The 115,343-nt window shown below is 63.3% G+C and carries 93 protein-coding genes, 2 tRNA genes and 2 pseudogenes (1 of these 97 only partly in view); 65 read left to right on the forward strand and 32 right to left on the reverse strand.

Going from position 1 to position 115,343, the window contains the following annotated elements:
* Positions 1 to 1,157, forward strand: partial view of a DNA topoisomerase IV subunit B gene (locus B0919_RS17065; protein WP_078013497.1) — the 3' portion only. The gene continues 790 nt to the left of window position 1, outside the view; the window shows 1,157 of its 1,947 coding nt (coding positions 791-1,947); the start codon falls outside the window, past its left edge; its stop codon occupies positions 1,155 to 1,157.
* Positions 1,158 to 1,227: 70 nt separating this feature from the next.
* Here the strand turns inward: B0919_RS17065 and B0919_RS17070 are convergent, their stop codons facing one another.
* Positions 1,228 to 2,370: a hypothetical protein gene (locus B0919_RS17070; protein WP_078013498.1), complete on the reverse strand. Its 1,143-nt coding sequence runs from the start codon at positions 2,368 to 2,370 to the stop codon at positions 1,228 to 1,230.
* Positions 2,371 to 2,595: 225 nt separating this feature from the next.
* Between B0919_RS17070 and B0919_RS17075 the strand changes: the two genes are divergently transcribed.
* Positions 2,596 to 4,629 (forward strand): NHL repeat-containing protein, encoded by a 2,034-nt coding sequence (locus B0919_RS17075; protein WP_139362200.1) that lies wholly within the window; start codon positions 2,596 to 2,598, stop codon positions 4,627 to 4,629.
* A 421-nt stretch (positions 4,630 to 5,050) separates the two neighbouring features.
* Here B0919_RS17075 and B0919_RS17085 read toward each other — a convergent pair whose 3' ends face one another.
* Entirely contained in the window at positions 5,051 to 5,347 is a 297-nt protein-coding gene (locus B0919_RS17085) for a hypothetical protein (RefSeq protein WP_078013501.1), read from the reverse strand.
* Positions 5,348 to 5,395: 48 nt separating this feature from the next.
* Here B0919_RS17085 and B0919_RS17090 point away from each other — a divergent pair, with 48 nt between their 5' ends.
* The 15 genes and pseudogenes from B0919_RS17090 to rplT all read left to right on the forward strand — a co-directional run bounded on the left by B0919_RS17090 (position 5,396) and on the right by rplT (position 21,524).
* A complete protein-coding gene (locus B0919_RS17090; protein WP_176133099.1) occupies positions 5,396 to 5,563 on the forward strand; it encodes a hypothetical protein in 168 nt (55 codons plus the stop codon).
* A 202-nt stretch (positions 5,564 to 5,765) separates the two neighbouring features.
* Positions 5,766 to 7,496: a circadian clock protein KaiC gene (kaiC, locus tag B0919_RS17095; RefSeq protein ID WP_078013503.1), complete on the forward strand. Its 1,731-nt coding sequence runs from the start codon at positions 5,766 to 5,768 to the stop codon at positions 7,494 to 7,496.
* Between the two features lie 9 nt (positions 7,497 to 7,505).
* On the forward strand, positions 7,506 to 7,823 hold the full coding sequence (locus B0919_RS17100) for a circadian clock KaiB family protein (RefSeq protein WP_078013504.1): 318 nt from the start codon (positions 7,506 to 7,508) through the stop codon (positions 7,821 to 7,823).
* A gap of 11 nt (positions 7,824 to 7,834) precedes the next feature.
* A complete protein-coding gene (locus B0919_RS17105) occupies positions 7,835 to 8,164 on the forward strand; it encodes a circadian clock KaiB family protein (protein WP_078013505.1) in 330 nt (109 codons plus the stop codon).
* Positions 8,157 to 9,881, forward strand: coding sequence for a sensor histidine kinase (locus B0919_RS17110; protein ID WP_078013506.1), 1,725 nt, complete (start codon positions 8,157 to 8,159; stop codon positions 9,879 to 9,881). Before B0919_RS17105 ends, B0919_RS17110 begins: the two co-directional genes overlap by 8 nt.
* 43 nt (positions 9,882 to 9,924) lie before the next feature.
* Positions 9,925 to 10,329, forward strand: a complete 405-nt coding sequence (locus tag B0919_RS17115) for a response regulator (RefSeq protein WP_078013507.1) — start codon at positions 9,925 to 9,927, stop codon at positions 10,327 to 10,329.
* 721 nt (positions 10,330 to 11,050) lie between these two features.
* Positions 11,051 to 13,855: a DNA gyrase/topoisomerase IV subunit A gene (locus B0919_RS17120; RefSeq protein WP_078013621.1), complete on the forward strand. Its 2,805-nt coding sequence runs from the start codon at positions 11,051 to 11,053 to the stop codon at positions 13,853 to 13,855.
* A 175-nt stretch (positions 13,856 to 14,030) separates the two neighbouring features.
* Positions 14,031 to 14,852 (forward strand): hypothetical protein, encoded by an 822-nt coding sequence (locus tag B0919_RS17125; RefSeq protein WP_078013508.1) that lies wholly within the window; start codon positions 14,031 to 14,033, stop codon positions 14,850 to 14,852.
* 143 nt (positions 14,853 to 14,995) lie between these two features.
* A complete protein-coding gene (locus tag B0919_RS17130; protein WP_139362201.1) occupies positions 14,996 to 15,307 on the forward strand; it encodes a hypothetical protein in 312 nt (103 codons plus the stop codon).
* Positions 15,237 to 16,421, forward strand: a complete 1,185-nt coding sequence (locus B0919_RS17135; protein WP_254846603.1) for a L,D-transpeptidase family protein — start codon at positions 15,237 to 15,239, stop codon at positions 16,419 to 16,421. Before B0919_RS17130 ends, B0919_RS17135 begins: the two co-directional genes overlap by 71 nt.
* Positions 16,422 to 16,536: 115 nt before the next feature.
* Positions 16,537 to 17,715 (forward strand): tetratricopeptide repeat protein, encoded by a 1,179-nt coding sequence (locus tag B0919_RS17140; protein WP_139362202.1) that lies wholly within the window; start codon positions 16,537 to 16,539, stop codon positions 17,713 to 17,715.
* A 131-nt stretch (positions 17,716 to 17,846) separates the two neighbouring features.
* The gene (gene thrS, locus B0919_RS17145; protein ID WP_078013512.1) at positions 17,847 to 19,808 is read left to right on the forward strand and encodes a threonine--tRNA ligase; all 1,962 of its coding nucleotides are present in this window, start codon (positions 17,847 to 17,849) and stop codon (positions 19,806 to 19,808) included.
* A gap of 325 nt (positions 19,809 to 20,133) precedes the next feature.
* Positions 20,134 to 20,688: pseudogene (gene infC, locus B0919_RS17150) on the forward strand (translation initiation factor IF-3); the annotation flags it as partial.
* A gap of 186 nt (positions 20,689 to 20,874) precedes the next feature.
* Positions 20,875 to 21,069 carry a 50S ribosomal protein L35 gene (gene rpmI / locus B0919_RS17155; protein WP_078013514.1) on the forward strand — a complete coding sequence of 65 codons (195 nt, stop codon included), beginning with the start codon at positions 20,875 to 20,877 and terminating at the stop codon, positions 21,067 to 21,069.
* A gap of 107 nt (positions 21,070 to 21,176) precedes the next feature.
* Positions 21,177 to 21,524 (forward strand): 50S ribosomal protein L20, encoded by a 348-nt coding sequence (rplT, locus tag B0919_RS17160; RefSeq protein WP_078013515.1) that lies wholly within the window; start codon positions 21,177 to 21,179, stop codon positions 21,522 to 21,524.
* Between the two features lie 611 nt (positions 21,525 to 22,135).
* Here the strand turns inward: rplT and B0919_RS17170 are convergent.
* Positions 22,136 to 22,209 (reverse strand) — tRNA-Met (locus B0919_RS17170).
* Positions 22,210 to 22,349: 140 nt separating this feature from the next.
* Here B0919_RS17170 and B0919_RS17175 point away from each other — a divergent pair.
* The 9 genes from B0919_RS17175 to map all read left to right on the forward strand — a co-directional run bounded on the left by B0919_RS17175 (position 22,350) and on the right by map (position 32,906).
* Positions 22,350 to 22,763, forward strand: coding sequence for an START-like domain-containing protein (locus B0919_RS17175; protein ID WP_078013517.1), 414 nt, complete (start codon positions 22,350 to 22,352; stop codon positions 22,761 to 22,763).
* A gap of 162 nt (positions 22,764 to 22,925) precedes the next feature.
* Complete coding sequence (locus B0919_RS17180) at positions 22,926 to 24,371, forward strand: LptF/LptG family permease (protein WP_078013518.1); 1,446 nt, start codon at positions 22,926 to 22,928, stop codon at positions 24,369 to 24,371.
* Positions 24,372 to 24,576: 205 nt separating this feature from the next.
* Complete coding sequence (rpsO, locus tag B0919_RS17185; RefSeq protein WP_078013519.1) at positions 24,577 to 24,852, forward strand: 30S ribosomal protein S15; 276 nt, start codon at positions 24,577 to 24,579, stop codon at positions 24,850 to 24,852.
* A 177-nt stretch (positions 24,853 to 25,029) separates the two neighbouring features.
* Positions 25,030 to 27,294, forward strand: a complete 2,265-nt coding sequence (pnp, locus tag B0919_RS17190; protein WP_078013520.1) for a polyribonucleotide nucleotidyltransferase — start codon at positions 25,030 to 25,032, stop codon at positions 27,292 to 27,294.
* Between the two features lie 135 nt (positions 27,295 to 27,429).
* Positions 27,430 to 28,293, forward strand: a complete 864-nt coding sequence (locus B0919_RS17195; protein ID WP_044513580.1) for an RNA polymerase sigma factor RpoD/SigA — start codon at positions 27,430 to 27,432, stop codon at positions 28,291 to 28,293.
* A 212-nt stretch (positions 28,294 to 28,505) separates the two neighbouring features.
* Positions 28,506 to 29,453 carry a thioredoxin-disulfide reductase gene (trxB, locus tag B0919_RS17200; RefSeq protein WP_078013521.1) on the forward strand — a complete coding sequence of 316 codons (948 nt, stop codon included), beginning with the start codon at positions 28,506 to 28,508 and terminating at the stop codon, positions 29,451 to 29,453.
* Between the two features lie 326 nt (positions 29,454 to 29,779).
* Positions 29,780 to 30,844, forward strand: coding sequence for a M23 family metallopeptidase (locus B0919_RS25955; RefSeq protein ID WP_317043897.1), 1,065 nt, complete (start codon positions 29,780 to 29,782; stop codon positions 30,842 to 30,844).
* Positions 30,845 to 30,941: 97 nt separating this feature from the next.
* Positions 30,942 to 31,661, forward strand: a complete 720-nt coding sequence (gene bshB1 / locus B0919_RS17210) for a bacillithiol biosynthesis deacetylase BshB1 (protein ID WP_078013622.1) — start codon at positions 30,942 to 30,944, stop codon at positions 31,659 to 31,661.
* A 480-nt stretch (positions 31,662 to 32,141) separates the two neighbouring features.
* Complete coding sequence (map, locus tag B0919_RS17215; protein ID WP_078013523.1) at positions 32,142 to 32,906, forward strand: type I methionyl aminopeptidase; 765 nt, start codon at positions 32,142 to 32,144, stop codon at positions 32,904 to 32,906.
* A gap of 83 nt (positions 32,907 to 32,989) precedes the next feature.
* Here the strand turns inward: map and accC are convergent, their stop codons facing one another.
* Positions 32,990 to 34,510 (reverse strand): acetyl-CoA carboxylase biotin carboxylase subunit, encoded by a 1,521-nt coding sequence (accC, locus tag B0919_RS17220; protein WP_078013524.1) that lies wholly within the window; start codon positions 34,508 to 34,510, stop codon positions 32,990 to 32,992.
* 392 nt (positions 34,511 to 34,902) lie between these two features.
* On the opposite strand from accC, the gene B0919_RS17225 reads away from it, so the two are divergent.
* Together B0919_RS17225 and B0919_RS17230 are read left to right on the forward strand one after the other, a co-directional pair.
* Positions 34,903 to 36,567, forward strand: a complete 1,665-nt coding sequence (locus tag B0919_RS17225; protein WP_139362205.1) for a hypothetical protein — start codon at positions 34,903 to 34,905, stop codon at positions 36,565 to 36,567.
* A gap of 524 nt (positions 36,568 to 37,091) precedes the next feature.
* Positions 37,092 to 40,700 (forward strand): PA14 domain-containing protein, encoded by a 3,609-nt coding sequence (locus tag B0919_RS17230; RefSeq protein ID WP_139362206.1) that lies wholly within the window; start codon positions 37,092 to 37,094, stop codon positions 40,698 to 40,700.
* A 436-nt stretch (positions 40,701 to 41,136) separates the two neighbouring features.
* Here B0919_RS17230 and B0919_RS17235 read toward each other — a convergent pair whose 3' ends face one another.
* The 13 genes from B0919_RS17235 to B0919_RS17295 form a co-directional block, all read right to left on the reverse strand.
* The gene (locus B0919_RS17235) at positions 41,137 to 42,135 is read right to left on the reverse strand and encodes a hypothetical protein (protein WP_078013527.1); all 999 of its coding nucleotides are present in this window, start codon (positions 42,133 to 42,135) and stop codon (positions 41,137 to 41,139) included.
* Between the two features lie 190 nt (positions 42,136 to 42,325).
* Positions 42,326 to 43,660, reverse strand: a complete 1,335-nt coding sequence (locus B0919_RS17240) for an oligosaccharide flippase family protein (RefSeq protein ID WP_078013528.1) — start codon at positions 43,658 to 43,660, stop codon at positions 42,326 to 42,328.
* Positions 43,657 to 44,919, reverse strand: a complete 1,263-nt coding sequence (locus B0919_RS17245; RefSeq protein WP_078013529.1) for a glycosyltransferase — start codon at positions 44,917 to 44,919, stop codon at positions 43,657 to 43,659. Before B0919_RS17245 ends, B0919_RS17240 begins: the two co-directional genes overlap by 4 nt.
* Positions 44,920 to 44,985: 66 nt before the next feature.
* Positions 44,986 to 45,894 carry a beta-1,6-N-acetylglucosaminyltransferase gene (locus B0919_RS17250; protein WP_078013530.1) on the reverse strand — a complete coding sequence of 303 codons (909 nt, stop codon included), beginning with the start codon at positions 45,892 to 45,894 and terminating at the stop codon, positions 44,986 to 44,988.
* 60 nt (positions 45,895 to 45,954) lie between these two features.
* A complete protein-coding gene (locus B0919_RS17255; protein WP_078013623.1) occupies positions 45,955 to 47,145 on the reverse strand; it encodes a glycosyltransferase family 2 protein in 1,191 nt (396 codons plus the stop codon).
* A 190-nt stretch (positions 47,146 to 47,335) separates the two neighbouring features.
* Positions 47,336 to 48,571: a glycosyltransferase family 2 protein gene (locus B0919_RS17260; protein ID WP_078013531.1), complete on the reverse strand. Its 1,236-nt coding sequence runs from the start codon at positions 48,569 to 48,571 to the stop codon at positions 47,336 to 47,338.
* Between the two features lie 43 nt (positions 48,572 to 48,614).
* The gene (locus B0919_RS17265) at positions 48,615 to 49,493 is read right to left on the reverse strand and encodes a glycosyltransferase family 2 protein (protein ID WP_078013532.1); all 879 of its coding nucleotides are present in this window, start codon (positions 49,491 to 49,493) and stop codon (positions 48,615 to 48,617) included.
* A 66-nt stretch (positions 49,494 to 49,559) separates the two neighbouring features.
* Positions 49,560 to 51,086 (reverse strand): O-antigen ligase family protein, encoded by a 1,527-nt coding sequence (locus B0919_RS17270; protein ID WP_176133100.1) that lies wholly within the window; start codon positions 51,084 to 51,086, stop codon positions 49,560 to 49,562.
* A gap of 58 nt (positions 51,087 to 51,144) precedes the next feature.
* Positions 51,145 to 53,376 (reverse strand): GumC family protein, encoded by a 2,232-nt coding sequence (locus B0919_RS17275; protein WP_078013533.1) that lies wholly within the window; start codon positions 53,374 to 53,376, stop codon positions 51,145 to 51,147.
* Positions 53,373 to 54,134: a TolC family protein gene (locus B0919_RS17280; protein ID WP_078013534.1), complete on the reverse strand. Its 762-nt coding sequence runs from the start codon at positions 54,132 to 54,134 to the stop codon at positions 53,373 to 53,375. The genes B0919_RS17275 and B0919_RS17280 overlap by 4 nt, the downstream gene beginning before the upstream one ends.
* A complete protein-coding gene (locus B0919_RS17285; RefSeq protein WP_078013535.1) occupies positions 54,134 to 55,000 on the reverse strand; it encodes a sugar transferase in 867 nt (288 codons plus the stop codon). Before B0919_RS17285 ends, B0919_RS17280 begins: the two co-directional genes overlap by 1 nt.
* A 100-nt stretch (positions 55,001 to 55,100) precedes the next feature.
* Entirely contained in the window at positions 55,101 to 55,517 is a 417-nt protein-coding gene (locus B0919_RS17290; protein WP_176133101.1) for a response regulator transcription factor, read from the reverse strand.
* A 596-nt stretch (positions 55,518 to 56,113) separates the two neighbouring features.
* Positions 56,114 to 58,819, reverse strand: coding sequence for an ATP-binding protein (locus tag B0919_RS17295; protein WP_176133102.1), 2,706 nt, complete (start codon positions 58,817 to 58,819; stop codon positions 56,114 to 56,116).
* Between the two features lie 257 nt (positions 58,820 to 59,076).
* On the opposite strand from B0919_RS17295, the gene B0919_RS17300 reads away from it, so the two are divergent.
* Complete coding sequence (locus B0919_RS17300; RefSeq protein ID WP_078013538.1) at positions 59,077 to 60,315, forward strand: aminotransferase class I/II-fold pyridoxal phosphate-dependent enzyme; 1,239 nt, start codon at positions 59,077 to 59,079, stop codon at positions 60,313 to 60,315.
* A gap of 249 nt (positions 60,316 to 60,564) precedes the next feature.
* A pseudogene (locus tag B0919_RS25960) lies at positions 60,565 to 60,741 on the forward strand (histone H1); the annotation flags it as partial.
* A gap of 216 nt (positions 60,742 to 60,957) precedes the next feature.
* On the opposite strand, the gene tyrS reads toward B0919_RS25960, so the two are convergent.
* A complete protein-coding gene (gene tyrS, locus B0919_RS17310) occupies positions 60,958 to 62,259 on the reverse strand; it encodes a tyrosine--tRNA ligase (RefSeq protein WP_078013540.1) in 1,302 nt (433 codons plus the stop codon).
* A gap of 132 nt (positions 62,260 to 62,391) precedes the next feature.
* A complete protein-coding gene (locus B0919_RS17315) occupies positions 62,392 to 63,945 on the reverse strand; it encodes a glycosyltransferase family 39 protein (protein WP_176133103.1) in 1,554 nt (517 codons plus the stop codon).
* 168 nt (positions 63,946 to 64,113) lie between these two features.
* Between B0919_RS17315 and holA the strand changes: the two genes are divergently transcribed.
* Both holA and B0919_RS17325 read left to right on the forward strand, forming a co-directional pair.
* Positions 64,114 to 65,169 carry a DNA polymerase III subunit delta gene (gene holA, locus B0919_RS17320; protein ID WP_078013542.1) on the forward strand — a complete coding sequence of 352 codons (1,056 nt, stop codon included), beginning with the start codon at positions 64,114 to 64,116 and terminating at the stop codon, positions 65,167 to 65,169.
* 363 nt (positions 65,170 to 65,532) lie between these two features.
* Complete coding sequence (locus B0919_RS17325) at positions 65,533 to 66,093, forward strand: suppressor of fused domain protein (RefSeq protein WP_078013543.1); 561 nt, start codon at positions 65,533 to 65,535, stop codon at positions 66,091 to 66,093.
* A 172-nt stretch (positions 66,094 to 66,265) separates the two neighbouring features.
* On the opposite strand, the gene B0919_RS17330 is transcribed toward B0919_RS17325, so the two are convergent.
* From B0919_RS17330 to B0919_RS17340, 3 genes are all read right to left on the reverse strand, one after another.
* A complete protein-coding gene (locus B0919_RS17330) occupies positions 66,266 to 66,685 on the reverse strand; it encodes a hypothetical protein (RefSeq protein ID WP_078013544.1) in 420 nt (139 codons plus the stop codon).
* A gap of 63 nt (positions 66,686 to 66,748) precedes the next feature.
* Entirely contained in the window at positions 66,749 to 67,243 is a 495-nt protein-coding gene (locus B0919_RS17335; RefSeq protein WP_176133104.1) for a hypothetical protein, read from the reverse strand.
* A gap of 347 nt (positions 67,244 to 67,590) precedes the next feature.
* Positions 67,591 to 68,118 (reverse strand): hypothetical protein, encoded by a 528-nt coding sequence (locus B0919_RS17340; RefSeq protein WP_078013546.1) that lies wholly within the window; start codon positions 68,116 to 68,118, stop codon positions 67,591 to 67,593.
* Between the two features lie 218 nt (positions 68,119 to 68,336).
* Between B0919_RS17340 and B0919_RS17345 the strand changes: the two genes are divergently transcribed.
* The 9 genes from B0919_RS17345 (at position 68,337) to B0919_RS17385 (ending at position 80,130) form a co-directional block, all read left to right on the forward strand.
* Positions 68,337 to 71,564 carry a tetratricopeptide repeat protein gene (locus B0919_RS17345; RefSeq protein ID WP_078013547.1) on the forward strand — a complete coding sequence of 1,076 codons (3,228 nt, stop codon included), beginning with the start codon at positions 68,337 to 68,339 and terminating at the stop codon, positions 71,562 to 71,564.
* 110 nt (positions 71,565 to 71,674) lie between these two features.
* Positions 71,675 to 73,384 carry a hypothetical protein gene (locus B0919_RS17350; RefSeq protein WP_139362208.1) on the forward strand — a complete coding sequence of 570 codons (1,710 nt, stop codon included), beginning with the start codon at positions 71,675 to 71,677 and terminating at the stop codon, positions 73,382 to 73,384.
* Between the two features lie 103 nt (positions 73,385 to 73,487).
* Positions 73,488 to 74,648, forward strand: coding sequence for an SPOR domain-containing protein (locus B0919_RS17355; protein WP_078013549.1), 1,161 nt, complete (start codon positions 73,488 to 73,490; stop codon positions 74,646 to 74,648).
* 1 nt (position 74,649) lies between these two features.
* On the forward strand, positions 74,650 to 75,351 hold the full coding sequence (locus tag B0919_RS17360; RefSeq protein WP_078013550.1) for a MotA/TolQ/ExbB proton channel family protein: 702 nt from the start codon (positions 74,650 to 74,652) through the stop codon (positions 75,349 to 75,351).
* A gap of 127 nt (positions 75,352 to 75,478) precedes the next feature.
* The gene (locus B0919_RS17365) at positions 75,479 to 75,892 is read left to right on the forward strand and encodes an ExbD/TolR family protein (RefSeq protein ID WP_078013551.1); all 414 of its coding nucleotides are present in this window, start codon (positions 75,479 to 75,481) and stop codon (positions 75,890 to 75,892) included.
* Positions 75,893 to 76,037: 145 nt separating this feature from the next.
* A complete protein-coding gene (locus B0919_RS17370) occupies positions 76,038 to 76,955 on the forward strand; it encodes a hypothetical protein (RefSeq protein WP_078013552.1) in 918 nt (305 codons plus the stop codon).
* Positions 76,956 to 77,051: 96 nt separating this feature from the next.
* Positions 77,052 to 78,377 (forward strand): bifunctional folylpolyglutamate synthase/dihydrofolate synthase, encoded by a 1,326-nt coding sequence (locus tag B0919_RS17375; RefSeq protein ID WP_078013553.1) that lies wholly within the window; start codon positions 77,052 to 77,054, stop codon positions 78,375 to 78,377.
* Between the two features lie 141 nt (positions 78,378 to 78,518).
* The gene (gene trmB / locus B0919_RS17380) at positions 78,519 to 79,178 is read left to right on the forward strand and encodes a tRNA (guanosine(46)-N7)-methyltransferase TrmB (protein ID WP_078013554.1); all 660 of its coding nucleotides are present in this window, start codon (positions 78,519 to 78,521) and stop codon (positions 79,176 to 79,178) included.
* 109 nt (positions 79,179 to 79,287) lie between these two features.
* Positions 79,288 to 80,130 (forward strand): maleylpyruvate isomerase N-terminal domain-containing protein, encoded by an 843-nt coding sequence (locus B0919_RS17385; RefSeq protein ID WP_078013555.1) that lies wholly within the window; start codon positions 79,288 to 79,290, stop codon positions 80,128 to 80,130.
* An 81-nt stretch (positions 80,131 to 80,211) separates the two neighbouring features.
* Here the strand turns inward: B0919_RS17385 and B0919_RS17390 are convergent, their stop codons facing one another.
* Entirely contained in the window at positions 80,212 to 80,835 is a 624-nt protein-coding gene (locus tag B0919_RS17390; protein ID WP_176133105.1) for a hypothetical protein, read from the reverse strand.
* 184 nt (positions 80,836 to 81,019) lie between these two features.
* On the opposite strand from B0919_RS17390, the gene mnmA reads away from it, so the two are divergent.
* From mnmA to B0919_RS17425, 7 genes are all read left to right on the forward strand, one after another.
* Entirely contained in the window at positions 81,020 to 82,201 is a 1,182-nt protein-coding gene (gene mnmA / locus B0919_RS17395; RefSeq protein ID WP_139362209.1) for a tRNA 2-thiouridine(34) synthase MnmA, read from the forward strand.
* Positions 82,202 to 82,219: 18 nt separating this feature from the next.
* Positions 82,220 to 82,921 carry a hypothetical protein gene (locus tag B0919_RS17400; RefSeq protein ID WP_078013557.1) on the forward strand — a complete coding sequence of 234 codons (702 nt, stop codon included), beginning with the start codon at positions 82,220 to 82,222 and terminating at the stop codon, positions 82,919 to 82,921.
* A gap of 208 nt (positions 82,922 to 83,129) precedes the next feature.
* The gene (locus tag B0919_RS17405; RefSeq protein WP_078013558.1) at positions 83,130 to 83,702 is read left to right on the forward strand and encodes a hypothetical protein; all 573 of its coding nucleotides are present in this window, start codon (positions 83,130 to 83,132) and stop codon (positions 83,700 to 83,702) included.
* 208 nt (positions 83,703 to 83,910) lie between these two features.
* A complete protein-coding gene (locus B0919_RS17410) occupies positions 83,911 to 85,551 on the forward strand; it encodes a S8 family serine peptidase (RefSeq protein WP_176133106.1) in 1,641 nt (546 codons plus the stop codon).
* A gap of 78 nt (positions 85,552 to 85,629) precedes the next feature.
* Positions 85,630 to 85,950, forward strand: coding sequence for a hypothetical protein (locus B0919_RS17415; RefSeq protein WP_139362211.1), 321 nt, complete (start codon positions 85,630 to 85,632; stop codon positions 85,948 to 85,950).
* A 160-nt stretch (positions 85,951 to 86,110) separates the two neighbouring features.
* The gene (gene rpe, locus B0919_RS17420) at positions 86,111 to 86,809 is read left to right on the forward strand and encodes a ribulose-phosphate 3-epimerase (protein ID WP_078013561.1); all 699 of its coding nucleotides are present in this window, start codon (positions 86,111 to 86,113) and stop codon (positions 86,807 to 86,809) included.
* A complete protein-coding gene (locus tag B0919_RS17425) occupies positions 86,809 to 89,331 on the forward strand; it encodes a TonB-dependent receptor (protein ID WP_078013562.1) in 2,523 nt (840 codons plus the stop codon). The genes rpe and B0919_RS17425 overlap by 1 nt, the downstream gene beginning before the upstream one ends.
* 100 nt (positions 89,332 to 89,431) lie before the next feature.
* Here the strand turns inward: B0919_RS17425 and B0919_RS17430 are convergent, their stop codons facing one another.
* Positions 89,432 to 90,292, reverse strand: coding sequence for a DUF2911 domain-containing protein (locus tag B0919_RS17430; RefSeq protein WP_078013563.1), 861 nt, complete (start codon positions 90,290 to 90,292; stop codon positions 89,432 to 89,434).
* 497 nt (positions 90,293 to 90,789) lie between these two features.
* Between B0919_RS17430 and hisG the strand changes: the two genes are divergently transcribed.
* From hisG to B0919_RS17480, 10 genes are all read left to right on the forward strand, one after another.
* Positions 90,790 to 91,641 carry an ATP phosphoribosyltransferase gene (gene hisG, locus B0919_RS17435; RefSeq protein WP_078013564.1) on the forward strand — a complete coding sequence of 284 codons (852 nt, stop codon included), beginning with the start codon at positions 90,790 to 90,792 and terminating at the stop codon, positions 91,639 to 91,641.
* A 46-nt stretch (positions 91,642 to 91,687) separates the two neighbouring features.
* Positions 91,688 to 92,983: a histidinol dehydrogenase gene (gene hisD / locus B0919_RS17440; protein ID WP_078013565.1), complete on the forward strand. Its 1,296-nt coding sequence runs from the start codon at positions 91,688 to 91,690 to the stop codon at positions 92,981 to 92,983.
* Positions 92,984 to 93,066: 83 nt separating this feature from the next.
* On the forward strand, positions 93,067 to 94,116 hold the full coding sequence (gene hisC, locus B0919_RS17445; protein ID WP_078013566.1) for a histidinol-phosphate transaminase: 1,050 nt from the start codon (positions 93,067 to 93,069) through the stop codon (positions 94,114 to 94,116).
* A gap of 24 nt (positions 94,117 to 94,140) precedes the next feature.
* Positions 94,141 to 95,244: a bifunctional histidinol-phosphatase/imidazoleglycerol-phosphate dehydratase HisB gene (gene hisB, locus B0919_RS17450; RefSeq protein WP_078013567.1), complete on the forward strand. Its 1,104-nt coding sequence runs from the start codon at positions 94,141 to 94,143 to the stop codon at positions 95,242 to 95,244.
* Between the two features lie 145 nt (positions 95,245 to 95,389).
* On the forward strand, positions 95,390 to 95,977 hold the full coding sequence (gene hisH, locus B0919_RS17455; protein ID WP_078013568.1) for an imidazole glycerol phosphate synthase subunit HisH: 588 nt from the start codon (positions 95,390 to 95,392) through the stop codon (positions 95,975 to 95,977).
* 2 nt (positions 95,978 to 95,979) lie between these two features.
* Positions 95,980 to 96,699 carry a 1-(5-phosphoribosyl)-5-[(5-phosphoribosylamino)methylideneamino]imidazole-4-carboxamide isomerase gene (hisA, locus tag B0919_RS17460; RefSeq protein ID WP_078013569.1) on the forward strand — a complete coding sequence of 240 codons (720 nt, stop codon included), beginning with the start codon at positions 95,980 to 95,982 and terminating at the stop codon, positions 96,697 to 96,699.
* Between the two features lie 36 nt (positions 96,700 to 96,735).
* Positions 96,736 to 97,494 (forward strand): imidazole glycerol phosphate synthase subunit HisF, encoded by a 759-nt coding sequence (gene hisF, locus B0919_RS17465; RefSeq protein WP_078013570.1) that lies wholly within the window; start codon positions 96,736 to 96,738, stop codon positions 97,492 to 97,494.
* A 75-nt stretch (positions 97,495 to 97,569) separates the two neighbouring features.
* On the forward strand, positions 97,570 to 98,211 hold the full coding sequence (gene hisIE, locus B0919_RS17470; protein WP_078013571.1) for a bifunctional phosphoribosyl-AMP cyclohydrolase/phosphoribosyl-ATP diphosphatase HisIE: 642 nt from the start codon (positions 97,570 to 97,572) through the stop codon (positions 98,209 to 98,211).
* Positions 98,212 to 98,493: 282 nt separating this feature from the next.
* Positions 98,494 to 99,246 carry a glycosyltransferase gene (locus tag B0919_RS17475; RefSeq protein ID WP_078013572.1) on the forward strand — a complete coding sequence of 251 codons (753 nt, stop codon included), beginning with the start codon at positions 98,494 to 98,496 and terminating at the stop codon, positions 99,244 to 99,246.
* 15 nt (positions 99,247 to 99,261) lie between these two features.
* Entirely contained in the window at positions 99,262 to 99,975 is a 714-nt protein-coding gene (locus B0919_RS17480; protein WP_078013573.1) for a lipid-A-disaccharide synthase N-terminal domain-containing protein, read from the forward strand.
* Between the two features lie 43 nt (positions 99,976 to 100,018).
* Here the strand turns inward: B0919_RS17480 and B0919_RS17485 are convergent, their stop codons facing one another.
* The gene (locus tag B0919_RS17485) at positions 100,019 to 101,011 is read right to left on the reverse strand and encodes a GDP-mannose 4,6-dehydratase (protein WP_078013574.1); all 993 of its coding nucleotides are present in this window, start codon (positions 101,009 to 101,011) and stop codon (positions 100,019 to 100,021) included.
* 126 nt (positions 101,012 to 101,137) lie between these two features.
* Between B0919_RS17485 and B0919_RS17490 the strand changes: the two genes are divergently transcribed.
* Positions 101,138 to 102,805 carry an ArnT family glycosyltransferase gene (locus B0919_RS17490; RefSeq protein WP_078013575.1) on the forward strand — a complete coding sequence of 556 codons (1,668 nt, stop codon included), beginning with the start codon at positions 101,138 to 101,140 and terminating at the stop codon, positions 102,803 to 102,805.
* Positions 102,806 to 102,939: 134 nt separating this feature from the next.
* Here the strand turns inward: B0919_RS17490 and B0919_RS17495 are convergent, their stop codons facing one another.
* From B0919_RS17495 to B0919_RS17520, 6 genes are all read right to left on the reverse strand, one after another.
* On the reverse strand, positions 102,940 to 103,920 hold the full coding sequence (locus B0919_RS17495; protein ID WP_078013576.1) for a hypothetical protein: 981 nt from the start codon (positions 103,918 to 103,920) through the stop codon (positions 102,940 to 102,942).
* A gap of 731 nt (positions 103,921 to 104,651) precedes the next feature.
* The gene (locus B0919_RS17500; protein ID WP_176133107.1) at positions 104,652 to 105,686 is read right to left on the reverse strand and encodes a tetratricopeptide repeat protein; all 1,035 of its coding nucleotides are present in this window, start codon (positions 105,684 to 105,686) and stop codon (positions 104,652 to 104,654) included.
* Positions 105,687 to 105,840: 154 nt separating this feature from the next.
* Positions 105,841 to 108,393 carry a DNA gyrase subunit A gene (gyrA, locus tag B0919_RS17505; RefSeq protein ID WP_078013578.1) on the reverse strand — a complete coding sequence of 851 codons (2,553 nt, stop codon included), beginning with the start codon at positions 108,391 to 108,393 and terminating at the stop codon, positions 105,841 to 105,843.
* Between the two features lie 109 nt (positions 108,394 to 108,502).
* The gene (locus B0919_RS17510) at positions 108,503 to 108,745 is read right to left on the reverse strand and encodes a hypothetical protein (RefSeq protein WP_139362212.1); all 243 of its coding nucleotides are present in this window, start codon (positions 108,743 to 108,745) and stop codon (positions 108,503 to 108,505) included.
* 61 nt (positions 108,746 to 108,806) lie between these two features.
* Entirely contained in the window at positions 108,807 to 109,475 is a 669-nt protein-coding gene (locus B0919_RS17515) for an HD domain-containing protein (protein WP_078013580.1), read from the reverse strand.
* 77 nt (positions 109,476 to 109,552) lie between these two features.
* Positions 109,553 to 110,749 carry a hypothetical protein gene (locus tag B0919_RS17520; protein ID WP_078013581.1) on the reverse strand — a complete coding sequence of 399 codons (1,197 nt, stop codon included), beginning with the start codon at positions 110,747 to 110,749 and terminating at the stop codon, positions 109,553 to 109,555.
* Positions 110,750 to 110,994: 245 nt separating this feature from the next.
* On the opposite strand from B0919_RS17520, the gene B0919_RS24855 reads away from it, so the two are divergent.
* The 6 genes from B0919_RS24855 to B0919_RS17545 all read left to right on the forward strand — a co-directional run bounded on the left by B0919_RS24855 (position 110,995) and on the right by B0919_RS17545 (position 115,010).
* Positions 110,995 to 111,372, forward strand: a complete 378-nt coding sequence (locus B0919_RS24855) for a 4-fold beta flower protein (protein ID WP_139362213.1) — start codon at positions 110,995 to 110,997, stop codon at positions 111,370 to 111,372.
* 716 nt (positions 111,373 to 112,088) lie between these two features.
* Positions 112,089 to 112,691 carry an IPT/TIG domain-containing protein gene (locus B0919_RS17530; protein WP_078013583.1) on the forward strand — a complete coding sequence of 201 codons (603 nt, stop codon included), beginning with the start codon at positions 112,089 to 112,091 and terminating at the stop codon, positions 112,689 to 112,691.
* A 350-nt stretch (positions 112,692 to 113,041) separates the two neighbouring features.
* Complete coding sequence (locus tag B0919_RS17535; RefSeq protein ID WP_078013584.1) at positions 113,042 to 113,365, forward strand: hypothetical protein; 324 nt, start codon at positions 113,042 to 113,044, stop codon at positions 113,363 to 113,365.
* A 252-nt stretch (positions 113,366 to 113,617) separates the two neighbouring features.
* Positions 113,618 to 113,758 carry a hypothetical protein gene (locus B0919_RS25375; RefSeq protein ID WP_176133108.1) on the forward strand — a complete coding sequence of 47 codons (141 nt, stop codon included), beginning with the start codon at positions 113,618 to 113,620 and terminating at the stop codon, positions 113,756 to 113,758.
* Positions 113,759 to 113,965: 207 nt separating this feature from the next.
* Complete coding sequence (locus tag B0919_RS17540) at positions 113,966 to 114,208, forward strand: hypothetical protein (RefSeq protein ID WP_176133109.1); 243 nt, start codon at positions 113,966 to 113,968, stop codon at positions 114,206 to 114,208.
* A 340-nt stretch (positions 114,209 to 114,548) separates the two neighbouring features.
* On the forward strand, positions 114,549 to 115,010 hold the full coding sequence (locus B0919_RS17545) for a hypothetical protein (protein ID WP_139362214.1): 462 nt from the start codon (positions 114,549 to 114,551) through the stop codon (positions 115,008 to 115,010).
* A gap of 223 nt (positions 115,011 to 115,233) precedes the next feature.
* Here B0919_RS17545 and B0919_RS17550 read toward each other — a convergent pair.
* Positions 115,234 to 115,306 (reverse strand) — tRNA-Thr (locus B0919_RS17550).
* Between the last annotated feature and the right edge of the window lie 37 nt (positions 115,307 to 115,343).

Here is a 115,343-nt window from a genome sequence, read left to right on the forward strand (position 1 = left end):
ACTACTCCTTCGTCAACGGGCAGAACACCACCCAGGGCGGCACCCACCTGGCGGCTTACCGCGAGGGCATCGTCAAGACCCTGCGCGAGTTCTACAAGAAGGACTACGACGCCTCCGACATCCGCGCCAGCATCGTGGGCGCCATTGCCATTCGGGTGCAGGAGCCGGTGTTTGAGTCGCAGACCAAGACCAAGCTGGGCTCCATCACCATGGAGCCGGAAGGGGCCGTGACGGTGCGCAACTTCGTGGTGGATTTCGTGAAGGAGCACCTCGACAACTACCTGCACAAAAACCCCGAAACGGCCGAAGCCCTGCGCCGCCGCATCGAGCAGAGCGAGCGGGAGCGGAAGGACATGGCCGGCGTGAAGAAGCTGGCCAACCAGCGTGCCAAGAAAGCCAGCCTGCACAACCGCAAGCTGCGCGACTGCCGCTTCCACTTCGGCGAGGGCAAGGTCGTCGACAAAGAGGCGCTGACTACGCTCTTCATCACCGAAGGCGACTCCGCGTCGGGCTCCATCACCAAGAGCCGCAACGTGGAGCTGGAGGCTGTGTTTAGCCTGCGCGGCAAGCCGCTGAACTGCTTCGGGATGAAGAAGAAAATCGTCTACGAAAATGAGGAGCTGAACCTGCTGCAACACGCCCTGAACATCGAGGAAGGGCTGGAGGGGCTGCGCTACAACCGCGTGGTCATTGCCACCGACGCCGACGTGGACGGCATGCACATCCGCCTGTTGCTGCTCACCTTCTTCCTGCAGTTTTTTCCCGACCTGGTGCGCAACGGCCACGTCTACATCCTGGAGACGCCCCTGTTCCGCGTCCGCAACAAGAAGCAGACGATTTACTGCTACGACGAGCGTGAAAAGCAGGCGGCCATCCGCAAGCTGGGCCGCAACCCGGAAATCACCCGCTTTAAGGGCTTGGGCGAGATTTCGCCGGACGAGTTCGGCAAGTTCATCGGCGACAACATCCGCCTGGAGCCGGTGATTCTGCAGTCGGACCGCTCGATTCAGAAGCTGCTGACCTACTACATGGGCAAGAACACGCCCGACCGCCAGAACTTCATCATCGACCACCTGCGCATCGAGAAGGACCTGGTGACTTCCGACACGCTGCCGCTGAGCGAGACGGTAGTGCCGGCCGAGGCGGAGCTGGTGTAAGCCGGTTTTTCGCCCATGCAAAAGCGCCCCCGTGCCAGCCGGTACGGGGGCGCTTTGCGTGTGGGGGAATTCAGAAGTTCAGGTCGTCCGGCTCGTTCAGGGCGCGGCGGCCTTCGCGGATCAACTCAGCCTGTTCATCGAAGTGCGTCTCGTCGCCCAGGTCGGGAATTCTCCATTCGTGGCGGTGCTCCGGGTGCTGAATGCCCAGGCTCTCGCGCTGGCAGTAGTCCTCATACACCTGGGGCAGGGAGGCGCGCAGCTGGTCGAGGTAATGCCGGTTGGCTGCTTCGATAACGGCTATGCGCCAGTCGGCGTGGGCCCCGATGGGCACCGGGCGGCCGGCGTTCTGCAGGCGCTCCAGGGCCAGGGGCAGGTCGTCCACGTCCTGCTCGGCATCGAAGGCCTTGAGCTGCTCTTTAATGTCAAACTGCCGCCGCTTGACCGCCGGCTCGTAGCGCCCCAGCCACTCGCGCACCAGCGCGTCGAAATCGGGGCCGTAGGTGGGGGCATGCGGGCGCGGGTCCTGCGGCGTGGCGGGCGCTGGGGGCTGCTGGGCCCGGCGGGCCTCACGGGCCGCTCTTTCGTAGCGGTGCTCCAACTCCCCGCGCCGGTCGGGCAGGGTGCGCAGGTAGCCCGTGCCGCGGTGCAGGTCCCAGAACTGGGTCCACTCGGTCAGGTCGTTGAGCCGGTCCTGGTCGTCGTCATCGTCGTCCTGGAACCCGGGGTAGCGGCGGTGCAGCCAAAACTCACCGCCCGGATTGCCCACGGTCAGCGCCTTGGGGTCGGCGAGCTGGGCCAGAAAGGCGTCGAAGGTGGCCAGCTCCTCGGCGGTGATGGGTGGCAGCACCGGGCAGGCGGCAATGTCGTCGTGCCAGTCCTCGAAATCGGCGGTCAGCTGGGCGTCAGGCACCTCCACCAGGCCGGCGCGCCACTGGCATTCCAGGTCGAAGAGCTTCTGGTGCTGTATCATCCAGAGGTAGGTGCGCGCGTCCGCTTCGTGCTGGTGCAACAGGTACTCCAGGTTCGATTCGTACACTTGGCCGTTGCGGGCCAAATCGGCCAGCACGGCGGCGTAGCCGCGCAGGCACTGCTCGTGAAAAAGGGGCTGGTAATGGCTGAGGGCTGCCCGCAGGCGCGGGTCGGCCAGGATGTCGGCTTCGCTGCGCGGCGCGGGGGCAGCGGGCTGGGATTCTTCGAGGGGCGTATCGGCCATGAGCGGAATAGGGAGAGGTAACGCGTCGGAGCAGGAATGTACGGCATTGTCGGGTTTGGCGCAATGGCCGCGCCCGGCCCCGCAAAGTCCGCCGCTGACCACCCGCTGCCCGTCGTTCACCCACATTTAGCGCCCCCGGAGCCCGGTAGTTGCCAATTTTCGGCTCGTTGCTCCGCTACTCTGCTAGATACCTTTCTCCGAATGCCCACCGCCTCCCTGCTGCTTATGCCTCGCTCCATACCCGTTTTATGCGCCGCGCTGACGGCCTGCCTGCTCTGCCCGCTCAGCCTTCGGGCCCAGTCCGTCGGCGTGGGCACCACTACGCCCGACGCCTCGGCTGCCCTCGACATCAAAGCCACCGACAAGGGCCTGCTGCCGCCGCGCCTGACCTCGGCCCAGCGCGCGGCCATCAGCAGCCCGGCTACCGGCCTGCTGGTGTACCAGACCGACGGCGTGGCCGGCTACTACTACTTCTCCGGCACCGCCTGGCTGAACCTGAGCACCGGCATCCAGCCCGACGCCAGCGGCCTGCTGCCCGGCGCGCCGACCAGTGGCCTAGTCAGCACCCTGGCCGGCTCGGGCCAAAACAACTTCACCGACGGGCCGGCCACCGCCGCCGCCTTTCGCGCCATCCGGGGCGTGGCCGTGGACGCGTACGGCACGGTGTACGTGGCCGACCAGTTGTCCCACCGCATCCGCGTGATTCGCAACGGGGTAGTGAGTACGCTGGCCGGCACCGGCACCGCCGGCAGCACCGATGGAGCCGCCGCCTCGGCCCAGTTTAACGGCCCGGTGGGCGTGGCCGTCGATGCGGCCGGCACCACGGTGTACGTGGCTGATTTGGACAACCGCAAAATCCGCGTCATCCAGGGCGGGCAGGTGAGTACGCTGGCCGGCACCGGCGCCGCCGGCAGTACCAACGGGCCCGCCGCTGCCGCTACCTTTCGCGGGCCGTTCGGCGTGGCCGTCGATGCCCAGGGCCGGGTGTACGTGGCCGACTACCTGGCCAATACCATTCGCCTCATCCAGGGTGGGCAGGTGAGTACGCTGGCCGGCACCGGCACCGCCGGCAGCGCCAACGGGCCCGCCGCCTCGGCCCAGTTCTTCCAGCCCTATGGCCTGGCCGTAGATGCCGCCGGGGCCGTGTACGTGGCCGATCAAGGCAACGCCAAAGTCCGCCTCATCCGCGATGGGCAGGTGAGCACCCTGGCCGGCTCGGGTGCCCTGGGGTACGCCGACGGGCCCGCGGCCACCGCCCAGTTTACGTCGGTCACCGGGGTGGCCGTCGACGGGCAGGGGGCCGTGTACGTGGCCGACCCCAACAGCCACCGGGTGCGCGTGGTGCGCGGCGGGCAGGTGAGTACCGTGGCCGGCAACGGCACCGCCGGCAGCACCGACGGGCCGGGCGCCGCGGCCTCGTTCAACACGCCCATCGGCCTGGCCGTGGACCGGCAGGGCAGCGTGTACGTGGCTGACTACAACGGCTACAAAGTCCGCCTGATTGGGGGCGCCACCGCGCCGGTGCCGGCCCTGAGTGTGAACGGGCAGACGCTGACGGTGGCCGGCGGCAACTCCGTGACCCTGCCCACGCCCACGCTAACGCTGAGCGGGCAGACGCTGGGCATCAGCGGGAGCAACTCGGTGACCTTGCCCGCCCCCACGCTGAGCATAAGCGGGCAGACGCTGACGGTGGCCGGTGGCAACTCCGTGACCCTGCCGAACAACGCCGACAACCTCGGTAACCACACCGCCACCATGCCCATCCGCTACAGCACCAACGACGCGGACAAAATCTGGTTTACCCAGGCCAGCGGGGCCAACGGCTCCAAGCTCGAACACGGCGCGGGCTGGCTGCTCAACTACTACGCCGGCCCCAACAACAGCATCGCCGGCACCCACCGCTTCCTCACCGGCATCGGCGGCGGCTGGCAGGAGCGGATGCGCATCGCGCCCTCCGGCAACGTGGGCATCGGTACCAACAACCCCCAGCGCACCCTCGACGTGAACGGCACCATCCGCCAAACCACCTACTCCCAAAACCTGAACCTGGGCGCCGGCATCCAGGGCCACTTCCCCTGGACGCACAACCTGGGCTACAAGCCTAACCTGATGTTGAGCGTCGAGGACTCCGGGAACGGAGGCGCGGGCATGTACATCACCCTCAGCTACGAGCACGTCGACAACAACGTGACCAATATCTGGGTCCGTAACACCGGATCCGCGGCCACCTTTCGCGTCCGCTGGATTCGCGTCGATTAAGAGCCGTTCCGGAAAGCCGCCTGAAAGGGCAAAAACGCCGTCATGCTCCATCTGGCGTCCGCGAAGTCGAACCGAAGGAAGGCGTAGCCAAGCATCTCTACCACGTCGTCTGGCTCCCCCTCTCCTTTTCGGAGCGGGAGATGAGGCGCAACGAAGCGCGGACGCCCGATGAGCATAACGGTCTGGGTTTGCCGGCTACGCACCAAGCGGCTACTGGCTTTCGGCGGTCCGGCCCAGCGGGGCTGATGCCCAAGCGGCGAACCAGCTGCCCCACGACCAACGCGCCCCACCTGGTTGAGGAACCGGGTGGGGCGCGTTGGTCGTGGGGCCGGATGGGCAGCCGGAAGCCCGCCTCAGCTTGTGGCGGCCTCGGGCGCGGCCTTACCGGCCGTAGCCGCCTCTGGGGCAGGCGCGTCATAAATCACGTAGCGCCGTGCCGCACCACGTCCGTTTGCACGAAGGCCGACTTGCCGGCCTCGCAGAGGGCCGCCAACTCGTCGTACAGGGCGTTGCCGGCCGTCAGGCGCTGCTGCGTGGCCGTAACCGCCGCCGATTCGGCGTCGTGCTGCTTGCCCACGGCCGCGAGCAGAGCCGCGTTCTGCGCTTCGAGCTGATCCAGCAGCGAAGCCGTCAGGCCCTTGGCCGCGTAGGTGGCCAAGCCGGCCCGGCCCCGCGCTACCTGGTCGTGCTGGCCCCGGCCTGCGACGGGTGGCTGCACGCCGTAGCGTCGGCGGCGGGCTTGGAGCTGCCGGCGTTTGGCTTGCCAGTGGCCCTGCCGGCGTTCCTGGATTTTACCAAGCAGAAGGGCGTTGAAAACAAGTCGGAGCTGAAGCGGCTATTGCGGGCCATCGGGGCGGCCAGCCCAGCGGCCTACCGCGAGCTGGCCGACTTCGTGGCCGGGGTCATGGGGCTGCCATCCGCGCACCGGCCCTGAGGCATCGACGTGAAAATCCGGACTCTTTACTCCGGACCGGGTGAGGTATCAGCCGCCGCAAGTCCTGCTATAAAGCCCGGGGATGCCGTTTGAGCCCAAAAACCCGTACCTTGCCCGTCTTAGCGGTGCTGTACCTGATCTGTCCGCTGAGCTTTAAGGCGTGAGGCCGCTGCTCGCCCTGTCCGTTGTTGCCAACCTTCCTATGACCGCTGCCTCCGCGCTGCCCCAATTACCCAAAGCCCCTACGGGCATCGATGGCCTCGATGAAATAACCAACGGCGGCTTGCCCAAGGGCCGGCCTACGCTCATCTGCGGTTCGGCCGGCTGCGGCAAGACGCTGATGAGCGTGGAGTTTCTGGTGCGCGGCATCCTGGAGCACGACGAGCCCGGCGTGCTCATGGCCTTCGAAGAAACCGCCGACGAGCTGTCTTCCAACGTCACCTCGCTGGGCATCGACCTGAAGCAGCTGGTAGCCGACAAGAAGCTGCGGCTCGACCACGTGCACGTCGACCGCTCCGAAATCGAAGAAACCGGCGAGTACGACCTGGAAGGCCTGTTTATCCGGCTGGGCTACGCCATCGACAGCATCGGGGCCAAGCGCGTGGTACTCGATACCATCGAGTCGTTGTTTTCGGGCTTCACCAACCAGGCCATTCTGCGTTCCGAAATCCGGCGCCTGTTTCGCTGGCTCAAGGACAAGGGCGTCACCACCATCATCACCGCCGAGCGGGGCGAAGGCCAGCTGACGCGCCAGGGACTGGAAGAGTACGTGTCGGACTGCGTGATTCTGCTCGACAACCGGGTCATCAACCAGATTACCACCCGCCGCCTGCGCATCGTGAAGTACCGCGGCAGCACCCACGGCACCAACGAATACCCGTACCTGATTACCGAGGACGGCATTTCGGTGCTGCCCGTCACGAGCCTGAAGCTGGAGCACAACGTCTCCAACGATATAGTGTCGACGGGCGTACCGGAGCTCGACGAGATGTTTACCCGTGGCGGCCTGTACCGGGGCAGCAGCGTGCTCATTACCGGCACGGCCGGCACCGCCAAAACCACGCTGGCCGCCTTCTTCGCCGCCGCCGCCTGCCGCCGCGGCGAGCGGTGCCTGTTCTTTGCCTTCGAGGAGTCGCCGCAGCAGCTGATTCGCAACATGCTGTCGGTGGGCCTGGATTTGCAACCCTTCGTGGAGCAGGGCCTGCTCTACATCGAAGCCTCGCGGCCCACGCTCAACGGGCTGGAGCAGCACCTGGTGACCATTCACAAGCTGATCGGCCAGCACCGGCCGCAAGCCGTCGTCATCGACCCGATCAGCAACCTCGTGTCGGTGGGCAGCATCACGGAAGTGCGCGGCATGCTTACCCGCCTCATCGATTACCTGAAAGTGCAGGGTATCACGGCCCTGTTTACGGCCTTGGTAAACGGACGCAACGCCAACCAGGAAATGACCGAAGAAGGCGTCTCGTCCTTGGTGGATACCTGGCTGCATGTGCGCGACCTGGAAGGCATCGGGGAGCGAAACCGCGGCGTGAGCATCCTCAAGGCCCGCGGTATGTCCCACTCCAACCAAGTGCGCGAGTTCCTGGTCACCGACGCGGGCATCCGCCTGCTCGACGTGATTATTGGCCCGAGCGGCATCGTGACGGGGGCCAGCCGCCACACCCAGTTTTTGCAGGAGCAGTCTGTGGCCCTGGCCGCCCAGCAGGAAATCGAGCGCCGCGAGCGGGAACTGGAGCGCAAGCGCCGGGTGCTGGAAGCCACCATTGCCAACCTGCGCACTGAGTTCGAGTCGGTGGAGGAGGAGCTGCGCTTCACCAACCGGGAAGAGGAGCGCCAGCACCAGGAACTGTCGCAGGCCCGCCGCCAAATTGCCGCCGGCCACGGCGCGCGTTCGGCCAACAATTCGGCCGCCGCGCCTACCAATTCGTAAACGTCCAGTATGGAGATGCCACTGGCCCCCACCCAATCAATCATGGACGAGGAAACATGGGAACTGCGCCTGTACGTCGCCGGTCAGACCGTCAAGTCCGTTACGGCGCTAGCTAACCTGAAAAAATACTGCGAAGAACACCTGCAGGGACGCTACCGCATCGAAATTATTGACCTGCTGGAAAACCCCCAGCTGGCCGAGGGCGACCAGATTCTGGCCATTCCGACCTTGGTGCGCAAGGTGCCTTCCCCAATCCGCAAAATCATCGGCGACCTGTCGAACCAGGAACGCGTGCTGGTGGGCTTGGACATTCGGCCGGGCCACTAGCAGCTGAGCTTATGGAACCAGAGCAGGGCCAACCAGCCCCCGACGCCGAGTACGTGCTGCACCTCTACATTGCCGGTGCCACGCCCAATTCGGCCCAGGCCGTGCGCAACCTCCATGACATTTGCCAGCGCTACCTTCCCGGGCGCTGCGAAGTGCAGATTGTGGATATCTACCAGCAGCCCGAGCTGGCGCGGCAGCAGCGCATCGTGGCTGCTCCCACGCTGGTCAAGAAAGAGCCAGGCTTGATGCGTTACCTGGTGGGCGACCTATCGGACCGCCGCCGGGTGCTGAACGTGCTCGGGCTCAAGCCCGATCCTAACGACCCTTACCTCCATGACTGATAGCCGGCCGCTGACCGCCGCCGAACTAGCCGCGGAAAATGCCCACCTGCGTCAGCAGCTGCAGGAAGCCGAGGAGCTCATTACGGCCATTCGCACCGGCACCATCGATGCATTGGCCGTGCAGGCCCCCGGCGGGCCGCGCATTTTCACCCTCGAAGGGGCCGACCAAAGCTACCGCACCCTCATCGAGCAGATGAACGAGGGCGCATTGCTGCTGAGCCAGAGCGGCACGGTGCTCTACTGCAACGCCTGCCTGGCTGGCCTGCTGGCTATTCCCTTGGAAAGCATGATGGGCGTGGCCTTTCACGACTTCGTGCCCCTCGACTACCACGCGTACTGGCAGGGGCTGCTGACCACGGGCTGGAGCGGCAAGAGCAAGGGCGAAATGCCCCTGATCAGCACCGATGGCCGCATGCACCCCTTTGCCGTGGCGCTGAACGTGCTCACGTTCGAGCACACGCCCGTGCTGGCCGTCATCGTCACGGACGTATCGGCCCAGCGCGAAATCAGCGACATTCAGGCCCAGGTAGCTGAGCAGAATGCCCTGCTGGAGCGCCAAAACGAAACCCTGCGTAGCCAGGCCCAGGCCCAGCGCGAGGCTGAGCAAGCCGCCGCCGAAACCACCCGCATCCTGGAGGGCATTCCGCACATTGCCTGGACCGCCAACCCCGAAGGCCACAATACTTACCTCAACCGCCGCTGGTTTGACTACACCGGCGAAGACGCGCAATCGAAGGCCCAGCACCAGTTCGGCGCCCTGATTCACCCCGAGGACCTGCCGGGGGCGCTTCAGCATTGGAGCCAATGCATCGGGAGCGGGCAGGCGCTGGAAATCGAGTGCCGCATTCGAAACGCGGCAGGGGAGTACCGTTGGATGCTCGGCCGGGCCTTGCCCTCGCGCAACGAACAGGGCGAGATTATCCAGTGGATTGGGGCGTATACCGACATCCACGAGCACAAACTGGCCCAGCAGCGGGTGGCCGAGACCCAGCAGCAGCTCCGCGAAAACTACGAGCAGCTCACGCGTATCAACCGCGACCTGGACAACTTCATCTACACGGCCTCGCACGACCTGAAAGCCCCGATCAACAACATCGAGGGGCTGTTGCAGGCCTTATTGCCGGAGCTACCCGCCGAGCTGGCCGCCAGCCCGTCGGTGCAGCCCATTCTGGCCATGATGCAGCAGTCGGTGGACCGCTTCAAGCGCACGATCGAGCATTTGACGGAGGTCATCAAGCTGCAGAAGGAGCATGAACAGCCGGCCGCACTGGTCGACATGAGCGTGGTCATTCACGAAGTAAGCCTAGACCTGGCACCCCTGATCCAGGCCACCGGCGCGCAGCTGGAGGTGAGCTTAGGCACGTGCCCGCACATCTCGTTTTCCGAGAAAAACCTGCGCAGCATTGTCTACAACCTCGTCAGCAACGCCATCAAATACCACGCGCCTAACCGGCCGCCCCGCGTGCAGGTGCGCTGCCACCACGAGGATGGTATCACGGTACTTGAGGTGCAGGATAATGGCCTGGGGCTGAATCTGGCCAATACTCAACGGTTGTTTAGCATGTTCCAGCGCTTCCACGACCACGTCGAAGGCTCCGGTATCGGGCTGTACATGGTGAAGCGCATCGTGGAAAATGCCGGCGGCCGGATCGAGGTAGCGAGTGAAATTGGTGTTGGATCAAAGTTTTCTGTCTACTTCCGCCGCGAAAACGCGTAAACGGTCAAGCTTGCGCTATTCTCGCGTCGGCGCGTATTTCTGTATGCCCAAACTTTCCCGCATCCTGCTCGTCGACGACGATCAGACGACCAACTACCTGAATCAGCTATTACTGAAGCGGCTGGATGTGGCCGAGCAGCTACAAGTGGCGCTGAACGGCCAGGAAGCCCTCAACCTGATGCAGGACTACGGCGAAACCGCGGCTACGCCGCAGCCCATGCTCGTGCTGCTCGACGTCAAAATGCCCGTCATGGACGGGTTTGAGTTCCTGCAGGCCTACGCCGAGCTGCCCGTGTCGCACCGTGAGGATGTTGTTATCGTCATGCTTACCACTTCGCTGCATCCCCAGGATGTGGAGCGTGTACAGCAGCTCAACATTGCTGGCTTCTTGAATAAGCCTCTTACATCAGAGAAAATCAACGATATTCTCCAGCAATACTTTCACTAGCTGACTGGTATTGCCTCGCTGTGGGCTAACGGCCTCCATTGCCTTTAAAGGCAATGGAGGCCGTTTTGCTTGGATAATTATCAAGTCTGGGTAGAACATATTAACTGATTAATCTTTGAGCTATTCGCATACGCAGTCATTTGCTAACCTTGTTAGTATACATACTGGTTGTGACTAACATAGAGTACCTTGTACGCGGGGTGAAGATAATCTGTATCAGGAAAACGCGGATTTGACTAAAAAAATTAGGAACTTTATGGGCGCCGATGGTCTTGGCAATTGTTGTGCTCTGCCCGGCAAGCGGTATTTTTGAAGGTCGCAGGCAGGAGCGGGGCCCCAAGGCACTGTTAGCTGCAACGCTTAAGAAGTGCCACCGTTTGAGCCGGCTTTCATTTTCTCCGTAGCTTTTGCGTCCTGCCGATGAGATAGTATTACGTTTAGTCTTCGCACCAAACGCGTGCGAGACTTGTTTTGAGGAGCCTTCGGCGGTGCGTTTGCCGCCGAGGAGAGGTACAAGAACATAACCGTGGCTTACGCCACCCTGCGAGTGTCAAACGACCACCACACCCCCGACGAGCAGAACCTTAACGGCCAGGACCCCGAGTTGTTCGGCGTCGGAGACACCATTGATTTTGGGGCCGCACCCGCCGCGGCCAACGACCCCGCCGATGCCCTGGCGGCCGATGCCATTGGCGTCGGTCCCGACGGGGAGTTGATTCCCATGGCCAGCGAGTCCCCCGAGCATAGCGAGGAGCTGGACGGCGAAATCCTCGCGGCTGAGACCCAGCCCGAAGAATCGGATTTCCGCCCCGGCGAAACCATTCACGACATCAGCTCCATCGGCGGCATGTACCAGAGCTGGTTTCTGGAATATGCCTCGTACGTGATTCTGGAGCGCGCCGTGCCCGCCATCGAGGACGGCCTCAAGCCCGTGCAGCGCCGTATCCTGCACGCCATGAAAGAGATGGACGATGGCCGCTTCAACAAGGTGGCCAACGTCATCGGGCAGACTATGCAGTACCACCCCCACGGTGACGCCTCCATCGGCGACGCCATCGTGAACCTGGGCCAGAAGGACCTGCTGATCGAAACCCAGGGCAACTGGGGCGACGTGCGCACCGGGGACGGCGCGGCGGCTCCGCGTTACATCGAAGCCCGCCTGTCGAAGTTTGCCCTCGACGTGGTCTTCAACCCCGATACCACCGATTGGCAGGCCAGCTACGACGGCCGCAAGCGCGAGCCCGTGACCTTGCCAGTGAAGTTTCCGCTGCTGCTCGCGCAGGGCATCGAGGGCATTGCCGTGGGCTTGTCCACGAAGATCATGCCCCACAACTTCCGCGAGTTGTGCAAGGCCAGCATCGACGTGCTCAAAGGGCGCGACATCGTGCTCTACCCCGACTTCCCCACCGGCGGCCTCTGCGACATCACCAACTACAACGGTGGCCTGCGCGGGGGCAAGCTGCGCCTGCGCGCCAGCATTGAGAAGGTCGACAAAACCATGCTCATCATCCGCGACGTGCCCTACGGCACGACCACCACGGGCGTGATGGAGAGCATCGTGAAGGCCTCGGAGGCCAACAAAATCAAGATCAAGAAGGTGGTGGACAACACCGCCGCCGCGGTTGAAATTCAGGTGCACCTGCCCGCAGGCGTGTCGCCGGATTTGACCATGGACGCGCTCTACGCCTTCACCGACTGCGAAATCAGCCTCTCGCCCAACACCTGCGTCATCATCGAGGAGAAGCCGCGCTTCGTGGCGGTGGAGGACATGCTGCGCCTGAGCACCAGCAAGACGGTGCGCCTGCTGGAGCGCGAGCTGGAAATCCGCCAGGACGAGCTGCAGGAGCGTTGGCACTCGGCTTCGCTGGAGAAAATCTTCATCGAAAACCGCATCTACCGCAAAATCGAGGAGTGCGAAACCTGGGAGCAGATCCTGGAAACCATCGATGCCGGGCTGAAGAAGTACGTGCGCATCGACGGGGAGAAGCCCAAGGCCAACGATACCCGCTTGGTGCTGCGCCGCGCCATCACGGAGGATGACCTCACGCGCCTGACGGAAATCCGCATCAAGCGCATCTCGAAGTACGACGGCTTCAAGGCCGACGAGTACATTCAGAAGTTGGAGGCGGAGCTCGAAGAAGTGGCCGACAACCTGGCCAACCTCACGCGCTACGCCATCCGTTACTTCGAGGGTCTGCTCAAGAAGTACGGCGACGGCAAGGAGCGCAAAACCGAGCTGCGCACCTTCGACGTGGTGACGGCCCAGAAAGTGGCCGTGGCCAACCAGAAGCTCTACGTGAACTACCAGGACGGCTTCGTGGGCTACGGCCTGAAGAAGGGCGGGGGTGACGAAAACGTGAAAGAGGTCTGCGCCTGCTCCGACCTCGACGACATCATTGCCATCAAGCGCGACGGCTCGTTCGTGGTGACCAAGATTGCGGAGAAAACCTTCGTGGGCAAGGACATCCTGTACGCCGGCGTCTACAACAAAAACGACGACCGGCTGGTGTACAACATGATCTACGTGGACGGCCCCTCCCAGATCAGCTACGCCAAGCGTTTCCTCGTCACGGGCATCACCCGCGACAAGTCCTACGACCTGACCAAGGGCGGCAAGAACTCCAAGGTGCTCTACCTGACGGCCAACCCCAACTCTGAATCGGAAACCGTGGCGGTGGAGCTGTCGGACAAGGCCCCAGCGCGCGTCAAGAAGTTCGACTTCGATTTTGCCGAACTGGCCATCAAGGGCAAAGGCTCGATGGGCAACATCGTGACCAAGCAGCCGGTGAAGAAAATCACCTTCAAGGAGCGCGGCGACTCGACGCTGGGCGGCCGCGAGGTGTTCTTCGACGAAGTGGTGGGCCGCCTCAACAACGCTGGCCACGGCCGCTTCATTGGCACCTTCGATACGGACGAGACCGTGCTGGCTGTGTACAAGGACGGGTCGTACGAGCTCACGGCGCCCGACCCGGCCATTCACTTCGAGATGCGCAACCTGGTGCTGCTGCGCAAGTTCGAGGCCGATACGGTCATCAACGCGGTGTACGTGGAAGGCGAGTCGAAAACCCACTACGTGAAGCGGTTCCGCATCGAAACCAGCACCGTGGCCAAGCGTTTCCTGTTCATCCCCGAAACCAAGGGTACGCACCTGCTGTGCGCCACCTGCGGCCTGATTCCGGAAATTGAGGTGAAGGTGCAGAAGGAGAAGAAAGGGGAGAAGCTCACCGAGCGCATCCACCTGCACGAGTTCATCGACGTGAAAGGGTGGAAGGCCATGGGCAACAAGCTCAACTACTTCAAGATCCACTCCGTGGAGCTGCTCACCGACGAAGGCCCCGAGCCGGAACGCAAGGCTCAGATCAAGAAAAAAGGTCCGGCTACGATTCCGCGTCCGCAGGCCGCAACGCCCGCTGATGAGGAGCCGCTGCCCGAACACGACGGGCCGGTGGAAATATCGGCGGAGGAGGTGGCCCAGGCGCAGGCTTTGCTGCAGCGCAAGCCCAAGTCGCAGATGACCTTGTTTTAGGGTGTTAGGAAGCTGGGCGAAGACGTTGTAGCTCTGATACCAGCTACCTGATACCTGTTCACGGCCCGGTACTGCGGTCCAGCTTCGGCGGACGGCGGTGCCGGGCCGTCGTGTTTGCAGCCTTTTCGTGCCAAAAACGTATCTTACCTCTGCCTATTCAGTCTACGGCTTTGGTATGCTGACCTCCACTTTCCGTTTTCTCATCCCCCGCCGGCTCCTGCTTGGGCTGGCGTGTTGGTGCGCAACCGGTTCGGTAGCGCTGGCCGATGACCCCAAGGATGCGCCCGGCACCTTGGATGTACCCGCCTTGCTGAAGGAAGCTAAAGTGCTACAGCTGCAGTACCGTGAATCGGCCGCGCTGGCGCGCTACGAGCAGATTCTGGGCGCCTTCCCGCGCAATTACGACGCTCTGTGGCAGGCGGCCGTGCTAAGCGTGAACATCGGCGCGCGCTACACCGATGAGAGCCGCCGCGGGGCCTACTACACCTCGGCCCGGCAATACGCCGACCGGGCCTACGCCGTGAACCCCAAAGGCGGCGAGGCCAACTACGCCGTGGCGCTGACCCTGGCGCAGCAGGCCACCATCCGCAGCGCCCGCGACCGGCTGAGTCTCTACAAGAGCATGAAGCCGTACGTGTACCGCGCCGTGGAGTACAGCCCCGGCTTCTCCGATGCCTGGCAGGTGCTGGGGCGCTGGAATTATCGCGTGGCGCACCTGAACCTGATCGAGCGGGCCTACTGCCGTCTGTTTTTGGGCGGCCCGCCCACCGGCGCATCCAATACCAAAGCCATGGAAGCCCTGCGCCGGGCCCATTTCCTCGATCAGTGCCGCATTCAGTATTGCTACGATTTGGCGCGGGTGTACCAGAATCAGCGCTTGCACGGCCACGCCGTAGAGCTGCTTAAGCAGGCCGCCGAACTGCAACCTATGACCAGCGAAGAGTTGGAAATGAGCCGCCGCTGCCGCAAGCTGCTCGAGCAACTGGAAAAGTCATAGAAGCCGCTTCTGGCTAATACCCTTATACCGCCGAGCTGGCAGATGCCAGCTCGGTTTTTCTTTGACCTGACTCGGCTGATTGCGGCGGGAGAGTGTTAACTTAAGTACCCGGCGAAGCTACCCAAGTGCTTGGCCGCTAAGCTATGAGCTCATTTACTCGTGCCTGGCTGTGGGGAAGTTTGCTGACGGGCTGGAGCGCCGCGCCGGCCGTGGGGCAAACGGACGTGGTAGTGGCCGAGCAGCTGCGGGCCGGCGTGGTGGCGCAACGGGCAGACTCCTCGGTGCTCAGTGCGCAAATCCAGCGTTTCTACGCCAGCGTAGGCTGCGCCTGCCTGGACCGCGCCCACGGGCCCGCTGCCAGCTGCCATCAAGGGCGCCGCCCTGCTGCGCCGCGCCGCAGAGTTCGGACTGCAGCCGACGAGCTTTCGGGCCCCGCTTATTCAAGCCAGCCTTGATTCCTTACGGGCAGGTGATGCTGCCGCGCTCAGCCGCCGGGCCGCTACGGAAATTCGGCTGACTGCAGCCCTACTGGAGTTTGCCAGTCAGCTGCGGCGCGGGCCGCTCGTGCCCGAAACGCTGGCCCTCACGTCTTGCGCGCCCGATTCGGCATTCGATCCGGTAATGTGGCTGCACGCAGCCCGGCGCAGCAAGGACTTCGCCCAGGCGTTGCTGGCCGCCCAGCCGCAGAGTCGCAGCTACGTGCGCCTGCTCTGGGCCTGGCAGCGCCTGTTGCGCGCCGACACTGCCACCGCACGCCGCTCGGCCTGGCTGGTGGCTGCCAACCTGCAGCGCCTGCGCTGGGAGCCTGCCGCCGATTCGCTGTACCTCGCGGTGAACATTCCGGCGTATGAGTTGCAAGTGGTGCGCGGGGCGGCCATCACACGTACCTTTCGGGTAGTAGTGGGCGGCCCCGCTACCCCCACGCCCGAGCTTTGTAGCCGCGTGCGTTTTTTTCAGACCTCGCCCGAGTGGAAAGTGCCCCGGAGCATTGCCACTCGCGAAATGCTGCCGCAGCTGCGCCGTAACCCGGGTTACCTCGCGGCCAACAACTACGTGCTCTACGACCGGCACGGACGCGTGTCCAACCCGCGCAGCATTGATTGGAAAGGTGTCTCCGCAGAGGCATTTCCGTACGTCATCCGCCAGGCCGCCACCAACGATAACGCCCTCGGAAACGTGGTATTTCGGTTCCCGAATGCCCATGACATCTTCCTGCACGACACTCCCGCGCGTAAACTGTTTACTAAACCTATGCGGGCCCTCAGCCACGGCTGTATCCGGGTGGAAAGGCCCTTGCAGCTGGCCGTATTCTTACTGCGCCACGACCTAGCCGACAAACCCGAGCGTGCTCAACGCAACGTAGAGCGAATGTGGGACAGCGTGTACGGTGGCTACAGCAAGTACTTCCCCCTTCGCTACCCCGTACCGATTTACATCCGCTACCTCACCTGTCACGCCGACGACGGACCGGACCTGCGCCGCCTGCCCGACGTGTACCACCGCGACGCGGCGCTGATTGCTGCTTTGCAGAGCGCAACTGCAGGCTCGGAGCGTGTAGCGGTAGATTAGAGTCAATGAGCAGACTAATTGCCGCTTTTCGGGGCGAACCAGCACTAGAGCCTCCGCAACTGGCACAACGGCGCCTGCGGGTGTACCTTTGTAGCGTTCTGCTGTCTTTCGCGCCGTGTCACCCCGTTTCTCCCGTTTCCTGCCCTGGCTGTTAGGGCCCTTGCTGCTGGCCTGCGGCGAAGCCGAGCCCGGTACCGAGCAGCCCGACACCATGGTCAATCTGCGCACCGTGCGCAGCGGACCCGATATTCAGGCCGCCGAGCTGAATGGTGCCATTGCCCGCCAACCGCGCAACCCCGTGTTGTACGCGCGCCGGGCCTCCTTTCGGGTGCAGGACGGCCAGCTTGACGCCGCCCTGCAGGACATCGACCGCGCTATTGAGCTCGACGACGCGCCGGGAGAGTTTTACCTGACCAAGGCGCGGGTACTGCGGGCCCAGGGTAAGCTCCAGGCGGCCATTGATGCCGCCGCCGAGGCCCAGCAACGCGGCTATAACCCGCCCGAGCTGCACTTGCTGTTGGGCGAAACCAATCTGGCTGCCCGGCGCTACAGTACCGCCGTAGACTACCTCGACCGCGTGCTGCGCGACGACCCGAACAGCGCCCCCGCGTTGTTCTACAAGGGCTTGGTGTATTCGGCGCTGCGCGACACCGCTCAGGCCATCGACTATCTGCGCGCCAGCGCCGTCCGGGCGCCACGCATGCCCGAGGTGCTGCACCAGACGGCTTACCTGCTCAACGCCAACCGCCAGCCCCTGGTAGCCGCGCCCTACATCGAAAGCGGCCTGCGCGCCGACCGCAGCTACGCCGCCCTCTGGTACGACCGCGGCCGCGTCTTCGACTTCGCCGGCCAGCCCGACAGTGCCGCCCGTCAGTACGCCCGCGCCACCCGCCTCGACTCGACGCTCTACCGCGCTGACTACCGCCTCGGGCTTTACCACTACAAAAACAAGCGCTACGCCCAGGCCATTCGTCCGCTGAGCCGGGCCCGCCGCCGCAGCCAGTATCTACCCGACGTAGGCCTGATGCTGGCCGAGAGCTACGAGTGGGTAGGGCAGACCCAAGCCGCCTGGATTGCTTACCGGGCCCTGGTAAAGCAGTTTCCCGGCAACCGCCACTACACCTACAAAGTCTGGAAAGTAGGCCAGCGCCTGCCCGACCGGCAACTTGATTCGCTTAAGCTGGTGTACGGGGCGCCGCCCTTGCCCCAGCCGCGCCGTGTGCCCGCCGCAGCGCCCACGGCCATTGAGCCGCTGGAGGTGAAGCCGCCCACGTTGCTCACGCCCTCCAACTAAGCCCGGCGTGAATCAATGCAGCTGAGCCGGCGTTACCAGCTCAGCAATGCCCATTTATCGGCTGCTCGCGTGGTTTGTGCCCGCGAAGCTGCTAACTTGCGGGCTACCGCAATTTTTTGCACGTTTCTCTAATGATTAACATCACGCTCCCCGACGGCTCCGTGCGTCAGTTCGAAGCGGGTGTGAGCGGCTACGACGTAGCCGCCAGCATCAGCGAAGGCTTGGCCCGCAACGCCTTGGCCGTGCGCGTCAACGGCGAAGTCCGCGACCTGCACCGCCCCATCCAAGACTCCGCCAACCTGGAGATTCTCACATGGAACGACGAGGCGGGGAAGAATACATTCTGGCACTCTTCGGCCCACTTGCTGGCCGAGGCGCTGGAAGCCCTGTACCCTGGCATTAAATTCGGCATCGGCCCGCCCATCGAAAACGGCTTCTACTACGACGTGGACCTGGGCGAAGGCCGCAGTATCGGCCCCGACGACTTTGCCAAGATCGAGCAGAAAATGCTGGAACTGGCCAAGAACAAGAGCCGTTACGAGCGCCGTGAGGTGTCGAAAGCCGACGCCATTGCCTACTTCGCCGAGAAAGGGGACCCGTACAAGCTGGATTTGCTGGATGGCCTCGAAGACGGCAGCATCACCTTCTACGAGCAGGGCAACTTCACCGACCTTTGCCGCGGCCCGCACATTCCGGATACCTCCACCATCAAGGCGGCCAAGTTGCTGAACGTGGCCGGGGCCTACTGGCGCGGCAACGAGAAGAACAAGCAGCTCACCCGCATCTACGCCATTACCTTCCCCAAGGACAAGGAGCTGAAGGAGTACCTGCACAAGCTGGAGGAAGCGCGCAAGCGCGACCACCGCAAGCTGGGCAAGGAGCTGGAGCTGTTTGCGTTTTCGGAACGGGTAGGAGCGGGGCTGCCGCTGTGGCTGCCCAAGGGCACCGCCCTGCGCGAGCGTCTGGAGCAGTTTATGCGCCGCGCGCAGGTGAAGGCCGGCTACCAGCCCGTCGTCACGCCGCACATCGGCGCCAAGGAGCTGTACGTCACCTCGGGCCACTACGAGAAGTACGGCGCCGACTCCTTCCAGCCTATCAAGACGCCGAACCCGGGCGAGGAGTTCTTCCTCAAGCCCATGAACTGCCCGCACCACTGCGAAATTTACAAGACCAAGCCACGTTCCTACCGCGACCTGCCCCTGCGCCTGGCCGAGTTCGGTACGGTGTACCGCTACGAGCAGTCGGGCGAGCTGCACGGCCTGACCCGCGTGCGCGGCTTCACGCAGGACGACGCCCACATCTTCTGCCGCCAGGACCAGGTTAAGGAGGAGTTCATCAAGGTGATTGACCTGGTGCTGTACGTGTTCCGCGCCCTCGGCTTCGAGGACTACACCGCCCAGATTTCGCTGCGCGACCCGGAAAACAAGCAGAAGTACATCGGCACCGACGAGAACTGGGCGGCTGCCGAATCGGCTATCCAGGAAGCGGCCCAGGAGCGCGGCCTGCGCACCGTCACGGAGCTGGGCGAGGCGGCCTTCTACGGCCCCAAGCTCGACTTCATGGTGCGCGACGCCCTCGGCCGCAAGTGGCAGCTCGGTACCATTCAGGTCGACTACAACCTGCCCGAGCGCTTCGACTTGGAGTACGTCGCCCCGGACAACTCGCGTCAGCGCCCGGTGATGCTGCACCGCGCCCCGTTTGGCTCGTTGGAGCGCTTCGTGGCCGTGCTCATCGAGCACTGCGCCGGCAACTTCCCGCTGTGGCTGGCTCCCGAGCAGTTTATCATCCTGCCGATTTCGGAGAAGTACCACGACTACGCCCAGCAGGTGCTGGCCCAGCTCCAACAGGCCGACCTGCGCGGCAGCACGGATGAGCGCGACGAGCGAATTGGCCGCAAAATCCGCGACGCCGAGATGCAGAAGATTCCCTACCTGCTGGTGGTGGGCGAGAAGGAAGCCGAAAATGGCATCGTCTCGGTGCGCCGCCACGGCGAAGGCGACTTGGGCTCTATGCCCATCGACGCCTTTGTCCGGAACTTCCAGGAGCAAGTGGAGGAAATGATGAGCGGCCGCGCCGTGGCCGCGCACTCGTAATCCATCCGTCATCCGGAGCCAAAAGCAAAGGGCCTTATTCCGTCAGAACAAGTCGTTGCAGCGACAATCGTTCGAGCGGGGTAAGGCCCTTCGCTTTTAGCTCCGGATGACGTTCCTGTTTTCTGCCAGCACGGGAATAGAACTAATCCCGCCCCGCGCCCGTTAAAACCCATGCAGCCCGCCGGAAACACGGTTTTCGGTGGGCTGAATTTTGTCATTCGGGAAAATTGCCGGATATTCGCCCGCTCAAATAGTTGGCGACGCTGATTTACAGTTGCTTTCCGGCGTTTGGCTCGACCCCGTTTCACCTAAACTCTGAAGTCTTATCAGAACCCCTAACCGCCGCCTCCCTCCGCGCCAAGTGGAGGAGCCGTTCAAAATCAATGGCAAGATTACGGCCCGCGAAGTTCGCCTGGTAGGCGAAAACGTGGAGCAGGGCATTTACCCCACCGACCAGGCGCGCCGCATGGCCGAGCAGCAGGGTCTGGACCTCGTGGAGATTTCTCCCACGGCTGTACCGCCGGTATGCCGCGTTATCGACTACTCGAAATTTAAGTACGAGCAGAAGAAGCGCACCCGCGAGATGAAGGCCAAGCAGACGAAGGTGGTGGTCAAAGAAATTCGTTTCGGCCCCAACACCGACGACCACGACTTCGCCTTTAAGCTCAAGCACGCGCAGGAGTTTCTGCGCGAAGGCGCTAAGATCAAGGCCTACGTGCACTTCGTAGGTCGTTCTATCGTCTTCAAAGAGCGCGGCGAAATCCTGCTGCTCAAGTTTGCCCAGGCTCTCGAGGATCTGGCCAAAGTAGAGCAGCTGCCCAAGCTCGAAGGCAAGCGCATGTTCCTCTACCTGGCCCCGAAAGCAGTGGTAGTGAAGCCTGCCGGTACCTCTGCTCCGAAGCCTGCCGCCCCGAAGGAGGAAGGCAAGGCTCCGGCCCCGAAAGCCGCCGCTTCCAACGAAGCGGCCGAATAAGCTACTCCAGCGCGGCGTGAGCCGCTCCGTTGTTCAGGCGAGCCGGCCCTAGGCAGCCGGCCGCCGATGTTTTACCCTTCAACCTTTCTCACAATGCCGAAAATGAAAACCAAGTCCGGCGCCAAGAAGCGTTTCTCGCTGACCGGCACGGGCAAAGTAAAGCGCAAGCATGCGTACAAGTCGCACATTCTGACCAAGAAGAGCACGAAGCGTAAGCGCGCCCTGACCCATGTCACCCTGGTTAGCTCTGCTGACATGAACCGGGTGAAGGACATGCTGGTCCTCTAAGCGGCGGCCCCCGGCTCCCGCAGAATATTTTTTTCAACCCGGCGTCCGGTTATTCGCCAAGCCGCTTGAGTAGCAAGCAGGCACCGGCCGCCAAAAACAAGTAGGTTATGCCAAGAAGCGTCAATAACGTGGCCTCGCGCCACCGTCGCAAAAAGGTAATGCGCCTGGCCAAAGGTTACTTCGGCCGCCGCAAGAATGTCTGGACCGTTGCCAAAAACGCGGTTGAGAAAGGTCTCCTGTACGCTTACCGCGACCGGAAAGCCAAAAAGCGCGACTTCCGTGCCCTGTGGATCCAGCGTATCAACGCCGGCGCCCGCATCCACGGCCTGTCGTACTCGCAGTTCATGGGCGGCCTGAAGAAGGCTGGCATCGACCTGAACCGTAAAGTTCTGGCCGACCTCGCCCTGAACCACCCCGAAGCTTTCCGCGGTATCGTAGAGAAAGTAAAAGCGTAGTTTTCTAAACTCTGCTTTACAAAAAAGCCTGGCCTAACCGGTCAGGCTTTTTTATTGCCGTTTGCTCAGGCGCAACGGAGCCAGAAATCTGCCTCCGAAATGTTGTCGAAGTGCCGTATGGTAAGGGGCAGATGGCGTTGCCGTACGACTTCAGTCGTGCCAGCGCGGTTTTGCGAATCGTAGGCATCGACCACGGCGCAGTATTGGTACCCCGCTTCGGTAACGGCCCGTTGAATCCATTCCTCTGACAACCAATGTTGGTCCTCTGGATGAATAGGGGGCATAAACCGGTGGTTGGTCAGTACTTTGGTCAGGTGTTGCTGTTGCAGGACCTGCAGAGCGGCGTTGTAGACGTCTCGCAGGTCATGGCTGCGCATAGGCGCCGGATGCCAATCGATACGGACATAGTTGCGGTGGACAACAACGTCCGCTAAGTCGTTCTGAAAGTGAAGACTTTCATCCGTAGGCAAGCAGTAAGTACTCATAACATTAGCCATATAAAAGCAGCAACGGCCGGTGCCAGCTTGGGCGTTGCCGTTGAGTTATAAATACGCGTTAAAAGCAAAAACCGCCTTCCCGTGTTGGGAAAGGCGGTTTTTATTTTGACACTGTAGCGGGGACGAGAGTTGAACTCGTGACCTCAGGGTTATGAATCCTGTGCTCTAACCAACTGAGCTACCCCGCCCTGTTTTGGTGGTGCAAAGGTAAAGCGAAGATTTAACCCGACGCAACCTTTGATGAAAAAAAAACCCGTGTATCTTGCCGCAAGTCGCCAATCTGGCTGAGGACCAGTGGTGCTAATTTTTTCGCTTACCTAGCTTTCCTATGCCCGTTTCCGCTACTCGCTCCAAGCATCGCTTCGTTCAGGAGTACCCCATCAATGCCTCGGCCAAGATTCTTTATCCCTACTTAGCCTCCGCCACGGGCCTTCGGCAGTGGTTTTGTCAGGATGTGCAGATGGCTGGCCCTCATACCTTCAATTTCGTGTGGGATAACCAACCGCACCTGGCTGAACTGACTTCCCAACGGACCAACCGTTCGGCGCGCTTCGTATTCCTGGGGCCTGACCGCCGGCACATGCCCGATGCCAATTACCTCGACTTTACGATTGAATCATCGGAGCTGACCCAAGAGGTATTCCTGCGGGTGGTCGATTACTCAGAAGAGACCGACGACATAGAGCTGCAGGAGATGTGGGATAATCTGGTGCAGACCTTGCGTGAGTTGGTAGGCGGCTAGGCGACTTTTTTTCGTGCCAGCGTGTTCTGAGAGGAGCAGCTACCGCTTTCAAGTAGCGGTGGCTGCTCCTTTTGCGCTTTTACCTCACCCGGTGCGCCAAGGCCACGTACCTTTGCGGCCGCTTTCAGCGTTTGACGCTGACTGGATAGGTTGCCCTTACGCATGAAGAAACTCGATAAGCTGATCTTGCGGGCCTTTTTCGGGCCGTTCTTACTCACGTTTGCAGTGGTGGAATTCGTATTCCTGACGCAGACGATGATGAAATACATGGATGACTTGGTCGGCAAGGACTTGGGGACCGGTGTTATCCTGCAGCTGCTGATGTATTTCAGCGTGCTCATCGTGCCCATTTCGCTGCCACTGGCCGTGCTGCTCTCCTCGCTGATGACCTATGGCAACCTGGGCGAACACCACGAACTGACGGCTATCAAAACCTCAGGAGTATCGTTGGTGCGCATTCTGCGGCCGATCATGGTGTTTAGCGTGTTGCTGGCCGGGTTTGCGTTCTGGTTCAACAATACCATTGTGCCCAAGGCAAATCTGGAAGCATACAGCCTGCTTTGGGACGTGCGGCAGCAGAAACTGGCCCTAGACATTCGAGAAGGGGTATTTTATAACGGCATTCCTGGCTACACCATCAAGGTCAACCGCAAGGGCGGCGAAAATGGGGAAAAGCTCTACGGCGTTATCATTTACGACCACAACGGCAGCAGCGGCAACATGGCCATGGTGCTGGCCGACTCGGGACGCATGGCCACGCGCTACAACGGGCAGTATTTGGGCCTGGAGTTGTTCAGCGGCCGCAAGTACGTGGATCAGCCGAGCGCGCGCGACCGAACCGGGGCAGGGTTTCTGCAACAGCGCTTCGACCGCACCGACATCGTATTCTCGCTAGCCTCCTTTGCTATGGACCGCACCAAAAAGGAGCTGTTTGCCGACAATAAAATCATGCTCACGCTGCCCCAGTTGCACGGTTTTGTGGATTCCGTCCACACGCAGCTCAACAAAGAGCGGAAGCAGCTGGCCGTGCAGATGAACCCGTATTTCCTCTACCAGCGCTTTGATACGACCGGGCAAACGCAGGCGCGCCGCACGGCCAACTGGCAAGTGCCCGCCAACCGCCTGCCCGCGGCTAACGCTTCCATGGCGCAATCGGCTGCGAACCGTGCCCGCAACATGCGCGCATTCCTCAGCAGTTATTCCGAACGATTGGCCAGCACGGCCCGCGAAGCCGGCAACTACCGTATCGAGGTATTTCGTAAATACACGCAGTCGGTGGCCATCCTGGTTATGTTCCTGATAGGTGCCCCCCTAGGCTCTATTATCAAGAAAGGCGGCTTGGGCGTGCCGGTGCTGGTGTCCATACTTTTCTTCATTATTTTCTACGTCGTGTCCATCATCGGCGAGAAGTATGGCCGCGAGGCCGTGATGCCCGTGGGGCTGGGCATGTGGATGTCGAACGTAGTCTTACTACCTGCGGGGCTGTTTTTCCTCTACCAAGCCCGCCGTGATTCCAGCTTGTTTGAAGTGGATTTCTGGTTGCGGCTCTCGCGCAAGCTGCCAACGTGGCTTAGACGTAAACCAGCGGTGGTCGCCTCAGCTGGTTAGCACGCTGCTTTGGAAGCATAGGATATAGTTTGGCCGGGTATACCCGGCCAAACGCTTTTAAGGCAATGCTAAGGAGTGGCCGACTCAGGCAACTGTCCATGCAGTCGAATATTTTCTTACCTTTGCGCCACGCCTTGCTAAGTTGCCGGCGTATACCCTTTTTCACACTTCTTAATCCAAGACGGGGCTTTCTCCCTATCTGCCGATGAAACTCACCACCGAGGCCAAGCAGGCCATCTTCGAACAGCACGGCGTTGCCAAGACCAAAACCGACACCGGTTCGGCCGAATCGCAAATCGCACTGTTCACCACCCGGATTAACCACCTGACGGAGCACCTGAAAGTCAACAAGAAAGACTTCTCGACCCGTCTGGGCCTGCTCAAGCTGGTAGGTAAGCGTCGCCGTCTGCTCAACTACCTGCAGAACCGCGAAATCAACCGCTACCGCGCCATCATCAAGGAGCTGGGCATCCGTAAGTAACCCACTCCAGAAAAGCAGGGAGCCCGCCGGCCGGGTTCCCTGCTTTTTTTGCGCTGCCCGGCACACCTTGTTGGCCGGGCGCGTTGTTTTACAAAAGTGCCGGATTCGCCGGCTGGCCCCCAGCGGCCCCGGCTTCGCTGCCCTCGCTGTCAATCATCCAAAGCTACCCCCGAAGGAATGCCTCCTTACAACGCGGTTACCAAACACATTACTCTGCCGGACGGCCGGCAGATTTCCCTCGAAACCGGCAAGCTGGCCAAATTCGCTGACGGCGCCGTTGTGGTCCGCCTCGGCGATGCAATGCTGCTGGCCACGGTGGTGTCGCAGCCCAGCTCGCGCCCCGACGTGGACTTCCTGCCGCTGTCGGTGGACTACCAGGAGAAATTCGGCGGTGCCGGCAAGATTCCTGGCTCGTTCCAGCGCCGCGAAGGCCGCCTTTCTGACTACGAAGTGCTCGTGTCGCGCCTTGTAGACCGCATCCTGCGCCCGATGTTCCCCAAGGACTATCACTACGAGGTGCAGGTAATGATTACCCTGATTTCGGCCGATAAGGACGTACAGCCCGATGCTCTGGCCGCCTTGGCCGCTTCGGCCGCCCTGTCGGTTTCTGATATTCCCTTTGCCGGCCCCATCTCGGAAGTGCGCGTAGCGCGCATCGATGGTCAGCTGCAGATTAACCCCAAGACCTCGGACATCGAGCGTGCCGACATCGACCTCATCGTAGGTGCGACCATCGACTCGGTGGCCATGGTGGAAGGGGAGATGAACGAAGTGAGCGAAGAGGAGATGGTAGAAGCCATTGCCTACGCCCACGAAGCCATCAAAGAGCAAGTACGCGTGCAGCAGGAACTCGGCCAGGCCGTAGAGAAGTCGCACGTGAAACGCGAGTACCCCAAGTACGACGAGAACGACGATCTGAAGCAGCGCATCACCGAAGCCGTGTACCAAAAGGCCTACGAAGTAGCCAAATCGGGTAACACGAGCAAGGCGGGCCGCAAGGAGTCGTTCGGCGCCATCAAGAAGCCCCTACTGGAAGAGCTGCAGGCCGAAAACCCGGAGCTGGACCTGAAAATGTTTGGCCGCTACTACGGTTCGGCTGAGAAGAAGGCTATCCGCGACATGATGATCAAGGAGCGCACCCGCCTCGATGGTCGTCAGCTGACGGAAATCCGCCCTATCTGGTCGGAGGTGAACTACCTGCCCGGTGCCCACGGCTCGGCCCTGTTTACCCGCGGCGAAACCCAGTCGCTGACTTCGGTGGCCCTGGGTACCAAGCTCGACGAGCAGATCGTGGACTCGGCCATGGTGTCGGGCTACAACAAGTTCCTGCTGCACTACAACTTCCCGGCCTTCTCGACCGGTGAGGTGAAGCCCAACCGCGGCCCTGGTCGTCGCGAAGTAGGCCACGGCAACCTGGCCATGCGCTCCATCAAGAAGGTGCTGCCCGGCGAGGACGAAAACCCCTACACCATCCGCGTGGTGTCGGACATCCTGGAGTCGAACGGCTCCTCGTCGATGGCTACCGTCTGCGCCTCTTCCATGGCCCTGATGGACGCTGGCATCAAGCTTAAGGCGGCCGTTTCGGGCATTGCCATGGGTCTGGTGCAGGACAAGGAAACCGGTGAGTACGCTGTACTGTCCGACATCCTTGGCGACGAAGACCACCTTGGCGACATGGACTTCAAAGTCACGGGCACCGAGAAAGGTATTGTGGCTTGCCAGATGGACATCAAAATCCAGGGCCTGTCGCACGAAATCCTCACCAAGGCACTGCACCAGGCTCGTGAGGGCCGCCTGCACATCCTGGGCGAGATGAACAAGACCATCAGCGCCCCGGCTGCTGACCTGAAGCCCCACACCCCGCGCTCCACGAAGATTCTGGTCGACAAGGAGTACATCGGCGCCATCATCGGCCCGGGCGGCAAAGTGGTGCAGCAGATCCAGAAGGACACCAACGCGACCATCACCATCGAGGAGAAGGACGAGAAGGGCCACGTGTACATCTACACCTCCAACGCCGACGATATGGCGGCTGCCGTAGGTCGTATCCGCGGTATCGCGGCCACGCCGGAAGTGGGCGAGACCTACAGCGGTACCGTTCGCTCGATCCAGGCTTACGGTGCGTTCGTGGAGTTCATGCCGGGCAAAGACGGCCTGCTGCACATCTCCGAAGTGAGCTACGACCGTCTGCCCTCGCTGGAAGGCGTGCTGACGGTAGGCCAGGAAGTGAAGGTGCAATTGGTGGAGGTAGACAAGAAAACGGGCAAGTTCCGTTTGTCGATGAAGAGCCTGATGCCGAAGCCGGAGGGCTACGTGGAGCCGGCCGAGCGCCCCGAGCGGGGTGACCGGCCCGAGCGCGGCGACCGTCCGGATCGGGGCCCACGCCCCGACCGCGGTCCGCGTCCCGAGCGTGGCGAACGTCCGGAGCGTTTCAACCGCTAATTCCGTAGGAAGGCCATAATTGCTTGGCGCGAACTTTCGGTCAGATGCGGGTGTTAGCCCCATCTGACCGAGGTTCCTACCAAGAAACTCTCTCAAAGACCAACCTGCACCTTTTACCCTTCGCGCCCGTCTACAATGAGACAGCTAAAAATCAGCAAGCAGATTACCAACCGCGAAAGCCAGTCGCTGGACAAGTACCTCCAGGAGATTGGTAAGGTAGATCTGCTCACTCCCGACGAGGAGGTAACGCTGGCGCAACGCATCAAGGAAGGCGACCAGCAGGCGCTGGAAAAGCTCACCAAGGCCAACCTCCGTTTCGTGGTGTCGGTGGCCAAACAATACCAGAACCAAGGTCTGTCGCTGGGCGACCTGATCAACGAGGGCAACCTCGGCCTGATCAAAGCTGCCAAGCGCTTCGACGAAACCCGCGGCTTTAAGTTCATCTCCTACGCCGTATGGTGGATTCGCCAGTCCATCCTGCAGGCGTTGGCCGAACAGTCGCGCATCGTGCGTCTGCCCCTGAACCGCGTCGGTTCGCTGAACAAAATCAGCAAGTCCTTCTCGGAACTGGAGCAGAAGTTTGAGCGCGAGCCCTCGCCCGAGGAAATTGCCGAAGTGCTGGAACTGACCACCTCGGAAGTGGTGGATACGCTCAAGATTTCGGGCCGCCACGTGTCGGTGGACGCGCCGTTCGTGCAGGGCGAGGAAAACCGCCTGCTCGACGTGCTCGAAAACGAAGACGAAGAGTCGCCCGACATGGGCCTGATGAACGACTCGCTGCGCAAAGAAGTGCAGCGCGCCCTCTCCACGCTCACCAAGCGCGAGGCGGACGTTATTACGCTGTACTTCGGCCTCAACGGCGAGCATTCGCTCACGCTGGAGGAAATCGGCGAGAAGTTCAACCTGACCCGCGAGCGGGTACGTCAGATCAAGGAAAAAGCTATCCGCCGCCTGCGCCATACCTCGCGCAGCAAGGCCCTGAAGCCTTACCTGGGCTAATTACCTTCCTGGTTTTTGCCAGTATCAGAAACCCCGGCCCTATGGTCGGGGTTTTTGTTTGACCAAGTGGCAGCCCTTCGTTCGGATGCTCTGCCACAATGTTACTATTCGGCCATTCAGCCGCATCCTGACGCGGGTAGTACGAGTTTTGACTAGTACTTCCGCGGCGGACCTTACCTTTGCCGCTCCTTACGGAATTCGCTTTGCAACTCATGGAAACTATTGCCGCAGAACACGTCAAGTGTCTGATCATTGGCTCGGGTCCGGCCGGCTACACCGCCGCCATCTACGCCGCTCGTGCTAACATGCAACCCGTCATGTACCAAGGCCTGCAGCCCGGCGGGCAGTTGACTATTACCAACGACGTCGAGAACTTCCCCGGCTACCCCGACGGCATTATGGGGCCGGAAATGATGGAGGACCTCAAGAAGCAGGCCACCCGCTTCGGCACGGATATTCGCTACGGCCTGGCTACCTCGGTGGACTTTTCGGGCCATCCGCACCGCGTTACCATCGACGAGAAGCACACCATCACCGCCGACGCCGTCATCATTGCTACCGGCGCCTCGGCCAAGTGGCTGGGACTTGAATCGGAGGCCCGGCTGAACGGCTCGGGTGTATCGGCCTGCGCCGTGTGCGACGGGTTCTTCTACCGCGGCAAGGACGTGGCCATTGTGGGCGCCGGCGACACGGCGGCCGAGGAAGCTACTTACCTAGCCAACCTGTGCAACAAGGTGTACATGCTGGTGCGGAAAGGGGAGATGCGCGCTTCCAAAATCATGCAGAAGCGCGTGCTTGACAACCCCAAAATCGAGGTGCTGTTTGATACGGCTACCGACGAAATCCTTGGGGAGCACGCCGTGGAAGCCGTGCGGGTGAAAAATATCCTGACCCACGAAACGCGCGAAATTGCTGTTGAGGGTTTCTTCGTGGCCATTGGGCACGAGCCGAACTCCGCCATTTTCCGCGAGTACCTGCACCACGACGAGCAGGGCTACCTCAAGACCATTCCGGGCACGAGCAAGACCAACGTCGACGGCGTGTTTGCCTGCGGCGACGTGCAGGACTTCGTGTACCGGCAGGCCGTGACGGCGGCGGGCACCGGCTGCATGGCCGCGCTGGACGCCGAACGGTATCTGGCGGCGCTGGGCGTACACTAGGGCGCTGCTAAAACGGCATGCCAGGCTGGTCGAGGGATTCCGCGTGCTGACGTCGGATAGAAAATTCTATCAGGCAAGATGCCTAGGTCGCCTCGGCAGGACGCTCTTAGGGCCTGCGCTCCTGATAGAATACTAAAAATTGGATTTGGCCGTTGCAACGGGCCGTCTTGCCTTTCGGGCGAGGCGGCCCGTTTTGCTACGCTTCCGTACCTTTGCGGGCTCCCGAGGGCTGCGCCACCCAGCGTGGCCCGCGGGGCCTCCACCCATTCATATTGCACTTGTCAAACGCATTCAAACTCTGGCTGCTTGGATTGCTGGCTCTGCTGTTGAGCTTCAGTCCTGATGCGGCCCAGGCGCAACGGCGCCGCGCCGGTCAGCCCAAGGCAAAGGCCGGCACTCCGAAGGATTTCTTCAAGATCCGAGCCCCTAAAATTCGCTACGTACGCCCCGATACGTCGGTGGTCGTGGAAACCGAAGAGCTGCCCGACGACAACTCGGAAGCCGCCAAATCGGTGTTTAAGCCGGCCAAACCGCTGAGTATTGTCAGCGAGGACACCAGCACGCTCAACCTGGGGCAGCAGAGCATCGTCGAAATGTCCGAGGAAGTACTCATCGACTCCTCCTGGATCAAGGTGGCCGGCTACTACGCCATCTGGGACACGCGCTACGTGAACCCCTACCGCCGCGACCCCAGCCGCTACCGCGACACGCTCACGCTGCACCTGACCGACCCGGCCCGGCAGCGCATGGCCCGTATGCCGCTGAACACGACCCCGGTTACTTCCGGCTTCCGCTTCCGCGGCTACCGCTGGCACTACGGCGTGGACCTGGACCTGGAAACCGGCGACTCGGTGAAGGCCGCTTTCGACGGCGTGGTGCGCGTGGTGAACTGGGATGGTGGCGGCTACGGCAACTACATCGTGGTGCGGCACTACAACGGCCTGGAGACGGTGTACGGCCACCTAAGTAAGCAACTGGTGAAACCCGGCACCTTCGTGAAGGCCGGGCAGCTCATCGGCAAGGGCGGCAGCACGGGGCGCAGCACCGGCTCGCACCTGCATTATGAAGTGCGCTACGAGGGCAACCCCATCAACCCGGAGGAGATTTACGATTTCCCGGAGTACCAGCTGCGCAAGGAAAACCTGGCCATTACGGCGGCGCTGTTTAACTACGCCGGGCAGGCGGCCCGCATGAAAGCCGCCGTGCAGGCCCGCGCCAGCCGCGGTCAGCCCACGGCGGCCCGGCGCACGGTGTCGCACCGCATCCGCTCGGGCGACACGCTCTCGGAAATTGCCGACAAATACGGGGTTTCCCAGGCCCAGATTCGCCGGCTAAACAACATCACCGGCAAAACCACGCTGCGGCCCGGCCGTACGCTGCGGATCAAGTAAGTAGCTGAATTGGTGAATGGCTAAATGGTTGAGTGTTCTTGCCCTGTGAGAACAGCCAGCCATTTAGCCATTTTTGCCATTTGACAATCCAAGTATGATGAAACTCGACATTCTGGTCCTGGCTTCGCACCCCGACGACGCGGAGCTGTGCGCCGGCGGCACTATTGCCGCAGCCATTGCGCAAGGCAAAAAAGTAGGCGTGGTAGACCTTACCCGCGGCGAGCTGGGCACCCGCGGTACCCCCGAAACCCGGGCGCAGGAAGCCGCCGCCGCCGCCGAGCTGCTGGGCCTGAGCGCGCGCGAAAACCTGGGCCTGCCCGACGGCTTCTTCCGTAACGACCGGGAGCATCAACTGCCCATCATTGCCGCCGTGCGCCGCTACCAACCCGATATCGTCCTCTGCAACGCCATTCACGACCGGCACCCCGACCACGGCCGCGGCTCGCAGCTCTCGTCGGAGTCCTGCTTTCTGGCCGGGCTACGGATGATTGAAACCATCGGCGAGGATGGGCAGCCGCAGGCGGCGTGGCGCCCTAAGCAGGTGTACCACTTCATCCAGGACCGCTACATCAAGCCCGACTTCGTGGTCGACATCTCGGCGCACTGGGGAACCAAGCGCGCCTCGGTGGCCGCCTACGGGTCGCAGTTCAACGTGGCCGCGGATGGGCAGCCGCACACCCACATTTCCTCGCCGGAGTTCTGGCACTTCATGGAAGGCCGGGCGCGTGAGTTTGGCCACGCCATCGGGGTGGAGTTCGGGGAAGGCTTCACTGTGGAGCGGCCCATCGGGGTGCGCGACCTGAGCCAGCTGTTCTAAGCCCGTGGGCTGCGGGAGAAAAGGACAGGACGAGCTAAGACTCAAAAATTGATTATTCGAGCGGGGCGCTTGCCTGGACAAACGTCCGGGCTGGCGCTTTCAGCACTGCGACACATCTGTTCAACCCTAAAATCCCCCGGCCATGGGGCAGAAGGTGCTTGTGACCAACTACCACGTGAGTGAAGTCACGCATGCATCAATCAGCGAAATGGCGGAGACGCATTAGGGCGTAGACGAACCTGAACAAAACCGGCCGCTTCGCGTCGAGTACGAGATGCACACGACGAAGCGACCGGTTATTTTGTGGCCTGAATAAGCCTGGTAAAAGTCCATTCGAAAGGCCTCCCCTGATGATTTGAGCAGTTTATACTCTGCCCAAAGCGTCGGACCTGTATTTTCCGGCCGGCGCCAACTGGCATTGCGCTATATTTTCGCGGTGTTGTTCGGCCCGCGCTGCACTACTGTCCCCAATCCCTTCCCATGTCCATTACCTCCCAAGCCGACCTCAACGGCCTTCAGCAAATCAGTGCCGCCGTGGCCGCCACCCTGCAGCAGATGCGCGAATACGCCCAGCCAGGCATGAGTACCCAGGAGCTGGACGAGTACGGCGGCCGTCTCTTGACCGCGCTGGGCGCCCGCTCGGCTCCGCGCCTGACCTACGGCTTTCCGGGCTGGACCTGCATCAGTGTCAACCAGGAGGTGGCCCACGGCGTCCCCACCCCGCACAAAGTGCTGCGGGAAGGAGACCTGATCAACATCGACGTGTCGGCGGAGAAGGATGGCTTTTGGGCCGACAACGGCGGCTCGTTTGTGCTCGGCGCCGATGTGCACCAGCACCAGCCCTTGGTCGACGCCTCCCGGCAGATTCTGCGCACGGCCATCAGCCGCATCCGGGGCGGCGTGCGCATCGCCGACATTGGCGGGCTGATTGAGGCGGAAGCCCGCAAAGCCGGCTTCCGCGTTATCAAGAACCTCGTCGGGCACGGGGTGGGCCGCAGCCTGCACGAGGAGCCCAAAGAAATTCCCAACTACTACGACCGCCACAACCTGAAGCGCTTCAAAAAGAACTCGGTGGTGGCCGTGGAAACGTTCATCTCCACCCGCGCCAGCCTGGCCCATCAGCTCAGCGACGGGTGGACGCTGAGCACCAAGGACGGCAGCTTCGTGGCCCAGCACGAGCACACGCTGGTCGTCACCGACGGCCAACCGTTGATTCTGACCGCGGCCAACGGCATCTGGGACTAAGGCCAGCCCCAACCCAAGCCACGAAGTAGCAATAAAAAAAGCCCGGCTGCGAAGCCGGGCTTTTTTGCTAAAGCCAGATAGGGTTAGCGCGCGTTCAACCGGTTCTTCTTCCAGTTCGATACCGGCAAGGCCACGCTGCCCGTAGCTACGCCGCCGGCCGCAGCCGCCCCGGCGCCTTTCTGCTCGGTGAGCAGCTTGGCGGCCAGCACGGCGGCTAGCTGAGCCAGCTCGGGACTGGGCGTTTGCTGCAGCACGCTGGGCTGGAAATGGTCCTTGATGAAGTTCGTGTCGAAGTCGCCGGAGGTAAAAGCGGGGTGCCGGAGCACGTAGCTACCGAAGCCCAGGGTAGTTTCGATGCCGGTAATCTGGTACTCGTCGATGGCGCGCAGCATGCGGTCAATGGCTTCCTGACGGTTGGCGCCGTAGGTGACCAGCTTGGCAATCATTGGGTCGTAGTAGATGGGGATGTCCATGCCCTGCTCGAAGCCGTCGTCGACGCGCACGCCGGGGCCCTGGGGGCGCACGTAGGTTTGCAGACGGCCGATGTCGGGCAGGAAGTTGTTCTGCGGGTCTTCGGCGTACACGCGGAGCTCCAGGGCGTGGCCGGTGATGCTCAGGTCTTCCTGGCGGAAGGCCAGCGGCTCGCCCTGGGCCACCTTGATCTGCTCCTTCACCAGGTCGAGGCCCGTAATCATTTCCGTGACGGGGTGCTCCACCTGCAGGCGGGTGTTCATCTCCAGGAAGTAGAAGTTGCGCTGATCATCCAGCAGAAACTCCACGGTGCCGGCGCCAGTGTAGTTGCAGGCGCGGGCCACGTCGACGGCGCAGCGGCCCATTTCGGCGCGCAGCTCGGGCGTGAGCACTGACGAGGGCGCTTCCTCGATAACCTTCTGGTGGCGGCGCTGAATGGAGCATTCCCGCTCGAACAAATGCACGATATTGCCGTGCTCGTCGCCCAGCACCTGGATTTCGATGTGACGCGGCCCCGTCACGAACTTCTCGATGAACACGGAGCCGTCGCCGAAGGCCGAGGTGGCTTCGTTGATGGCCAGCTGCATCTGCTCCTCGAACTCGGCAGCCGCGTGTACCAGGCGCATGCCCTTGCCGCCGCCGCCGGCCGAGGCTTTGATCAGGATGGGGAAGCCCACCTGCTCGGCAATGCGCTTAGCCTCTTCCACGTCGCTGATGGCCTCGGCCGTGCCGGGCACCAGCGGGATGTTATAGGCCTGCACGGCTTGTTTGGCCGAGAGCTTGTCGCCCATGATGTTCATGGCCTCGGGCGAGGGACCGACGAAAATGAGGCCGGCTTCCTTGACCATGCGGGCGAAGTCGGCGTTTTCGGAGAGGAAGCCGTAGCCGGGGTGAATGGCATCGACGCCGAGCTGCTTACACACCTCGATGATTTTGTCGCCGCGCAGGTAGCTGTCCTTGGAGGCGGGCGGGCCCACGCACACGGCTTCGTCGGCGTAGCGCACGTGCAGGGCGTTGCGGTCGGCTTCGGAGTAGATGGCCACGGTCTTGAGGCCCATTTCGCGGGCCGAGCGCAGCACGCGCAGGGCAATTTCGCCGCGGTTGGCGACGAGCAGCTTGGTAATTTTCTTCATGCCAGATGGGGGCAAGGGGAGGGAGCAGGGTTAGGAAGGCCGAAAGTAATAAGCTCGGGCCGAACGCGCGGCGCTATGCCATTGGCAAGGGCGAAGCAGGCTGCCCGCTGGGCCTGGGTTGGAAGCCATTCAGACGGTGTTTTACGGGCAATCAGCGGACTTGAGCCGACCTCTATCAACCTCGGCTTGCGCCACCGAATACACTTTGCGAGCCAAGTGAATCTGAAAATTATGCAAGGTAAATATATGATATTCAGCTTTTTTGCCTGTATTTGCGTGCAGCCCATTTCGACTTCGGTGGTGCGCCTACAGTAAGCGGCGCGTCGTGTTCGGTGTACCCTCTGCCTTTGGGCCCTGCGGCCGACTCACCCAGCAAGCCTCCCAGAACCATTATGCGTATCCGCTTTGCTACCCGTTGGGTGGCGGTGGCCGCCTTGTGGCTACCCGCTACTGCCGCCGGGCTGACCGGTGCCCTGGTGCCCGCCTGCACCGAAGCTTCCCGGCCGCCCGCGCCGCCGCTGCCGCACTCGGCCCAAAGCTACGTGCGGCCCTACACGGCGCCGTTTGGCTACGGCTGTAACCTGGGCTACTACGGCCCCGCCTGGCCGGATGAGCAGTTGGCTGCCGCGGCCCGGGGGGCCGGGGTCAGCACCATCCGCTTGACGCTGCCCGAGCAGTTTCTGGCGCAGTGGGGCTGGGGCATACGCCGCGGCACCTTCGCTTACTACGCCGATTCGCTGGACCTCCGCGAGCTGGTGTGCTTCGTGGGGGAGCCCAGCCCCGCCCACCGCGACCCGGTGACCTACCCGGGCAGCCCGGAGCAGTCGAAGCTGTTTGCCAACCTCTATGAGCCGATCTGGCAGCCGGATGGGAGTGTTAACCCCCACAATTACTATGCGCAGTACCTCTACCAAGTGCTGCGGCGCTACGGCGGGCGGGTGCGCTTTTGGGAAGTGATAAATGAGCCGGACTTCATCACCGACCGCAGCAACCGGGAGTGGCTGGCGCGGGCGCCCACGCCGGCCGAGACGCCCAACGTGCGGGCGCCCATCTACCGCTACATCCGCACCTTGCGCATCACCTGGGAAGTGGTGAAAAAATACCAGCCGGACGCCTATGTGACGCCCGGCGGCCTAGGCTACCCCGAGTACCTGGATGCCTTACTGCGCTACTCCGACAACCCCCGCGACGGGCGCGTAACCAGCCAGTACCCGGCCACGGGGGGCGCTTATTTCGACGCACTGGATTACCACGTGTACCCGGCCTACGACCTGCGCCGGCGCGAGTGGCGGCGGGCGGGGCAGTTTGCCTATTCGCACCACTCCGACGCCGCCGCCGCGCAGGTGGTGGCGCACAAAAATGCCATGGAAGCCGTGCTGCACCGCTACGGCTACGACGGGCGCACATACCCGCGAAAGCCGGCCATCGTGACGGAAACCAACCTGAGCCGGCGCCCGGCCGACTGGCGCTACGGCTCCGACGAGCTACAGCGCAATTTCGGCATGAAGGCGTTGGTGCTGGCGCAGAAAAGCGGCATCCGCCAGCTGCACTTCTACCACCTGGCCGAAACGGCCCCGGCCCCGCCAGCGGGCAGCGCGGTGGATGGCACCACGGAATTTCAGCTCATGGGGCTCTACGAACAGCTGCCGGAGGCTACCGCTGGCCAGCCCAGGCTGACGCCGCTGGGTATGGGCGTGCGTGCTACGGCCAAATTGCTCGGAGGCCTCGCCTACGATGCGGCGCGGACGGCGGGGCTACAGCTGCCAGTCAGTGTGGAAGGCGCGGCCTTTGCCGATGCCCGGCGGGTGGTGTACGTGCTCTGGGCGCGCACCGCGCAGGATCGAAGCGAACAGGCCTCTGCTGCCTATTCCTTCCCGGCGGCGCTAAAAATCGGGCGGGTGCGGCAGTACGCCTGGGATGATGAGGCTGCAATGCAGAAGCCTGTGATACGCACAGCTCAGGACATCCTGCTCACCGGTACCCCTGCTTTCTTCGAGCCAGTGCCCGTTGGCAAGCCTCGGGTATTGATGGCAAAGGTTCATTTATGGCGAAGGTGAAGCCGTGGTAGTTGCATGAATAAGTTATAGTATAGGCTGTAATCAGGGAGGTGATAATTGTTTTATAGCAATAGTATTAAAGCAATAAGTGTGCGCAGCGGGCTGACGCCTGTTTTGAATCGTAAGCAAATCAGGCGGGCCTTGGATTTGTGGATGTTGCGGTGAATTTAATTGCGGCGCTTAGGTAGGTACACGCAGTGCTATGAGTAACTTAGCTTCTGTTGAGCGGGTAGCAGCTTTGGCTTGTCTGCGGTAATTGTAAATTGTGAAGGAGGTGTTGAAGATGTTGAAGGTTCGCTTTGTTGAAAAAAGTGCTATTGATGGCTTCGCTTAGCGGTTGCACTTCCCGTGCTGGCGAAGCTGCTTCGTCAGCCTGATAGCTCAGCCGGAGTGCCCCGCACCGCCGGCCCCACGCCCAACCCCGACAGCCGCGTGGCTGCGCACCCACCGCCCCGATTGAAGATGGCTGCTTTGCTTGGAGTGCAAAGCATGCAGACGCGGACCAACCCCTGTTTACCAACCTTATGCGGACACTTCTAACCCGCCGTTGCAGCCTGGCAACGGTGCTCGGCTACTGCCTGGCCGTGGCGGCTCACGCCCAAAATCCTGCTCCCGGAGAGCAGCAAGTTGCCATTGTGGCGGCCTCGCCCAGCGTAAACACCGGCCAGGACTACTCGGCCTGGCTGGACAACGACCCCGCGCACCTGGTGCCGGATTACTGGATGCCCGCCAACTTCCAGTACATCGATGTGACCTTGCCGCTGAGCCAGGCCACCACGCTCACGCGGCTGGCGCTGTTTGATTACCAGGGCTCTTTTCCCAGCCAGCCGGCCACGCTCTACGCCGTCAGCGGCGGGCAGCGGGTGCTGCTGGGCACCTTCGATGGCGCGCAGTACAACCAATGGGTGGACCTGCCGGTAAGCGGCAACATCACGGCCGAAGCCATTGTCGTTCACAAGTACTGCAACAACCTGCCGGTCAAGATCAAGGTGTTTGGGCGCAGCGGCAGCACGCCGCCGACCACTCCGCCCGCGCCGGTGCCCGCTGTCGTGAGCCTGGCCGCGCTGCCGACGCTCACGGCGGGCGGCGCGGCGTACGCGCTGTCGGCCAGCAGCACCAACACTGCCACGCCCATCACCTTCAGCTCCTCCAACCCCGGCGTGGCCGCGGTGACGCAGAGCGGCGGGCAGTGGCTGCTGACGCCGGTGGGAGCGGGCACGGCTACCGTTACGGCTTCGCAGGTGGCCGGCAGCGGCTACCTGGCGGCCTCAGCCAGCCAGACGGTGCAGGTGCAGGCGGCTCCGGCGGGCGGCAACGGCGGGGGCGGTACTGCGCCGCCTTCGGCGGCCGGGCGCATTCCGCTCGACCCCAGTCGTTGGTACATCCAGAACAACGTGGGCAACGGCATTGCGGCCCTGTTTGACGGGCAAACCAGCACCGGCGCCAGCACGGGCTGGGGCAAGATCCTGCCCACTTACGACACGTACTACGCCCTGCACCCGGGCGAGGCCATGAGCATCGAGAGCATCCGTTTCTTCGACGGCGAAGGCAGCAACCCCAACGACCCGATGACGCTGTCGGTCATCACCGATACCTGGCAGCGCATTCCGGTGGCCACCTTCACGGGCGGGCAGTACCAGCAGTGGGTGGGGCCCGACCCCGCGCAGCCCGGCAACTTCCGGCTGAGCGCGCCCATCAACAACGTGCGCTACCTGGTCATCACCGCCTCGTGGGCGTACCCGACGGAAATCGAGCTGTACGGGCCCTACGTGGCCGGCACCTCGCCGGCCGCCGCCGATCCGGCGGCGCTGGCCCGGCAAAAGCAGATCAAGCTGCGCCAGCAGCTCGGGGTCAATGCCTTTGAGTGGGACATTGAAGACCCCAACCGACCCTATGAAGTGGACGAAACGCGGCTGGCAGCGGCCCGGAACTTCCGCGGCATCCGGCACTACGTCGACTGGGAGAAGCTGGAGCTGACCGAAGGCAACTACACCTTCAACCCCACCCACAGCGGGGGCTGGAACTACGACGCCCTGTATCAGCGCCTGAAGCAGGAGGGCATCGAGGTGCTGGCTTGCCTGAAGACGCTGCCGCCGTGGATGCTGGCTAGCTACCCAGGCCCGGAGCGGGATATGGAAAACGTGCCCGTACGCTACGGCCGCGACTTCAGCAGCCCGCAGTCCTACCTGGAGCAGGCCAAGGTGGGCTTTCAGTTTGCGGCGCGCTACGGGGCCAACGCCGGCGTAAATCCGGCGCTGGTGCGCGTGAACCCGGCCACCCGCTGGGGCGGCGACGGCGTCAACCAGGTGCGCATCGGGCTGAACCTGATTAAGTACATCGAGTGCGACAACGAGCGGGACAAGTGGTGGAAGGGCCGCAAAGCCTACCAGACCGGCCGCGAGTACGCCGCCAACCTCTCGGCTTTCTACGACGGGCACAAGGGCACGATGGGCCCCGGTGTGGGCGTGAAGAACGCCGACCCCGCTATGCAGGTGGTCATGGCCGGGCTGGCCTCGCCCAACCCCGACTACGTGCGCGGCATGATAGACTGGTGCCGCCAGTACCGCGGGCTGAAGGCCGACGGCTCGGTGAACCTGTGCTGGGACGTCATCAACTACCACCTGTACTCCAACGACGCCCGCACCTCGCAGGGCGGCAACTCCACCCGCGGGGCGGCCCCGGAGGTGTCGGAAGCCGGGGAAGTAGCGCGGGCCTTCGTGCAGATGGCCCATCAATACGCCGGCGACATGCCCGTCTGGATTACCGAAACCGGCTACGACGTGAATCAGGGCAGCCCGCTCAAGGCCGTGGCTATCGGCGGCCGCTCGGTGCTCGAAACCCAAGCCGACTGGCTGCTGCGCACGGCGCTGCTGTATGCCCGCTGGGGCGTGGAGCGGGTGTTCTTCTACCAGATGTACGACGACAACCCTGGCAGCAGCCAGCAGTTTGCCTCTTCGGGGCTGATCAACCAGGACAAGACGCCCAAGCCCGCGGCCGATTTCATCCGCCAGGCCGGGCAGCTGCTGGGCGACTACACCTACCAGAACACGCTCAGCCAGGACCCCATTGTGGACCGCTACACCAACGGCAGCCGCACGGCTTACGCCCTGGTGGTGCCGGATGAGCGCGGCCGCACCGCCAGCTACACGCTCAGCGTGGGCGCCGATTCGGCCCGCATCTACCGCCCGCAGGCGGGGCAGGCCACGATGAGCCTGACGCGGGTGCGCACCCAGGGCGGCAACCTGCAACTGACCGTGACCGAGACGCCGCAGTTTGTGGTGGTGGGCGGCGGCGGTACCAGCTCGGCGCCGCCGGCTACCACGGGCTGCGCCGGCACGGGCTCGATTCAGCTGGAGCAGTGGACGAACGTAGGCGGTACGGCCATCAGCGCCATTCCGCTGCAAACGTTCCCCACCAGCACCAGCACGCTCAGCAAGCTGGAAAGCCCCCGCAACCTGGGCGACAACTACGGCGTGCGCATCCGCGGCTACCTCTGCCCGCCGCAGAGCGGTAGCTACACCTTCCGCCTCGCCGGCGACGATGACTGCGAGCTGTGGCTCAGCCCCGACGCCGACCCGGCCCACAAGGTGCGCATTGCCGGCTTCGCGGGCTATACCGACTACGGCCAGTGGGACAAGTACGCCGGGCAGCAATCGGCGCCGGTGACGCTGCAGAGCGGGCAGCGCTACTACGTGGAGGCGCTGATGAAGGAAGCCGGCGGCCAGGACTTCGTGGCCGTGGCCTGGACCCTGCCCAACGGGCAAACCGAAGCCCCCATTGCCGGCTCCCACCTGATTCCGTTCGGCCCCACGGCCAGCCGCAGCGCTGCGGCTTCGGCTACCGCCACGGCCGCGACTTCACGAACGGGCGCGGAAGCCGAGGTAGTGGCTTTCCCCAACCCCTTCACCGACGAAACCCGCATCAGCCTGCGCCTGCCCACGGCCGGCCCGGTGATGCTGGCCCTGTACGACGCGCAAAACCGCCTGGTGCGGCGGCTGTACCAGGGCACGCTAAGCGCCGGAGAGCAGAAGCAGGTGACGCTCGGCCGCGAAGGACTGAGCACGGGCATCTACATCCTGCGTCTTTCGACCAAGGATCAGGTGCTGACCCGGCGCGTGTCGTTTGTGCCCTGAAGCACCAAGCCGACCGGCCAGGACCACCTGGTTCGGGAGTCCCTGGCCGCAGATAGGCCAGGGACTCCCGAACCAGGTGGCTGCCGCAGCGAACCAGATGGGGCCCTATCCGAACTCACTTGGCGCTTGGCCGAACCAGTTTAGGGCTACTATGAGATGTTTTGGGCGGAATGCGGCTCGTATTTGGACAAGACCGGGCCAGTTCGGTTAGTAACCGGCTTAGTTCTGGTCAAACGCGAGCCAGCTTGTGTCTGGTTGGGCCTGATTTAGGTCAGGTGTGAGCCAGTTTGGGCACGAAGCGGCCCAGTTTGGCTCGGCTCCGAACCAGTTAAGGCCCGCGCTGAGCCCGTTGGGCTACCCCGGTGGCTCCTGCGGGCGTCGTGCCGCCTGGGGCAATACGAGCAACTGTCGGAGAGGCGGTCGGGCGAAACCCGGTCTATGCTTGGGCCGCGGTGCCGCCGCGCAGGGTGTGCAGTACCTGCCGGGGAAAACTCAGGTCCAGCGGCGCCTGCAGCAGGGCTTTGGCGGCGTACCGGGCCCCGGTCAGCAGCTGTCCTTTGCCGAAGGCGTAAAGCGCCCCTTCGCGCATCCGGTCCAGCTCCAGCTGCCGGCGCCAGCGTGCCGTAAGGGGCCGCACGGCCGCCAGACGCGCCGGCAGCGGCAAGTGAGCGAAAGTAGCCGTCAGCAGGTGGGCCAGCCGGGCGTCCATCAGCTCTTTCTGGCGCGGGCCCCAGTAGTGAAACACGTACTGGTCGCTGCGCAGCAGGGGAAACTGCAGCGGCAGAGCTACCGAAAACGCCAGCTGCTCGGCCGTAAACCAGCCCGTGGCGGCGTAGAAGGCGTCGGTCAGCGCATACACGTCGGGCAGGAGCGGGGCGGCTGTGGCGGGCAGGCCCAGCACGCCCGAGTTCCAGGCCTGCTGGGTGCGCAGCAACTGCCGCGCCCGGCCCGCCACGCGGAAGGTGCAGCCGGCAATCAGCTCCAGAAAGCGGCGCGGGTACTCGGCCTGATCGAAGCTGGCGTAGATGCCCGGGGCTTCCTCGAACGTGTACTCCGGCTGGTGCATGAAGGCCGTGCCGGCGGCCAGCCAGCGCAGCAGCGGCCCGGGGTCCGACTGGAAAAACGTGTCGGAGTCGCAGTAGAGCAGGCTGCGGCCGGGGTACACCTGCTGCACCTCGTCGAGCACGGCCACCTTCACGCGATGCACGTAGTGGTGCGGCCCCTGCATGGCCCGCCGCTGCTCCACCTCGAGGGGTACGTAGTCGACGGGCAGGCCGGCGAGATAGGGCTCGAAGAAGGCCGGGCAGTCGGTGAAGACGAGGGTGCGCACGGCCTGCTGCGGGCCGCGGTAGCGGGCCCAGAAGCTGAGCGCCGCGAACAGGGCACGGCGGTATTCGGCCTCGCGGCCGTAAGAAAGCAACACAAGGTACTGCATGAGAAAAGCGGACTGGGTGGTGGAAAAAGCCAGTCGGGTGGGGAGCGGCGCTGCAGTCTGACGTCAAAAGCGGGGCGGAAAAGCTAGTGCGGGAACAACCTGGGTAACCGGTACCGGGCGGACGCTGCGCCCGCCGCCGCACATGGCCACAAGGCGGCTGCGGACGGCCTGCCCGGTGCCGGTTACCGCTTTAGGAGCGCGTGGGAAGCAACTTGTGGAACAGCAGCGTGCCGCGGCGCAGCACGTCGTCAAAGGCCAAAGGCAGCATGCTTTGCAGGTGCAGCGGCAGGTAGCGCCCCAGCACCACGTAGCCGTAGATCAGGCTGCTGAGCACCGTGAGCACCGAGGCCAGCGCCGCGCCGTACACGTTGCCGGTGAGGCGGATGAGCAGCACGTCGGCCGCCACGTTGACGGCCAGGGCCAGCAGCACCTTCACCAGGTTCAGCTGCGGGCGGCCGATGATGTCGAGCGTGACGCCCAGAAAGCGCTCCACCGGGTAGAGCAGCGCGCTGGCCAGCATCAGGCGGTAGAGCATGGCCGCTTCGGTGCCCACGTACTTGCCCCCGCCGATCAGGCCCACAAACACATCGGCCAGCAGCAGGCACCCGAGAATGATGGGCACGAACAGCAGGGTCAGGAAGCCCGCGTACTTGCTCAGCAGGGCCGCTACTTCCTGCTCGCGGCCGCGGTTCACGGCTTCCGACATGCTGGGCATGGCCGTGGCCAGGCCGCTGCGCAGTGGGATTTCCAGGATTTCGAGCAGGCGCTGGGGCAGGTTGTACACGGCCAGCGCGGCCGGCCCGAGCATGAACTTGATGAGGAAGCTGTCGGAGCTGCGCAGCAGGTTGGCGCACAGATAGGTGCCGAAGCTGTACTTGCCGAAGTGAAACAGCTCGGCCACCGTGGCGCGGGTGCGGCGGGGCAGGGCCGCGAGCTGCGCCCACCCGGCCGCTACGGCCACCGCGCTGGTCACCAGCGCCCCGAACAGGAAGGCGTACATCACGCTGAGCAAACTCAGCTGCCCGAAGAAGTACGTGCCGAAAATGAGCACGATGAAGGAGCCCTGGTTGAGCAGGCGGATGTAGAGAATCCGGTCGAAGCGCTGCTCGGCCTGCAGCACCCAGGTGGCTACGTTGAAGGGCAAGGTCAGCAGCAGCGCCACCCCGAACCAGCGCAGCAGCATCAGCACGCCCGCGTCGGTGACGTAGCGCGCGAGCGGCAGGACCAGCAAATTCAGCCCCACGAAGGCGGCCGTGACCAGCAGGCCCAGGTACCAGGCCGAGCCGGCCACGCAGCGCTGCCGCGCGGCGTCGGCGCCGGCGTAAAACTTCACCAGGGCCGTCTGGAGCAGGCCGGTGCGGAAGGTGTCGAGCAGCAGAAAGGCGAACTGGAAGAACACCCAGTTGCCCATGTCGGCCTCGGGCAGCAGGCGGTAGAGCAGGCTGTAGCTGAGCACGCTGAACACGGCCATGACGCCGTTGCCGCTCAACGACAGAAAGTGACGGTTGTGGAGCAGCTGCCTCATGCCGACAGGCGCGTGAAGTGACGCAGGGCCCGGGCCGGGGGCGTGAGCAGGGCAGCCGCGCGGCGGGCGTAGCAGCTCTCGATGGCCGCGTAAATCTTCGCCACGCTGTTTTCCCAGGTGTGCGTGGCCGCCAGGGCCCGGCGCTGGGCCTGCCGGGCCGGGCTGTCCTGCCGCAGGGCCAGGGCAATGAACTCCACGTACTCGCCGGCCGAGTCGGCCAGGTAGCAGCAGTCCTCGAAGGCCGCCATGGCCTCGGTGCGGGTGGCCACCACGGGCTTGCCTAGGGCCAGGTACTCGTCCACCTTGCGCGGGTAGTTGCCGATGGTCATGGGGTTGATGAGCTGCGGGTTCAGGCACACGTCGAAGTGCTGCACGTAGCCGGCCAGCTGCTCGGGGGGCCGAGGGCCGAGAAAGTGCACGTTGGGCTGCTGGTGCAGGGCGCTGGCGCGGAAGGCCTCGTCCTCGGGCCCGACGAGCACCAGCTGCCAGCCCGGCCGCTGCCGGCTGATGGCAAGCAGCGCGTCCACATCGAGGCGCCGGCTGGTGAGGGCGCCCACGTAGCCGATGCGCGGCCCCTCGGGCAGCCCCAGCAACTCGAAGGGTACGGGGGCCGGAGCGGTCGGGGCGAGCAGGGCCGCGTCGCAGCCCTGGCCCACGTCGAAGGCCTGGGCGTTGTAGCGGCGGCAGTAGTCGGCCAGGTAGCCGGAGTTGGCCACGCACACGTCGCTCTGGGCAATGAGCCGGGGCTCGAGGCGGCGGCCGTGCTTCTGCCAGTAGTCGGTAGCCAGCAGGTTGTCGCGCGAGTAGTACACGCTCACCTCGGGCTGCAGCAGCTCCTTGAGGTAGAAGCTGCGGAAGATGTCGCCGTCGTTGAAGAGAATGAAGTGCTCGAAGCGCAGCGTGTTCAGCCCCTCGCGGATGCAGCGGGCTAAGCGGCGGTTGTTGCGCTTATTCAGCGCGTTGTACAGCTCCGAGGCCGGCAGCCAGTTGATGGATTCGATAAGCCGGTCCGGCGTGAGCACCCACAGATTGGGCCCTACCGCCTGCAAGGCCGGGGCCTCGCCGCGAATCACCCGCCGCCGCTGCTGCACGGCCGGCTCGTGGCGCTGGCGCAGCAGGGTGTTGCGGTCCAGCGGGGCGTTTACGTACAGCACGCGGTTGTGGCGGCTGAATTCCAGCGCAATGTCCTTGCAGTTGCTGCCGATGCTGGTGTCCCAGGGCTGCTGCCCCACGATGACGATGTCGCGGCCATGAATCATACGGGGAAAGGTTGGCACCCCGGCCGCGCGGCGGGTAGAAGGCAGCGGACTGGGGCGGTTGAGGTTTCAAGAGAAAGCGACGGAAGGTGGCGCCGCCGCGCCGGCCGGCGCCAGGCCCAGCAGTTCCGCGTCGATGCGGTCCAGCACGGCCGCGTCCTGCTCGGCGTCGAACTTGCGGGCGAAGAGCTTGGGCGAGCGGGCCAGCTGTTCGAAGTCGACCGTGGTGAGCACCTTGGGCCGCGCCCCGCCCGCCGACCAGTCGATGTAGCGGTAGTTGTCGTTGATGATACCGGCGCGCAGCGGCGAGTTCAGCAGGATGGTAGCCGGCAAAAACTCGTCGGAGCCCCAGGTGAAGCGGCCGAAGCGGCTGAGCTGCGGGTGCTCGTCGAAAAAGCGCACCAGGTAAGCCGCGCACGCCGGGCTCAGCATCCACCAGGAGCTGTCGGAGCTGCCGTGCAGGCGGTAGGGCAAGGGGAAGCGCCGCTTGGGCAACACCGCGTTGATGATGGTCTGCAGCCGGTATTGCCCCCGAAACTGGTAGTAAGTGGTGTGGTACTGCTCGATGCGCGTGCGGGCTTGCTGCCACCAGGGCGAGCCCTCGGCCTCAAACGACATAAACGACTGGCCCCGGTGCTCGCCCAGAAAGGCGTGAACGGCTGCCGCGGGCCGCAGCGGGTAGTCCTGGCCACTGAGCAGGTTGATGAAGTCGTACGGCCGGCCGGCGGCCAGCACGTCGCGGGTGCATTCGAGGATGGCCTCGGTAAAGCGAAACGAGGCCCAGCGCACCACAAAGCGCCGGGGCGTGAAGTACACCCGCGGCAGCGCCGCCAGGTGCGCAAAGGCGCTGAAGTCAGCGTTGTGGCTCAGGTGCAGGTAGATGTCGGCGTTTGGGTGCGCCAGGGCCGCAATGAGCCGCTCCAGCTGCGCCGGCTGCTGGTGCGCCATGATTAGGTGAGCAATGCGGGCGTTGGTCATGCGGAGGAGAAAAGAGCGGCGTGGTGGCCAACCAAGCAGGAAAGAGCAAATGGCGCCGGGCTACACCGCCGGGTTCGGTACCGCCGCGGCCCTGGGCTGGCGACGAGCCTTTTCCCAGGCCGCCGGCTGTGCGCGGCGCAGAAAGCGCCGGAAACCCACAAATGCGGCCGCGTTCATCATGCACAAGTACAGGGCCACCACCAGGAGCTTGGAGCCGCGGCCGGTAGCGGCCGTTTGCCAGCCCAGGGCCGCCGCGAGGTAGAAGAGCACCTGTCCGGCCAGTGCCAGCGCATACACGCCGCCGTGGAGGCCGGCCAGCACCGCGCTCAGCGGCAGCAGCAGGGCCAGGGCCAGCGGGGCCAGGCTCCAGCGCAGCACCCGGTGCGAGACGTACAGAAAGGTCACCAGCGGACGGCGCGGGTTCAGCAAGGAGGTCAGCCGGCTCATGGCCTGCCAGGCGCCCGCGCAGATGCGCACCTTGCGCTTCCACTCCTCCCGCAGGTCAGCCGAGGGCTCCTCGCTGGCGTAGGCCCGCGGCTCGTACACCACGCGGTAGCCCTGCTCCACGATGCGCAAGGACTGCACGAAGTCGTCGAGCACGGTATCGGGCTCCAGGGGCTGAAACAAGTCGGTGCGGAACGAAACCAGCTCCCCGGCGGCGCCCATGAGCGAGTAGATCCGCGAGTCGCAGCGCTTCAGGAAGGACTCGTAGCGCCAGTACAGCCCCTCGCCGGCGCCGGGCGCGGAGTGCTGGCTGCGGATTTTCTTTTCGCCCGATACGGCGCCCACGCGCGGGTCCTGGTAGTGCCGCACCAGCGCACGGATGGCGCCGGGGTTGAGGTCGGTGTTGCAGTCGGTGAAGACGACGTAGGGCGTGCCGACGTGCTGCATGGCCCGGTTTTCGGCTGCCGACTTGCCTCCGCGCGGCGCCGCGTGCAGGTGCTGCACCCGCGGAAACTGCGCCAGCACCTGGGCCGGGTTGTCCGTCGAGCCGTCGGTGATGAAGAGCAGGTGTAGCTTGTCGGCGGGGTAGTCCAGCGCCAGGCAGTTGCGCACCTTGGCCGCGAGAATGTCGGCCTCGTTGTAGGCGGGCACCACCAGCGTCACGGCGGGCTCGTAGGCGGGCAGCGGCCGCGGCGGGCGCAGGCGGCCCAGCACCCGGGCCCACGCACCCACAAGCACCGCGTAGCCCACATACGTGTAGCCGACGACGGCCAGCGCGGCCCAGAAAAGGAAGGGGAGTACAGTCATGGCGCGGAGCAGGCGGGGCACTGAAAAGCGGCCCCTCGTATGGTGAATCAGACAAAAGCCGGATGGGCCTACCGGCCGATGCAGCTAGGCGGTCGGCGGCTTTTCGCTGGCTTTCAGCCCGCGCAGAAAGCCCCAGGCCAGGCAGACCAGCACGGGCAGGGCAATGAGGTCGAAGGGCATGGCGAGGCAATCAGGAGTGCAGCGGCAGCGAGGAATTCGACGCCTTGTGCGGAGTGGCCAGAAAGGCCGTTTTGGTGCGGTTCACGCGCAGCAAGGCCAAAAACATGCACCCGATGGCGTAGGGCAGGCGCGTGAGGGCACGTACCAGTTGCTGGTTGTAGAGCCGGGCCGGCAGCGACAGAAACAGCGTGGCGGCCAGCAGCCCGAGCAGGCCCAGCCAGAACAGCAGCGGCGGGCCCACCGGCGCGGGCACAAGCAGCGTTAGCACGGCCGAAAGCAGCCCGAAGAAGCCCAGTACGGCCATCAGTAGGGAGCGGGGCACCAGGAAGGTTTGCACCACTTTGTTGAAGAACTCCACATTGCCGCGGCGCAGCAGCTCGCCCAGGCCCTGGCCGGCGTACTTGCGCAAAAACTCCAGCTGCGAGGCCAGCCAGCGGGTGCGCTGCTGGGTAAAGACCTGCGCGTTGTCAATCTTCTCGTCGTAGACGAACACCCCGTCGAGGTAGCAGATCTTGTGCTGGTCGCGGGCAATGCGGAAGTCCAGCTCCTTGTCTTCGCCCACCGTCTCGCCGATGCCGGTGAGCAGCTGGCGCAGGTAGGCAAAGTCGAAGGCCATGCCCGAGCCGATCAGCGCCGCCGAGAGGCCCACCGCAAACGGCCCCTTGCGGTAGATGTGGTTGTTGATTTCCTCGTTGCAGGCATCCAGGAAGGCAAAGGCGGTATCCTGGTTTTTGGCGGTGCGGTGGGCCTGCACCACCCGGTAGCCCGCCGCGTAAGCCGCGTTGATGGCCGTCAGGCAATCCGGCCCCATCACGTTGTCGGCGTCGAGCACCACAGCCACGTCGTAGCGGGCAGCGGGCAGCGCCTCGAGGGCGTGCAGCAGGGCCTTGCCCTTGGTGCTGCGCTCGAAGCTCACCACGACGACGCGCGCCCCCAGCCGCTCCAGCGCCTGCACGGTGGCCGCCTGCAGCCCGTCGGCAATGACTACCACCTCGCGGAAGCCGGCGTAGCGGTGGCGCAGCGCGGCCCGGGCGGATTCCAGAATCACCGTGTCTTCGCGGTAAGCCGGGATGAGCACGCACAGGCGGTGCAGGGGCACGGCCGCCAGCCGGCGTTTGTGGAGAAAGGGCAGGCGCACGCGCCGGTGGCCGGCCAGGGCGAAAAAGAGCAGGTAGAGGCAGTTTAGCAGCAGAAAGCCGCCGACTGCGTACAGGGCGCCGTGGAGCAGGGAGTAGAGTAAGTGCATAGCCGCGCAGGATGTTGGTTCAACCGTTCGGAGAAGCCGGGGCTCAGTGCTGCAGATTCCACTGCAGGCCGCGGCCCAGGGCTTTGAGGTGGTGCCACTCGCGCTGCAGGGCGTGCAGCAGGGCCTTTTTGGGCAGGGCGGCCGCCACGAATACCAGCATGCTGGTCAGCCGGGCCCAGCCGCGGGCGTTGCGCCGGATGAAGAGCAGGCGGTTGCGGTTCATGTAGTAGGTCTTGAGCACCGAGGCCTTGCCCACCGACATCGACTCCTTGTGGTACACCGTGGAGCCGGCCACGTAGTGACAGCGGTAGCCGGCGCGCTTGATCATCTCGCACCAGTCCAGCTCCTCGTAGTAGAGAAAGTACATTTCCGGCATCAGGCCCACTGCGTCCACCACGCGGCGGGGCACCATCATGGCCGCCCCGTCGGCCAGCTCGGTCACAGCCGAGTGATTGTGCTGGCCGTGGTCCGGCTCGTACTGGCCGATGGTGATGCTGCGGCCCGTCCACGGGTTGATGCCCCGCGAGCCGGCGTACTGAATCACGTTGCCCGGGGGGCCGTGGAAGATGATTTTGGGCGAGGCCACGCCCGCCTGCGGGTCCTGCTCGAAGAGCTGCACCAGCGGTTCCAGAAAGTCCGGGGCTACTTCCGTGTCGTTGTTCAGAAACAGCAGGTACTCGCCCGCCGCGTGCCGGAGGCCCAGGTTGTTGCCGCCGGCAAAGCCCAGGTTTTCGGCCGAGCGCACCAGCTGCACCTCCGGAAACCGTTCGGCAATGATGCCCGGGTCGTCGGTCGGCGAGGCGTTGTCCACCACGATGACTTCCACCCGCGGGTAGGTCAGCTGGCGCAACGAGGCCAGCAGCTCGCAGGTGACAGCGGCCTGGTTGTAGTTGATGGAAATGATGGAAACGAGAGGCGGCATAGGCTTGGGGAGCCTCACCCCCGACCCTCTATCCAAAAGAGAGGGAGCCGAGGCGGTGCAGGCGTTTTAGGATGGTAGTAGTTCGCTTGGGCGGGGCCGCGCAGCGCGAGCGGAGCGGCCCCGCGGCGTCCGGGCGTCGTTGCTGACGTTCGGCTCCTCCTCTCCACGGGAGCGGGGGCCGGGGTGGGAGGTGTCCAGCTGCGGGCCCATGAAGAGAAAGGCCCAGGAGACGTACACAATCAGGGCCGAGGGCATGAAGTTGATGACCTCGTTGCCGTAGCTGCAGAGCAGGCTGCCCGCCGCTCCGGCCAGCAGGGCCAGCAGCTTCACTTTCAGGGCCGGGTCGCGGGTGCGCCACACCACGGCGCCGCCGTAGCCCAGGATGTACACCATGATGCCCAGCCACAGCACCAGCCCCGCCACACCGTACATGGCCCAGACCTTCACCCAGTAGCTGTCGGGCGGGATGCTGGCCAGGTACTTGCCGGGGTTGTAGTGGATGCCGGTGTTGCCGATGATGCCCACGCCGCCGCCCCAGGGCCGGCTTTTGAGGTAGTCGGCCAGGGCCAGCTGGTTTTGCAGGCGCACGTTGAAGGAGGCGTCCTGCGGATCCAGGCCCGTGCGCAGGCGGTAGATGCTGTAGTTCTGGTTGCCGATGGTGGTGTATTTCAGCAGGCCGAAAGCCGCCAGGGCCAGCATGCCGCCGATGACGAGCGCCTTGATGTTCTTGCTCACTAGCAGCGCCACCGCTATGCCCGTGCCCAGTGCAAACAGTGCCCCGCGCGTGCCCGATATCAGCATGCCCACCAGCAGCAGGGCGGCGGCCACGCCCAACAATACGCGCTTCCAGGGCGCAAACGGCCCCAGCGCCAGCACCAAGGCCACCACCAGGATGTGCGCCTGCGCCGCCCCGAACTGCCCCGCGTCGCTGTAGAAGGAGAAAACGCGCAGCTTGCCCCAGAGCAGGTGGGTTTTGGTGTTTTCGTTGAGGAAGGCTTGCTCGCCCGGCGAGAGGCCGAGGAGTTGCTGCTTGAGCCCGTTCAGCGCCCCCAGCACCGACAGGCCGATGATGAGGTAGAGAAACAGGTTCAGGTCGCGGCGCTGGTGGAAGAGCAGCAGCACCAGCGGCACCAGCAGGGCCCAGTACAGCGCCGTGCTGCGCATTTCCTGAAACCAGCCCGACACGCTGGCGCCCTCGGGGTTGCCCAGCTCCAGCACGTTGTAGCCCATCCACAGCAGCGTGGCCAGGCCCAGGTCGTTGCGCAGGCGGTGCCACTGGTACCGCTCGTACTGCAGGGCCACGGCCACCCAGGTCAGCACCAGCAGCCCGTCCACGGCCATGCCGTAGGGCGCCCCACCGACTTCCCGCACCGGGATGAAGAGCACGAAGCAGTACACGATCAGCCCGATGATGCCCAGCCGCGGCTGGTGAAACAAGGCCAGCAGGAAGGGCACGGCCACGGCCAGCGTCATCAGCAGCCCCGGCACCAGCAGGCCCCCGTGCGCCGTGAGCCAGCCCAGGGCCACGGCCAAGAGCAGGCCCAGCGGCAGCAGGCGGGCGCGAAGCACGGGGGAAGAAAGCAGTTGGCTCATCGGCGAAGCAGCAGGTGAAAGAGAGGTAGCAGCGAAGAAGCGGAAGCCAACCGGCGCGTCAGGCCAGCAACGCCTGCTGCGGGTGCTCGGGCAGGGTGTGCCGTTGCGCAGGCCCGGCCGGCCGGGCCTGCTTGCCGATGAAGTCCGTCACGTGCTCGGGCAGCACCCCGTTGAGCACCAGCTCGATGGGCGCCTCCGTGACGCGCTTGATGTTCTCAAACAGGGCGCGGTCGGCCTGGTGCCAGGCCCGGTCGGCGCGCACGGCCACCAGCACCAGGTCCAGCTCGGGCAGCAGGCCAGCCGGGTAGGTGGCTTCCAGCAAGGCTGGGAATTCGATGATGATGACCGTGTCGGTGCGAGCCGCCTTGCCGGCAAAATCGGCTACTGTGGCGCCCGGCGTCACGCCCAGCACCGGCAGGTAAAAGCGCGTGTTCTGGTCGGCCCCGAACTGCACCGAGTGGTCGTTGGGAAACAGCGACATAGTCTTGATATTCATCTCGCTCAGGCTGCCGGCCAGGCTGGCGCACAGGGCCGTTTTGCCTTCCCCGTTCTGGCTGCTGAGCACGCCTATCACGTAGGGCTGGTCGGGGCGGTGGTGCTGCTGAAACTTGAGCAGCAGCTGCCGGCCCAGGTGCTCCTCGGCGCGGCGGGCGTCCAGCCGCTGCTGCGCGTTCAGGTCGGTGGGGCGGGCCAGCACCCCGGCCACCGGCAGGCGCGTGATTTTGGCCGCCACGGCCGGCTGCTGCAGCGTGCGGTCCAGCATGCCGCGCGTTACCAGCGTGGCCCCGAGCAGCAGAAACGTGCCCAGAAAGCCGGCCACCATCAGGAGCAGCGTCTTGGTGCTGTTGGCCTGCAGGGGCAGGTAAGGCGGGTCTACCACCCGCAGCTGCGAGGCCAGCACGCCGTTCTGCTCCGATAGCTTGCTTTGCTTGAGGCCCTCCATCTGCGAGAGGTATTCCTTTTCAGCCACCTCCACTTCGCGCCGGATCTTGCGCACTTCGGCCCCCAGCGGCACCAGCTCGTTGTACTGGGCGGCGGCCGCGTCGCGCTGCTGGCGCATCAGCCCCACCTGGCCGCGCAGGTCGGCGGCCAGCTGCTCGTTCTTGGCGTAGTCGGTCAGCAGGTCCTTGGCGGCCACGCCCTGCGCCGAGCGGGTGCCCGCGTAGTAGCTGTTCACCGTCTCGCCGATGCGGTCCGTGAGCTGGTCGGCCTCGCGCTTGAGCGCCGCCAGCCGCGCCGCGCCGCTGGCCCCGGGCTGGGCCTGATTGAGCAGTTCCGTTTCCGAAATCTGCTGGTTCACGTCGGCCAGCCGGTCGCGCAGCCGGATGATTTCCTGGCTTTTCAGGTTGGTAGCCCCGCGTTTGCTGAGCGTGCCTTCCACCGATTTCAGCGAGGCGGCCACCCCGGCGTACTGCGTCTGCAGCTGGCTGTACTTGTCCTGGGCCAGCTGCCGCTCCTCCGTCGAGGCCACGATCTGCTTGTCGTAGTCCACGATGTTGTGCTTCTGGTGAAAGGCCAGCAGCTTCTGCTCGGCCGCCTGCAGCCGCTCGTGCGCCTTGCGCGCCGATTCGGAAAAGTAGCCGATGACCGACTCGTTCTGCCCCGTAAACAGCGCCTGGTGCTTGCGGATAAACACCTCGGTCAGGATTTCCAGCGTCTTCTGGCACAGGGCCGCATCGGGGGCGTTGTACTCTACCCGCAGCAGGTCGCTGTCTTTCACCCGGCTGGCCGCGATGCGCCACAACGCTTCTTCCGAGAACATGGGGTCCTTGGAGTTGATGAGCTGGTACAGGGCGTTGTCAGGCGTGGTGCGGTAGTAAGCCAGCACGCGGCGGGTGGTTTCGTCCAGCGTGGGGCCGGTCAGCCGGGCTTTCAGCGTGGCCGGGAGCAGCTGCTGGTAGGGCGTTTCGGCCTCCGCGCGCTGGGCGCCGAAGCTGGCCAGCAGCCCTTTGACGGGCGCCACGGGCCGGGCGGGCTGGGCGCGTGCATCGGCCATCAGCTGCCAGGCCAGCAGGCGCAGGCACACCTCCTGCCGCGTGTCGCGGGCGTTGATGAGCGTGAGTAGGTTGTCGAAGGCCGTGGCCGCAGCGTTCCAGCCGCCGGTGTTGTCGTTGTTGCCGCCCTGAATCTTGTAGCCTGAGGCAATGCCGGTGTAAATCACCGTGTCGGAGGTGTAGCTGCGGGGCTTGGAGCGCGTGAAGAAGTAAATGGAGCCGGCCGTCGTCACCGGGACGAGTAAGAGCAGCAGCCAGTGCCGCCGCAGCAGCCGGAAAAAGTCGCGTGCGTTCATTGGCGGGGCATAATCGAGGTGATGGGCTGGCCGATGATTTCTTCGAGCAGCAGCTGGGCCGTCACGTATTTGTTTTGGGCTTCCTGCAGGGCCAGCAGGGCTTTGCCGTAGTACTCCGAGGCGGCCATCTGCTCATCCACCTGAATGTCGCCGTCCTTGAAGCGGCGCTCGGCGATTTTGCGGCTCACCGTGGCCGACTGCAGCGCGTCCTGGTAGTGCTGCACGGCCGCGCGGGCCAGCACCAGCTCCTGGTAGCGCACGATGACGAGCTGGCGCACCTCGCTTTCCTTGTGCTTTTGCTCGGCCGTGGCCCGGCTTACCGCCAGCTCCTGGCGGTGCACGGTGTTGCGCCGGCTCAGCAGCACGTCGAGCGGCGCTACCAGGTTCAGCCCGGTGGAGTACTGGGCCCGGGCGCCCTGGTTGAAGGCATTGAACTGGTAGCGCTGCTGCCCGCCCTCCGGCGAGGCGAAAAAGGGCACCGTGCCGTAGTTGTAGCTGGCCGCGAAAGCCAGCATGTTCAGCGGCTTTTTGCGCACCAGGCGCAGGTCTTCGCCCGCCATCTGCCGGCTGGCTTCCAGCTGCTCCACCTCGGCCGAGTGGCCGATGGCCGCTTCGAAGAGGCGCGGCAGCACCAGGTCCGGGGAGCTGAAAAACTCGGCCGGCACCACCGTGCCCGGTTTGGGGCCCAGCGGCGCGGCTAGCTGCGCGGCGGCGGGCCTGGCGGCCGCCAGCGCCAGTAGGAGTAGGGCTGTTTTCATCACACGTTGGCTTGCTGAAACAGGGCCGGCAGCGTGCGCAGCAGAATGCTTAGATCCTGCGGCAGCGAGTAGCTGCGGGCGTAGCTCACGTCCAGGGCAATGCGTTCTGCTTCCGACATGTCGCCCTTGCCGCGCTTGCTCACCTGCCAGAGGCCGGTGATGCCCGCCGGGGCCGCAAAGCGCGCCGCAAACTGATCGGTGGTCAGCTTTTCGGCCTCGTAGAGCGGCAGCGGGCGGTTGCCCACGATGCTCATATCGCCCATTAGTACGTTCCAGAGCTGCGGCAGCTCGTCGATACTGGTGTTGCGCATGAAGCGCCCGATGCGCGTCACGCGCGGGTCGTTGGCAATCTTGACGAAGGCTGGGCCGCTGCTGGCCTTGCGCCGCAACCGGTACTGCTGCTCGCACACCCAGCGGCCGTGCTTGTCAATGAGCCGGCTGCGGCACTCGCCGCCGCACGCGCACTGCTGCTCGTCGGCCGGGGCCTCCGGCTCGGGCGCCGCGGCGTATTGGTTCTGGCTTTTCATGGTAGCCAGCAGCCGGTCGGCGTCGGGGCGCATGGAGCGGAACTTCCAGAACTTAAACACCTTGTAGCCCGTGCCCACGCGGTAGGAGAAGTAGAACACCGGCCCGCGCGACTGCAGCTTGATCAGCAAGGCCACCAGGGCAAACAGCGGCAGCAGGCACAGCAGCCCCACAGCGGCCACCACGATATCAAACAGGCGTTTGCCCAGCGGGACATGGCGCGCTACCGGCGCCCCATGGGCCGGCCTGGGCGCGGGCCGGGCGGGGCGCCACGAAAAAACCCAGCGGGGCCATAATCTGGCCTTCTCCGCCGGATAAGCGGGGGTGAGAAGAGCTTCCATAACAACGAATGGTTGTGTTTTTCCAAGGTAGAGTTAGGGGCGCAGGCAACCAGGCCCCCTTTGGCAGGGGCAACTGGGACAGCCGGAAGTAAGGGAGGCGCTAAGCTGCGTGCAGCCGGTTCCTGACCTTCTCGATGCGGATTTCCAACTCCTCCGGGTTAAAGGGTTTGACGAGGTAGTCGTCCGCGCCCTGGCGCAGGCACAGAATCTTGTTACTGGTCTCGTCGGTGCCGGACAGCACCAAAATGGGCGTGTTTTCGTGCCGCGGGTATGCCCGCACCTGCTTGATGAAGTCCAGGCCGTTCATTTCGGGCATTTCATAATCCAGCACGATGGCAGCCGCAGCATGGCCTTGCTGTAGCCAAGCCAAGGCTTCGAATCCGTCGGCGGCCAAAATAACGTGGTATTCTGTGGCGAAATAATGTTCCAGAATCAAGCGGATTGCTGGTTCGTCGTCCACCACGAGCAGGTGTTTCGTCCGCACAGACGAAGGTTGTTGCGTTGAGGTAAGCTGCATGGGTAAGGGTTTTGGTTCAACATCACAAGGACCATATTCCTCAGCTTCGCAGCTGGGCTGCGAAGACTGAAAATCAACCTGATAGGAATGCATGCTGACTAAACCAACGGAACCTTTCGGCCAACGATATGCAACACTAACCGTCCATAGCATAGCAGCGCACCTAAGTGCCTTGTTATGTTATTTCTTGGTTAAGACATGTAGTTGAGCCTTTAAAACAGGTTTGGCTTGCCGGCGGAGGCAAACAAGCGCGGGTCAGCTCGGGTGGGGGTGGAGCTACGCGCCAGCGGGTGGCTGCTGGCAAAAGGTGCGGCGGGAACTATCGCTAGGGTAATTCGGCGCACTCCACGGGTGGGGCCTGGAGCACTGGGCTAGGTCGTCAGCGGAGTGTACGCTACTAATCTACAAACTGTTTGCATGGTATAAAACACGGAATCGTTTGCAGTAAAAATTGTTGGTCGTTTATTTTCGGCTAACGAGCGGTAGTTGTCTGGTTCTGACCGCAGCCGCAAAACAACGACCAGCCAGGTTTAACTGCTCGGCAGTAAAGTGGCCTGAAAAGACGTTTTCAAGCTACCCGGCGGCTTTTTAGGTGGTTAGCTTTGCAGCTGCCGGGCAAATACCTCGCTCATCCGTAAGGCTACTTCCTCGACCCCACGGAAGAGCTGAATCAGCAGATTGGCGTCCGGATTTTTTTTCAGCAGCTCCTCCATTTTTTTTACTCCCGCCAGCGCTTCGCCAAGCTGCAGGTTGCCAAAAGTCGACTTCAGGTTGTGACTCAGGCGGCTGCCGGTGGCCCAGTCTCCGGCGCGCAATGCCGCGTCGAGCTGCGCCAACTGCCGGGGCACATTGTCGACGTACAACTGTTGGAGCTTGCGGATAAACGCCGGGTCGTTGGCCAGCTTGCCCAGTCCCTCGAAGCCGTAAGCCGGTGGCGGCGCTGCGGCCGCAGCGCTGCGACCCGTGTTGCGCGCCAGCACCAGGTACAGGCTGTGCTCGTGGTAGGGCTTGACGAGCCAGTCCGAGAAACCGGCGTGCGGGTACGTATCCACGTCCGTTTTGAGGGCGTTGGCCGTCAGGGCCACGATGGGCGTGTGCTGGTTGGGGCCCGCCTCGCGGCGCAGTGCGGCCGTTACGTCCAGCCCGCTCATGCCCGGCATCTGAATGTCCATCAGGATTACGTCGTAGCGCTTGGCCCGGGCCCGCTGCAGGGCTTGTTCGCCGTCGGTGGCCACCTCCGTCGGGGCTTGCCACTCCTGCAGCAGCGAGCAGGCCAGCAGTTGGTTTACGGGGTTGTCTTCCACCAGCAGCACCTGCACGCCTCGCAGCAGACCGGGGGGCAGGCCCGGTGAGGTTTCGGGTGGGGCTTGCGGCGCCAGCTCCGTGGGCGGGTAGCTCACGGTGAAGTGAAAGCAACTGCCGCGGCCCGGTTCGCTCTCGACCCCGATGATGCCGCCCTGCAGCTCCACCAGGTGGCGGCAAATGGCCAGCCCGAGCCCGGTGCCGCCGTACAGACGGGCCGTGTTGCTGCTGGCCTGCGCGAAGCTCTGAAACACCTGCTCCAGCTTGTCCGGGCTGATGCCGATGCCGGTATCGGTGATGCTGAAGCGCAGTTGCACGGCGCCCGCGGCACCTTCAGCAGCGGGCACGGCCGTCACGGCCACGGTGATGCCGCCGGTGGGGGTGAATTTGATGGCGTTGTTGATCAGGTTGACCAACACCTGCCGCAGGCGCACCGCGTCGCCGAGTACGATGGGCAGCGGCGCGGGGGGCAGCTCGGTGCGCAGCCGCAGGCCCTTGCCCGCTGCCGTCAGGGCCAGGGGGCGCACCAGGTCCTGCACCGTGGCCGCTACGTCGAAGGGGCGGGCTTCCAGTTCCAGGTGGCCAGCTTCCATCTTCGCAAAGTCGAGAATGTCGTTGATGACCACCAGCAGGTGGCTGGCGTTGCTCAGGATCAAATCCAGGTATTCGGCTTGCTCGGCCGATACAGGCGTTTTTTTCAGCAGCCGGGCCAGGCCCACCACGCCGTGCATCGGCGTGCGGATTTCGTGGCTCATGTTGGCCAGGAATACCTCCTTGGCCCGCGCCGATTCCTCGGCCGCCTGCCGGGCGCGTTTCAGCTCGGTGACATCGGTGGAGCTGCTGAGCAGGTAATGCCGGCCGTCGGGGCCCGCAAAGGCTTTCTTGACCGTGTGGTACCACGCGGGCACTGCGCCATCCTGGTGGCGCTCTTCCAGGCTCACGGTGGCTCCGCTGGCAAGTAAGGCCGCTTCGGCGGGCGGCAGTTCCGGCCGGGCCGATGGCGCCAGCAGCTCGGCCACGCTTTGGTGGCGCAGGCGGGCGTAAGCGGCGTTGGCGAGCAGGCCCTGCCCCGTGTCGTCCTGCACGAAGATGGGGCTCGGGCTGGCTTCCACCACCTGGCGCACCAGTTCCTGCTGCCGCGCCAACTCCTGCTCCGTGGCCTTTCGCCGGCTGATATCCACGCTGTAGCCAATTACGTAGGCCACGCGCTGCTGCGCGTCGAGCACGGGCAGAAACTTGCGCAGGTAACAGGCCGCCGGTGCCCCGGCCGGTTGGGCCAGGGTTTCTTCCCAGGCCACTTCCTGGCGGTGGTGCACCGCGTGGCGGAACTCGGCGGCGCGGCGGCCGTGCCGCAGCTTGCCGGCCCGTTGGTTGGCGTAGCGCCGCCGCTGCTCGGGCCCAAAGACGGTGATGCCGGCCGGAAGATTGTCGAGCACAGCCGCATAAAAAGCAGTACGCTGGCGAGCGGCCCGTTCGGCGCCAATGTCGTGCAAGGTGCCCAGCCAGCGCCGGGGCGCCGCGCTGTCAGCGGCAGGGGGCAGCAGCGTGTGCTCCGCCCGGTACCAGTGCCAACTGCCATCCCCGGCCCGTAGCCGCAGCTCGACGGGCTTCGCGGCCCCTGCTGCCCGTAGCCCGGCGTAGTGGGTGCGTAGCCGGCGGCGGTCGGCCGGGTGCACCAGCGCTGCGAGCGAGCCGCAGGCGGCTGACTCCGCGGGGCCGTAGCCCAGGCGCCGGTGCAGGTGCTCATTCAAGAAGACGTCCGCCTGCTCGGCATCGAAGTGCAGGAACAGGGGCACCGGCGCCGCCTGCACCACTTGGCACCACAGGGCCGCATCGAGCGGCGGAGTGGCCGTGCTGGCACGTACGGACCCCTCTGCCCGGGGGCAGGTCGTACTTTCGTCGTAGGGCTGCATGAGCTGATAGCTTAGGCTCTCAGATTGGTTGAAGACCACGGGGTGGGAGCCGGGGCGCAGTTCAGCCGGCGAATCATCGCCTGACAAAGGGAGGAACGTACGGGGCCACAGCCGCGTACCTGCTTGGAAGGTACGGAGCAATTCGGCGGATGCCAGCCCGCCGGTAGCAAAAATTCCCGGTTCCGCGGCGGCGAATCCATTCCGTGCGCTAGTCAGCATGCCGAATATCAGCCGGCCTAACGAGCGTTGGCTGAACGGCGTTTCGTAACTTGCGCCGCATTGGGCGTATTCCTTTCCGGAATGGCCCATCCTTTTTCCGCTTAATCACCCAAAAGCATCCCCGCGTGGACATTTTTGAGAGAATTGCCGCCAACCGCGGCCCGCTCGGCAGCCACTCGCACTACGCTCACGGCTACTTTACCTTCCCCAAGCTCGAAGGCGAAATCAAGCCGCGCATGATTTTTCGTGGCAAAGAAGTTCTGACCTGGAGCCTGAACAACTACCTCGGACTGGCCAATCACCCCGAGGTGCGCAAGGCCGACGCCGATGCCGCCGCTGAGTTTGGCATGGCCCTGCCGATGGGCGCCCGCATCATGAGCGGCAACTCCAACTACCACGAGCAGCTGGAGCAGGAACTGGCCGACTTCATTAAGAAGGAGGACGTGCTGCTGCTCAACTTCGGCTACCAGGGCGTGGTGTCCATCATCGACGCGCTGGTCTCGCGCCACGACGTGATTGTGTACGACGCCGAGTCGCACGCCTGCATCATCGACGGCGTACGCCTGCACGCGGGCAAGCGCTTCGTGTTTCCGCACAACGACATGGCCAACCTGGAAAAGCAGTTGGAGCGCGCCAAGCGCATCACTGACGAAACCGGGGGCGGCATCCTCGTGATTACCGAGGGCGCCTTCGGCATGTCGGGCAACCAGGGCAACCTGAAGGACATCGTGGCGCTGAAGAGCAAGTGGAACTTCCGCCTGTTCGTCGACGACGCGCACGGCTTCGGCACGATGGGCGCCACGGGTGCCGGTACGGGCGAAGAACAGGGCGTGCAAGACGGTATCGACCTTTATTTTTCGACGTTTGCCAAGTCCATGGCCAGCATCGGCGCCTTCGTAGGCGGCCCTGAGCCGGTAATTGAATATTTGCGCTACAACATGCGTAGCCAAATCTTCGCCAAATCCCTGCCCATGCCGCTGGTGGTGGGCGCGCTGAAGCGTTTGGAGCTGCTGCGCACCAAGCCCGAGCTGAAGGAAAACCTGTGGATCATCGTGCGTGCCCTGCAATCGGGCCTGCGCGAGAAGGGCTTCAACATCGGCACCACCACCACCCCGGTGACGCCGGTGCTGCTGAACGGCCAAATCCCCGATGCCACGGCCCTAACCTTCGATTTGCGAGAGAATTACGGCATTTTCTGCTCCATCGTGGTGTACCCGGTGGTGCCGAAGGGCGTGATTATGCTGCGCCTCATCCCGACGGCCGTGCACACGCTCGACGACGTGAACGAGACCATCGCGGCCTTCGAAGCCATTTCGGCCAAGCTCGACAAGGGCCTGTACTCAAAACAGCCTGCTACGGCCTAAAAGCCCGTTTCGGCCGCAAGAGCCAACCGCCCGTTGCTAACGCAGCGGGCGGTTTTATTTTTGTACTTATCGAAGAGAATCGGGCAAGGGCGAAAAAACTAAAATGCAGATTTTGGGTAGCGAAATAGCCCCATACGAGCTGCAATCGGCCTTGAAAAATTTTTTTGAAAATTAGCTTTGATTTGAAATGCTCGTATATTAGACCCGGTCAAACCCTTGTTTCACACCACTAACCCCCTCTCTTTTCTCATGGCTAACAATTTTGGCAAGCTGCGTGACCTCGTAATGTCGCTGGAAGGTGATTTCGAGAAGTTCTACGATAAGAGCAACTCTGCTGCCGGCACCCGCGTGCGCAAAGGCATGCAGGAACTGAAGAACCTGGCCCAGGAAATCCGCGCCGAGGTGCAGAACACCAAGAACAGCGCCGCTGGCGACAAAGGTGCTTCGAACGGCGCTGCCACCAAGGCTGCTCCGGCTAAGAAAGCTGCTGCCGGCGCCGCCGGTGGTGCTGCTAAGAAAGCTGCTCCGGCTAAGAAGAAGTAATGGCTAGGGGCGGCCCGGTCACGCCGCTCCGCATTGCTCCCTAACGAAAAGGGCGCCTGGTGCAAACCAGGCGCCCTTTTCACGTTTTCGGCCAGTTGTTTACTCCGTCAGCTTGATCAGGTAGTAGTTCTTCTTGCCCTTCTGGGCCACGATGTACTTATTGAGCAGCAGCGGCACGTCCGTAGCCTGCTGTTCGATAGTTGCCTTTTCGCGGTTGAGGCTCACGCCGCCCCCCTGAATCATCTTGCGGGCCTCGCCTTTGCTCGGGAAAATGCTGCTGCCGGTGGCTTCGCTGAGCAGGCCCACCACGTTCTGCTCGGCCAGCGCGGCGCGCGGGACTTCTACCTGCGGCGAGCCGGCAAACACGTCGAGCAGGGTGGCTTCGTCGAGCGAGGCCAGGTCGCCGCCCCCGAACAGCACCTGCGAGGCGGATACGGCCGCTTCGTAGGCCTGCTGGCCGTGCACGCGGATGGTCACGTCCTGGGCCAGGGCTTTCTGCAGGGTGCGCAGGTGCGGAGCTTGGGCGTGCTCAGCCTCCAGGGCTTCGATTTCCGGCTGCGTGAGCAGCGTGAACACGCGGATGAGGCGCGGCACGTCAGCGTCGGCCGCGTTGAGGAAGAACTGGTAGAACTGGTAGGGCGAGGTCATGGCGGCGTTGAGCCACACGGTGCCCGTCTCGCTCTTGCCGTACTTGGTGCCGTCGGCCTTGGTGATGAGCTGGCCGGTGAGGGCGTAGGCTTTGCCTTCGCCGCCCGTCATACGGCGGATCAGCTCGGTGCCGGTGGTGATATTGCCCCACTGGTCGCTGGCGCCCATCTGCAGCGTCACGCCCAGCTCTTTGTAGAGGTGGTAGAAATCGTAGCCCTGCAGCAGCTGGTAGCTGAACTCGGTGTAGCTGATGCCGTCGGTGCCGGAATCTTCGTTGCCGCCGATACGGCGCTTCACCGAATCCTTGGCCATCATGTAGTTTACGGTCAGGTGCTTGCCCACTTCGCGCAGAAACTGCAGGAAGCCGAACTCCTTGAACCAGTCGTAGTTGTTGACCACCAGCGCCCCGGTGGGCGAGTCGTCGAAGGTCAGGAACTTCTCCAGCTGGGCCCGGATGCCGGCCTGGTTGGCGCGCAGGGTGGTTTCGTCGAGCAGGTTGCGCTCCGCCGACTTACCCGACGGGTCGCCGATCATGCCGGTGGCGCCGCCCACCAGGGCCACGGGGCGGTGGCCGGCGCGCTGCAGGTGCACCAGCAGCATGATGGTGGCCAGGTTGCCGATGTGCAGCGAGGCGGCCGTGGGGTCGAAGCCGATGTAGCCGGAGACGGGCGCGTGGTTTTGCAGCTGCTCGTCGGTGCCGGGCATCATGTCGTGAAACATGCCGCGCCAGCGCAGTTCGTCGATAAGGTTCATTCAGTTGTCAGTTGCGAGTTGTCGGCTATCAGTACCGGGGCAGTCAGAACAGACTGACAACCCGCCACTGGCAGCGGCCAACGGTATTTGGCGCAAAGGTAAGCGGCGGGACTGCTGCGGCGCGCATCGGGCTTACTCAAAGCCGCGCTGAGCTTCGCCGATGCGGGTGCGCAGAAAGCCCAGGAACTCCGGCTTGGGATGCCGGTACAGGATGACCTCGCTGCCTTGAATGCGGGCGTAAGGACTCCGGACGCGCCCAATGACTGCGCTTTGCCCGAACATCCGGGGCAGGTTGTCATCCGGGCCGCCTTCGTTGGCATACACGATGGCGCTGACCGTATCGGGCCGGGGCATCCAATAGGAGTTGGAGCCGTTCAGGGAGTAGCAGCGGGGTAGGCCCAGTGCCGGGCCGTACCAGTTCAGGGCGCCGGCCTGCCCGTAATTGTCGCCGTAGACGAGGCAGTGGGCGCGCTCTTGCGGCGGCAGCTGGGCCAAGGCCCGTTGCACCAGCGGGGCGTACTCGTCCCAGCCGTGCATGTCGGCCGCGTCTTGCGGCAGGTTGTGCTGCTTGCCGTCTTCCCAGCGCGTGAGGGCGTCCACGGGCAGCTTCTTGGCGTAGCTGGCCAGCTGCTCGACGGAAAGAACCGGCAGCAGCGCCGGCACCACGGGCACGGTCAGCAGCACGCCCACGGCCAGTGTGCCGAGCAGCACGGCGCGGCTTTTACCCTCCAGGTACACGGCGCCCAGCGCCATCAGCGGCGGGTACACGGCGGCGGCGTAGTAGTTTTTGCCGCGGCTGAGCACCAGCAGCGTGATGACGAAAAAGTAGGCCAGGGCCAGCGGGCGGTAGGCTTTGCCGGCCGGTGTGAAGCAGAACCAGAGCCCGGCCAGCCAGAGCAGGGCCCCGGCCAGCGTCATGGGCAGCTGATCAACGAGGAAATTAACCGGCGACACGTGCGTAAGCTGGGTTTCCTGTAGCGTGTGCATGTGCCCGAGCACCGGCCAGTTATGCGTGGCCTGCCAGACGAGGTTGGGTAGAAATATCAGGGCGGCGAGGCCCACGGCGCCCCAGAACCAGCGCGTCAGCAGCCAGGGCCGCTCGGCGGGCGTCAGGAGCAGGGCCAGCAGCAAGGCCAGCACGTAGAAGGCCGTGGTGTACTTGGCCAGCAACCCCAGCCCAATGGCTGCTCCCAGCCACAGCAGCAGGCGCGGCTCGTGGCGGCGCACGAAGCGGACAAGCAGGTAGCCATAGAGCGTCCAGCAAAACACGTCGAGAAAGTTGGGCTGGAACAAGCCGTGCATGGCCAGATACACCGGCCCGAGGGCCACACCCAGGCCCGCAGCCAGCTGAGCGACACGGCCGCCCCCGGCTTCGCGCGCGACGAGGCCGGTGAGCAGCACCGTCAGGCCGCCAAACAGGGCCGGGAAAAACTTCACCCCGATGACGCTGTGGCCAAACACGGCCTGCGCCAGCCACGAGAAAGGCACCAGCAGCGGCGGAATCTCCTTGTAGCCCCAGGCCAGGTGGTGAGCCATGTCGAGGTAGAGGTACTCGTCGCGGTGCAGGCCGTAGCGGCCCGAGAGCAGCAGCTGCGCCAGGAACTTGGCGGCGGCCAGGGCGAGCAGCCAGGCGTCGAGGCGAACCGGGTGAAGCGTGCGGGGCGGAACGGAAACGGGGGGAGGCATAGGCGGTAGAATGTGCGGCGCAAGGTACCTTTGCGGCTGGTGAAATGCTGAGACGGTGACATAGTGAGTATCGTGCTGCCTGCGCAAGTGGCGCAGTACCGGTCTCGCGGACATCAAACTCACCACCTCGCCATTTCACCACCTCACCGCTTCACCATCTCCCCAAAGATGCCCGCTCTCAGCCCGGATCAGATCATGCAGCAGCTCCAGAAGGGGCAGTACCAGCCGGTGTACTTTCTGCAGGGCGAGGAGCCGTACTACATCGACCTGGTTTCGGACTTCATCGAGAAAAACGCCCTGAGCGAGCTGGATAAGGGCTTCAACCAGGTGGTGCTCTACGGCAAGGATACCGACATTCCAACGGTGCTGGGACAGGCGCGGCGCTTCCCGATGATGGCCGAGCGCACGGTGGTCATCGTGAAGGAAGCCCAGAACCTGCCGGGGCTGGACGCCGACGCGGGCCAGACCATGCTCGAAGCCTACCTGAAAAACCCGCTGCCGAGCACCGTGCTGGTTTTCGCCCACAAGCACAAGTGCCTCGACGGGCGCAAGAAGCTGGGCAAGGCCGTGACCGAGCACGCCGTGCTGATGACCTCCGACAAGCTGCGCGACTACCAGATGCCGCAGTGGCTGCAGGCCACCATGAAGCAGCGCCAGCGCCCCATCCACGACGACGCGGTGCAGCTGCTGAGCGAGTACATCGGCCCTGACCTGGCCCGCCTGCTCGGCGAAATCCAGAAAATCGAGCTGAACCTGCAGCCCGGCCAGCCTATCGACGCGGCCACGGTGCAGCGCATGGTGGGCATCAGTAAGGATTACAACATCTTCGAGCTGCAGAAGGCACTGATCATGCGCGACGTGCTCAAGGCCAACCGCATCATCCAGCACTTCGCGCTGAACCCCAAGGACAACCCGCTCATCCCGAATCTGACCATCCTGTTCAACTTCTTCCTGCGCCTCTTGCAACTGCACACGCTGCCGAACCCCTCGCCGGCCGACTGGAAGAAAATCGGGGTGAACAACAGCTACGCCCAAAAGGAGTACCAGCAGGCGCTGAAGGTGTTTCCGTACCAGCGCACCCGCGACATCATTCGCCTCATCCGCCGGGCCGATCTGCAGAGCAAAGGCGTCGAATCGGGCTCCATGTCGGATGCCGATATCCTGCAGGAACTGGTATTCATGGTGCTGCATCCGCAGGTGCCCGTGGCAGCGGTGCTGGGGTAGGAGCCTGACTTTAAAGGCAAAGGCAGGCAACCCTGCCGAGCGCCACCGAAACAGCTCCCTCAGGTGGTATGCCGCTCGTTGAACGGCTCATTCAGCCCGTCATGTCGAGCGTAGTCGAGACATCTCGCCGGATAGTAATCTGCTCGTTGAAGTTGAATAAGTGAGGATACTATCAGGCGTCAGCACGCGAGATGTCTCGACAAGCTCGACATGACGGGCTGAATTGTCGCCCTGACGTCAGCACGCGAGATGTCTCGACTACGCTCGACATGACGGGCTGAATGAGCCGTTCAACGACGCCCACAAGATACCTCGACACGCTCAACTGGAAGGGCTGATTTCGGCCCTGAACGCACAACCTAGATGACGCATCACTACAGCTTAGAGCATTTGCAGCGCCACCTGGAAGGGCAATGGCAAGCGCCCGGCCGCCGCATCCGCTGGGAGCAGGGCCCCACGAGCAAGCTGCACCCGGACTTTCGGGTGGTGGAATTCGAGCCCGGCGACAAGCACGATTTCTGGATCTACTCTACGCTGGGCATGTCGCTCGACCTGGAAGGCCGGCCAATCGAGCTGCACCTGTTTGCGCCCCAGCAGAATCTGAACCTGGTGGAGCTGCTGGTAGCCGCGGCCGCCTTCCACCGCACCGAGGCGCCGCTGGCCCTGCACCATACCCTGAACCTTGGCCGGCCCTGGCTGCCGGGTTCCGCCTGCGACCATGGCCTCATTGCCGTGCCCTACCTCGACGGCCCCGACCTGGAGCTGCTGCGCACCCCGCAGGGCGTGGTGTCGAATTACTGGCTGATTCCCATAACCGAGTCCGAACGCGACTTTAAGGTGCGTATGGGCTGGGAAGAGCTGGAAGACATGTTCGAAGTCAGCGGCTTGGACTACCTCGACCCCAACCGGCCCGCCTGCGTGTAGTGGCGCCCCGCCCGAAGCCAGGCGTCCGGTCGGGCGTTCGTGGAGCCGCGGGAGCCGCGCCCAACCGCCTGGCGTGTAGCTATAGCGCGAAAACGCCCTCCTGGCCTTACGGCCGGGAGGGCGTTTTGAGTAGTGGCCGGGGCGCGGGAGCGGCCGGCGGCCGCCCCCGCAGTTAGGCGGTGAGGGTGGCGCGGTGGGCGGTGATGCCGGCCAGCGCGGCCGTCAGGATATCTACCTGGCCTTGCACCTGCGCCGCGTCGAGGGTACTGAGGAAGCGGTCGGTGCCGGCGCTGGCGCGGTTGTCGCGCACGATTTTTTTGCGCTGGTACTGCAGCAGCTCCAGCGCGTCGTTGGCGTCCTGCTGCTGCTGGGCTGTGAGGCCGCCCGCGTCGGCGTCGCGTTGGGCGGCCATGATTTCCTTGTCTTTTTTGGCCAGGGCGGCCGCGCCGGCGGCCTGGCTGCGGGTGGCCCGCTTGCCCGCCAGGTCGAGGCCGGAGTCGCGGTAGGAATAGGTTTCCAGTTCGAAGGTCACGTCGGCCGCGGCGGCGTCGCACTCGGCCCAGGTGGTAAGTAGGGAGTAATCGGGATTCATGGGAAAGAAGGAAATAAACGATTAGGAAATCAGCACACTACTGCCTCCAATGTAGCTACGCGGCTATGACATTTCCAAGAGCATTGGAGCCTGGTCGGGAGCCAGCGCGGCGGCCTCGGCCAGCAGCCCGGCCGCTTGGGCGCGCAGGCGGCGGTAGCGCGTCACTTCCTCCACCGACAAGGGCCGGGCGCGGTGCCGGAGCCAGCCGCGCAGCCAGCGGGCGTGGTCCGCGGCACGGTTGGGGTCGTCGGGGTCGGCGGCCTGGGCTAGGGCGTCGGCCAGCGCCTGCCCGGCCGGGGTAGTGGGCAGCGCGGCGCCGTCTTCGGGCGGGAGCAGGGCCGGCAGCGCCGCGGCCCAGCGGGCGGCTACGTGGGCGCGGGTGGCTAGCTGCTCGGCCTCGCGCAGCAGGCGCTCGGCCCGGTGCAGGCACTCCCGCCGCCGCAAGTCGAGGTCGGCCGCATCGGGTGCAGGCGTGGCCGGCGGCAGCGGAGCCTCGGGGTCCGGCACGGCGGGCTCCTCGGGCGGAGGCAGCTGAAGCAGCAGCGGTAGCAGAGCCACGCGCACGGGGTGGGTTATGGAACGTTGGCCGGTTTCAATAGCATGGGTAAGGGTCTTACTCACTCCCAGGTAAAGAGCCAACTCATCAAGGTGCAGGCCGAACCAAGCCCTTATGCGGGCTAGTAATGAATCGGTAGTAGCAGGTCGCCGAGGCACGGCTAATTAAGGGTATTATGTGTGAACTACTTTATAAAAGTAGAATAATAGTTCACATAAGAAGTTTCTGTAAGCGTGGACTATTTTATTTTTTTACGAAAATAGTCCACAAGATGACGAGTGCCCGCTAAAGCAACCGGTAGTCCGGAGTAGCTGGGGCGGCCGAGGAGCGGAGGATGCTGTTGGCGTGACTAGTCAGATGCATTCTGCTTTAAAATCTCCTCAACCTCTTTTTCTGCTTTATCAAGACGCTTTTTAGTGTCAACCTCCGCCCACTTGTTGTAATTGTCGAAAGCACGGACGCACACGTAAAGAGCACCAAGAATTGCAATGAGGGCCACGTACAGGTCACCATTTGTTGCCAAGCGGTTTAAGGCAATATATGCTGTTGCAGCAGCCGCGCCTAGTTCAATGCTGGCGTAGATAAAGCGCGCTTTTTCACGCAGAACGTAGAATAGAAAACCAGTAATCATAAGAGTGCCTACAATTCCTAATCTGCCTGCTACGGTAGTAGCAAGGGTAACATCTCCTGATGTTACCTTTTGGAAAAGTATATAGCAAGTGCCCGCAGCGGTGGCGACAACCAAGCATGCTGCAAGGATGGATATAAATAATAGCGTACCGTCTATGTGCCCATCGAATGATTTCAGGTATGCCATTACAACCTTTTGGCCCTTCTCAGGCAAGTCATCTATTGTAACGTAGTCCTCGATCTTCATTGATTTATTTTTTCACTAGAGGTGATTTTACTCCAATACTAAGCAAAGACTGGAAGGACTTGGAAATCCAAAACCACTCTAGCCGCGCCGCTCTGCACACCACATTTCCCCTAATCCACGTTGAAAGCAGCCAAAAGCCCGCAACCCGCGGGCATTTTTCCCTACTTTTGACCAGACCCGGTCCCACCCAGGCCCGGCTTTCCCGCAACGCACCGCCAATGAAGTTACTGCCCCGCCTGGCGCTGGCGGCCTCGCTCAGCGCCGCGACGCCGCTGGCCCTGCAAGCCCAGCATACCCAGAAATTCACCAACGAGGAACGCTACTACTTCGAGGGCCTGGAGCTCTTCGACCGCGGCCAGTACGGCGCCGCCCAAAACGCCTTCCAGCAATACCTTGAGGCCGTGCCCCGCCGCACCGGCGAACTGCGCGACCGTACCGCCGACGCGGAATACTACGTGGCCGTCACCGGCCTCTACCTGTTTCACCCCGACTCGGAGGGGCGCATCCTCGCCTTTGCCGAAAACAACCCGGCTCACCCCAAGGCCTCGTCGGCCTACTTCGAGCTGGGCAAGTTTTACTTCGACAAGAAGGACTACAAAAACGCCGTCGGGTACTTCTCCCGCGTGGCCCCCGACAACCTGACCGAGGAGCAGCGTGCCGAGGCCGAGTTCAAGCAGGCCTACAGCCACTTTTCGCTCAAGGAATTCGACAAGGCCAAGCTCATCTTCGACCGCAACAAGCAGGGCACCCACCAGTACCGCTACGCCAGCAGCTACTACGCCGGCTACCTGGCCTACCGCCAGGGCGACTACGCCGGGGCCCGCAAGGACCTGGAAGTGGCCGAGCAGAACGACGCCTACCGCCCCGTGGTGCCGGCCATCATGAGCCAGATCCTTTACAAGGAGGGCAACTTCGACGGGCTGATCAGCTACGGCACCAAGGTGCTGGCCCAGACGCCCCCGCCGCAGTCGGCCGACGAGATTCAGCTGCTGGTGGGCGACGCCTTCTACCAGAAGCAGGACTGGGCCAAAGCGGCCGAGTACTTCGACAAGTACGCCAACGGGCGGAAGAAAATCGAGCCGATGGTGAGCTACAAAATCGGCTACGCCAACTTCAAGCAGGGCGACTTCAAGGGGGCCATCAACTCCTTTAAGGGCGTGGCCGCCGGCCGTGACTCGCTGGGGCAAAACGCGGCCTACCACCTCGGCCTGAGCTACCTGCAAACCAACTCGAAGCAGCTCGCCCTGAACTCCTTCGACGCGGCCCGCAAGCTCACCTTCGACAAGCAGGTGGCCGAAAACGCCGCCCTGAAGTACGCGCAGGTGAGCTACGAGCTGGGCAACACCCCCGACGCCATCACGGCCCTGGAGGAGTTCGGCAAGAAGTACCCGCGCTCCAAGAACCGCGCGGCCGCCGACGACCTGCTCTCCGACGCCTACCTGAGCACCACCGACTACGCCCGCGCCCTGCGCTACCTCGATGCCCTCGACGAGCGTACGCCGAAGCTGAACGCGACCTATCAGCGCGTGGCCTACTACCAGGCCGCCACGCTCTACAACGGCGGCCAGTACCAGCAGGCCTTGCCCTTGCTGGAGAAAAGCCTGAAGTACCCGCAGGACGACGCCATCCGGGCCGGGGCCGAGGTGCTGCGCGGCGAGGTGTACAGCATCGGGCAGGAGTACCCGCAGGCCATCAGCAGCTACACCGCCGCCCTGCGCACCGCCCGCGACGGGGCCGCCGCCGACACCGACTACGACCAGAAAGCCCGCTACGGCCTGGGCTACGCGTACTACAACACCAAGAAGTACGACCAGGCCCGTCCGTTCTTCCAGCAGTACCTGGCCGACCCGGTGGCCAAGCCCGCGTCGGACCCGAACTACTACGACGTGACGCTGCGCCTCGCGGACACGTACTACGTCAACAAAAACTACCAGCAGGCCCTGGACCTCTACGACAAAGTCATCAACGCCAACGCGGCCGACAAGGACTTTGCCTACTACCAGAAGAGCCTCACGCTGGGCCTGATGGGCCGCCGCGACGAAGCCGCCAAGACCCTGCAGACGCTGCTGCGCACCTCGCCCAACTCGCGCTACGCCGACGACGCGGTGTACCAGCAGGCCAATCTCGACTACGAAAGCGGCAACTACCAGCCGGCCATCGAAGGCTTCTCGCGCCTGATTGCCAACCGGCCGAATTCCCCGCTGATTGCCTCGGCCTTGCTCAAGCGCGGCACCTCGTACCAGAACCTGCAGCAGCACGACAAGGCCGCCGACGACTTCAAGCAGGTGCTGCAGCAGTTTCCGCGCACCAAGTCGGCCACCAACGCCATTTCGGCTCTGCAGGAAAGCCTGGCCGCGGCCGGCAAGTCGGAGGAATTCGACCAGTACCTGGCCCAGTACAAAGCCACCAACCCCAACGACAAGTCGGTGGAGAGCGTGGAGTTTGAGGCCGCCAAGTCCTTGTACCTGGCCGAGAAGTACCCGCAGGCCATTCCGCGCCTGGAAAGCTACCTCAAGGAGCACAACGCCAGCACCCTGGCCGCCGACGCCCGCTTCTTCCTGGCCGACTCTTACCTGAAGACCGGTCGCAAGCAGGACGCGCTGCCGCGCCTGCGCGCCGTGGTAGAGGAAAACAAGAGCGAGTATGTGAACCGCGCCGTGAGCCGCGTGGCCGATCTGGAGTTCGAAAACAAGAACTACCCGGAAGCCGCCAAGTACTACGACCGGTGGCGGCAGACCACCCGCGTGGCCCGCGAGCGTGCCACCGCGGGCCTGGGCCTGACGCGCAGCCTCTACGAAGCCGCTAACTACGCCGACGCCAAGCGTGTGGCCTCGGAAATCGTGACCGAGGGCAGCGCCACGCCGGTTATCATCAGCGCCGCCCGCCTGTACGTGGGCAAGGCCGACTACAAAGCCGGCAACCTCGACGCGGCCATTCCGGCGCTGACCGAGTCGGCCAAGACCATCGACGTGAACGGGGCGGAGGCCCAGTACCTGCTGGCCGACGCGCTCTACCAGCAGAAGAAGTACGAGCCGGCCCTGGACGCGGCCTTCCGCCTGAACTCGGACTTCAACCAGTTTGACCTCTGGCTGGGCCGCGCCTTCCTGCTCATCGCCGACGTGTACCGCGACCAGGGCGAGGTGTTCCAGGCCAAGGCCACGCTCAGCTCCATCATCGACAACAAATTCCCGGTGGCCGAAATCCTGGAGGAAGCCAAGCGCAAGCTCGCTGCTCTCGACAGCAGCACGCCCGCGCCCAGCCCGGCGACTGCCCCCGGCAAGGGCAAGACGACCACGCCTGCTACCACCAAGCCCGGCGCGACCAAGGCCCCGGCCAAAACGCCGGCCGCCGGCAAAACCACGCGCCAGTCGCTGACGGCCCCCACGGCCCCGGCGGACACCACCAACTCGGCCGCGCCGCAGCCGGAAGTGCCGGCGGAGGAATAGGTGGGAGCGAGGTCGTTTCTGTAGTAATAACCACTTGAAGTTTAGTGTGCTGCTGGTTCTAAGTTCCAGCAACGATGCAAGCCAGCAGCGCACCAGCCATAAGCCCGTACATGAGCGTTAGTTCTCCCCAACGCCTGGCCCTGGCCGCTCTGCTGAGCGCCGCGGCCGTGCCCGCCTTCGCCCAAACGCCCAAGCCCAACCGCCCGCGCGGCACCATCGAGGAAGCCGAAGTGGAAGTGGTGAAGGAGCGCGAAAACCAATTGCCCGAAGCCGCCCGCAACTACGACAAGGTGCAGCTGGCCCCGCCGCCCAAGGCCGACCGCGCGGTGCGCTACACCTTCCCGGACTTCCGCCTGCCCAGCCAGAACCTGAACCCCACGGTGCGGGTGCTGACCATCAAGCAGGAAGAGCTGGCTCCCTTGCAGGGCAACTACGCCCGCCTCGGGGTGGGCAACTACGCCTCGCTCTTCGGGGAGGCCCACGCCCACACCACCCGCAACGAAGACCACAGCTTCGGGCTGGATCTGCGGCACCTGTCCTCGGCCCGCGGGCCCGTGGATGGCAAGAACTCCTCGGTAAGCCAGAGCCGCCTGGGCGTTAATGGGGAGCTGTACCGCGGCGCCATGACGCTGGGCGCCAAGGTCAACCTGGGCCGCGACCGGGCCAACTTCTACGGCTACAGCCCGCAGACCGAGCCCAAACCCACGGCCGACAGCATCAAGCAGACCTTCTTCCGGGCCGACGCGCAGGCGTTTATCCGCAACCGCGACCGGGACGCCAAGTTTCAGTACGACCTGGCCGCCGGCTACCGCTACTGGAAAGACCACTACCAGGCCACGGAATCTGACCTGTACGCCCAGCTGCGCACGGCCTACTACGTCACCGAAAAAGGCCGCGTGCGCATCGACGGCGACCTGTCGTTTATCTCGCAGAAGGACTCCGCTTTTGAGGTGAGCCGCCCCTTCGTGCAGGCCACGGCCCAGTACGAGCAGAACATTGCTGGCCGCCTCGACGTGGCCGTGGGCGCCACCCTGGGCTACACCGGCGACACGGTCAACAACGCCAAGCAAGTAACCGTGTTTCCGGCCATTCGCCTGGGCTACGCCGTGGTGGAAGACAAGTTTGTGCTCTTCGGCGGCCTCGGCGGCGGCCTGCAGCGCACCACGCTCTACGACCTGACCCAGGAAAACGCCTGGCTGGCTCCCAACCAGCGCGTGGCCGATACGCGCCGCGGCCCCACGGTGTTCTTTGGCTTCAACGCCACGCCGGTACGCGCCCTGCAGACTTCAGTGAAGGTGACGCTGGCTAACGACCGAAACCTGTACTTCTACAACCTCTCGCGCCGCGACTCCACCAAGTACGACCTGGTGTACGACCAGAAGTCGACGCAATTCGTGAACGTGCACGGCGAGGTGATTTATAACGCCGCCGAGAAGCTGCGCATCGGCACCAAGCTGGACTACAATGGCTACAAGGTGCACAGCCTGCAGAAGCCTTACCACCGGCCCAACTTCCAGGGCGTATTCTTTGCTTCGTACAACATGTACGACAAGCTCATGCTCGGCGGTGAGCTGTACGTGCTCAGCTCCAGCTACGGCTCGGTGCTGCGGCGCAGCGCCACGCTGCCCGTTTCCTTCTCCGAAGTAGTGCGCCCCACCGACGCCGTCATCGACCTGAACCTGCGCGCGGATTACCGCTTTTCGGAAAATCTGAGTTTCTTTGTTTTGGGCAACAACCTGCTGGGCCGCAAATACGAACGATTCCTCAACTATCCGTCGAAGGGCATCAACGTATTGGCCGGCGTGGGTTACCAGTTTTAGGCGAATTGGTGAGATGGTGAAATGGTGAGGTTGATGTTTACGCATCAGTCACTGTTTCACCATCTTGCCACTCACCATTTCACCATTTCACCATCTCACTGCATTGCAGCTCACTGACCACATCCAGCACCTGCTCCGGGACCACGACTGCGTCATCATCCCTGACTTTGGCGGCCTGATTGCGGACTACGAACCGGCCCGCTTGCACCCGGTGCGCCACACGTTGGCCCCGCCTGCCAAGCGCGTCGCCTTCAACCAGGCCCTGACCCGCAACGACGGCCTGCTGGTGGACGCCATCAGCCGCGCACTGAGCGTGACGCCGGGCACCGCCCGCCAGCAAGTGCGCGACGCGGTGCAGCGCATGCAGCAGGAGCTGGAGGAGCAGCACCGCACGGAGCTGCCGGGTATTGGGGTGTTTCGCCAGGCCGCCGGCCGCGGCCTCGATTTTGAGTACACTGGTCACCAGAACCTGCTGCCCGCCAGCTTTGGCCTACCCGAGCTGACCTCGCGCCCCGTGCGCGCCACCGACGCCCTGCTGGCCCGGGAGCGCAGCCACCAAGCGCCCCAGCCCGCGCTGGCGCCGGCCCGCAGCCGTACCATGCGCCGCGTGGTCAATGGGGTGCTGGGCCTGAGCATCTTCGGCCTGATCGTGGCCGCCAACCTGCAGGTGTGGCACAACCTGGACCGCTGGCCGGCCGGCTGGTGGTGGCCCGCTGCCGAAGGCACCACGGCTGGCCCTGCCCGTGTACAGCCCCAGGCAGCCAACCTCGCCGGCCAGCCCTGGACGGAAGAAGTAGTGCCCGACGGCGCGCCCGAAGCCGCCCCGGAAATCAGCAAGCCCGCCGCTGCCCCCGCCGCCGAAGCCAAGTCGGTACGCGTAGCGGCCGCGGCCCCTAAGAAAGTAGCTGCAACCCCGGCCACGGCCGCCGCGTCAGTGGCGGCAGCCACCAAGGCGGCTGTAGAAGGCAAAACCGCGGCCGCACCCGCGGCGGCCGGCTCCAGAGTCACGGGCGTAACCAACCGCTGGTACATCGTTAAGGCGACCTTCGACAAAATCGACGGGGCCGAGCAGGTGCAGCGCAACTACGCCAACAAGGGCACCGCGGCCAAAATCCTGATGCCGCGCTGGGGCCACCGCGGCGTGGTCAATACCAGAAAGTACCGTGTAGCCGTTGCGGACTTTGCCGACAAAGCGTCGGCCCAACGCAGCCTGCCGGGCCTGCGCAAGCAGTTCGGCAACGAAATCCAGGTTTACCCTTATTAGCATGCTCGCAACCCTGCTGCTGCAAACAGCTGTAGTCACCGCCGACTCCACCGCCACCCAGGCCGCCGCAACGGCCGCCGCCCAACCTTCCTCCATCTCGGTAATCGACCTGATCCTCAAAGGGGGCTGGATCATGATTCCGATTTTTGCGCTGTCGCTGATTTCCGTCTACATCATGGTGGAGCGCTACATCACCATCCGCAAGGCCGCGGCCCTGCCCGACGGGTTCATGAACCAGATTCGGAACCTGATGGTGAAAGGCGACCTGCAGGGCGCCAAGCTGCTGTCGGCCCAGACGGCCTCGCCGCTGGCCCGCATGATCGAGAAGGGCATCCGCCGCATCGGTCAGCCGCTGAAGGACATCGAAACCAGCGTAGAGAACGTGGGCAAGGTGGAAATTGCCCGCCTCGAGAAGAACATCAGCATCCTCGGCATCATCGCCGGCATTGCCCCGATGCTCGGCTTTGTGGGCACCATCGTCGGCGTAATCAACATCTTCTACGCCATTGCCTCGACCGGCGACTTCGGCATCGCCCAGATTTCGGGCGGTCTGTACACCAAGATGGTGACTTCGGCCGCGGGCCTGATTGTCGGCATGATTGCCCACATCGGCTACCACTGGCTCAGCATCATGGTGGAGCGTCTGGTGTTCCGCATGGAAAACTCGGCCATCGAGTTCATGGACATTCTGCAGGACAACTAGAATCAGTTTAGGAGTTTGAGAGTTGAGAAGTTTATGAGTACATCGTTCTCGTTTCTTGCCCTCGCAAAAGCAGAAAAGAACAACTCATAAACTCTAAACTCCCTACCTCATTAACTCTCAAAACGCCGTGGACCTCAGTCGCCGCCGTAAGCTTTCTTCCCACGTCGAGACCAGCTCGATGAACGACATCATGTTCTTCCTGATGCTGTTCTTCCTCATTGTCTCGACCATGGTGAATCCCAACGTCATCAAGCTCATGCTGCCTAACGCCCGCTCGGGCAAGCAGGCCATGAAGCAGCCCATCACCGTGTCGGTAGATGCCGCCGGGCAGTACTTCATCGACCGGCAGCCCGTCACGGCCGAGCAGCTGGAAGCCGAGCTGGGCCGCCGCGTGCAGGGGCTGGAAAGCCCCACCGCCGTGCTGCGCGTCGACAAGTCGCTGAACGTGCAGAAGCTGGTGGACATCCTCGAAATCGGCAACCGGCTGAAAATTAAAATGGTCATGGCCACCGCAGCCGAGCAATCCGGCGGCAAGGGCTGATTGACGTCTGCGCCGCGGCCGGTTGGCCCGACACTTGCCCCGGTGAGCTGAACCCCAGACGCACCGGGGCGCGTTGTTTACAGCGGATGCTGCCGGTGCCGCTCTGCTACTCTCTCCGTTACTTCCATTTCATTCATAGCTGCTCATGGCTACTGAATTTCGCCACGAACACCGCCGCGAAGCCCTGATTGGCACCTTGCTGCTGCACGGGCTGCTGGCATTGCTGTTTCTTTTGATCGTGTTCAAGAACCCGCCCGACAGCATTGCCGAAATGGGCGACGGCGGCGGGGTGGAGCTGAACTACGGCGTGGACCAGGTCGGCGACGGCGACGTGCAGACCTCGGCCCAGGCCAACGAGTCGCCGAACCGCGAAGACTCCAAGCCGCCGGCCCAGCAGCCCGACCCGGAGCCGCAGCAAGCCAGCACCCCGACGCCGCCCACGCCCCCCGAAGACGTGCAGGAAAAGGTGGTAACCAGCGAAGCGGAAGAAAACGACGTGAAGATTCCACCGGTGGAAAAACCCACGCCGCGGCCCCGCGAGGAGCCCACGCGAGAGCCGGTGAAAGAGCCCGAGCCCGAAAAGCCCAAGGTAAACCAGCGCGCCATCTTCACACCCCGCGGCGCCACGGCTAACACCGGCGGCAACGGCGTGAACGGCACCAGCAACAACCCCGCTGGCAACAACAACGGCGACAACCCCGGCACCGTGGGCGACAAAGGCGACCCGCGCGGTACCTACACCGGCAAGGCCTACTCCGGCGACCCCGGCAGCGGCGGCGGCTCGGGTGGCGGCGACGGCGACGGATTCGCGGGCGGGGGCTGGGCCTTCACCAACCGTCCCAAGGCGGAGCTGGTCGACAACCAAAACGGCTACCTACGCTTCAAGATCAAAATCAACTCCGACGGCGACGTGGAATCCATCGAGAAAGTCGGCGGCAACATGTCGGCCGAGCAGGTGCGCATCTGCCGCGACGTGCTCAACGAGCAGCTCAGCGTGCGCAAGCTCAAGCCCGAAGCCGGCGCCGCCACGGGCTTTTTTACCTTCCGCTTCAAGGTGGAGTAAGGGCACCACGGCGCCTGCCCGCGCGAAAAGCACCCGCCGCTGGTCGGAATTCTCCGGCCGGCGGCGTTTTTTTGTACCCTGATTTTGCCGTCCGCCATGACCTACAACGAAACCCTGCAGTTCCTCTACGCCCAGTTGCCCATGTTTCAGCGGGTAGGGGCCGCGGGCTTCAAAAACGGGCTGGAGGGCATTCAGCGCCTGGCCGAAGCCCTCGGACACCCCGAGCAGCGGTTTCGCAGCGTGCACGTGGCGGGCACCAACGGCAAGGGCAGCAGCTCGCACCTGCTGGCGGCTGTGCTGCAAAGCGCCGGCTACCGCACGGGCCTCTACACCTCACCGCACCTGCGCGACTTCACGGAGCGCATTCGGCTGAACGGGCAGGAGCTAGCCCCGGAATATCTGGTGGCGTGGGTAGCGCGCTGGCGCGGCTTTATCGAGCAGCACCAGCCGTCGTTTTTCGAGATGTGCGTGGCGCTGTGCTTTGATTACTTTGCTGCCGAGCAAGTGGACGTGGCCGTGATTGAAGTGGGGCTGGGCGGACGGTTGGATTCCACCAACATCATCACGCCGCTGGTTTCGCTCATCACCAACATCAGCTACGACCACCAGGCCATCCTGGGCGACACGCTGCCGCTGATTGCGGGCGAAAAAGCCGGCATTATCAAGCCCGGCGTGCCCGCCGTCGTCAGCCAGACGCAGACCGAGGTGGCGGACGTGTTCACCGACGTAGCGGCCCGGCAGCACGCCCCGCTCACCTTTGCCGACGCGCGCTACCAGGTAGAGCTGCTGCGCGACAATCCCGTCGGGGCCCGCCAGCACGTGCGCATCCACCGCGACGGGCAACTGTGGCTGGATGAAGTGGAGCTGGGCCTCGTGGGCGATTACCAGCGACTGAACCTGCCGGGCGTGCTGGCCACCGTGGAGCAGCTGCGCGCGCAAGGCTTTGACATCACGGACGAGCACCTGCGCACCGGCCTGCGCGAGGTGCAACGCCTCACCGGCCTGCGCGGCCGCTGGCAGATTATCGGACAGGCTCCGCTCACTGTCTGCGACACGGGCCACAACGAAGCCGGCATTCGGCTGGTACTCCAGCAGCTGGCGCGGGTGCCGCGTAAGCGGCTGCACGTGGTGCTGGGCATGGTAGCCGACAAAGACCTGGGTAAGGTGCTGCGCCTGCTGCCCACCGAGGCTACGTACTATTTTTGCGCGGCCAGCATCCCGCGGGCCCTGCCGGCCGCTGACTTGGCCGCCCAGGCGGAAACCCACGGCTTGCGTGGCCCCGTGTGCGGCTCGGTGGCCGGGGCACTGGCTGAAGCGCGGCGGCAGGCCGCGCCCGAGGATGTCATCTTCGTCGGCGGCAGCACCTTCGTGGTGGCCGAAGTGCCCGACCTATACCAACCACTGACGGCTGCGGATGAATAAGCAGATGCGGCAGCTTGGCTTAAGCAGCGGTGAGACGCGCTAGGTTACCCCTGGGCCACCTACACGAAGCTGTGCTTATCCGCCGGCAGTCCGTTCCATCCGGGCTTTACTCATTTCCTTCATCATACCCCTTCACCCCGCATGGGTCGAATCAAGCTTAAGCGCTTCGCGGAAAATGCTCAGCGCGCCGACATTGTTGAACCCGGTAAGGAAACCTTTGGCGCGTTGAGCGGCCGTTGGGCGGCCGACTTTTTCCAGAATGACCATCCCATCACCCTCGAAATCGGCTGCGGCAAGGGGGAATACACCGTGGGCATGGCCGAGCGCTACCCCGAGCGCAACTTCCTGGGCCTCGACATCAAGGGCGAGCGGATGTACCGCGGCAGCAGGCTGGCCGAAGAAAAAGGGCTGACCAACGTGGGCTTCCTGCGCATGCAGGCCGAAATGTTGCTGGACCATTTCGGCCCCGGCGAGCTGGACGAAATCTGGATTACCTTCCCCGACCCGCGCCCGCGCCTGGGCGACACCAAGCGCCGCCTCACCGCCCCGCGTTTCCAAGAGCTGTACCGCCAGATTTTGAGGCCCGGTGGGCTGGTTCACCTCAAAACCGATTCAGAGCTGCTCTTTGACTATACCCTGGCGCTGCTACAGGAGCGCCAGGCACCCAACCTCGTCTTCACCAAGGACCTGTACCAGACCACCGGGTTGCTGCCCCACGCGTACGATATTCAGACGACCTACGAGCGGAGGTACCGCGAGCTGGGCGTGCCCATCAAATACCTGCACTTCTCGTTTGAGTAAGCGGCGCGACAGGTAACAAGAGCGGGTTGCTGCTCCACGTGCCGTTGTTTCGTTGTGTCGCCTTACTGGTAACCGGTCACGCGTTGCCTGCCACTTTTTACCGAGCTCTATGCGCCAGCCGCCCATCGTTACCTTGCCCTTGTTCGCCGAACTCGACCGGCACCTGCTGAATTTTCTGCGCACGCTCGCGCCGGAGGAGTGGGAGCGGCAGACGCTGGCCCCGCGCTGGAAGGTAATGGACGTGGCCCTGCACTTGCTCGATGGCAACCTGCGTACCCTCTCCATGCTGCGCGACGGCTACTTCGGCGTGCAGCCCACCCTGGCCGAGGGGAGCGGTTACGCAGGGCTGGTAGAGTTTCTGAACCAGCTCAACGCCGACTGGCTCACGGCCATGCGCCGCCTGAGTCCGGCCGTGGTCCTGTGGTTGCTGGAGCTGTCCGGGCGGGAGTATACGGCCTTTCTGGCTACCCTCGACCCGTGGGCGCCGGCGGCGTTTGCGGTGGCCTGGGCCGGCGAGGAAGAGTCGCCGAACTGGTTTCACGTGGCCCGCGAGTACACCGAAAAGTGGCACCACCAGCAGCAGATCCGCCACGCCGTAGGCCGGGGTACGGATGAGCTGCTGACGCCGGCACTCTACGAACCGTACCTGCAAACGTCCATGCGCGCGCTGCCGCACCACTACCGCACGGTGCTGGCCCCGGAAGGCACGCAGCTGCGCGTGCGCGTGCAGGGCCTCGCCGCTGCCGAGTGGCAGCTGCGCCGCCGCGCCGACCACTGGGAGCTGACCTCCGAGCGCGCCACACCCGATGCCACCGTCACCATCGGCGGGGCCGTGGCCTGGCAGCTCTTCAGCAACGAGCTGGATGCCGCTACAGCCAACCGGCACGTGCAGGTAGAGGGCGAACAGTGGCTGGCCGAAAAGATCCTGGACCTGGTGGCCGTCATGGTCTGAACAGGCGCACCCAGGTGTAATAAAGCAAGCAGGCCGGGCTTTGGGTAGCCCGGCCTGCTTGCTTTTGCTGCTATGCCGTCGTTAGTCGACTTCGATTTCTTCGAAAACGGCCTCCATTTCGCTGAAGTCGCGTACGCCGGGGCGGATTTCGTCGCCGCCTTCCAGTACGAGGCCGTTGGGGGCTACGTCCGTGAGCAGCTGGCGCAGGCCGGCGTTGGCAAAGCCCGGTGCCAGCCAAATAGGATAGGAGCGGGCTTGCTCCGACAGGCGGGCCATCTGCATATCGGAGAGCGGCTGCGGGGGCAGCTCGCTGAACACGAAGCCGCTCACGTGCGGGGCCATCAGCTGAAAGCGCCGGTCCACGTCTTCGGGCAGCATGTCCGGAATCCAGTCGACCAGCACCATGGCCGGCACCGTCAGCTCGGCCATGTCCTCGGCGCGCCGGAAGCCGTGCAGCAGCACCGCGTGCAGGCCGCACTGCTGGGCCAGCTGGCTGATCTGCTCGGCCGGTAGCGTGCCAAACTCCCCGACCAGCTGTACGCCCGCTACCCAGCTGCTCAGCTCCTGCACCAGCTCGGGCGTCACGGCCCCGGGTAGGCTGGGGTCGAGGCGAAACGTGAGGTAATCGGCGCCCATGCCGGCGCAGTACCGGGCATCGGAAAGATTGTTGATGCCGCGGACAATAACGGAAGTCAGAAGAGCCAAAGTCGGGAAAAGGTGAGGTGGTGTAATGGTGAAATGGCGAGTCTGGTTCTGGTGTCGGTGCATATAAAACCCACCGCATCACCCCCTCACCATTTCACCGCCGCGAAGGTAGGAAACCTCGGGCGGCCTTTGGGTGTTACCTTTGCCATTCGGCCGGGAACTTTGACCTCCCGGGCGCCAACATATGAACGCACAAACTACCCCCGACGCCGGTTCGAAAGGCCGCGTCCTCGTCGCGATGAGCGGCGGTATCGACTCTTCCGTGGCAGCCGTGATGCTGCACGAACAGGGCTACGAAGTGGTCGGCATGACCATGAAAACCTGGGACTACGCCTCGGTGGGCGGGTCCAAAAAAGAAACCGGCTGCTGCTCGCTCGACTCGATCAACGACGCCCGCAACGTGGCCGTGCAGCTCGGCTTCCCGCACTACATCATCGACATCCGCAACGAATTCGGGGACCACGTCATTGATGATTTCGTGGACGAATACCTCGCCGGCCGCACGCCCAACCCGTGCGTGCTCTGCAACACCCACATCAAATGGGACGCGCTGCTGCGCCGCGCCGATCAGCTCGGCTGCCAGTACATTGCCACCGGCCACTACGCCCAGGTGCGCGAGGAAAACGGCCGCTACGTCATCAGCAAGGGCCTCGACGAAAGCAAGGACCAATCGTACGCGCTGTGGGGCGTGTCGCAGGAAAGCCTGGCGCGCACCATCTTCCCGCTGGGCAAGCTGCGCAAATCGGAAATCCGCCAAATGGCCGCCGACCGCGGTTTTATGGAGCTGGTGAACAAGTCCGAGAGCTACGAAATCTGCTTTATCCCCGACAACGACTACCGCGGCTTCCTCAAGCGCCGCGTCGAGGGCCTGGAGGAGCGCGTGGCCGGCGGCAAGTTCGTGCTGACCGACGGTACCGTGGTCGGCACCCACGAGGGCTATCCGTTCTACACCATTGGGCAGCGCAAGGGCCTGGGCGTGACGCTCGGTTACCCGGCCTATGTGGTCGAAATCCGGCCCGAAACCAACGAAGTGGTGCTCGGCAACCTCGACGAGCTGGCCCGCACCGCCACCGTACTGGGCCGCTTGAACCTGGGCAAGTACGCCTCGCTGGAAGGCCGCGGCCTGGTGCCGGCTTTCACCAAGGTGCGCTACAACCACGCCGGCGCGGCCTCGTTCCTGGAGCAAAAGGACGGAAAAATGTACGTTTACTTCCCCGACCCCGTACACGCCATTGCCCCGGGCCAGGCCGCCGTATTTTACGACGGTCAGGACGTGCTGGGCGGCGGCTGGATCGAGCGTAGCCCGGCGTCGCTGGCCGCGCCCGTGCCGCTGCCGGTGGTAGGGGCCGCCAAGGTTTCTGTTTAGGTTCTGATGTGTTATTGTATGCTGCGTCGTTTAGTAGCGCTGAGTGCCGGGCTGCTGCCCCTGCTGGTGAGCTTGGCTGCCTGTGACAACACCACGGAAGCCCCCGCTGAACTGGGCAAGGACTACTACCCGATTGCCGTCGGGGATGAGCGCATCTTCAACGTGGAGGACAAAGTCTGGCGCAACGGGCAAGTAGTCAGCACCACGCCGTCGCAGTTGCGGGAGCAAATCACCGAGGCCTATCGCGACGCGGCCGGCACGCTCACCTATAAGGTGGTGCGCTCCTCGCGCGCCACGGCCACCGGTGCTTGGCGGGCCGACAGCGTGCAAACCCTGACGGTGAACTCGCGCAACCTGCTGCTCACGCGCAGCAACCTGCGCACCGTGGAGCTGGTCTTTCCGGTGCGCGACGGTGAAGAGTGGAACAAGAACGCGTTCAACGACCGGGATACCATCGTGGCCATCAACCGCCGGTACCAGGAAGTGGGCAGCGCCTTCACCAGCGGCGGCCGTAGCTACGACAATACCGTGACCACCTACGACGAAATCCAGGACAACGCCATTTACCTCGACGTGCAGCGCCGGGTGTACGCCAAGGGCGTGGGCCCGGTGCTGCGTGAGGTGCGCAAGCTCAACTACTGCCAGGATGCGCGCACCTGCAACGTGGGGGTGAACTACGTGGTGACCGGCACCGAGCACCGCGAAACCCTGGTGCAATAGCCCGCGCCCAGCTTCGTTACTTGCATCCCGACCGGAGGCCGCCGCGCCCCGGTCGGGATGTTTTGTTTTCGCTTTAGCGTAGTCTATGCTTCGTCGTTTACCTCTGCCAGCCCTGGCCGCGCTCTGCACTATCATAATCGTACTAACTGGCTGCGAGCATGCCGGCGAAGCTCCAGCAGACCCTGGCCGGGATTTTTACCCGATAGCCGTGGGCGACGAGCGAATCTTCAACGTGGAAGACAAGGTGTGGCTGAACAACCGGGTAGTGAGCACCACGACTTCGCAGCTGCGGGAGCAAATCACGGAAGCCTACCGCGACGCGGCCGGCGCCATGACGTACAAAGTGGTGCGGGCCAGGCGGGCTACTGCGGCCGAGGCCTGGCGCGTGGATAGCGCGCAGACGCTGACCGTCGCCCCGCAATACTTGCTGCTCACGCGCAGCAACCTGCGCACCGTGGAGCTGCTGTACCCCGTGCGCGACGGGCAGGAGTGGAACAAGAACGCGTTTGACAGCCACAACGCGCCGAACGACCTGAACCGCCGGTACCAGGAAGTGGGCGGCAGCCTCAGCGCCGGTGGCCGAACGTACGCCAACACCGTCACCACCTTCGACGAAGGCGACGATCCGCTGTTTAACGCGTATTGGCACACGCTGCGGCAGGTGTACGCCAGGGGCGTGGGGCCCGTGCTGCGCGAGGCAATCTACTATAATTACTGCAGTACCAGCGCCGCCGTCATTATCTGCTCCGGCAAGGAGCACGTGGAAACCCTGGTGCCCTGAAACTGCGTTGTGCAGAAGCTTGCCCTGCCGCCCACCGGTTGCCGCTCAGGCCCGGTGGGCGGCCGTTTTTCAGGCACCCGAATGCCGGGGCGTGACCTGGCTTTGGCTCAGGACGCGCACCTTGGGGCGGCCGGCCCAATTCTGTATCTTGTCGAGTCCTTTCTTTAGTACTTTTTTCATGCGTATTCTTTCCCTTGGACTATTGCTGATGGGCTTAATGACCGCGGCGCCCCACGCCGGGCAGGCCCAAACGGCTCAGGTCCGGCGGCATTTGGTGTACTTCCGCGACAAAACCGGCACGCCTTACAGCGTGGCCCAGCCCCAGGCGTTCCTCTCCGCCCGGGCCGTGCAGCGGCGGCAGCGGCAGGGCATTGCCGTGCTCCCGCGCGACTTGCCCGTCACGCCCACCTACGCCACCCAGGTGCGCAACACCAGCGGCGTGCGTCTGCTTTATACCTCGCGCTGGTTCAACGCCGCCGTGGTGGAGTGCGACTCGGCCGCGCTCGGCCGCTTGCAGGCGTTGCCCTTCGTGCAGGCCGCCACCACGCTCAACCGCGGCGTGAACACCCGCCCGCGGAACCTGAACAAAACCTGGGCGCAGCTGCCCAACGTGGCGGCCCGCACCACGCCCTACGGCGAAGCCTTCAAGCAAGCTGACCTCATCGGGGCTGTGGCCATGCACAATGCGGGCTACCGCGGCGAGGGGCTGCAGGTAGCCGTGTTCGACGCGGGCTTTCCGGGCGTCGACCAGATGCAGGCGTTTGAGTCGTTGCGGCAGGAGGGACGCCTGCTGAGCACCTTCGACTTTGTGGATAAGGACCGCACCGTCTTCGAGAAGGACAGCCACGGCACGCTGACCCTCTCCACGCTGGCGGCCAACCAGGCGGGCTTCTTTATCGGAACGGCGCCCAAGGCCAGCTACCACCTGTGCATCACCGAGGACGTGCGCTCGGAGCACCCCATCGAGGAAGCCAACTGGCTTATGGCCGCGGAATACGCCGATTCGGTAGGCGTCGACGTCATCAGCTCCTCGCTGGGCTACACCACTTTTGACCAACCCTCGGCCGGGCATACCTACGCCGAGCTGAACGGCCGTACCGCCATTGCCAGCCGAGCCGCCACCATGGCCGCGCGCGTGGGCATCCTGGTCGTCAATTCATCCGGCAACGACGGGGCCAACGGCTGGCGCTACATCGGTGCGCCGGCCGACGCGGACTCCATCATGACCGTGGGTGCTGTGGACTCCTTGCGCAACCTGGGTTTCTTCAGCTCGGTGGGGCCCACCGCCGACGGCCGCATCAAGCCCAACCTGGCCGCCATGGGGGTGCAGGCTGCCGGCCTGACGCCTGGCAACGGGGTAATCCGCGGCAACGGCACTTCCTACGCTTGTCCCATCCTGGCGGGCATGGCTACGGGCTTCTGGCAGGCCAACCCCACGCTCACGGCCCAGCAGGTGCTGCAGGTGCTGCAGCGCAGCGGCACCCAGGCCGCCAACCCCGATAACCTGCTCGGTTACGGCGTGCCCAACTTCGTGCAGGCCTACAACCTGGCTAACCCCAGCACCCCGCTCGCCGCGGCCAGCGCCCGCCACGCCGCCGACGAGCTGCGCATCTTTCCTAACCCGACCGGCGCCGATTTCACGCTGTATCTGCCCGAATCCTTCCGGCGCCGGCCGCTGCGCGTGAGCATCCGCAACAGCCGCGGCGCGCTGGTAAGCGAGCAGACGCTGGCCCCGGCCACCGGCGCGCAGGTACCGCTGCGCCTCGCCAACGGGCCTGCCGGGGTGTACACCTGCACCGTACAGGCCGGTGCCGATGCCGCGCGGACGGTGCGGTTTGTACGGGAATGAGCTTTGCTAATTATTTTGGTTTGCTAAAAATATTGGTTAACTTGAAGCCGTATTGCAGAACCATTCAAGCATAGCATCATGCTCCAACTGATGACCACCAAGCGAATTGGCCGCCGCCAGTTCCATTTCACCGTCAGCGGCGCTACGTTCCACGAAGTCGTGGCCGAATACGACCGGCTGAGCTTCCCCGACGTGGCCGCCTGCGGCCTGTGTGGCTCCGACAACCTCGATTTGTCGTCGCGCGTGGCCCAGGACAAATTCAAGTACACCTCCGTCAAATGCCTCGATTGCCGCGGCGACGTAACCTTCGGCAAAATGCAGCGCGACGACCAGACCGTGTTTCTGCGCCGCCGCGAATCGGGCGAGCTGGACTGGCAAGCCTGGAAGAAGGCCGAATAAGCTCAACCAGCGTTTTTTGCTCACAATACCCGCGCCCGGTTGCCGTTACGTCGGCGGCTGGGCGCGGCCGTTCCGGCCGGCGGCACCGCCCGCCGCCCCGGCGTGTTAGCAAAACGCTACGCCGTAGCCATTCACCTGTGAACCTGCTTAACTTCGCGGCATGAGTTCTTCTACCCCTCGCATCACGCCGCTGCTGGCCCCGTCGCTGCTGGCGGCTGATTTTGCCAACCTGCAAGCCGAGACGGAGCGCCTCGCCGGCAGCGCCGCCGACTGGCTGCACTGCGACATCATGGACGGCCGCTTCGTGCCCAACATCTCGTTTGGCATCCCGGTGCTGCAGGCCATTCACCGCCACGCCCGCCAGCCGCTCGACGTGCATTTGATGATCGAAGAACCGCAGCATTACCTGGAGGCTTTTCGCGACGCCGGGGCCGAGAACATTACCGTGCACTACGAGGCCTGCCCGCACCTGCACCGCGTCATTGAGCAGATCAAGAAGCTGGGCTGCCGCGCCGGCGTGGCCCTGAACCCACATACGCCCGTGCTGATGCTGCAGGACATTGCGGCCGACCTGGATTTGGTGTGCGTGATGTCCGTCAACCCGGGTTTCGGGGGGCAGAGCTTCATTCCGCACACCCTGCAGAAAGTGGCCGACCTGAAGGAGCTGCTGCTTGACTGCGGTTCGGCGGCCCTGATTGAAGTAGACGGCGGCGTGAACGAGCAAACGGCCCTGCCGCTGGTGGAAGCCGGTGCCGACGTGCTGGTGGCCGGTTCCTTCGTCTTCAACGCCCCCGACCCGGTGGCCACGCTGGCCGAGCTGCGCGCCCAACTCTCGACGATTATTCCCGCCGCGCGTTAATGGCCCGTCGTCGCACCTTGTTCTGGCCGGTGGTCACGCTGCGCGGCTGCCTGCTGCTGCCCGCGGCCAGCCTGGTCGTACCCGTGGCCGCCGTGGCCCAGCAGCCCGCGGCCGGCCGGGTGGAATTGCGCGGCACCGTCCGCGACGCCGACGGCAAAGCTGTGGAGCAAGCCGCCGTGGCCGTGGAAGGCCTTAGCGCCGGCACGAACACCGACGAAAACGGCCGCTTCCGCCTGAGCATTGCCCGTTCGGCCGCCGATGGCCCGCTGGTGCTGGTGGTGCAGCGCCTGGGCTACGCCACCGTCCGCCGCACCCTCACGGCTCGCGAGCTGGCCGACGGCCGCGCCGAGCTGAACGTGGAGCTGCAGGCCAGCGCCCGCGCCCTCGGCAACGTGACCGTGCGCGGGCAGCGCGACGTGGACACCCGCGAGCAGGTCAGCCTCATTACCCTCGACCCGCGCACGGCCAAGGAAATTCCCTCGACTTTCGGGGACTTTAGCGCCATTCTGAAGACGCTGCCCGGCGTACAGTCGACCAACGAACTGACGAGTACTTACTCGGTGCGCGGCGGCAACTACGACGAAAACCTGGTTTACGTCAACGGCATTGAGATTTACCGACCCTTCCTGGTCACGCAGGCGCAGCAGGAAGGCCTGAGCTTCGTCAATCCCGATCTGGTCGATAAAGTAGAGTTTGCCTCCGGCGGCTGGCAGCCGCGCTTCGGCGACAAGCTCTCGTCGGTGCTCAACATCGAGTACAAGCAGCCCACGCGCCGGGCTGTGACGGCCACGGCCAGCTTGGTAGGCGGCTCGCTGAGCCTGGAAAACGCCTCCAAATCCGGGCGCATCAGCTACCTGGCCGGGGTGCGCTACAAAAACGCGCAGTACGTGCTGCGCTCCTTGAAGCAGCAAAGCGGGGCCTACAACCCCACCTTTGCCGACGGGCAGCTGTACGTGCGCGCCGGCTTGGGCCCCAAGGACGATCTGCAGCGCACCAGCCTGGGGCTGCTGGCCACGGTTGCGCACAACAACTACCGCTTCGCCCCGCAGTCGGGCCAGGTTACGTTCAGCACCGGGACCAACCAGTTTCAGCGGCTGTTCATCTACTACGACGGCCACGAGCGGATGCAGTACGACACCTACCAGGGCGGGCTGAACCTGACGCACCACTTTTCGCCCAAGGTCACCGCAGAGCTGATCGGGGGCGGCGTGCTGACGCGTGAGTACGAGCTGCGCGACGTGGAAGCGGCTTACCGCCTGGCCGACATCAACCGCGTACCGGGTACGGAAGGCTACAACCAGCCCGTGCGTCAGCGCGACGTAGGTTCGCGCTTCGACCATTCGCGCAACCGCCTGGCCGCCTGGATCGGCACCGTGGAGGCCCGCACCACCTACAACCCAACGCCGCGCCACGAGTTGCGCTTCGGGGTGAAAGCCGGCCGGGAGCACATCGATGACCGCCTCGACGAATACACCTTCGTCGACTCGGCCGATTACGTGCCCACCCAGCGGCAGACGCGCCTGCGTACCGACCTGGACCTGACTTCCTCGCGCGTGCAGGGCTACGGGCAGCACACCTGGCGGCTGGATTCGCTCAAGACGCTGACCTACGGCGTGCGCCTGCACTACTGGTCGCTGAACGGGCAACTGACGGTGAGTCCGCGGGTGCAGTTTGCGGCCCGCTCGCGGCGCAGCCCGCGCCTGTCCTACAAAGCTGCCACCGGCGTGTACTACCAGCCGCCGTTTTACCGGGAGCTGCGCAACCAGCAAGGCGTGCTCAACCCCGAGTTGCGGGCCCAACGCTCCCTGCACTTCATCGCCGGGACGGAGTACCGCTTCAACTACTGGGGACGGCCATTTCAGCTTACCGGCGAGGCCTACTACAAGTACCTCACCGACGTGATTCCCTACGACGTGGACAACGTGCGGTTGCGTTACTTCGCCCAGAACCTGGCCACGGCCTACGCGGCGGGCGTCGATGCGCGCATCAGCGGGGAGTTTGTGCGCGGGGCCGAGTCGTGGTTTAGCCTGGGCGTGCTCACTACCCGCGAAAACCTGCGCGGCGACTCGCTCACGGTGCTGGACGCCGACGGTCAGCCCATCGGCAAAAAAGAAAAGGGCTACATCCGCCGGCCTTCGGACCAGCGCCTGAACCTGGGTATCTTCTTCCAGGACCACCTGCCGAACAACCCCTCGGTGCGCGGCTACGTGAACTTCGTGTTTGGCACGGGCCTGCCCTTCAGCCCGCCCAGCCTGCCGGAGCTGCGCGGCACCAGCAAACTCACCCGCAGCTACAAGCGCGTGGACCTGGGTTTCTCGAAGGTGCTCAGCCTGCGCAACGACCAGGGCCGAAAGTTCTACCAGCCCGAAAGCCTCTGGATTGGCTTGGAAGTGCTGAACGTGTTGGCGGCCAACAACGTGGCCGGCTACAGCTACGTGCAGGACCTGAACGGGGCCACCTACGGCATTCCGAACTACCTGTCGCAGCGCGTGGTCAACCTACGCCTGATCGGGCGCTTCTAGCCGCTGAACGGATAAAAAGCAGCGAGGCCCCGCCGAATGACTTCGGTGGGGCCTCGCTCGTTAGCGCCCGGCTGCTACGTAGCAGGCCGCCCAAAGGCTCCTAATAGGCTTTGGATTGCCACTGCGTCAGGGCCAGTTTCATGCCCGGCAGCTGGTGCTTGAAGGTGTCGTCGTCCTTGTCGCCGAGCTTGATGGCGCGGCGGGCGCTTTCGATGGCCGAGAGGTAATCCTCTTTCTGGGCCATCAGGCGCGCTTTGAGCCAGTTGTTGGTGTAGCTGTCGTTCAGCTCGATGGCGCGGTTGATGTACTTCAGCGCCAGCTCGGCTTCAATTTGGTTCTGGATGAGGTAATCGGCGGCCTGGGCCAGCAGCTGCGGGTCGGCGGGGGCTTTTTCCACGGCGGCCTTCATGCTAGCCAGCACCTTGGCGTTGACGTTGGTGCGGATCAGCACCGAAATGGTTTTTTCCTCCCACGACAGGTTCAGGCGGGCCGCGCTTTGGCGCACGTCCGAAAACCAGTAGTTCAGCGTCTCGTGCATGGGCGCCTGCTCCGGCAGCACCGGCACCCGGATCAGGTCGTCCTTCGGGTCGTAGCCTTCGCTGCCCCAGTGGGTGGTGACCTTGTTGAGGATAAACTGCCAGTCGTGGTCGGCCGAGGGCAGCACGTACACCGAGTACTTGCCGGCCGGCACGGCCTTGCCGCCGATGCGCACGGAATCGGAGAAGGTAATCAGGGTGTTTTCGTTGGCGCCGGCCCGCCATACCTGCTCATACGGCACCAACTGGCCCCAAACCTTGCGGTTTTTCACGCCCGGCGTGTGGTAGTCCACCGTGACGTCCGTTAGGCCGATGGTCTGGGTAACCACGGCGTGCGGGCTGGCCTGAGGCATGGCAAACTGCTGGGCCCGGGCGGCGCCGAAACCAAGGAAACAGAGCAGAACGAAGCAAAGCAGACGGGGCATAGGCGGGGGCAATGGGTGAGGAGCTAACGACTCGGTGCGGCGGAAAAGTGCCAAGGTACGACAGCCCGGGCCGGTCGGGGTTTAATTCACATCATCATGTGGCGCCCCGGCCGGGGCTGGCGCGCCGGGCCGATTTGCGAACAAAGGGCGATTCAGCGGGTTGATTTGCGAAAATCGTTCCGTTGTGTACCTTTGCCCGCAAGAATTCCCCTTCACCCGCATGACCCTAGTCGCCTCGTTGCGCTTTTTGAGCTTGCCGGCCGCCCCGCACTGGGCCGCCGCAGCTGGTCATGCCGGACATCATCACCACCATTCCTCCCCGGGAGAGGAATAATCACGTATAGGCGTTCGGCTACGGTCCGAACCTACGTTTCGCCCCGCTGGTTTTGGTTTTCGCTGCTCAAGGCAGCTCCGCCGGCCCCCTGTTTGATGATGTTTTTTTCGGTGCGCGGCCCGCTTGTGGCGGCTGGCACCGGTTCCCGATTATTCCCTTTCCCATGATTCGTCTGGCCATCCAGAAATCTGGTCGTTTGAGCGAGGACTCCCTCGCCCTCATCCGCGAATGCGGCATTGGTTTCCTGAGCAGCTCCTACAAGCTCAAAACCGAAGCGACCAACTTCCCCCTCGAAATCCTGTTCCTGCGCGACGACGACATCCCCGGCTACGTGCAGGACGGTGTCGCCGACCTCGGCATCGTGGGCCAGAACGTGCTCGTCGAAGCCGGGCTGCCCCAGCTCGAAGTCGAGCCGCTGGGCTTCAGCAGGTGCCGCCTGTCGCTGGCCATTCCGCGCGGCGAGGCTTATGGGTCGGTGGCCGATCTGCAGGGCAAGAACATTGCTACCTCGTACCCGCAGATTCTGGGCAACTACCTGGCCGGGCAGGGCGTACGGGCCCAGCTGCACACCATCAGCGGCTCGGTGGAAATTGCGCCGAGCATTGGCCTGGCCGACGCCATCTGCGACATTGTCTCGTCGGGCTCCACGTTGCTCGGCAACGGCCTGCGCGAGGTGGAAACCGTGTTTCGCTCCGAAGCCGTGCTCATTGCCAACCAGCAGCTGGCCCCCGATAAGCAGCAGCTGCTGGATCAGCTGCGCTTCCGCATGCAGGCCGTGCGCCGCGCCCGCCGCAACAAGTACATCCTGCTCAACGCCCCGCTGGCTGCGCTCGACGCCGTGAAGGCCCTGCTGCCCGGCATCAAGTCGCCGACGGTGACGCCGTTGGCCGAGGAAGGCTGGGTGTCGGTGCAGTCGGTGGTGAATGAAGATGACTTCTGGCACATCACCGACCAGCTCAAGGCCGTCGGCGCCGAAGGCATTCTGGTGCTGCCGATTGAAAAGATGATTGCCTAAATCTTACCGGGCTGCTATTTCCGTAGCCCCTCAGGACCTTAGATCGATGCAAATCATCCCATATCCCGCCCCGGCGGAGTGGCCCGCCCTGCAGCAGCGGCCCGCGCAGCAGGAAGCCCGGCAGGTAGAAGAACGGGTACGCGCCATCTTCGACGACGTGCGCCAGCGCGGCGACGAGGCCCTGCGCCACTACGCCGCTGAGCTCGACGGAGCCCAACTCGACAGCTTGTTGGTCTCGGCCGAGGAACTAGCCGCCGCGGCGGCGCAGGTGCCCGCCGAATTGCAGGCCGCTATCCGGCAGGCCCGCCAGAACATCGAACGATTCCACGCCGCGCAGCGCGAGGCCGAATTGCGCCTGGAAACCATGCCCGGCGTGGAGTGCTGGCGCCGCGCCGTGCCCGTGCAGCGCGTGGGCCTGTACATTCCGGGCGGCACGGCACCGCTGTTCAGTACCCTGCTGATGCTGGGCGTGCCCGCCCGGCTGGCCGGTTGCCCCGAAGTGGTGCTGTGCACGCCGCCCGCCAAGGACGGCAGCGTCAACTCCGTCATTCTGTTTACGGCCGCGCTGCTGGGCATCACCCAGGTGGTGAAAGCCGGCGGGGCCCAGGCCGTGGCCGCCCTGACTGGTGGTACGGAGTCGGTGCCGGCCGTCGATAAAATCTTCGGGCCGGGCAACCGCTACGTGACGGCCGCCAAGCAGCTGGCCGCCCAGCGCGGCGTGGCCATCGACATGCCGGCCGGGCCGTCGGAAGTGCTGGTCATAGCCGACGAAACCGCCAACCCGGTGTTTGTGGCCGCCGATCTGCTGAGCCAGGCCGAGCACGGTCCGGACTCGCAGGTGGTGCTGCTCTCCAATTCGGCGGCGGTGCTGGAACAGGTAACGGCCGAAGTGCAGCGCCAGCTCCTTGAGCTGCCCCGGCAGGAAGTGGCCGCCCTGGCCCTGCGCGAAAGCCGCGCCATTCTGCTCAGCTCGGCCGAGGAAATGCTGCAGTTCTCGAATCAGTACGCGCCCGAGCACCTGATTCTGGCCGTGGCCAATGCCGACGAGCTGGCCGCGGGCGTGACCAGCGCCGGCTCGGTGTTTCTGGGGCACCTCACGCCCGAGGCCGCCGGCGACTACGCGTCGGGCACCAATCACACGCTGCCCACCAACGGCTACGCCCGCAACTACAGCGGCGTGTCGCTCGACTCGTTTCTGAAGAAAATCACTTTCCAGCGCATCACGCCGGCGGGGCTGCGCACGCTCGGGCCGGTGGTGGAAATCATGGCCGAAGCCGAAGGCCTGCGCGCCCACGCCCGCGCCGTTACGCTGCGGCTGGCGGCAATGAAGAATGAGGAATGAAGACGGAGCAACCGGCTCCTGAGTCGGCCCCTGGTGGTTCACAGCATTCTTCCTTCCTCCATCCGCATTCTTCCTTCTATTCCATGAACCTCGAACAGCTCATCCGGCCCAATGTGCGGGCCATGAAACCCTACGCCTCGGCCCGCGACGAATTCCAGGGCACGGCGCAGGTGATGCTCGACGCCAACGAAAACAGCCTCGGGTCCGTCGGGCCCGAAGCCTTCAACCGCTACCCCGATCCGCTGCAGCGCGCGGTGAAGGCCGAAATAGCCCGGCTCAAACAGGTACAGCCCGCGCAAATTTTCCTGGGCAACGGCTCCGACGAAGCCATTGACCTGCTGCTGCGCCTGACCTGCGTGCCGGGCCAGGACAGCATCCTGATTCTGCCGCCCACCTACGGCATGTACGAAGTGGCGGCCAACCTCAACGACGTGGCCATTGAGCGCGTCCCGCTGACGGCCGATTTTCAGCTGTCGGAAGAGGCTATTACTAAGGTGTTGGCCTCGTCGGCCAAGCTCATCTTTCTCTGCTCGCCGAATAACCCCACCGGCAACCTGCTGCACCAGGACGCGGTGGAGCGCATCCTGCGCGGCTTCGGCGGCCTGGTGGTGGTCGATGAGGCCTACATCGATTTTGCCACGGCCCGTAGCTGGACCACGCGGCTGGGGGAGTTTGCCAACCTGGTGGTGCTGCAAACTTTCTCCAAGGCCTGGGGCCTGGCCGGGCTGCGCCTGGGCATGGCCTTTGCCTCGCCGGAGCTGATTGGCTACTTGAACAAGATCAAGCCGCCCTACAACATCTCGGAAGCCACGCAGCAGCACGCGTTGGCCGGCCTGCGCGACCAGGAGCGGTTTGAGCTGATGCGCCAGGAGCTGCTGCTGGGCCGCGACTGGCTGCAGGCCGAGCTGCCGAAGCTGGATGTTGTGGCGGAGGTCTTTCCGTCCGACGCCAACTTCCTGCTCGCGCGTTTCCGCCCCGATGCCACGGCCGTGTATGAATACCTGCTGAGCCAAGGCATCGTGGTGCGCAACCGCACGACGCAACCCGGCTGCGCCGGCTGCCTGCGCCTGACCGTGGGTACGCCGGCCGAAAACCAACAACTCCTGGCCGCGCTGCAGCAGTATCCGCGCTAGCCCGACCTCGTCATTCTTGCCTTCATGAAAAAAGTACTCTTCATCGACCGCGACGGGACCATCCTCGTGGAGCCGCAGCCCAGCCAGCAGGTCGATTCGTTCGAGAAGTTTCAGTTTCTGCCCGGCGCCATCACCGGTCTGGCGCGCATTGCCCGCGAGCTGGACTACGAGCTGGTGCTGGTGACCAACCAGGACGGCCTCGGCACCGCCTCGTTTCCCGAAGACACCTTCTGGCCCACGCAGAATTTGATGTTCGACATCCTGCGCGGGGAAGGGGTGGCGTTTGCCGCCAGCCTCGTCGACCGCAGCTTCGCCCACGAAAACCTGCCGACCCGCAAGCCCGGCCTCGGCATGCTCGGCCGGTACCTCGATCCGGCCAACGGCTACGACCTGCCGAACTCCTTTGTGCTCGGCGACCGGCTCACCGACGTGCAGCTGGCGGCGAACCTTGGCTGCCAGTCCATTCTCATCAGCGACGAGCTTACCGATGAGCGCGCTGCGCTGACTACTACCAGCTGGGAAGCCATCTACCAGTTTCTGCGCCTGCCCGCGCGCAAGGCCGTGGTACAACGCGACACCAACGAAACGAAAATTCGCGTCGAGCTGAACCTCGACGGCAGCGGCAAGCACAGCATAAAAACCGGCCTCGGTTTTTTTGACCACATGCTCGATCAGCTGGCCAAGCACAGCGGCGTGGATATGCTGGTGGAAGTACAAGGTGACCTGCACATCGACGAGCACCACACCATTGAGGACACCGCCATTGCCATCGGCGAAGCTTTCACGCAGGCCCTGGGGGATAAGCGCGGCCTGGCTCGCTACGGTTTCCTGCTGCCGATGGACGACGCCCTAGCGCAGGCCGCTATTGATTTTTCGGGCCGGCCGTGGCTGGTGTGGGAAGCCGAATTCAAGCGCGAGAAAGTAGGCGACATGCCGACCGAAATGTTTTACCATTTCTTTAAAAGCTTCTCGGATGCTGCCCGCTGCAACCTCAACATCAAGTGCGAGGGCGACAACGAGCATCACAAGATCGAGGCCATCTTTAAGGCCGTAGCCAAGGCCAGTAAGATGGCCTTGCAGCGCGACGCGGCGAAGATGGAAATACCTAGCACCAAAGGAGTTCTGTAGTGTTTATACAAATGTTTTAACAAATGAGTAAATGCCGGCTTAAACCTTCTTGGGCAAGGTTGGGCAAGCCTATCCGGGCAATCAAAAAGGCAAGCCGGCAATTACTCAGTCTTAAAACATTTGTATAAACAAGCTCATTGACGAAATGGATATAGCAGTCATTGATTACAAAGGCGGCAACGTGCAGTCGGTGCTCTTTGCCCTGGAGCGCCTCGGCGTACAGGCCACGCTGACCTCCGACCCGGAGCACATTCGCCGCGCCGACAAGGTGCTGTTTCCCGGCGAAGGCGAAGCCGCTTCGGCCATGCGAGAGTTGCGCGCGCAGGGACTCGACCAACTGCTGCCCACGCTCACGCAGCCCTTCCTGGGCATCTGCCTGGGCATGCAGCTGCTCGGCCAGCACAGCGAAGAAGGTGATACGGAATTGCTGGGCATTCTGCCCTTCGCGGTAAAGCGCTTCGCACCCGACCCAGAGCACAAGGTGCCGCACATGGGCTGGAATACCTTGCAGCAGCTGCGGACGCCCTTGTTCGAGGGCCTGCGCGAGGAAGACTACGTGTACTTCGTGCACAGCTACTACGCGCCGGTGGGCGAGTACACCATTGCCCAGGGCGCGTACCCGGCGCCCTTCAGCGCGGCCGTGCAGCACCAGAACTTCTACGCCGTGCAGTTTCACACCGAGAAAAGCGGGCCGGTGGGCACGCGCATCCTTCAGAACTTCCTCAGCCTGTAAGCATGGAAATCATTCCCGCCATTGACCTGATCGGCGGCCAGTGCGTGCGCCTGACCGAGGGCGACTTTGCCCAGCAAACCACCTACGACTCCGATCCGCTGGCCGTGGCCCAGCGCTTCGAGCAGCACGGCCTGCGCCGGCTGCACCTAGTCGACCTTGACGGAGCCCGCGCCAAGCAGCCCGTCAACCTGCCCGTGCTCGAGCGCATTGCCCGCCACACCAGCCTGGTCATCGACTTCGGCGGCGGCCTGCAAACCGAGCAAGCCGTGCGCAGCGCCTTCGACGCGGGGGCGGCCCAGATTACGGCTGGCAGCATCGCCGTGCGCGAGCCGCAGACGGTGCAGGGCTGGCTGCAGAGCTTCGGAGCGGAGCGCATCATTGTGGGCGCCGATTTTCGCGACAACCATATTGCCATCAACGCCTGGGCCGAGCAATCGGAGCGGACGCTGCGCGAGTTCGTGGAGGCCTACCTGGCTGCGGGCGCTACCACCTTCGTGTGCACCGATGTGAGCAAGGACGGCAAGTTGCAGGGGCCCGCGCTGGGCTCGTACCAGGAACTGCGCCAGCAACTGCCCGCCGCTCAGCTGGTGGCCAGCGGCGGCGTCACCACCATCGGCGACGTGGAAGCCCTGGCGCAGGCCGGCCTGCACGGCGCCATCATCGGCAAGGCCATTTACGAGGGCACCATCAGCCTGACGGACCTGCAGCGCTTCGTGGCGTAGCCCCTGAACTCTCATTCCAACCGTGAACCCCTTAGGATGCTCACCAAACGCATCATTCCTTGCCTCGACGTGAAGGACGGCCGCACCGTGAAAGGCGTGCGCTTTGAGGGCCTGCGCGACGCGGGCGACCCGGTGGCCCTGGCCGCCCAGTACGCCCGGCAAGGCGCCGACGAGCTGGTCTTTCTCGACATCACCGCCACCAACCAGAAACGCCAGACGCTGGTAGCCCTGGTGCGCGACGTGGCCCGCGAGCTGGACATTCCCTTTACCGTGGGCGGCGGCATCGGGGCCGTGGCGGACGTGGAAGCCCTGCTGCTCAACGGGGCCGATAAAGTCTCCCTCAATTCGGCCGCGCTGCACACGCCGGAGCTGATCGACGAGCTGGCCCGCCGCTTCGGCTCCCAGTGCATTGTGGTGGCCGTGGATGCGCGCCACACGCCCGAAACCGGCTGGCAGGTGTATACCCGCGCCGGTACCCAGGCCACCGGGCGCGACGCCGTGGCCTGGTGCCGCGAGGCGGCCGAGCGCGGCGCCGGCGAGCTGCTGCTGACCTCCATGAGCCACGACGGCACCAAGGACGGCTTTGCGCTGGACGTGACCGGGGCCGTGTGCCAGGCCGTGACGGTGCCCGTCATTGCCTCGGGCGGGGCCGGCCGCATGGAGCACTTCACCGACGTCTTCCAGCAGGCCAAAGCCGACGCCGGGCTGGCCGCGAGTATCTTCCACTTCGGCGAAATCGGCATTCTGGACCTGAAGCAACACCTGCGCCAGGCCGGCGTGCCGGTACGAATCTGAGTTGCTAGTTGTCAGTTGGGGGCAGTAACAGCAGCCGGAACAAACTGACAACGGACACCCCAACGGACAACCCCAATGACTTTCGACTTTGACAAAATGGGCGGCCTGATTCCGGCCGTGGTGCAGGACGCCGATACGGGCCAGGTGCTGATGCTGGGCTACGTAAACGAGGAGGCGCTGCGCAAAACCGAGCAGGAGGGACGCGTCACCTTCTTTTCCCGCTCTAAGAACCGCCTCTGGACCAAGGGCGAAACCAGCGGCCATTACCTGACGGTGGTCAGCCTGCACCCGGACTGCGACGAGGACGCGCTGCTCATCCGCGCCCGCCCCGACGGCCCCACCTGCCACCGCGGCACCGTGAGTTGCTTCGAGCAACCTGCGCAAACGGCCCTGCCCACGGCGCCGATAAGCTTTCTGGCCGAGCTGGAGCGTCTGGTACAGCGCCGGCAGCAGCAGCCGGGCGAGGAGCCCAATTCTTACACGGTAAAGCTGTTTCAGAAGGGCATGCCCAAAATTGCCCAGAAAGTGGGTGAGGAGGCCGTGGAAACCGTTATCGACGCCGTAGCCGGCAATACGGAGGGCTTAAAAGGCGAAGCTGCCGATCTGCTGTATCACCTGCTGGTGCTGCTCACGGCCTCGGGCCTGACCATCGACGACGTGGTGCAGGTGCTGCGCCAGCGCCACAGCACCATTTCCGCCGGGACGCGGCGGGAGTAGTAGGGCTGCCCTGGTGCGCCAAAGCAGAAAGCCCGGAACAGCCAAGCTGCTCCGGGCTTTCTTGTGCAACTCCCGGCCCGGTGACTGTCACCATGGGGCAAGCGGGAGCCTGTACGTAAAGCCACGGGGTGTAACCGGCTAAAACAACGGCGCGGTCTGCGGGTTTCGATGCAAGGCAAGCCCAGCTGTAGCGTCCGCCTGCCAACCTCGGTACGGGCTGGGCGTAGAGCGGCAGGCAGGGACCTGAAATCCTGCCTACCTTGCGCGCCGTTTAAATTTTCTATGTCTGACAACACCCGTTACCTGGCCACCCAGTCGCTGACCGTCCTCGTGCCCGTGTACAACGAGGAAGAAAGCCTGCCGCAGTTTGTGGTCGAAATGAACAAGTACCTGGAAACGGCCCCGGTGGCCACCACGGTGCTCTTCGTCAACGACGGTTCCACCGACGGCTCGCTGGGCCTCATGCGCGAGATTTGCCGCCGGGATTCGCGCTACGAGTTTATCTCCCTGGCCCAGAACCGCGGCCTGAGCACGGCCATCAAAGCCGGCATCGACCATGCCCGCGGCACCTTGGTGGGCTACATCGACTCGGATATCCAGACCACGCCCATGGACTTCGTGGAGCTGCTGCGGTTCTTCCCCGAGTACGACATGGTCACCGGCATCCGGGCCAAGCGCCAGGATTCGGCCGTGAAGCTGTTCTCCTCGAAAATTGCCAACAACTTCCGCCGCCTGATGATCAACGACGGCATCGTGGATACGGGCTGCCCGCTGAAAATCCTCAAGACCGAGTACGCGCGCCGCATACCGCTCTTTCACGGCATGCACCGCTTCCTGGGCGCCCTGGTACAGCTGCAGGGCGGCAAGGTGAAGCAGCTGCCCGTGCGGCACTTTCCGCGCTTTGCCGGCACGGCCAAGTACAACCTCTGGAACCGCCTCTGGAAGCCCCTGGTTGATACCTTCGGCTACCGCTGGATTCGTTCGCGCTGGAAGAACTACGAAATCGGGGAGAAGCACCACCATTCCGCGGCGTAAGGCCGGCCCGTCGCTATGAACGTTGAAACCGTTGCCCTGCTCATCGGCCTGACCTCGCAGCTGCTGTTTTCCAGCCGCATCGTGCTGCAGTGGGTGCAGAGCGAGCGGGCCAAGCGCGTGCTGGTGCCCACCTTGTTCTGGCAGATCAGCCTGGTCTCGTCGCTGCTGATGATCATCTACGGCATGCTGCGCCACGACCCGGTGATTCTGGCCGCCCAGATCATCAGCTACGCCATCTACATCCGCAACCTGCAGCTGCTGGGCGAGTGGCGCAAGCTCAACGCCTGGTTTCGGGCCGGCGCCTACGTGTTCCCGCTGGCGGTGCTGGCGTGGTTTGTGGTCGGCAACCAGCACTTCAGCCTGCAGCAGATGCTGCGCAACCGCATTCCCGGCGGGGTGCTGGTGCTCGGGGCCGTTGGCCAGACCATCTTCCTGCTGCGCTTCGTCTACCAGTGGATTTACTCCGAGCGCAAAGGCGAATCGGTGCTGCCGCTGAGCTTCTGGGTGGTGAGCCTGGTGGGCTCGGTCCTCATCCTGGCCTACGCTTTTCTGCGTCAGCCCATGGACAAGGTCCTGATCTTGGGCAACGTCTTCGGCACTGTGGTGTACGCCCGCAACATTGTCTTGCTGCGCCGCGAACTGCGCCGGCAGGCCCAGCAGGTAGCGGCGGGCTTGCCGCCCGTGCTGGAGGCGGCCGCTGAAAAAGTACCGCCGCTGCAGCCGCGCTAATGCCCGGCCGCTGCGGCGGAAAGAGAAAAGTACTTGTTGGGAGTTAATGGCTGAGGGCCGCGGAGGTTTCCGTGGCCCTCAGCCATTCTACGAATTGGCGCAGCCCGTCGGCCAGTGGCGTCTGGGGCGCGTAGCCGAGCAGGGCCTGGGCTTTGCTGATGTCGGCGTAGGTGATGTCCACGTCGCCGGCCTGCATGGGCTGAAACTGCAGCTGCGCGGGCACGCCCACGGCCTGGGCCACGGCCTCGATGAGCTCAAGCAGGGGCACCGGGCGGTTGTTGCCCAGGTTCACGGTTTCGTACACGTTGTCGTGGCTCAGCAGGTAGTTGACGCCCCGCACCACCCCGTCCACGGTATCGGCCACGAAGGTGTAGTCGCGGGCCGTGGAGCCGTCGCCGTACACCGGAATGGGCTGGCCGCTGCGCAGCAGCCGCGCAAACTTGTGAATGGCCAAGTCGGGCCGTTGGCGCGGGCCGTACACGGTGAAAAACCGCGCGTTGAGTACGTTGAGCCGGTAGAGGTGGTGGTAGGTGTAGGTCAGTTCTTCCCCGGCCAGCTTGCTGGTGGCGTAGGGCGAAATACACGCCTGCTGCAGCTGTTCCTCCTCGTTGAAAGGCAGGTGCCGGGTATTGCCGTACACCGACGACGAGGACGCAAACAGCAGCCGCCCGATGCCGCGCTGCCGCATCCATTCCAGCAGGTGGCCCGTGGCCAGCACGTTGTTGTCCAGGTAGGCGAGGGGCTCCTTCACCGAGGGGCCCACGCCGGCTTTGGCAGCCAGGTGTATCACCAAATCCGGTGTTTCATCGGCGGCCCAGGCGTGGTCCAGGCCTGCAACGCCGGCGCGCAAGTCCAGTTCGCGGAAGGTGAAGCCCGGGTGAGGCAGCAGCTCCTGCAGGTTGCGCTCCTTCAGGGCGCGGTCGTAGAACGGATCAAAATTGTCCAGGCCGAGCACGCGAAAACCATCGGCGAGCAAGCGTTGGCTCAGGTGCGAGCCGATAAAACCCGCGCAACCGGTAACAAGAACCGTGGGCATAAAGCGAAAACGGAGCAGCAGTAGGAGAGAAGGACGAAAGGCGGCAAAGGTAGGCGAAAAGCCCGTCCTTGCTCCTTACGTAGCTTTTAGCAGGCTGGACCGTATAGGCCCTATCTTTCTTTGACTATGACGGACTCTTTTCTGACCGCCGCCGGATGGCCGCGGGTATGGGTGCAGTGGGTGGTGCTGGGTATGGTGTTGGGCGTGGGGCTGTTTGTGCAGCTCGGGGCCCCCGAAATCGGGCTGATGGAAGCCCGCAACTTTGTGGCCGCCCGCGAAATCCACGCGGGCGGCTCCTGGCTCTTGCCCACCATGAACGGCGAACTGCGCCTGGCCAAGCCGCCGCTGCCCACCTGGCTGGTGGCCGCCGTCATGCAGCTAACCGGCAGCACCACCGACCTGGGCCTGTTGCGGCTGCCGTCTGCCTTCGGGGCCTGCCTGCTGGTACTGTTCTTCTGGGCGCTGGCGCGCCGCCTCACGCCGCCCGCTGATCAGGGCCGCACAGCCTGGCTGGCTAGCCTGGTGCTGGCGTCCTCGTTGCTGCTGCTCACCGCCGGCCGCGATGGAAACGGATGGGACGTTTATTGCTACTGTTTTATGATGGGAGCCGTGGCCGCCGTGGTGCGGGGCCTGCAGAGTGCCGGCCGTGCCTTGGGGTGGTTTGCCATCGGTGGGGGGCTGATCGGGCTTTCCATTCTCAGCAAAGGTCCCGTCGCTCCTTATGGCATGTTGCTGCCGTTCCTGCTTGCCTATGCGCTGCGCGGCGACCGGGTGGCCATGCGCCGGCAGTTACCCGGGTGGCTGGTGTTGGCCGCAGTGGCCTTAATGGTGGGCGGGGCATGGCCACTGTACGTGCTGAGCCAGCACCTGAACGAGGCCAGCCATGTGGCTCAGACGGAAACGGGCTCCTGGGCCAACCGCCACGTGCAGCCGTTGTGGTACTACGTCAATTTTCCGGTGTTTATGGGCCTCTGGACGCTGCCAGCCGTGGCTGCCCTGGTGTGGCCCTACGCGGGCCCGCGGGTGCGTTCCTACGCGCCCTACGCCCTGTTGCTGGCGTGGCTGCTGGCTACCTTGGTATTGCTGAGCCTGGTGCCCGAGAAGAAAGAGCGTTACCTGCTGCCGGTGTTGCCTCCCTTGGCCTTGCTGACCGCGGGCCTGGTGCGTCACTGGCTGAGCAGCCCCCATACCGCTACCGATAAGTGGTTGCCCCGGGTGTGGGCGGGCGTGTTGTGTTTAGTGCTGGTCGCGCTGCCCGTGGCCCTGCGGTTTGTGGGCCTGAGCAGTTTTGCTTCAACCACCGCGCGGTACTGGCTCACCAGTGGCTGTGCGCTGGCTGTGGCGGGCGGGATTGCCTGGCTGTGGGCCCGCGGCCGGCCGGCCTACGCGGCGGTCGGGGGGAGCCTTGCGGTGGTGATACTGGCCAGCGGCCTGCTCATGCCCGCCTACCCCGAGTGGCAGCGTCGCCGCGACGACCCCGGGCTGCGGCCCCTGGCTTTGGTGGTAGCGCAGCGAGCTGATTTGCGCACGCTGCCGGTGTACAGCGTAGGAGAGATGCACATCAAGTGGATCTGGGCTGCCCAACGCGTGGTGCCGCAGTTGCCGGCTGAGCCACTGCCACTGCCACTGCCACTGCAGCAGCTGCCGGTAGTGGTGTATACCAGCACGCGAGGCCCGGCGCCTTTCCCCGCGGATTGGCTGCGTCGGTACCGCATCAGCACCATCGATAGTTTTGATTTGAGCCACCAGTTTGCGGACGGGCGGTGGTACGTTACACGCATCGATGCCAAGTAAGCCGCTCTGGATAATACTTAACATAATAATGTTCCCGGGGCGAGAGCCAGTCTGAACATAGAAAGGGCAGGCGGTAGCAATGGCTACGACTCCTGCCCTTTTTGCCGAGCTGCTGTTTGGTCAAGGACCCGCTATCAAAGCCCACGCGTCAGCTGTTTGCGCACCTTCTCCAGCAACGCCTGCACGATCAACAGATCAGCCTCCTCCACAACCGACAGTTGAGTATCGAGCCCAGGGCCAGCAATGCGGATGGTATAGGTTGATTCTAATACCGGACTATTTGCTGGGGGTACTGTGGGTACAACAGTAGGCGCGATTGGAGTGCTAGCCGTAGCCCTGGGTATATGGTGTTGTGCCGCTGGTATAGGAGCAGTTGGTGTAGGGACAAGCGCAACTTGTTCCGGTATATCTTCTGCAGGTAGAACAACTTGGTGTGCGTCCGGTGCCTGTGGGCTTCTGGGGGCCAAGCCGAATAAGTCCGCTACGGCATCATCCGCTGGAGGCGGAGGGCTTATGACCGGGCCGGCGCCAACAGGCAGTGGTGGCACCAGCGCAGGGTTTTCCTGGGGTCCGTCGGTTCGGAACAGGTTAACGCTCATGCCTGGGCTGGCTAAGTCGCGCCGGGGAGTTGCCTTGGTTAGTTGATCAATGTCCGCTATGATGTTGCGCTCATCAATGATATCAACCATGCGTGCACCTTCCACGAAGGCCTTGGCTACGTTCTGCGCATTGATTTCTTCCACGTCGAATTCCCTGACCAGCATCACATCCAGCATATGCACGGGTAGCTCGCGGTTGCGGAATTTGCGGCAAATGTGTGAAAACAGCGGTGGGTGTAGGAATGCCTCGCGGTGGTAGATCTTTTCTTCCTCCTTGTCATAAGCATTCTTGATGCGACGAAACAGATTGGTCGTCGTCAACATCTCCCGCTTACTGATAAGGAGCCCAAACTTGACAGCGGAACCAAGAATTGCTTTAAAGCTCCCGCTCACTTTACGGTTTAGCTTCCGGGCGCAAGCTTCAATAGAGCATTTGCCTCCGGTGTCATCTACAACTTCAGCCACTTCCCAAGCGCTAAGGTAGCTGGTACGTGGGTAGTCTATGGTCTTAGGCATGGGGAGTAATTAAATTCAGCAGTAAATAAAGTAAATTTAGGTATAAAAACGCATATAAAGTATAAAAAAGTATATGCTATTTTATACTTTTTGTGCTTCTTAATACTATTTATAGCTTTGCACTCATTATATAGTCAAACACATATTAAAGAATACTATCTATACCTATAGGGCGGCCAAGGAATGATGAGAAGGAGGGAAGCAGCATAGAGGCGTTTTACAAGGTCACTAATAACGCCAAAGAAAATAGGAGAGCGAATCCATCAACAACGAAATGCTCCCAACTAAGAAGCTATTAAACAGCAAATACAAGAGCTAACAAACGACAATAGAGCAAATACTGAATACCCCAGTTGTTCATCAAACTCCACATAGCATAGAAGCGAAAATTGCAATCGAAGAGACCCAACAAGTAGAATCGCAGCGAGACTAGAGAAACTCAATATCTAAGATCCATCAGGCATAAGAACAACGCACTGGCTGCATGGGGTTACAACTGCTACAACGCGAAGCGACCCACCAACTCAAACAAACAGCATCAACTGAACAATATATACTAAGCTAAGTGGACACATACACACGACCAATAGAATAACCCCGCAACTAACTGCGGCTTGTAGAACCAATAAGCAGCGTAAAGCATAAATATATTTTTGTGTTATAATTTATATTATGTTAAGTAATGATTTGAAAAGATAGGCCCAGCCAATAACTGAGCCTATCCTACTACTTTATTGCATCAGTTTTTCAGCATCCGCCTTACGCCCTACATTGAGGTAAGATTGACGCAAAGCTTTCTTCACACCAGCGTCGTTGGGGTTCAACTGCATTGCAACCTCGAAGTACGGAATGGCTTGCTCCATGTACTTCTTGCCGTTCGCTTCCATTCCCTTGCCCTTAGCCTGGTACGCCTTCAGGTCCATCTTATTTACGACCTTGAAAATATCAGCGCCCTTGTTGAAGTAATACACGCCAAGGTTGTACTGCGAATCGAAGTTCTTCGGGTCCAGCTCAATTGCCTTCTTGTGGGCCGCCAGCGCCTGCTCGGGCTGCTTGCTCTGCTCATACACCGAGCCCAACACCGAATACAGGTTGGAGTTCTGCGGATCGGCAGCAATGGCCTTCTGAATCTTATCGATAGCCTGTGTGCCCTGCCCGGAGCTCAACGCGATGTTCAGATCTTCCAACAAGAACGCCTTGTTGTTCGGGTATGCCTGCAACGCCTGCTGGATCACCTTCTGGGCTTCCGCTTCGTTTTTCTCCTGGCGAGCAATCTGCAGCAAGCGGCTGTACATCTGCGGCGACTTGTAGTTAATCGCCTGCAGCTTTGCGTAGTTTTCCCTGGCCTGACCCAAGTCTTGCTTAGCTTCGGAAGCATACGCAGCGTACAGCAGCGCCGTCGTATCCTGCGGACGAATCTGCTGCGCCATACGATACGAAGCCAGTGCGTCGTCGTATTTCTGCGCGTTGTAGCTTTCAACGCCGGCGTTCAGCGCCATGCCGTACAGGTTATCCAGGCGCGTGGTGGCCTGCTTGCCGTACTCGCTGTCTTTGCCTTCCAGCGCAATGGCTTTCTGGTACGACTCAAACGCCACTTTCGTGCCTTCGCCCGGCTGCAGCGTCTTGCCATAAATCGGGCTCTGCGTTATACCCTCGTAGATTTCGCCGCGGGTGTACCAAGTTTTGGCCTTGCCCTGCGTCTTCTCGTTGGTAATAGCCTTGTCGATTTCCGTGCGGGCCTTGTCCAGTGTGCCCTGCTTCTGCATCAGAATGGCGTTGGTAACCGCCGAGTTTTGTGCTGAGGCAGCGTGAATGGCCAGCGCGGTGAAAATCGTCAGAACAGTCTTCTTCATGGGAATGAATGGGAAGAAAAAACGTAGTTGAGAGAAAGTCGGGAAACGGGAAAGCCCGGCGCCGGGTTTATTCGGCGCTCGGGGTTTCGTCGTTGGTCAGTTGATCAGTCGGCAGCACTCCGGAGGCACTTCCCTCCTGCTGAACGGCTTCCACCAGTTCAGGCTCCAACTCCTTGTCATCGGCCGCCACTTTGGCCACCGACGAAATTTCGTCGCCCTCGCTGATACGGATGAGACGCACACCCTGGGTAGCGCGCCCAATAGAGCGAACTTCGGCCACGCGCAGACGAATGGTCAGGCCCGAGCGGTTGATGATCATCAGGTCATCGTCGTCGTTCACATCCTTGATGGACACCAGCGCACCGGTTTTGTCGGTGATTTTCAGGGTGCTTACCCCTTTGGCACCGCGGTTGGTGATGCGGTAGTCATCGATGGGGCTACGCTTGCCAAAGCCGTTTTCGGATACTACCAGCAGCTCCTTGTTCGGATCGGCTAGGCACACCATACCCACCACACGGTCGTCGCCTTCTTCGGACAGGGTAATACCCCGAACCCCGGCGGCAGTACGGCCCATCGGGCGCACATTCTCCTCGTTGAAGCGCACCGCCCGGCCCATTTTCGAGGCCAGAATAACCTCGCTGGTCCCGGTGGTCAGTTGCACGTCCAGCAGCCGGTCGCCTTCGTTGATGGTAATGGCGTTGATACCGGCAGCACGCGGCCGCGAATACGCCTCGAGCGTGGTTTTCTTTACCGTGCCCTGCTCCGTGCAGAACATCAGGTAATTGTTCTGCGCGTAGTCCGGGTCACGCAGGTCGCGCACGTTCAGCACCGAGCGCACAGGGTCGTCCGCCAGTTCCGGAATCAGGTTCTGGATCGGGCGTCCCTTGGCGGCTTTGCCACCTTCGGGCAGCTCGTAGGCTTTCTTCCAGAACAGACGGCCGCCCTCGGTAAAGAGCAACAGGAAGTCGTGGGTAGAAGCCACGAACAGGTGCTCGGTGAAGTCGGTGTCCTTGGTCGAGACGCCCTTCGCTCCTACACCGCCGCGGCCCTGGGCCCGGTACTCGTCGAGGGAAGTTCGCTTAATATAGCCTTCGTTGGAAATGGTGATGACCATCGCCTCCTCGGCAATCAGCGACTCGAAATCAATGTCGCCGCCGGCGTACTCGATTTCCGTGCGGCGCGAATCGCCGTACCGGTCGCGGATATCCTGCAGCTCCTGGCGAATGATGTCGCGCTGCATCTCGGGCGACTCCAGCACCGCCTTCAGGTGGTCGATGAGCTTCATCAGCTCGTTGTACTCATTCACGATTTTGTCGCGCTCCAGGCCAGTGAGGCGCTGCAGACGCATATCGAGAATGGCACGGGCCTGCACGTCGCTGAGCGAGAACCGCTCGATCAACTGGGCGCGGGCCAGCTCCGGGTCGCGGGAGCTGCGGATCAGGGCAATGACTTCGTCGAGGTGGTCCAGCGCGATGAGCAGACCTTCCAGGATGTGGGCCCGCTTCTGGGCTTCGGCCAGCTCAAAGCGCGTCCGGCGCACGATAACGTCGCCGCGGTGCTCCACGAAGTAGTGAATCAGGTCGCGCAGGTTCAGCGTCATCGGGCGGCCTTTCACCAGGGCCACGTTGTTGACGCCGAAGGTCGACTGCAGCTGGGTGTACTTGAACAGGTTGTTCAGCACCACCTGCGGCACCGCGTCGCGCTTCAAATCGTACACGATGCGCATCCCGTCGCGGTCTGACTCATCGCGCAGGTCCGAGATGCCCTCGATTTTCTTCTCGTTGATCAGCTCGGCAGTGCGCTGAATCATGGCCGCCTTATTGACCATGTACGGCACCTCGGTGACGATGATCTGCTCCTTGCCCGAGGGCGTGGTTTCGAAGTGCGTCTTGGCGCGCACGACCACGCGGCCGCGGCCGGTTTCCAGGGCCTGGCGCACGCCTTCGTACCCGTAAATCACGCCGCCCGTGGGGAAGTCCGGCGCTTTCACAAACTCCATCAACTCCTGGACGGTGATGTCGGGATTGGCCAGGTAGGCCACGATACCGTCCACCACTTCCGTCAGGTTGTGCGGGGCCATGTTGGTAGCCATGCCCACGGCAATACCCGACGAGCCATTGACGAGCAGGTTCGGAAACTTGGCCGGCATTACCGACGGCTCTTCCAGCGAGTCGTCGAAGTTGGGCTGAAAGTCTACCGTGTCCTTGTCCAGGTCATTCAGGATTTCGTCGGCCAGACGCTTGAGGCGAGCCTCCGTGTAGCGCATGGCAGCCGGCGAGTCACCGTCGATGGAGCCGAAGTTGCCCTGGCCATCCACGAGCGGGTAGCGCAGGGACCAGTCCTGGGCCATGCGCACCATGGTGTCGTACACTGAGGAGTCGCCGTGGGGGTGGTATTTGCCGAGCACCTCTCCTACGATACGGGCACTCTTCTTATGCGCTTTGGTGTAGGATACGCCCAGTTCCGACATGCCGTAGAGCACGCGGCGGTGCACGGGCTTCAGCCCGTCGCGCACGTCGGGAAGGGCGCGGGAGATGATGACGGACATCGAGTAGTCGATGTACGCGCCGCGCATCTCATCCTCAATATTAATGGGAATGATTTTTTCGCCTTCAGCCATTAGTCAAAACGAAAGGCCTGCCGCCCCGGAAAAGAGCAACAGACGCCGGATGTGAAGTTGTATTTTAAGCTGGCAAGATACCGAAAAAAGCCCGTTTTTCCTAGCGAAATCAAGGTTTTGACTTGCCTCGGTTGTTGTGCATTTTGCCGTCGGGTTGGCTATGAACTTTGATCTTTTCGCCAATCTCCGGGTTCTGTTTTTTCCACAGCGGCTGCCCCCGGTATTTCTGCCCGCTGTGAAAGTGCACCTTACGCACATGACAGGACGCCATGGGGCAAGTGCGACAGCCGACCAGCGCCAGCAACAGCCAAACGGACAGCCAGCAGCCGTACCGCATCAGGGGAACATTCATCTTCATCTTGCTGACAAAACAACGTAAAAAGGGCTGATATCGTGCCAAAGGGCGGCGCAGCTTACCCTATATTTTGCAAATCACGCCCTTCCCATTCCTGCAGAAACTGCTCCAGAAATTGCTCCATGAAGGCGTGGCGCTGCTCGGCCACACGCCGGGCCGCATCGGTGTGCAGCCGCTCGCGCAGGTGCAGCAGCTTCTCGTAAAAGTGGTTGATGGTCGGCCCACTGTTCGTTTTGTATTCGGCGAAGCTACCGTGCTGCACGACCGGCAAAGACGGATCATGTAAGGCCCGGCCTTTGTGGCCCCCGTAGGCAAAAGCGCGGGCCACGCCGATGGCCCCGATGGCGTCGAGGCGGTCGGCATCCTGCACGCAGGCGCCTTCGGGGCTGCTCACCGGCGTGGCTACGCCGGCGCCCTTGAAGCTGACCTCGCGGATAATCTCTTCGACGCGCGCAATCAGCGTATCATCGGCGCCTTGGCTGCTGAGCCACGCGCGGGCAGCGCGGGGCCCGGCTTCGTCGTCGCCGTGGTGAAACTTCCAGTCGGCAATGTCGTGCAGCAGCGCGGCCAATTCCGTTACCTGCGCGTCGGCGCCTTCGGCCGCGGCCAGGGCCCGCGCTACCTGCCACACCCGGCGGATGTGGGCCCAATCGTGCCCGGAGCCTTCGTCGGCAAACTTTTCTTCTACAAAAGCGGCGGTACGCGCCACCAAATCAGCATCTGTCATGCCACAAAAATGCAACGGGCGCGGCTTTCCTGGCCGCGCCCGAAGTGTTGAGCAGACTTACGGCCTCAGTGTCAAGGCTAATCGATGACAGGATGGCGCTGGAATTCGCGGGTGCGGTCGAACAGATAGCGCAGGGTCTGATGCTCGCGCCACGGCTCGCCGCCCACCAGCTTGGCCACGGTCATCATTTTGGGGTTGAAGTCGCCGATCCAGTTCATCACGGTTTGGGTATACGGAATGGCACCTGGCTTCTGAATCAGTTGCGACGAAGCGTACACCATGGCCGCCTCGACGCCCTTGCGTTGCTGCTCGGGCACGACGCCAAACACGACGCCAAACATGGTTTTGACGGTGCTGCGCATCTGGTGGTACTTAAACTGTACTTTCTGCCACCAGCCCAGCTTGCCGTTGAAGAAACGTAGGATTTCGTTGATTTCCGGCAAGTTGATGTAAAAGGAAATCGGCTCGTTGTTGTAGTAGCCAAACCAAATGATCCGCTCGTCCAGGATGTCGAGCATGCTCTTCATGATTTTCTGAGCGCCCTCGCTGCTCATGGGCTTGATGCCCTCGTGCTTCACCCAGGCCTTGTTGTAAATGGTGCGGAAGTCTTCGGCGTACTGCCGCCAATCCTTCTTGCGCATGTGCCGGAAAGCATAGTTGGGGTCGGCAGCCAGGCGCTGGGCACGCGTGAACACAGCCGGGTGCAGCTGCCCCTGCACCATACGGTGGTAGGTAATCTGCTTGTAGAACGTCTCGAAGCCATAGGTGCGAAACAGCGCTTCGTAGTACGGCGGGTTGTAATTGGCGCCGTAAATCGGGGCCCCGAAGTTGTCCGTCACCAGTCCCCACCACTTGTCCCGGTCGCCGAAGTTGATGGGACCGTCCATGCCTTCCAGCCCGCGGGCCTGCAGCCAGTCCCGGCAAGCGTCAAAAAGCTTATTGGCGGCCTGCTGGTCGTCGATGCATTCAAAGAAGCCCATGGCGCCCATATGCTGGGCGTAATCCGTTTTTCCCTCGGGGATATTGGTGGGAAACGCCGTTTCGCGGTTGAAGAAAGCCGCTACCCGGCCGATGGTCTGCCCCTGCTCGTCGAGCAGCAACCAGCGTACGCACTCGCCTTTCTGGAAGAGCTTATTTTTGGTCGGATCGAATACCGCCTCCACATCCTGATCGAGCGGCCGAATGTAGTTCGGGTCCTGACGGTAAAGAACACGGGGCGGAAACTCCAAAAACTCGCGGGCCTGCGCCGGCGTCGTGACTTCAACAAGCTGCATGCGGTGCGCACAAAACGTAAAACAGAAGCGCGAAATAACGCAAAACCCCGTTGTAGCACGCTTCGGCTCCCTGATAAGGCCCCGCCTGCATTGGCTTTCCGGAATTTCAGCTACCTTAGCGCTTACCAAAACTATTCTTTCGCGCCTCGTGGGCTCTGCCTGCGGGGCGTTTTTTTATTTAAGCTACCAATCCATGGCACCGTCGGTCCTCGTTAGTAGGTTGATTAGTACTGACTCGTGCCGTTATGATTCCACTCTACTGCCAGCAAGGCAAGGCCGTGGCTTACGCCGATGACGCCTGCTTAGCGCTTTACCTGACCGATGGCACATTTGCGGCCTGGTTAGACGACGGTTTTTTGTACGCCCCCGACGGCCGCTACCTCGGCTGGATTCACCAGGGCTGGGTGCTGGACCGCAGCGGCCGCCCCGCCTTGTTTGCCGACAATGCCAGTGGCCGCCCGGTTCGGCCGCCAGTCAGCGCGCCATCGGCTGGTTTCTGGCCACGCGCACCTCAACGCCCCCAACGTGTCCCCATCCGCGGCGCCCGCCCCGCCCGCCGTGGCCGCGTAGCCGAATGGTCGCCCCTTACGGGCTTGGCTTTCTTTCATCAACGGATTAAATAGCTCTTAAAGCCGATGTCACATTGGAAGCCTATTAGCAACAAAAAATCGGCTCAATATCCGCGCATAAAGACTACAAACAGTATTTATCTCCGCTAATAGCCTCCATAAACATCGTCACACTCAAAGCAGGCCCTTCCTGTTTTATCATTTAAATACCAGGTTTTTTTGTCCTTTCGTTTCAGCCGAAGAATATGTCGACCTGCCCGCTTCCACTTGTTGCTCTTGCCTTGATGCTCACGACATCACAGTTTCCTATCGACAACCTATCTCCTGCGCAACCATCATAGAACCCCAATTCGCTGCTACGCTAACCCGTTAGAATAATAGCTACGAAAAGGCGGCTGCAACTCAGGTTGCAGCCGCCTTTTCAGTTCCGTTGAAGATACAACGCTTCGCCAGCGCAGATACCGGCACAATTCTTGGCCACCAAGCTCGGCGGTTACCCTACCGCCGTCATTAGTTTCCGGAAAGCCCGAGTGCAATGCGCTTGGGCTTTTTTATGGCCTGCCGACCATAAAGCAGGTACTCCCTATTTGCTCATCTGCGCCTACGCAGGCAGGAAATAAGAACCCACTGCAAACACATCGTTTACAGTGGGTTCTTGCTACATCTGAGCCCCTCATTGGAACGTGTCGCGCACTTCCCTCCTACCCGACGGCTCTATTCGTAGTCTTTACCTATGCTATCGGACAAAATCAAGCGGCGCTGTAAGCCTTGTGAAGTTCGGTACGGTAGCCAAGTTCATTCCTAAGTCGAAGATTACCAGCTTCGCGCCGGGCAGCGGCCCGCCCGGCACTGTTGTCACCGTTATGGACACCCGGTTCACTGGCGCCACGGCCGTGCTGCTCAACGGCGACTCCGACACCAGCATCACGTTCACCGTGCCCGAGGCGGGCTACAGCGGGGCCATCAGCGTCACCACACCCGACGGCGCGGCGGCCAGCTTCCTGAACTTCAGTGTGCGGCCCGGCGGCAAGGCCTTGACCACCAAGCTCACCGTGGAGCTGTGGGTGTGTCCGGAGCAGGACCAAGGCGCGCCGTCCATCATGGACCTGGTGAGCCGTTACTACTCCTGGATTTTCTGGATTCAGCCCTATCAACTGGCCGAGGGCCGCGCCGGGCTGGCTGGCTTCTTCAGCTACGGCGGCGCAGACGGGCTGTGGATGCCCAACCCGGACGGCGGCTTCCGCCACATTCCCGACCGGCAGTGGAGCCACCTAGCCGCCACGCTCGACACCTCGCTGCCATCGGGCCACCTGCTACTTCAACGGGCAGCTGCAGGGCAGCTACGACCTGCCGACGCCCGTGCCGGCGCGTGACACCGCTGACCCGGGCATCGGCGAGCAAACCGGCTCGACCATCGACCTGGGCTACATCAAATCGGACGGCCAGCGCCGCTTCGCCGGCAAGCTGGATGGCGTGCGTGGCTGGTCGGTGGTCCGCACGGCGCAGCAGATTGCCGCCAACTACCGCTACCGCACGCTGGCCAGCATAGACCGCACCGGGCTCATCGCAGACGTGGGCTTCGACGAGACGGCCGACATCTTCCTCGACAAGTCGCCGCTCGCCAACCACTTCGTGCGCCAGGCCCCGAACTCTTCGACCAACGTCCGCGAGGCCACCGGGGCCGATGTGGTCCTCTCCCGTGCCTCCCTTGAACGATCCCCCCATGAGCAAAACCGCCGAGAAAGCCGCCGAGCGGGAGGGCCTCATCACCCGCAACTGGGTGCTGGGAGGCGGCGCGGGCTCGCTGCTGCTGGCCCAGGGCCTGCTCACCTACATCATCAGCAACGCGGCGGAAATCAAGGCCACCAACGAAAAGCTGACCAAGCTCACCAGCACCGTTGAAATCGAGGCGGTGCGCCAGCGCGTGGCCGACCTGGAGACGGCCAAGGCCGAAGCGGCCAAGACCCACCGTGACATCGAGCTGCGCCTCAACTCGCTGGAGCAGCGCACCGCCGTGCACGATACCTGGATGTCCTCCCATAAATAACCTCTTATGTCCCTTTCCTCTGTTCCGTCCGCCGCGCGCTGCGCCGCTGGCTGCTCGCCGTCGCGCTCTGCGCCGGCTACTACCTGTTCACCGCCCACCAGCGCGCCGCCCTGGCCGCAGCCGTCGACGCGGGCCGGCTCGCCGCCGACAGCGAAACCGTGGCCAACACGTCGGTGCCGCCCTTCGGGCTGGTGGCCGGCAAGCTCACGTTTGCCCTCGGGCTGTTCTTCTGCGGCCTGGCTGTGGTCTGAGATGTTCGTGCAGCAACGCGCCTGCGGCCTGCCCACACCCGCCGGCCCCGCGGCGGCGCGCAACTGGTCGTTGGCCAACTCGCCCCGCACCTTCTTCATCCGGGGCCTGCGCGGCAGCCTGGACAGCCGGGGCACATCGTGACCTTCTACTACGCCAACCTCGGGCGCGTGGGCCACGTTGGCAAGGTCGTAGCGCGGCCAGCCGCCGCGCACCTGCGTGGTGAATGCGGGCAACACTGGCCGGGGCGGCGGGCACGACGGGGTCGGTGTGTACAACGTCACGTACCAGGCGTACGACATTTACGCCGGGGCCAACTGGAGCTACTGATGCGACACGGTACTGCTGCTGTTGAGCAGCTGCGCCAAGGAGCCCGTTTTTACTACGTTACCGGCAACGTATACCGACGCCATGGCCGGCGACGAGCCGGTGCCCGTCGTGGTGCTGCCCAAAAAGAACAGCGGCACCATCAGCCTGCAACTGGGCCTGGGCAACGGCATCACCCACACCGAGGCCAAGAAGCCCACAGGTCCGGTCGTGGTAGGCAACGGCAACCAAGTTCAGCTACCGGCTGGCCGTGGTGGGCTTGGCTGAGCATCGGCGCCGCAGGCTGGCAGGTGCTGCGCTAGCTGTGGCGCTTGGTGATGCCACGGCTGCTGCCACGGGCAGGCTAGTAATCTCTTGGGGAGTTGCCGAACCGCCCGATTCAGCAGAGCGTATACTGGTTTGGTTGCCGCAGCGCATGTTTCACCAACCTGTACTGCTATGCCGAACACCGGGGACACCCCACCACTGCCCCTGATTGCCCTGGCCATGTTTCTCACGGCCGGACCGCTCCTGTTGTATTCCCGCCCTCGTTAGCGCGAGGCAAGCAGCACATCCTATTGCAACAAAGCCCCGGCTTGACAGCTGGGGCTTTTGTATATTCGGGGCTATGCCCACCAGTTACGACACCTTGTTACCCAGCAACTCGCTTCCTCCGTACACAGCCTCTCGCCACGGCGCTTACAGCAATGCAGCCGGCACCGTCGTCGATGACCCAGCCGGGTTTGTCCGGCTACGGTGGCACGCCGGGGAGCGGACCATGGTCAACCTGCGGGCCACGTTCGAGCAGGTGTTGCGCATGCTGGTGCGCCAGGGCACGGGCAAAGTCCTGATCGACCGGCGACTCTTGCACGCCATGTCGGAGGAAGAACAGCAATGGATCACCACGCAATGGCTGCCCCGGGCGATGGCCGAAGGCGGCTACCGCTACGCCGCGTGGCTGCCCTCGCGCAACGTCATGACCCGGCTGGCCGCCCAGCAGGTCGTGGCACGAGTAGCGAGCAGGGGGCCTGTGTACCGGCTGTGCGAGACCGAAGCAGAAGCCATAGCCTGGCTGAGCAGCCAGCCGTAGCCCGCGTCACACCGGCGCTCCTTGCTTCCTGGCGTCTTCATCCGCCGCGGCCTTCCTTTGTCCCTCCCCACGCGGCAGCTCGTCGGTACCGGCCGGCAGTAGAACTTGCCGACTCTATTTGGTACGCCACCCTAGCCCTAATACCTAAATGGGCACACCGGGGAGCACACCAATAAAAAAGCCGTTGCAAACGCTTGGTTTACAACGGCTTCTAGTACATCTGAGCCCCCTGCCGGGATCGAACCAGCGACCTACTGATTACAAGTCAGTTGCTCTACCAGCTGAGCTAAGGAGGCGAAAAATGTGGTGCAAAACTAGAGTATCGTCGGCATA

The sequence above is a fragment of the Hymenobacter sp. CRA2 genome, from assembly GCF_002007105.1.
Classification (GTDB): Bacteria; Bacteroidota; Bacteroidia; order Cytophagales; family Hymenobacteraceae; genus Solirubrum.

Coding starts and splice junctions, on each gene's coding strand:
- B0919_RS17070 (WP_078013498.1), bottom strand. CDS start 2,370: ATGGCCGATACGCCCCTCGAAGAATCCCAGCCCGCTGCCCCCGCGCCG.
- B0919_RS17075 (WP_139362200.1), top strand. CDS start 2,596: ATGCCTCGCTCCATACCCGTTTTATGCGCCGCGCTGACGGCCTGCCTG.
- kaiC (WP_078013503.1), top strand. CDS start 5,766: ATGACCGCTGCCTCCGCGCTGCCCCAATTACCCAAAGCCCCTACGGGC.
- B0919_RS17100 (WP_078013504.1), top strand. CDS start 7,506: ATGGAGATGCCACTGGCCCCCACCCAATCAATCATGGACGAGGAAACA.
- B0919_RS17105 (WP_078013505.1), top strand. CDS start 7,835: ATGGAACCAGAGCAGGGCCAACCAGCCCCCGACGCCGAGTACGTGCTG.
- B0919_RS17110 (WP_078013506.1), top strand. CDS start 8,157: ATGACTGATAGCCGGCCGCTGACCGCCGCCGAACTAGCCGCGGAAAAT.
- B0919_RS17115 (WP_078013507.1), top strand. CDS start 9,925: ATGCCCAAACTTTCCCGCATCCTGCTCGTCGACGACGATCAGACGACC.
- B0919_RS17120 (WP_078013621.1), top strand. CDS start 11,051: ATGGCCAGCGAGTCCCCCGAGCATAGCGAGGAGCTGGACGGCGAAATC.
- B0919_RS17125 (WP_078013508.1), top strand. CDS start 14,031: ATGCTGACCTCCACTTTCCGTTTTCTCATCCCCCGCCGGCTCCTGCTT.
- B0919_RS17130 (WP_139362201.1), top strand. CDS start 14,996: ATGAGCTCATTTACTCGTGCCTGGCTGTGGGGAAGTTTGCTGACGGGC.
- thrS (WP_078013512.1), top strand. CDS start 17,847: ATGATTAACATCACGCTCCCCGACGGCTCCGTGCGTCAGTTCGAAGCG.
- rpmI (WP_078013514.1), top strand. CDS start 20,875: ATGCCGAAAATGAAAACCAAGTCCGGCGCCAAGAAGCGTTTCTCGCTG.
- rplT (WP_078013515.1), top strand. CDS start 21,177: ATGCCAAGAAGCGTCAATAACGTGGCCTCGCGCCACCGTCGCAAAAAG.
- B0919_RS17175 (WP_078013517.1), top strand. CDS start 22,350: ATGCCCGTTTCCGCTACTCGCTCCAAGCATCGCTTCGTTCAGGAGTAC.
- B0919_RS17180 (WP_078013518.1), top strand. CDS start 22,926: ATGAAGAAACTCGATAAGCTGATCTTGCGGGCCTTTTTCGGGCCGTTC.
- rpsO (WP_078013519.1), top strand. CDS start 24,577: ATGAAACTCACCACCGAGGCCAAGCAGGCCATCTTCGAACAGCACGGC.
- pnp (WP_078013520.1), top strand. CDS start 25,030: ATGCCTCCTTACAACGCGGTTACCAAACACATTACTCTGCCGGACGGC.
- B0919_RS17195 (WP_044513580.1), top strand. CDS start 27,430: ATGAGACAGCTAAAAATCAGCAAGCAGATTACCAACCGCGAAAGCCAG.
- trxB (WP_078013521.1), top strand. CDS start 28,506: ATGGAAACTATTGCCGCAGAACACGTCAAGTGTCTGATCATTGGCTCG.
- bshB1 (WP_078013622.1), top strand. CDS start 30,942: ATGAAACTCGACATTCTGGTCCTGGCTTCGCACCCCGACGACGCGGAG.
- map (WP_078013523.1), top strand. CDS start 32,142: ATGTCCATTACCTCCCAAGCCGACCTCAACGGCCTTCAGCAAATCAGT.
- accC (WP_078013524.1), bottom strand. CDS start 34,510: ATGAAGAAAATTACCAAGCTGCTCGTCGCCAACCGCGGCGAAATTGCC.
- B0919_RS17225 (WP_139362205.1), top strand. CDS start 34,903: ATGCGTATCCGCTTTGCTACCCGTTGGGTGGCGGTGGCCGCCTTGTGG.
- B0919_RS17230 (WP_139362206.1), top strand. CDS start 37,092: ATGCGGACACTTCTAACCCGCCGTTGCAGCCTGGCAACGGTGCTCGGC.
- B0919_RS17235 (WP_078013527.1), bottom strand. CDS start 42,135: ATGCAGTACCTTGTGTTGCTTTCTTACGGCCGCGAGGCCGAATACCGC.
- B0919_RS17240 (WP_078013528.1), bottom strand. CDS start 43,660: ATGAGGCAGCTGCTCCACAACCGTCACTTTCTGTCGTTGAGCGGCAAC.
- B0919_RS17245 (WP_078013529.1), bottom strand. CDS start 44,919: ATGATTCATGGCCGCGACATCGTCATCGTGGGGCAGCAGCCCTGGGAC.
- B0919_RS17250 (WP_078013530.1), bottom strand. CDS start 45,894: ATGACCAACGCCCGCATTGCTCACCTAATCATGGCGCACCAGCAGCCG.
- B0919_RS17255 (WP_078013623.1), bottom strand. CDS start 47,145: ATGACTGTACTCCCCTTCCTTTTCTGGGCCGCGCTGGCCGTCGTCGGC.
- B0919_RS17260 (WP_078013531.1), bottom strand. CDS start 48,571: ATGCACTTACTCTACTCCCTGCTCCACGGCGCCCTGTACGCAGTCGGC.
- B0919_RS17265 (WP_078013532.1), bottom strand. CDS start 49,493: ATGCCGCCTCTCGTTTCCATCATTTCCATCAACTACAACCAGGCCGCT.
- B0919_RS17270 (WP_176133100.1), bottom strand. CDS start 51,086: ATGAGCCAACTGCTTTCTTCCCCCGTGCTTCGCGCCCGCCTGCTGCCG.
- B0919_RS17275 (WP_078013533.1), bottom strand. CDS start 53,376: ATGAACGCACGCGACTTTTTCCGGCTGCTGCGGCGGCACTGGCTGCTG.
- B0919_RS17280 (WP_078013534.1), bottom strand. CDS start 54,134: ATGAAAACAGCCCTACTCCTACTGGCGCTGGCGGCCGCCAGGCCCGCC.
- B0919_RS17285 (WP_078013535.1), bottom strand. CDS start 55,000: ATGGAAGCTCTTCTCACCCCCGCTTATCCGGCGGAGAAGGCCAGATTA.
- B0919_RS17290 (WP_176133101.1), bottom strand. CDS start 55,517: ATGCAGCTTACCTCAACGCAACAACCTTCGTCTGTGCGGACGAAACAC.
- tyrS (WP_078013540.1), bottom strand. CDS start 62,259: ATGAACCTTATCGACGAACTGCGCTGGCGCGGCATGTTTCACGACATG.
- B0919_RS17315 (WP_176133103.1), bottom strand. CDS start 63,945: ATGCCTCCCCCCGTTTCCGTTCCGCCCCGCACGCTTCACCCGGTTCGC.
- holA (WP_078013542.1), top strand. CDS start 64,114: ATGCCCGCTCTCAGCCCGGATCAGATCATGCAGCAGCTCCAGAAGGGG.
- B0919_RS17325 (WP_078013543.1), top strand. CDS start 65,533: ATGACGCATCACTACAGCTTAGAGCATTTGCAGCGCCACCTGGAAGGG.
- B0919_RS17330 (WP_078013544.1), bottom strand. CDS start 66,685: ATGAATCCCGATTACTCCCTACTTACCACCTGGGCCGAGTGCGACGCC.
- B0919_RS17340 (WP_078013546.1), bottom strand. CDS start 68,118: ATGAAGATCGAGGACTACGTTACAATAGATGACTTGCCTGAGAAGGGC.
- B0919_RS17345 (WP_078013547.1), top strand. CDS start 68,337: ATGAAGTTACTGCCCCGCCTGGCGCTGGCGGCCTCGCTCAGCGCCGCG.
- B0919_RS17350 (WP_139362208.1), top strand. CDS start 71,675: ATGAGCGTTAGTTCTCCCCAACGCCTGGCCCTGGCCGCTCTGCTGAGC.
- B0919_RS17360 (WP_078013550.1), top strand. CDS start 74,650: ATGCTCGCAACCCTGCTGCTGCAAACAGCTGTAGTCACCGCCGACTCC.
- B0919_RS17370 (WP_078013552.1), top strand. CDS start 76,038: ATGGCTACTGAATTTCGCCACGAACACCGCCGCGAAGCCCTGATTGGC.
- B0919_RS17375 (WP_078013553.1), top strand. CDS start 77,052: ATGACCTACAACGAAACCCTGCAGTTCCTCTACGCCCAGTTGCCCATG.
- trmB (WP_078013554.1), top strand. CDS start 78,519: ATGGGTCGAATCAAGCTTAAGCGCTTCGCGGAAAATGCTCAGCGCGCC.
- B0919_RS17385 (WP_078013555.1), top strand. CDS start 79,288: ATGCGCCAGCCGCCCATCGTTACCTTGCCCTTGTTCGCCGAACTCGAC.
- mnmA (WP_139362209.1), top strand. CDS start 81,020: ATGAACGCACAAACTACCCCCGACGCCGGTTCGAAAGGCCGCGTCCTC.
- B0919_RS17400 (WP_078013557.1), top strand. CDS start 82,220: ATGCTGCGTCGTTTAGTAGCGCTGAGTGCCGGGCTGCTGCCCCTGCTG.
- B0919_RS17410 (WP_176133106.1), top strand. CDS start 83,911: ATGGGCTTAATGACCGCGGCGCCCCACGCCGGGCAGGCCCAAACGGCT.
- B0919_RS17415 (WP_139362211.1), top strand. CDS start 85,630: ATGCTCCAACTGATGACCACCAAGCGAATTGGCCGCCGCCAGTTCCAT.
- rpe (WP_078013561.1), top strand. CDS start 86,111: ATGAGTTCTTCTACCCCTCGCATCACGCCGCTGCTGGCCCCGTCGCTG.
- B0919_RS17425 (WP_078013562.1), top strand. CDS start 86,809: ATGGCCCGTCGTCGCACCTTGTTCTGGCCGGTGGTCACGCTGCGCGGC.
- B0919_RS17430 (WP_078013563.1), bottom strand. CDS start 90,292: ATGCCCCGTCTGCTTTGCTTCGTTCTGCTCTGTTTCCTTGGTTTCGGC.
- hisG (WP_078013564.1), top strand. CDS start 90,790: ATGATTCGTCTGGCCATCCAGAAATCTGGTCGTTTGAGCGAGGACTCC.
- hisD (WP_078013565.1), top strand. CDS start 91,688: ATGCAAATCATCCCATATCCCGCCCCGGCGGAGTGGCCCGCCCTGCAG.
- hisC (WP_078013566.1), top strand. CDS start 93,067: ATGAACCTCGAACAGCTCATCCGGCCCAATGTGCGGGCCATGAAACCC.
- hisB (WP_078013567.1), top strand. CDS start 94,141: ATGAAAAAAGTACTCTTCATCGACCGCGACGGGACCATCCTCGTGGAG.
- hisH (WP_078013568.1), top strand. CDS start 95,390: ATGGATATAGCAGTCATTGATTACAAAGGCGGCAACGTGCAGTCGGTG.
- hisA (WP_078013569.1), top strand. CDS start 95,980: ATGGAAATCATTCCCGCCATTGACCTGATCGGCGGCCAGTGCGTGCGC.
- hisF (WP_078013570.1), top strand. CDS start 96,736: ATGCTCACCAAACGCATCATTCCTTGCCTCGACGTGAAGGACGGCCGC.
- hisIE (WP_078013571.1), top strand. CDS start 97,570: ATGACTTTCGACTTTGACAAAATGGGCGGCCTGATTCCGGCCGTGGTG.
- B0919_RS17475 (WP_078013572.1), top strand. CDS start 98,494: ATGTCTGACAACACCCGTTACCTGGCCACCCAGTCGCTGACCGTCCTC.
- B0919_RS17480 (WP_078013573.1), top strand. CDS start 99,262: ATGAACGTTGAAACCGTTGCCCTGCTCATCGGCCTGACCTCGCAGCTG.
- B0919_RS17485 (WP_078013574.1), bottom strand. CDS start 101,011: ATGCCCACGGTTCTTGTTACCGGTTGCGCGGGTTTTATCGGCTCGCAC.
- B0919_RS17490 (WP_078013575.1), top strand. CDS start 101,138: ATGACGGACTCTTTTCTGACCGCCGCCGGATGGCCGCGGGTATGGGTG.
- B0919_RS17495 (WP_078013576.1), bottom strand. CDS start 103,920: ATGCCTAAGACCATAGACTACCCACGTACCAGCTACCTTAGCGCTTGG.
- B0919_RS17500 (WP_176133107.1), bottom strand. CDS start 105,686: ATGCAGAAGCAGGGCACACTGGACAAGGCCCGCACGGAAATCGACAAG.
- gyrA (WP_078013578.1), bottom strand. CDS start 108,393: ATGGCTGAAGGCGAAAAAATCATTCCCATTAATATTGAGGATGAGATG.
- B0919_RS17510 (WP_139362212.1), bottom strand. CDS start 108,745: ATGAATGTTCCCCTGATGCGGTACGGCTGCTGGCTGTCCGTTTGGCTG.
- B0919_RS17515 (WP_078013580.1), bottom strand. CDS start 109,475: ATGACAGATGCTGATTTGGTGGCGCGTACCGCCGCTTTTGTAGAAGAA.
- B0919_RS17520 (WP_078013581.1), bottom strand. CDS start 110,749: ATGCAGCTTGTTGAAGTCACGACGCCGGCGCAGGCCCGCGAGTTTTTG.
- B0919_RS24855 (WP_139362213.1), top strand. CDS start 110,995: ATGATTCCACTCTACTGCCAGCAAGGCAAGGCCGTGGCTTACGCCGAT.
- B0919_RS17535 (WP_078013584.1), top strand. CDS start 113,042: ATGAGCAAAACCGCCGAGAAAGCCGCCGAGCGGGAGGGCCTCATCACC.
- B0919_RS25375 (WP_176133108.1), top strand. CDS start 113,618: ATGTTCGTGCAGCAACGCGCCTGCGGCCTGCCCACACCCGCCGGCCCC.
- B0919_RS17545 (WP_139362214.1), top strand. CDS start 114,549: ATGCCCACCAGTTACGACACCTTGTTACCCAGCAACTCGCTTCCTCCG.